Annotated in this window: 113 protein-coding genes and 1 tRNA gene (2 of these 114 only partly in view); 46 read left to right on the plus strand and 68 right to left on the minus strand. The window is 68.7% G+C overall.

Going from position 1 to position 109,951, the window contains the following annotated elements:
• The 17 genes in view from HMF7854_RS12445 to fliE are tightly spaced (at most 44 nt apart) and all read right to left on the minus strand, a layout consistent with a single transcriptional unit that may run on beyond the window.
• Nucleotides 1–21, minus strand: partial view of a flagellar export chaperone FliS gene (locus tag HMF7854_RS12445; protein WP_126719394.1) — the beginning only. The gene continues 366 nt to the left of window position 1, outside the view; 21 of the gene's 387 nt are visible here — the first part of the coding sequence; it begins with the start codon at nt 19–21; the stop codon falls past the left edge of the window.
• Nucleotides 21–1,358 carry a flagellar filament capping protein FliD gene (gene fliD / locus HMF7854_RS12450; RefSeq protein WP_126719396.1) on the minus strand — a complete coding sequence of 446 codons (1,338 nt, stop codon included), beginning with the start codon at nt 1,356–1,358 and terminating at the stop codon, nt 21–23. The genes HMF7854_RS12445 and fliD overlap by 1 nt, the downstream gene beginning before the upstream one ends.
• Nucleotides 1,359–1,402: 44 nt before the next feature.
• Nucleotides 1,403–2,536 carry an EscU/YscU/HrcU family type III secretion system export apparatus switch protein gene (locus HMF7854_RS12455; RefSeq protein ID WP_126719398.1) on the minus strand — a complete coding sequence of 378 codons (1,134 nt, stop codon included), beginning with the start codon at nt 2,534–2,536 and terminating at the stop codon, nt 1,403–1,405.
• Nucleotides 2,526–3,305 carry a flagellar biosynthetic protein FliR gene (gene fliR / locus HMF7854_RS12460; protein ID WP_126720212.1) on the minus strand — a complete coding sequence of 260 codons (780 nt, stop codon included), beginning with the start codon at nt 3,303–3,305 and terminating at the stop codon, nt 2,526–2,528. The genes HMF7854_RS12455 and fliR overlap by 11 nt, the downstream gene beginning before the upstream one ends.
• The gene (fliQ, locus tag HMF7854_RS12465) at nt 3,302–3,571 is read right to left on the minus strand and encodes a flagellar biosynthesis protein FliQ (RefSeq protein WP_126719400.1); all 270 of its coding nucleotides are present in this window, start codon (nt 3,569–3,571) and stop codon (nt 3,302–3,304) included. The genes fliR and fliQ overlap by 4 nt, the downstream gene beginning before the upstream one ends.
• A 2-nt stretch (nt 3,572–3,573) precedes the next feature.
• Nucleotides 3,574–4,242: a flagellar type III secretion system pore protein FliP gene (gene fliP / locus HMF7854_RS12470; protein ID WP_126719403.1), complete on the minus strand. Its 669-nt coding sequence runs from the start codon at nt 4,240–4,242 to the stop codon at nt 3,574–3,576.
• Complete coding sequence (locus HMF7854_RS12475; RefSeq protein WP_126719405.1) at nt 4,235–4,504, minus strand: FliO/MopB family protein; 270 nt, start codon at nt 4,502–4,504, stop codon at nt 4,235–4,237. Before HMF7854_RS12475 ends, fliP begins: the two co-directional genes overlap by 8 nt.
• A gap of 1 nt (nt 4,505) precedes the next feature.
• The gene (gene fliN, locus HMF7854_RS12480) at nt 4,506–4,859 is read right to left on the minus strand and encodes a flagellar motor switch protein FliN (protein WP_126719407.1); all 354 of its coding nucleotides are present in this window, start codon (nt 4,857–4,859) and stop codon (nt 4,506–4,508) included.
• A 14-nt stretch (nt 4,860–4,873) separates the two neighbouring features.
• Nucleotides 4,874–5,713 (minus strand): FliM/FliN family flagellar motor switch protein, encoded by an 840-nt coding sequence (locus HMF7854_RS12485; RefSeq protein WP_126719409.1) that lies wholly within the window; start codon nt 5,711–5,713, stop codon nt 4,874–4,876.
• The gene (locus HMF7854_RS12490) at nt 5,710–6,324 is read right to left on the minus strand and encodes a flagellar basal body-associated FliL family protein (RefSeq protein WP_126719411.1); all 615 of its coding nucleotides are present in this window, start codon (nt 6,322–6,324) and stop codon (nt 5,710–5,712) included. Before HMF7854_RS12490 ends, HMF7854_RS12485 begins: the two co-directional genes overlap by 4 nt.
• 17 nt (nt 6,325–6,341) lie before the next feature.
• A complete protein-coding gene (fliK, locus tag HMF7854_RS12495) occupies nt 6,342–7,670 on the minus strand; it encodes a flagellar hook-length control protein FliK (RefSeq protein WP_126719413.1) in 1,329 nt (442 codons plus the stop codon).
• Entirely contained in the window at nt 7,667–8,089 is a 423-nt protein-coding gene (locus HMF7854_RS12500; RefSeq protein WP_126719415.1) for a hypothetical protein, read from the minus strand. The genes fliK and HMF7854_RS12500 overlap by 4 nt, the downstream gene beginning before the upstream one ends.
• Nucleotides 8,086–9,417, minus strand: a complete 1,332-nt coding sequence (locus HMF7854_RS12505; protein WP_420822365.1) for a FliI/YscN family ATPase — start codon at nt 9,415–9,417, stop codon at nt 8,086–8,088. Before HMF7854_RS12505 ends, HMF7854_RS12500 begins: the two co-directional genes overlap by 4 nt.
• Nucleotides 9,414–9,983, minus strand: a complete 570-nt coding sequence (locus tag HMF7854_RS12510) for a FliH/SctL family protein (RefSeq protein WP_185829271.1) — start codon at nt 9,981–9,983, stop codon at nt 9,414–9,416. Before HMF7854_RS12510 ends, HMF7854_RS12505 begins: the two co-directional genes overlap by 4 nt.
• The gene (locus HMF7854_RS12515) at nt 9,976–11,016 is read right to left on the minus strand and encodes a flagellar motor switch protein FliG (protein WP_126719418.1); all 1,041 of its coding nucleotides are present in this window, start codon (nt 11,014–11,016) and stop codon (nt 9,976–9,978) included. The genes HMF7854_RS12510 and HMF7854_RS12515 overlap by 8 nt, the downstream gene beginning before the upstream one ends.
• The gene (gene fliF, locus HMF7854_RS12520; protein WP_239016975.1) at nt 11,016–12,659 is read right to left on the minus strand and encodes a flagellar basal-body MS-ring/collar protein FliF; all 1,644 of its coding nucleotides are present in this window, start codon (nt 12,657–12,659) and stop codon (nt 11,016–11,018) included. The genes HMF7854_RS12515 and fliF overlap by 1 nt, the downstream gene beginning before the upstream one ends.
• Before the next feature lie 4 nt (nt 12,660–12,663).
• Nucleotides 12,664–13,011, minus strand: a complete 348-nt coding sequence (fliE, locus tag HMF7854_RS12525) for a flagellar hook-basal body complex protein FliE (protein WP_126719420.1) — start codon at nt 13,009–13,011, stop codon at nt 12,664–12,666.
• Nucleotides 13,012–13,262: 251 nt separating this feature from the next.
• On the opposite strand from fliE, the gene HMF7854_RS12530 reads away from it, so the two are divergent.
• A complete protein-coding gene (locus HMF7854_RS12530) occupies nt 13,263–14,075 on the plus strand; it encodes a flagellin N-terminal helical domain-containing protein (protein WP_126719421.1) in 813 nt (270 codons plus the stop codon).
• 72 nt (nt 14,076–14,147) lie between these two features.
• Here the strand turns inward: HMF7854_RS12530 and HMF7854_RS12535 are convergent, their stop codons facing one another.
• From HMF7854_RS12535 to HMF7854_RS12545, 3 genes are read right to left on the minus strand one after another with little or no spacing between them, the layout of a single operon-like run.
• The gene (locus HMF7854_RS12535; protein ID WP_126719423.1) at nt 14,148–16,478 is read right to left on the minus strand and encodes a xanthine dehydrogenase family protein molybdopterin-binding subunit; all 2,331 of its coding nucleotides are present in this window, start codon (nt 16,476–16,478) and stop codon (nt 14,148–14,150) included.
• Nucleotides 16,475–17,461, minus strand: coding sequence for an FAD binding domain-containing protein (locus HMF7854_RS12540; protein WP_126719425.1), 987 nt, complete (start codon nt 17,459–17,461; stop codon nt 16,475–16,477). Before HMF7854_RS12540 ends, HMF7854_RS12535 begins: the two co-directional genes overlap by 4 nt.
• Complete coding sequence (locus HMF7854_RS12545) at nt 17,458–17,964, minus strand: 2Fe-2S iron-sulfur cluster-binding protein (protein WP_126719426.1); 507 nt, start codon at nt 17,962–17,964, stop codon at nt 17,458–17,460. The genes HMF7854_RS12540 and HMF7854_RS12545 overlap by 4 nt, the downstream gene beginning before the upstream one ends.
• 335 nt (nt 17,965–18,299) lie before the next feature.
• Here HMF7854_RS12545 and HMF7854_RS12550 point away from each other — a divergent pair, with 335 nt between their 5' ends.
• On the plus strand, nt 18,300–19,796 hold the full coding sequence (locus tag HMF7854_RS12550) for a CoA-acylating methylmalonate-semialdehyde dehydrogenase (protein ID WP_126720215.1): 1,497 nt from the start codon (nt 18,300–18,302) through the stop codon (nt 19,794–19,796).
• A 226-nt stretch (nt 19,797–20,022) separates the two neighbouring features.
• Nucleotides 20,023–20,679: a response regulator transcription factor gene (locus tag HMF7854_RS12555; protein ID WP_239016976.1), complete on the plus strand. Its 657-nt coding sequence runs from the start codon at nt 20,023–20,025 to the stop codon at nt 20,677–20,679.
• Here HMF7854_RS12555 and HMF7854_RS12560 read toward each other — a convergent pair.
• Nucleotides 20,676–22,994 carry a PAS domain-containing protein gene (locus tag HMF7854_RS12560; protein WP_185829272.1) on the minus strand — a complete coding sequence of 773 codons (2,319 nt, stop codon included), beginning with the start codon at nt 22,992–22,994 and terminating at the stop codon, nt 20,676–20,678. The two genes, HMF7854_RS12555 and HMF7854_RS12560, sit on opposite strands and share 4 nt — an antisense overlap.
• 87 nt (nt 22,995–23,081) lie before the next feature.
• Nucleotides 23,082–23,825 (minus strand): response regulator transcription factor, encoded by a 744-nt coding sequence (locus HMF7854_RS12565; protein WP_126719430.1) that lies wholly within the window; start codon nt 23,823–23,825, stop codon nt 23,082–23,084.
• A 336-nt stretch (nt 23,826–24,161) separates the two neighbouring features.
• Between HMF7854_RS12565 and HMF7854_RS12570 the strand changes: the two genes are divergently transcribed.
• Entirely contained in the window at nt 24,162–24,944 is a 783-nt protein-coding gene (locus tag HMF7854_RS12570) for a sulfite exporter TauE/SafE family protein (protein ID WP_126719432.1), read from the plus strand.
• Between the two features lie 7 nt (nt 24,945–24,951).
• Here HMF7854_RS12570 and HMF7854_RS12575 read toward each other — a convergent pair whose 3' ends face one another.
• The gene (locus HMF7854_RS12575; RefSeq protein ID WP_239016977.1) at nt 24,952–26,265 is read right to left on the minus strand and encodes a DNA-packaging protein; all 1,314 of its coding nucleotides are present in this window, start codon (nt 26,263–26,265) and stop codon (nt 24,952–24,954) included.
• 2 nt (nt 26,266–26,267) lie between these two features.
• Complete coding sequence (locus tag HMF7854_RS12580) at nt 26,268–26,753, minus strand: hypothetical protein (protein ID WP_185829273.1); 486 nt, start codon at nt 26,751–26,753, stop codon at nt 26,268–26,270.
• A gap of 544 nt (nt 26,754–27,297) precedes the next feature.
• Here HMF7854_RS12580 and HMF7854_RS12590 point away from each other — a divergent pair.
• From HMF7854_RS12590 to HMF7854_RS12605, 4 genes are all read left to right on the plus strand, one after another.
• Nucleotides 27,298–28,452: a glycosyltransferase family 4 protein gene (locus HMF7854_RS12590; RefSeq protein WP_185829274.1), complete on the plus strand. Its 1,155-nt coding sequence runs from the start codon at nt 27,298–27,300 to the stop codon at nt 28,450–28,452.
• A gap of 193 nt (nt 28,453–28,645) precedes the next feature.
• Entirely contained in the window at nt 28,646–29,095 is a 450-nt protein-coding gene (locus HMF7854_RS12595; protein WP_185829275.1) for a response regulator, read from the plus strand.
• Between the two features lie 49 nt (nt 29,096–29,144).
• Nucleotides 29,145–31,793: a phosphoenolpyruvate carboxylase gene (gene ppc, locus HMF7854_RS12600; RefSeq protein WP_239016978.1), complete on the plus strand. Its 2,649-nt coding sequence runs from the start codon at nt 29,145–29,147 to the stop codon at nt 31,791–31,793.
• A 106-nt stretch (nt 31,794–31,899) separates the two neighbouring features.
• Nucleotides 31,900–32,349, plus strand: a complete 450-nt coding sequence (locus HMF7854_RS12605; RefSeq protein WP_126719439.1) for a hypothetical protein — start codon at nt 31,900–31,902, stop codon at nt 32,347–32,349.
• Nucleotides 32,350–32,627: 278 nt separating this feature from the next.
• Here the strand turns inward: HMF7854_RS12605 and HMF7854_RS12610 are convergent, their stop codons facing one another.
• Nucleotides 32,628–32,888 (minus strand): GIY-YIG nuclease family protein, encoded by a 261-nt coding sequence (locus tag HMF7854_RS12610; RefSeq protein WP_185829338.1) that lies wholly within the window; start codon nt 32,886–32,888, stop codon nt 32,628–32,630.
• Nucleotides 32,889–33,018: 130 nt separating this feature from the next.
• Between HMF7854_RS12610 and HMF7854_RS12615 the strand changes: the two genes are divergently transcribed.
• A complete protein-coding gene (locus HMF7854_RS12615) occupies nt 33,019–33,420 on the plus strand; it encodes a hypothetical protein (RefSeq protein ID WP_221766448.1) in 402 nt (133 codons plus the stop codon).
• A 91-nt stretch (nt 33,421–33,511) separates the two neighbouring features.
• Nucleotides 33,512–34,546, plus strand: a complete 1,035-nt coding sequence (locus tag HMF7854_RS12620; RefSeq protein WP_126719444.1) for an IS110 family RNA-guided transposase — start codon at nt 33,512–33,514, stop codon at nt 34,544–34,546.
• Nucleotides 34,547–35,662: 1,116 nt separating this feature from the next.
• Here HMF7854_RS12620 and rplL read toward each other — a convergent pair.
• Together rplL and rplJ are read right to left on the minus strand one after the other, a co-directional pair.
• Nucleotides 35,663–36,040: a 50S ribosomal protein L7/L12 gene (gene rplL, locus HMF7854_RS12630; protein ID WP_126719447.1), complete on the minus strand. Its 378-nt coding sequence runs from the start codon at nt 36,038–36,040 to the stop codon at nt 35,663–35,665.
• Nucleotides 36,041–36,097: 57 nt separating this feature from the next.
• Nucleotides 36,098–36,613 (minus strand): 50S ribosomal protein L10, encoded by a 516-nt coding sequence (gene rplJ / locus HMF7854_RS12635; RefSeq protein ID WP_126719449.1) that lies wholly within the window; start codon nt 36,611–36,613, stop codon nt 36,098–36,100.
• Between the two features lie 429 nt (nt 36,614–37,042).
• On the opposite strand from rplJ, the gene HMF7854_RS15835 reads away from it, so the two are divergent.
• The 3 genes from HMF7854_RS15835 (at nt 37,043) to rpoC (ending at nt 46,091) form a co-directional block, all read left to right on the plus strand.
• The gene (locus tag HMF7854_RS15835; RefSeq protein WP_275402009.1) at nt 37,043–37,282 is read left to right on the plus strand and encodes a PilZ domain-containing protein; all 240 of its coding nucleotides are present in this window, start codon (nt 37,043–37,045) and stop codon (nt 37,280–37,282) included.
• A 272-nt stretch (nt 37,283–37,554) separates the two neighbouring features.
• Nucleotides 37,555–41,727 (plus strand): DNA-directed RNA polymerase subunit beta, encoded by a 4,173-nt coding sequence (gene rpoB / locus HMF7854_RS12645; protein ID WP_126719452.1) that lies wholly within the window; start codon nt 37,555–37,557, stop codon nt 41,725–41,727.
• Nucleotides 41,728–41,819: 92 nt separating this feature from the next.
• Complete coding sequence (rpoC, locus tag HMF7854_RS12650; protein ID WP_126719454.1) at nt 41,820–46,091, plus strand: DNA-directed RNA polymerase subunit beta'; 4,272 nt, start codon at nt 41,820–41,822, stop codon at nt 46,089–46,091.
• A gap of 103 nt (nt 46,092–46,194) precedes the next feature.
• On the opposite strand, the gene HMF7854_RS12655 is transcribed toward rpoC, so the two are convergent.
• From HMF7854_RS12655 to glmS, 9 genes are all read right to left on the minus strand, one after another.
• Nucleotides 46,195–46,329: an entericidin A/B family lipoprotein gene (locus HMF7854_RS12655; protein ID WP_126719456.1), complete on the minus strand. Its 135-nt coding sequence runs from the start codon at nt 46,327–46,329 to the stop codon at nt 46,195–46,197.
• A 184-nt stretch (nt 46,330–46,513) separates the two neighbouring features.
• The gene (locus HMF7854_RS12660) at nt 46,514–46,642 is read right to left on the minus strand and encodes an entericidin EcnA/B family protein (protein WP_126719458.1); all 129 of its coding nucleotides are present in this window, start codon (nt 46,640–46,642) and stop codon (nt 46,514–46,516) included.
• Nucleotides 46,643–46,723: 81 nt separating this feature from the next.
• Nucleotides 46,724–47,518, minus strand: a complete 795-nt coding sequence (locus tag HMF7854_RS12665) for a thymidylate synthase (protein WP_126719460.1) — start codon at nt 47,516–47,518, stop codon at nt 46,724–46,726.
• 95 nt (nt 47,519–47,613) lie between these two features.
• Nucleotides 47,614–48,231, minus strand: coding sequence for a hypothetical protein (locus HMF7854_RS12670; protein ID WP_126719462.1), 618 nt, complete (start codon nt 48,229–48,231; stop codon nt 47,614–47,616).
• A gap of 176 nt (nt 48,232–48,407) precedes the next feature.
• A complete protein-coding gene (rplI, locus tag HMF7854_RS12675) occupies nt 48,408–49,013 on the minus strand; it encodes a 50S ribosomal protein L9 (RefSeq protein WP_126719464.1) in 606 nt (201 codons plus the stop codon).
• An 11-nt stretch (nt 49,014–49,024) separates the two neighbouring features.
• Entirely contained in the window at nt 49,025–49,249 is a 225-nt protein-coding gene (rpsR, locus tag HMF7854_RS12680; protein WP_126719466.1) for a 30S ribosomal protein S18, read from the minus strand.
• Nucleotides 49,250–49,252: 3 nt separating this feature from the next.
• The gene (gene rpsF / locus HMF7854_RS12685) at nt 49,253–49,663 is read right to left on the minus strand and encodes a 30S ribosomal protein S6 (protein WP_126720218.1); all 411 of its coding nucleotides are present in this window, start codon (nt 49,661–49,663) and stop codon (nt 49,253–49,255) included.
• Between the two features lie 160 nt (nt 49,664–49,823).
• Nucleotides 49,824–50,345 carry a superoxide dismutase family protein gene (locus HMF7854_RS12690; protein WP_126719468.1) on the minus strand — a complete coding sequence of 174 codons (522 nt, stop codon included), beginning with the start codon at nt 50,343–50,345 and terminating at the stop codon, nt 49,824–49,826.
• A 40-nt stretch (nt 50,346–50,385) separates the two neighbouring features.
• Nucleotides 50,386–52,209 (minus strand): glutamine--fructose-6-phosphate transaminase (isomerizing), encoded by a 1,824-nt coding sequence (gene glmS, locus HMF7854_RS12695; protein ID WP_126719470.1) that lies wholly within the window; start codon nt 52,207–52,209, stop codon nt 50,386–50,388.
• Between the two features lie 128 nt (nt 52,210–52,337).
• Here glmS and HMF7854_RS15840 point away from each other — a divergent pair, with 128 nt between their 5' ends.
• Nucleotides 52,338–52,490 carry a hypothetical protein gene (locus tag HMF7854_RS15840; RefSeq protein WP_185829277.1) on the plus strand — a complete coding sequence of 51 codons (153 nt, stop codon included), beginning with the start codon at nt 52,338–52,340 and terminating at the stop codon, nt 52,488–52,490.
• Complete coding sequence (locus HMF7854_RS12700; RefSeq protein ID WP_126719472.1) at nt 52,474–53,007, plus strand: tetratricopeptide repeat protein; 534 nt, start codon at nt 52,474–52,476, stop codon at nt 53,005–53,007. Before HMF7854_RS15840 ends, HMF7854_RS12700 begins: the two co-directional genes overlap by 17 nt.
• On the opposite strand, the gene glmU is transcribed toward HMF7854_RS12700, so the two are convergent.
• Nucleotides 53,004–54,362 carry a bifunctional UDP-N-acetylglucosamine diphosphorylase/glucosamine-1-phosphate N-acetyltransferase GlmU gene (gene glmU / locus HMF7854_RS12705; RefSeq protein ID WP_126719474.1) on the minus strand — a complete coding sequence of 453 codons (1,359 nt, stop codon included), beginning with the start codon at nt 54,360–54,362 and terminating at the stop codon, nt 53,004–53,006. The two genes, HMF7854_RS12700 and glmU, sit on opposite strands and share 4 nt — an antisense overlap.
• A gap of 86 nt (nt 54,363–54,448) precedes the next feature.
• On the opposite strand from glmU, the gene HMF7854_RS12710 reads away from it, so the two are divergent.
• Nucleotides 54,449–55,615 (plus strand): glycosyltransferase family 4 protein, encoded by a 1,167-nt coding sequence (locus HMF7854_RS12710; RefSeq protein WP_126719476.1) that lies wholly within the window; start codon nt 54,449–54,451, stop codon nt 55,613–55,615.
• Here HMF7854_RS12710 and HMF7854_RS12715 read toward each other — a convergent pair.
• Entirely contained in the window at nt 55,612–56,265 is a 654-nt protein-coding gene (locus HMF7854_RS12715; protein ID WP_126719478.1) for a PadR family transcriptional regulator, read from the minus strand. The genes HMF7854_RS12710 and HMF7854_RS12715 overlap by 4 nt on opposite strands.
• A 92-nt stretch (nt 56,266–56,357) precedes the next feature.
• Here HMF7854_RS12715 and HMF7854_RS12720 point away from each other — a divergent pair, with 92 nt between their 5' ends.
• The 6 genes from HMF7854_RS12720 to HMF7854_RS12745 all read left to right on the plus strand — a co-directional run bounded on the left by HMF7854_RS12720 (nt 56,358) and on the right by HMF7854_RS12745 (nt 61,314).
• Nucleotides 56,358–57,698, plus strand: coding sequence for a replication-associated recombination protein A (locus HMF7854_RS12720; protein ID WP_126719480.1), 1,341 nt, complete (start codon nt 56,358–56,360; stop codon nt 57,696–57,698).
• A gap of 26 nt (nt 57,699–57,724) precedes the next feature.
• Nucleotides 57,725–59,038, plus strand: coding sequence for a mechanosensitive ion channel (locus tag HMF7854_RS12725; protein WP_185829278.1), 1,314 nt, complete (start codon nt 57,725–57,727; stop codon nt 59,036–59,038).
• 66 nt (nt 59,039–59,104) lie between these two features.
• On the plus strand, nt 59,105–60,007 hold the full coding sequence (locus tag HMF7854_RS12730) for a hypothetical protein (protein ID WP_126720219.1): 903 nt from the start codon (nt 59,105–59,107) through the stop codon (nt 60,005–60,007).
• A 34-nt stretch (nt 60,008–60,041) separates the two neighbouring features.
• Nucleotides 60,042–60,437: a nuclear transport factor 2 family protein gene (locus tag HMF7854_RS12735; RefSeq protein WP_126719484.1), complete on the plus strand. Its 396-nt coding sequence runs from the start codon at nt 60,042–60,044 to the stop codon at nt 60,435–60,437.
• A gap of 50 nt (nt 60,438–60,487) precedes the next feature.
• Nucleotides 60,488–60,560: transfer RNA gene (locus tag HMF7854_RS12740), tRNA-Thr, on the plus strand.
• Between the two features lie 76 nt (nt 60,561–60,636).
• Nucleotides 60,637–61,314 carry a DedA family protein gene (locus HMF7854_RS12745; RefSeq protein ID WP_239016979.1) on the plus strand — a complete coding sequence of 226 codons (678 nt, stop codon included), beginning with the start codon at nt 60,637–60,639 and terminating at the stop codon, nt 61,312–61,314.
• Here HMF7854_RS12745 and HMF7854_RS12750 read toward each other — a convergent pair.
• The 5 genes from HMF7854_RS12750 to HMF7854_RS12770 all read right to left on the minus strand — a co-directional run bounded on the left by HMF7854_RS12750 (nt 61,311) and on the right by HMF7854_RS12770 (nt 65,640).
• A complete protein-coding gene (locus HMF7854_RS12750; RefSeq protein ID WP_221766449.1) occupies nt 61,311–62,540 on the minus strand; it encodes an NAD(P)/FAD-dependent oxidoreductase in 1,230 nt (409 codons plus the stop codon). The genes HMF7854_RS12745 and HMF7854_RS12750 overlap by 4 nt on opposite strands.
• Before the next feature lie 85 nt (nt 62,541–62,625).
• Nucleotides 62,626–62,946: a PspC domain-containing protein gene (locus HMF7854_RS12755; RefSeq protein WP_185829279.1), complete on the minus strand. Its 321-nt coding sequence runs from the start codon at nt 62,944–62,946 to the stop codon at nt 62,626–62,628.
• A gap of 176 nt (nt 62,947–63,122) precedes the next feature.
• A complete protein-coding gene (locus HMF7854_RS12760) occupies nt 63,123–64,325 on the minus strand; it encodes a threonine synthase (RefSeq protein ID WP_126719486.1) in 1,203 nt (400 codons plus the stop codon).
• Nucleotides 64,326–64,328: 3 nt separating this feature from the next.
• Nucleotides 64,329–64,676, minus strand: a complete 348-nt coding sequence (locus HMF7854_RS12765; protein ID WP_126719488.1) for a DUF3147 family protein — start codon at nt 64,674–64,676, stop codon at nt 64,329–64,331.
• A 4-nt stretch (nt 64,677–64,680) separates the two neighbouring features.
• Complete coding sequence (locus HMF7854_RS12770) at nt 64,681–65,640, minus strand: cation diffusion facilitator family transporter (RefSeq protein WP_126719490.1); 960 nt, start codon at nt 65,638–65,640, stop codon at nt 64,681–64,683.
• Nucleotides 65,641–65,815: 175 nt separating this feature from the next.
• On the opposite strand from HMF7854_RS12770, the gene HMF7854_RS12775 reads away from it, so the two are divergent.
• On the plus strand, nt 65,816–67,879 hold the full coding sequence (locus HMF7854_RS12775) for a TonB-dependent receptor (RefSeq protein WP_239016980.1): 2,064 nt from the start codon (nt 65,816–65,818) through the stop codon (nt 67,877–67,879).
• Here HMF7854_RS12775 and HMF7854_RS12780 read toward each other — a convergent pair.
• On the minus strand, nt 67,857–68,321 hold the full coding sequence (locus tag HMF7854_RS12780) for a cupin domain-containing protein (RefSeq protein ID WP_126719494.1): 465 nt from the start codon (nt 68,319–68,321) through the stop codon (nt 67,857–67,859). The genes HMF7854_RS12775 and HMF7854_RS12780 overlap by 23 nt on opposite strands.
• Nucleotides 68,322–68,348: 27 nt before the next feature.
• Here HMF7854_RS12780 and dapE point away from each other — a divergent pair, with 27 nt between their 5' ends.
• Nucleotides 68,349–69,476, plus strand: coding sequence for a succinyl-diaminopimelate desuccinylase (gene dapE / locus HMF7854_RS12785; protein ID WP_126719496.1), 1,128 nt, complete (start codon nt 68,349–68,351; stop codon nt 69,474–69,476).
• Between the two features lie 271 nt (nt 69,477–69,747).
• On the opposite strand, the gene HMF7854_RS12790 is transcribed toward dapE, so the two are convergent.
• On the minus strand, nt 69,748–70,896 hold the full coding sequence (locus HMF7854_RS12790) for an acyl-CoA dehydrogenase family protein (RefSeq protein ID WP_126720221.1): 1,149 nt from the start codon (nt 70,894–70,896) through the stop codon (nt 69,748–69,750).
• Nucleotides 70,897–71,008: 112 nt separating this feature from the next.
• On the opposite strand from HMF7854_RS12790, the gene HMF7854_RS12795 reads away from it, so the two are divergent.
• Both HMF7854_RS12795 and HMF7854_RS12800 read left to right on the plus strand, forming a co-directional pair.
• A complete protein-coding gene (locus HMF7854_RS12795) occupies nt 71,009–72,193 on the plus strand; it encodes a thiolase family protein (protein WP_126719498.1) in 1,185 nt (394 codons plus the stop codon).
• Between the two features lie 71 nt (nt 72,194–72,264).
• The gene (locus tag HMF7854_RS12800; protein ID WP_148104706.1) at nt 72,265–72,636 is read left to right on the plus strand and encodes a hypothetical protein; all 372 of its coding nucleotides are present in this window, start codon (nt 72,265–72,267) and stop codon (nt 72,634–72,636) included.
• A 31-nt stretch (nt 72,637–72,667) separates the two neighbouring features.
• On the opposite strand, the gene HMF7854_RS12805 is transcribed toward HMF7854_RS12800, so the two are convergent.
• The 9 genes from HMF7854_RS12805 to HMF7854_RS12845 form a co-directional block, all read right to left on the minus strand.
• A complete protein-coding gene (locus HMF7854_RS12805; protein ID WP_126719502.1) occupies nt 72,668–73,150 on the minus strand; it encodes an SH3 domain-containing protein in 483 nt (160 codons plus the stop codon).
• On the minus strand, nt 73,150–74,556 hold the full coding sequence (locus tag HMF7854_RS12810; protein WP_126719503.1) for an NAD(P)H-dependent flavin oxidoreductase: 1,407 nt from the start codon (nt 74,554–74,556) through the stop codon (nt 73,150–73,152). The genes HMF7854_RS12805 and HMF7854_RS12810 overlap by 1 nt, the downstream gene beginning before the upstream one ends.
• A gap of 139 nt (nt 74,557–74,695) precedes the next feature.
• Nucleotides 74,696–75,100 (minus strand): glycine zipper 2TM domain-containing protein, encoded by a 405-nt coding sequence (locus HMF7854_RS12815; protein ID WP_126719505.1) that lies wholly within the window; start codon nt 75,098–75,100, stop codon nt 74,696–74,698.
• A 96-nt stretch (nt 75,101–75,196) separates the two neighbouring features.
• Nucleotides 75,197–76,054, minus strand: a complete 858-nt coding sequence (gene nadC / locus HMF7854_RS12820) for a carboxylating nicotinate-nucleotide diphosphorylase (RefSeq protein ID WP_126719507.1) — start codon at nt 76,052–76,054, stop codon at nt 75,197–75,199.
• Nucleotides 76,055–76,091: 37 nt separating this feature from the next.
• Nucleotides 76,092–76,925 carry a metallophosphoesterase family protein gene (locus HMF7854_RS12825; protein ID WP_126719508.1) on the minus strand — a complete coding sequence of 278 codons (834 nt, stop codon included), beginning with the start codon at nt 76,923–76,925 and terminating at the stop codon, nt 76,092–76,094.
• Between the two features lie 55 nt (nt 76,926–76,980).
• Nucleotides 76,981–77,514, minus strand: coding sequence for an NUDIX hydrolase (locus HMF7854_RS12830; RefSeq protein ID WP_126719510.1), 534 nt, complete (start codon nt 77,512–77,514; stop codon nt 76,981–76,983).
• Nucleotides 77,511–78,185: a TPM domain-containing protein gene (locus tag HMF7854_RS12835; protein ID WP_126719511.1), complete on the minus strand. Its 675-nt coding sequence runs from the start codon at nt 78,183–78,185 to the stop codon at nt 77,511–77,513. Before HMF7854_RS12835 ends, HMF7854_RS12830 begins: the two co-directional genes overlap by 4 nt.
• Nucleotides 78,185–78,982, minus strand: a complete 798-nt coding sequence (locus HMF7854_RS12840) for a TPM domain-containing protein (protein WP_126720222.1) — start codon at nt 78,980–78,982, stop codon at nt 78,185–78,187. Before HMF7854_RS12840 ends, HMF7854_RS12835 begins: the two co-directional genes overlap by 1 nt.
• 88 nt (nt 78,983–79,070) lie before the next feature.
• The gene (locus HMF7854_RS12845; RefSeq protein WP_126719513.1) at nt 79,071–79,670 is read right to left on the minus strand and encodes a LemA family protein; all 600 of its coding nucleotides are present in this window, start codon (nt 79,668–79,670) and stop codon (nt 79,071–79,073) included.
• Between the two features lie 116 nt (nt 79,671–79,786).
• On the opposite strand from HMF7854_RS12845, the gene mscL reads away from it, so the two are divergent.
• Both mscL and HMF7854_RS12855 read left to right on the plus strand, forming a co-directional pair.
• Nucleotides 79,787–80,218, plus strand: coding sequence for a large conductance mechanosensitive channel protein MscL (mscL, locus tag HMF7854_RS12850; protein WP_126720223.1), 432 nt, complete (start codon nt 79,787–79,789; stop codon nt 80,216–80,218).
• A 63-nt stretch (nt 80,219–80,281) separates the two neighbouring features.
• Nucleotides 80,282–80,947, plus strand: a complete 666-nt coding sequence (locus tag HMF7854_RS12855; RefSeq protein ID WP_126719515.1) for a glutathione S-transferase family protein — start codon at nt 80,282–80,284, stop codon at nt 80,945–80,947.
• A 19-nt stretch (nt 80,948–80,966) separates the two neighbouring features.
• Here HMF7854_RS12855 and HMF7854_RS12860 read toward each other — a convergent pair whose 3' ends face one another.
• Genes HMF7854_RS12860 through HMF7854_RS15845 form a run of 4 tightly spaced genes read right to left on the minus strand, consistent with a single transcriptional unit; the run spans nt 80,967 to nt 82,546 of the window.
• Complete coding sequence (locus tag HMF7854_RS12860) at nt 80,967–81,200, minus strand: hypothetical protein (RefSeq protein ID WP_126719516.1); 234 nt, start codon at nt 81,198–81,200, stop codon at nt 80,967–80,969.
• On the minus strand, nt 81,197–81,607 hold the full coding sequence (locus HMF7854_RS12865; RefSeq protein ID WP_126719518.1) for a PspC domain-containing protein: 411 nt from the start codon (nt 81,605–81,607) through the stop codon (nt 81,197–81,199). The genes HMF7854_RS12860 and HMF7854_RS12865 overlap by 4 nt, the downstream gene beginning before the upstream one ends.
• A gap of 14 nt (nt 81,608–81,621) precedes the next feature.
• Entirely contained in the window at nt 81,622–82,410 is a 789-nt protein-coding gene (locus HMF7854_RS12870; protein WP_126719520.1) for a PspA/IM30 family protein, read from the minus strand.
• The gene (locus HMF7854_RS15845) at nt 82,403–82,546 is read right to left on the minus strand and encodes a hypothetical protein (protein ID WP_185829280.1); all 144 of its coding nucleotides are present in this window, start codon (nt 82,544–82,546) and stop codon (nt 82,403–82,405) included. The genes HMF7854_RS12870 and HMF7854_RS15845 overlap by 8 nt, the downstream gene beginning before the upstream one ends.
• A 219-nt stretch (nt 82,547–82,765) precedes the next feature.
• On the opposite strand from HMF7854_RS15845, the gene HMF7854_RS12875 reads away from it, so the two are divergent.
• Nucleotides 82,766–82,975 carry a hypothetical protein gene (locus tag HMF7854_RS12875; RefSeq protein WP_126719522.1) on the plus strand — a complete coding sequence of 70 codons (210 nt, stop codon included), beginning with the start codon at nt 82,766–82,768 and terminating at the stop codon, nt 82,973–82,975.
• 33 nt (nt 82,976–83,008) lie between these two features.
• On the opposite strand, the gene HMF7854_RS12880 is transcribed toward HMF7854_RS12875, so the two are convergent.
• Nucleotides 83,009–83,296: a DUF3297 family protein gene (locus tag HMF7854_RS12880; RefSeq protein ID WP_126719523.1), complete on the minus strand. Its 288-nt coding sequence runs from the start codon at nt 83,294–83,296 to the stop codon at nt 83,009–83,011.
• Between the two features lie 61 nt (nt 83,297–83,357).
• Here HMF7854_RS12880 and HMF7854_RS12885 point away from each other — a divergent pair, with 61 nt between their 5' ends.
• The 4 genes from HMF7854_RS12885 to HMF7854_RS12900 are packed head-to-tail and all read left to right on the plus strand — an operon-like array spanning nt 83,358 to nt 88,170.
• Entirely contained in the window at nt 83,358–84,518 is a 1,161-nt protein-coding gene (locus HMF7854_RS12885) for a cystathionine beta-lyase (protein WP_126719525.1), read from the plus strand.
• Nucleotides 84,519–84,566: 48 nt separating this feature from the next.
• Entirely contained in the window at nt 84,567–85,853 is a 1,287-nt protein-coding gene (locus tag HMF7854_RS12890; RefSeq protein ID WP_126719527.1) for a 3-methyl-2-oxobutanoate dehydrogenase (2-methylpropanoyl-transferring) subunit alpha, read from the plus strand.
• Nucleotides 85,850–86,863 (plus strand): alpha-ketoacid dehydrogenase subunit beta, encoded by a 1,014-nt coding sequence (locus HMF7854_RS12895; RefSeq protein WP_126719529.1) that lies wholly within the window; start codon nt 85,850–85,852, stop codon nt 86,861–86,863. The genes HMF7854_RS12890 and HMF7854_RS12895 overlap by 4 nt, the downstream gene beginning before the upstream one ends.
• On the plus strand, nt 86,863–88,170 hold the full coding sequence (locus tag HMF7854_RS12900) for a dihydrolipoamide acetyltransferase family protein (protein ID WP_126719531.1): 1,308 nt from the start codon (nt 86,863–86,865) through the stop codon (nt 88,168–88,170). Before HMF7854_RS12895 ends, HMF7854_RS12900 begins: the two co-directional genes overlap by 1 nt.
• Before the next feature lie 3 nt (nt 88,171–88,173).
• On the opposite strand, the gene HMF7854_RS12905 is transcribed toward HMF7854_RS12900, so the two are convergent.
• Nucleotides 88,174–88,419 carry a DUF6582 domain-containing protein gene (locus tag HMF7854_RS12905; RefSeq protein WP_126719533.1) on the minus strand — a complete coding sequence of 82 codons (246 nt, stop codon included), beginning with the start codon at nt 88,417–88,419 and terminating at the stop codon, nt 88,174–88,176.
• A 52-nt stretch (nt 88,420–88,471) separates the two neighbouring features.
• The gene (locus tag HMF7854_RS12910) at nt 88,472–89,017 is read right to left on the minus strand and encodes an FMN-dependent NADH-azoreductase (protein WP_126719535.1); all 546 of its coding nucleotides are present in this window, start codon (nt 89,015–89,017) and stop codon (nt 88,472–88,474) included.
• A gap of 51 nt (nt 89,018–89,068) precedes the next feature.
• Between HMF7854_RS12910 and HMF7854_RS12915 the strand changes: the two genes are divergently transcribed.
• The 6 genes from HMF7854_RS12915 (at nt 89,069) to HMF7854_RS12940 (ending at nt 96,647) form a co-directional block, all read left to right on the plus strand.
• Nucleotides 89,069–89,512 carry a winged helix-turn-helix transcriptional regulator gene (locus tag HMF7854_RS12915; protein WP_126719537.1) on the plus strand — a complete coding sequence of 148 codons (444 nt, stop codon included), beginning with the start codon at nt 89,069–89,071 and terminating at the stop codon, nt 89,510–89,512.
• Between the two features lie 37 nt (nt 89,513–89,549).
• A complete protein-coding gene (locus HMF7854_RS12920; protein ID WP_126719539.1) occupies nt 89,550–91,871 on the plus strand; it encodes a transketolase in 2,322 nt (773 codons plus the stop codon).
• 9 nt (nt 91,872–91,880) lie between these two features.
• Nucleotides 91,881–92,333 carry a MaoC family dehydratase gene (locus tag HMF7854_RS12925; RefSeq protein WP_126719541.1) on the plus strand — a complete coding sequence of 151 codons (453 nt, stop codon included), beginning with the start codon at nt 91,881–91,883 and terminating at the stop codon, nt 92,331–92,333.
• A gap of 213 nt (nt 92,334–92,546) precedes the next feature.
• The gene (gene acs / locus HMF7854_RS12930; RefSeq protein WP_126719543.1) at nt 92,547–94,475 is read left to right on the plus strand and encodes an acetate--CoA ligase; all 1,929 of its coding nucleotides are present in this window, start codon (nt 92,547–92,549) and stop codon (nt 94,473–94,475) included.
• Entirely contained in the window at nt 94,475–94,948 is a 474-nt protein-coding gene (locus HMF7854_RS12935; RefSeq protein WP_126719545.1) for a DUF3833 family protein, read from the plus strand. The genes acs and HMF7854_RS12935 overlap by 1 nt, the downstream gene beginning before the upstream one ends.
• Before the next feature lie 46 nt (nt 94,949–94,994).
• Nucleotides 94,995–96,647, plus strand: a complete 1,653-nt coding sequence (locus HMF7854_RS12940; RefSeq protein WP_126719547.1) for an MFS transporter — start codon at nt 94,995–94,997, stop codon at nt 96,645–96,647.
• On the opposite strand, the gene HMF7854_RS12945 is transcribed toward HMF7854_RS12940, so the two are convergent.
• Together HMF7854_RS12945 and HMF7854_RS12950 are read right to left on the minus strand one after the other, a co-directional pair.
• Complete coding sequence (locus HMF7854_RS12945) at nt 96,644–97,273, minus strand: 2-dehydro-3-deoxy-6-phosphogalactonate aldolase (RefSeq protein ID WP_126719549.1); 630 nt, start codon at nt 97,271–97,273, stop codon at nt 96,644–96,646. The genes HMF7854_RS12940 and HMF7854_RS12945 overlap by 4 nt on opposite strands.
• Nucleotides 97,270–98,154: a 2-dehydro-3-deoxygalactonokinase gene (locus HMF7854_RS12950; protein WP_126719551.1), complete on the minus strand. Its 885-nt coding sequence runs from the start codon at nt 98,152–98,154 to the stop codon at nt 97,270–97,272. The genes HMF7854_RS12945 and HMF7854_RS12950 overlap by 4 nt, the downstream gene beginning before the upstream one ends.
• A gap of 200 nt (nt 98,155–98,354) precedes the next feature.
• On the opposite strand from HMF7854_RS12950, the gene HMF7854_RS12955 reads away from it, so the two are divergent.
• Nucleotides 98,355–99,650 (plus strand): family 1 glycosylhydrolase, encoded by a 1,296-nt coding sequence (locus HMF7854_RS12955; protein ID WP_126719552.1) that lies wholly within the window; start codon nt 98,355–98,357, stop codon nt 99,648–99,650.
• Nucleotides 99,650–100,807, plus strand: coding sequence for a galactonate dehydratase (gene dgoD, locus HMF7854_RS12960; RefSeq protein WP_126719554.1), 1,158 nt, complete (start codon nt 99,650–99,652; stop codon nt 100,805–100,807). The genes HMF7854_RS12955 and dgoD overlap by 1 nt, the downstream gene beginning before the upstream one ends.
• 38 nt (nt 100,808–100,845) lie before the next feature.
• On the opposite strand, the gene HMF7854_RS12965 is transcribed toward dgoD, so the two are convergent.
• Complete coding sequence (locus HMF7854_RS12965) at nt 100,846–101,157, minus strand: hypothetical protein (protein WP_126719557.1); 312 nt, start codon at nt 101,155–101,157, stop codon at nt 100,846–100,848.
• Between the two features lie 154 nt (nt 101,158–101,311).
• Between HMF7854_RS12965 and HMF7854_RS12970 the strand changes: the two genes are divergently transcribed.
• Both HMF7854_RS12970 and HMF7854_RS12975 read left to right on the plus strand, forming a co-directional pair.
• Nucleotides 101,312–102,235: a Gfo/Idh/MocA family protein gene (locus HMF7854_RS12970; RefSeq protein WP_126719559.1), complete on the plus strand. Its 924-nt coding sequence runs from the start codon at nt 101,312–101,314 to the stop codon at nt 102,233–102,235.
• Nucleotides 102,236–103,573, plus strand: a complete 1,338-nt coding sequence (locus tag HMF7854_RS12975) for a glycoside hydrolase family 43 protein (RefSeq protein WP_126719561.1) — start codon at nt 102,236–102,238, stop codon at nt 103,571–103,573.
• 37 nt (nt 103,574–103,610) lie between these two features.
• Here HMF7854_RS12975 and HMF7854_RS12980 read toward each other — a convergent pair whose 3' ends face one another.
• Genes HMF7854_RS12980 through HMF7854_RS12990 form a run of 3 tightly spaced genes read right to left on the minus strand, consistent with a single transcriptional unit; the run spans nt 103,611 to nt 106,150 of the window.
• Entirely contained in the window at nt 103,611–105,038 is a 1,428-nt protein-coding gene (locus HMF7854_RS12980; RefSeq protein ID WP_126720224.1) for an ammonium transporter, read from the minus strand.
• A gap of 19 nt (nt 105,039–105,057) precedes the next feature.
• On the minus strand, nt 105,058–105,396 hold the full coding sequence (locus HMF7854_RS12985; protein ID WP_126720225.1) for a P-II family nitrogen regulator: 339 nt from the start codon (nt 105,394–105,396) through the stop codon (nt 105,058–105,060).
• Nucleotides 105,397–105,409: 13 nt separating this feature from the next.
• Nucleotides 105,410–106,150: a TorF family putative porin gene (locus HMF7854_RS12990; RefSeq protein ID WP_126719563.1), complete on the minus strand. Its 741-nt coding sequence runs from the start codon at nt 106,148–106,150 to the stop codon at nt 105,410–105,412.
• A gap of 207 nt (nt 106,151–106,357) precedes the next feature.
• Here HMF7854_RS12990 and HMF7854_RS12995 point away from each other — a divergent pair, with 207 nt between their 5' ends.
• Nucleotides 106,358–107,227 (plus strand): SMP-30/gluconolactonase/LRE family protein, encoded by an 870-nt coding sequence (locus tag HMF7854_RS12995; RefSeq protein ID WP_126719565.1) that lies wholly within the window; start codon nt 106,358–106,360, stop codon nt 107,225–107,227.
• On the opposite strand, the gene HMF7854_RS13000 is transcribed toward HMF7854_RS12995, so the two are convergent.
• On the minus strand, nt 107,217–108,536 hold the full coding sequence (locus tag HMF7854_RS13000; protein ID WP_126719567.1) for a sugar MFS transporter: 1,320 nt from the start codon (nt 108,534–108,536) through the stop codon (nt 107,217–107,219). The genes HMF7854_RS12995 and HMF7854_RS13000 overlap by 11 nt on opposite strands.
• A gap of 280 nt (nt 108,537–108,816) precedes the next feature.
• Between HMF7854_RS13000 and HMF7854_RS16190 the strand changes: the two genes are divergently transcribed.
• Together HMF7854_RS16190 and glnA are read left to right on the plus strand one after the other, a co-directional pair.
• Complete coding sequence (locus HMF7854_RS16190; protein ID WP_275402010.1) at nt 108,817–108,945, plus strand: hypothetical protein; 129 nt, start codon at nt 108,817–108,819, stop codon at nt 108,943–108,945.
• A gap of 210 nt (nt 108,946–109,155) precedes the next feature.
• Nucleotides 109,156–109,951: the 5' portion of a type I glutamate--ammonia ligase gene (gene glnA / locus HMF7854_RS13005; RefSeq protein WP_126719569.1), read on the plus strand. 617 nt of this gene lie beyond the right edge of the window; only the first 796 of its 1,413 coding nucleotides appear in the window; the start codon lies at nt 109,156–109,158; the stop codon falls past the right edge of the window.

Below are 109,951 nucleotides of genomic sequence, written 5' to 3' on the forward strand. Positions count from 1 at the left end.
CGTCTTTCGTGCCGCGTACATCACTGGTTACCCGTCCAGACCTTCACCTGCTGCTCGAGATAGCTCTGCGTCGCCTTGAGCGACGACATCCTCGAATCCAGCGTCCCGAACTGTTGCTCGAGCCGCGCCTTGTAGGCCGCCTCGCGCTCTTCCATCTTGGCCTGGTCGCTGGTGATCGAGGCCGACTCCTTGCTCAGCCGGCTGCTCAGTCCGGCGAGCAGCCCGTTGCTGGCGGTCGCACTGTCGTTGAGCTGCTGGATCGCCTTGGCGATGCCGAGATTGGCCGGGTCCGTCCCGGGCGAGAACAGCGCCCCGACCGCGTCGGGATGGCTCTTCAGCGCCGCCTCGAGCTTGGCCGTGTCCAGGCTGACCGTCCCGTCGCGGGTGGTCGCGAGGCCGATGTCGCCGAGCGTGCGAATGGTCGGGTCGCTGGTCAGGGTCGTGGCCAGCAGCCCCGACAGCTGCGCGTTGAACGAGCGCAGCGCGCCATCGCCGCCGGTAGCGGTTGTCGCCGACGCAACGTCCTTCTTGAGCGTGTTATAGACCGACACGAAGTCCTGCACCGTCTGCCGCAACGCGTCGGTCGGGCGCGTGCTGGTGATCGCTACCGGCGTTCCCGGCGCTGCCTTGCGGAGCGTCAGGGTCACCCCCGCCAAGACGTCGGAGACGCTGTTGGCGGGGCGCGCATAGGCCACCCCGTCGAGCGTGAACTCGGCGTCCTGCGCTGCCTGGCCCAAGGTCATCGCGCCGGTGGTGAAGCCCTGCAGCCCGCTGTCCGAAGAGGTGAGCGTGAAGGCGTTCGCCGCGCCGCTCTGCCCGCGCAGCACCAGCCGAGCGCCTTTGGTGTCGCTGAGCACGCTGGCGGTCACCCCGGCGCCGCTCGCGTTGATCGCGGCGGCGAGCCCGTTGAGGCTGTCGTTCGACGCATCGAGGGTGATCGCATGGTCGGTCCCGCCGACGGTCAGCGTCATGCTGCCCTGGCCGAGCGACGCGGTCGCGTCCGCGACATAGGCCGAATAGCTGGTCTGCGCGCGCGCCAGCTGCCCGATTACGATCTCGCTCGACAAGGCCCCGACCGGCGCCCCCGGCGCAGCGACCGCCGACAGCGCGGCGGGATCGGACGGGGTGGGCTGAGTCTGCAGCGTGCCGCCGGCGGCGAGACCGGTCAGCGAGGTGGCGAAGCTCTCGAGATCGGAGCGGGCCTGCGCGACCGCGCTGATCTTCGACTGCACGGCCTGCAGCCGCTGGGTGAACATCTGCGCCTTGGGCGTGCGCGAGGCGCTGGCGAGGTCGTCGACCAGCTTGGCGACGTCGAGACCCGACCCGCCTCCCAGGCTGCTGACGATGGACGTAACCATGGGCGTTTCCCTTCCCTCAGTGAAACGGCAGCGGCGGCGCTTTCTTAAGCGCCGAGCGGCCGGCCATTCTCGTCGAAGCGCCTGTTCTCGGGGACCAGCACCGAGGGCTGCTCGATGCCGTCGGCGAGCGACTGCTCGAGGCGGAAGACGAAGGCGAGCACGGTAGCGATTGCGAGGTAAAGGTCCTCCGCCACCACCTGTCCCGCGCGCGAGGTGAAGTAGATGGCGCGGGTGAGCTGCGGATATTCGAGGATGGGGACCGACCCGTCCTTGGCCAGCGAGCGGATTGCCAGCGCCGTCTCGCCCCGCCCGCGCGCGACGACCAGCGGCGCGGCATCCTTCGTCGGGTCGTAGCGCAGCGCGATTGCGAAATGGGTCGGGTTGGTCAGCACCACTGTCGCCTCGCGCACCGACTTGCGGGCCGATCCGCTCAGAACCTCGTGCTGGCGCTGGCGGACCATCCGCTTGAGTTCGGGCGAGCCTTCCGTCTGGCGGTGGTCCTCGCGGACCTCCTCCTTGGTCATCCGCAGCCGCCGGTTGCGCTGGAAGATTTCGGCCGGGACGTCGATCAGCGCGATCGCCAGCAGCCCGCCGGTGAGCGCCACCAGCGCGGTCCGGAACAGCAGTCCGATGCTCGCGGTCGAGCTGGCGATGTCGAGCGAGCCCAGACCGAACAGCGCGCGGACATGGTGGGCGATGAGCCAGTAGCCGATCCCGCCGAGCAGCCCGACCTTCGCCAGCGACTTGACCAGTTCGATCAGTCCCTGAGCGCTGAAGATCCGCTTCGCGCCCGCGAGCGGGTTGAGTCGGCTCGGCTTGAAGGCGAAGGCGCCGGCACGGAAGCCGAACGAGCCCATCAGCAGCGGCCCGGCCGCGGCGGCCGCCAGGCACAGCGCGAACAGGGCCGCGAGCGGAAGCGCGACCGGCACCAGCAGCCCGGCCAGCGAGCGAGCGGGATCGAAGTCGAGCAGCTCGGCCCGGCGGAAAGTAAGGCCGCGGGTCAAGAGGTCGCGGCAGCCGCCGACGAACAGCGGCCCCGCCAGCCACGCCCAGCCGGCACCGGCGGCGACCACCAGCGCGGTACCCAGCTCCTTGGACTTAAGGAGGTCGCCCTGCTTGACCGCCTCCTGCTTGCGCCGGGGGGTTGCGGCCTCGGTCTTCTCGCCCTCACCCGCCATGAGCGATCCGGGCGGCCTCGGCGAGCCCCTGGTTGACCGCGGCGAGCGTCGCGTCGGCCATCAGCGGCGCGGTCATCGCGAGCAGGATCATGCCGGCGACCATCGCCGCGGGCATGCCGACGCTGAACAGGTTGAGCGACGGTGCCGAGCGGCCGAGGATCCCCATGATCAGCTGGACCAGCACCAGCGCGGCGGTGACGGGGAGCGCGATCGTCAGCCCGGCGGCGAAGATCAGCCCGCCCAGGTTCGAAAGGCCGCCGAGCAGCTGCAGCGGCACCGGGCCGCCGGGCGGAAAGGCGGCGTAGCTCTCGATCACGATGCGAGCGAACAGCAGGTGCCCGTCGCTGGCCAGGAAGAGGAAGGTCGCGACCAGCGTCAGCAGGTGGCCGATCGCCGAGCTCGATTGCCCGCTCATCGGGTTGACCATCGAGGCGAAGCCGATCCCCATCGCATTGCTGATCGCCTCGCCCGCCACCAGCGCGGCGGCGAAGCCGAGCTGCACCGCGAAGCCCATCCCCAGCCCGATCACGATCTCGCCCAGCGCGAGGAACAGGCCGGGGAGCGACAGCAGCCCCTCCGCCGGCAGGTGCAGCCCGGACAGCTGCACCGCGGGGATTCCGATCGCCAGCGAGATCACCAGCCGCAGCTGCATCGGCACTTGCGGCGATCCCGTCAGCGGCGCCGCGAAGAAGGCCGCGCCGGGCCTCAGCATCGCCACCAGCCACAGCAGCAGCTGCGGCTCGAGCGCCGCGAACGATGCCGGCATCAGCGCGCCACGTCGGGGATCCGGGCGAACATCTCCCGCGTGAAGTCGGTCAGAAGCACCATGATGCTGCCTCCGAACAGCGCGAGGCAGACCGCAACGACGATCAGCTTGGGAATGAAGCTCAGCGTCTGCTCGTTGATCGACGTCGCGGCCTGGACCATGCCGAGCAGCACGCCGGCGACCAGCGCCGGGATGAGGATCGGCGCGCTCGCCAGCGCGAGGATCCATAGCGCGTGCTGGGCGATCCCGATATATTCGTCCGCGCCCATGGTCAGCTTCCTGCGAAGGAGGCCGCGAGCGACCCCATGGTCAGCGCCCAGCCGTCGACCAGGACGAACAGCAGCAGCTTGAACGGCATCGACACGATGGTCGGGGAGAGCATCATCATGCCCAGCGACATCAGCGCCGAGGCGACGATCAGGTCGATGATCAGGAACGGCAGGAAGATGAGGAAGCCGATCTGGAACGCCGTCTTGAGCTCGCTGGTCGCATAGGCCGGAAGCAGGATCGAGAAGGGCACGTCGGCCGGCGCGTTGAACTTGGGCGCCTTGGCGATGTCGGCGAACATCGCGAGGTCGGCCTTGCGGGTCTGCGCCATCATGAAGGCGTGCAGCGGCACCCCGGCGCGCTGGATCGCCGCGTCGACCGCGATCTCCTTGCGGCTGTAGGGCTCGACCGCGGTCTTGTTGATGGTCGAGAGCACCGGCTGCATCACGAACAGGGTCAGGAACAGGCTGAGGCCGACCAGCACCTGATTGGGCGGGGTCTGCTGCAGCCCGAGCGCTTGGCGAAGGATCGACAGGACGATGATGATCCGCGTGAAGCTGGTCATCATCAGCACCAGCGACGGCAGCACCGTCAGCAGGCTCATCAGCAACAGGAGCTGCAGCGGAAGCGCCAGCCCCTGGCTCCCGGCGGCGCCGTTCAGAAGCTCACCCATCGATGAATTCCGCGCGCGCTTCCGTCAGCAGCGTGACCTGCCCGCGAGTGACCGCGACGAGCAGCTCGCGGTCGTCGAAGCTGACTACCGCTAGCTTGCTCCCGGTGCCCAGCGGGACCGCGTCGATCAGCCGCACCGGGCGCTCCTGGACTCGGCCGACCGGCAGGCCGAGCTGGACCCGCTTCCACAGCCACAGGCTTGCCCAGGCCAGTCCGCCGACCAGCGGCAGGAGGATTACCAGCTTCAGAAAATAGATACCCATGTCAGGCGGCGCGCCGGTCCGGGGTGCCGCGATCGGCCGAGCGGCGGTCCGCGCCGCTCCGCGCATCGACGATCTCGGCGATCCGGATGCCGTAGCGCCCGTCCACCGCAACCACCTCGCCGCGCGCGATCAGCTTGCCGTTGGCGAGGATGTCGAGCAGCGCGTCGGCCTCGCGGTCGAGCTCGACCACGCTGCCCTTGGTCAGCCCGAGCAGATCGGTCAGCGTCAGCGAGGCCGATCCGACCTCGACGGTGATGCGCAGGCTGACGTCCGCCAGCAATTCGAAATTCTGCTCGCGGGCACCCGCCTGCGGCTCGAGGTCGGTCGTGCCCGGCACGATCGTGACGTCGCTCATGTCCTGGTCCTTGTTCAGAATTGGTCGATGCAGATGGCGGCGCGGTCATTCGACTCCCCCGCGCTGCCGCGGGCGAGGCGAAGGCCTACGACCTCGAGGTCGATCTGCGCGGGAAGGCTGACCGGGATGATGTCGCCCGGCTTGAGGCTCATCAGCCGAGTCAGCGCCAGCTCGGGACGGGCGAAGACGGCACGGACGCTGAACGGCACGGCGAGCGCCCGCTCGGTCAGGCGGGCCTGCCACTCGGCGTCGCCGTCGCTCTCCCCGGCATCGGCGCCCGCCACCGACGGTAGCGCCGCGAGCAGCGCCAGAGGATAGTGTAGCGCCAGCTCGACACTCGCGCCCTCGCCCCAGCCGATGGTGAAGGCCTGCACCGCCGCGGGTCCGTCGCTCGCCGCGCCCGTCTCGTCGAGCGCCGCGCCCGTCAGTCCCAGCGGCAGCCACGCGGCGGGCAACAGCTCGGCAAGCGCCGCAGCGATTCGAGTGACGAAGCGGTTCTCGGCCGCCGACAGCTGGTCGCGGCCCGCGTCGGACTCGCCGTCGCCGCCATAGTGGAGGTCGACCAGCCGGACGACCGTCCCGCGCGCCAGCGCGATCGCGATCGTCCCGCCGAGCGCGTCGACCCGGACGTGCCGGAGCACCGCGTCGGCATCGACGCGGCCGCCCTCGCTGCGCAGCGGAGCGGCGGTGACAGTGGCCGAAGTCCCGATCAGCCCGCCGAACAGCTCAGCAAGACCGCGTGTCAGCCGCTCGCCGACCCGGTCGAGCCCGGCATGACCCGCTTCAGGCGCCGCGGGCGCGCTGCGGATCAGGCTGGCGGGAACGACGGTCCGGTGCGCGGCGACGAGGCTCACTGGATCACCAGGCTGGTAAAGTAGACATTGTCGATGCCGCCGAACCCTTCCTTGTCGCGCAGCACCTTGTTGGTCGACTGGGTCAGCTCGCGCTGCAGCGCCTGCTTGCCGCGTCCGGTGGCGAGCACATTGGGGTCCTGCTCGGCGAGCACCATCAACGCGGCGGAGCGGATCGCCACCGTCTGGCGCTTCAGGTTCTCGACCACGCGATGGTCGTAGTAGGTGGCGAAGCTCAGCCCGACCTGGATGATCCCGCCGTTGGCGAGGTTGGCGGTGAACGGCTGCTCTAGCGGAACGTAGGTCACGTCATATTTGCGCGGATCGACCGGCACATTGTCGCTGGTGACCGAGACGGTGCCGATCTTGGGCGCGGGTTCCTTGCTCTCACCGCCCTCGCCTTCCGAGCTGGCCTCGGGCACGTCGCCGCGAACCACCAGCTTGGGCCGGTTCGGGTCCTCGGCCGGTCCCGCGGGCGACATCAGGCGCGAGGCATAGACCCCCGCTCCCGCGCCGCCGCCGAGCAGCACGAACGCACCGCCGCCGATCAGCAGCATCTTCATCTTGCCGCGCTTCTTGGGCGGGGTCGTCTCGGGGGTCTTCTTGCTGGACATGGTGGCTTCCTTGGCAGTCAGGCGTAGCGGCCGGCGGGCCGCTGCTGGTCGGTGTCGCGCTCGGGGTTGGCGCCGGGCACGGCGACCTCGATGCGGACGGGCGGCGGCGAAGCGGCGCGCTCCTGGCGCTGCCGGTCGGTCCCTCCCTGCTCGAGCATCACCGAGGTCGCGGCGACCTTGAGGCCGCTCGCGCGCAGGTCGTCGCCGAGCTGCTGCTGCGCCTGGGCAACGGTCGAATGGCTCTGCGCCGTCTCGGTCTTGATGCTGACCGACATGCCGGCCTCGCCCGCGTGCAGCCGCACCTCGAGCGGGCCGAGCTGATCGGCGGCGAGGCGGAACGCGGCCCGGCCGCTCGCGCCCGAAATCTCGGCGATGTCGCGCACCAGAGCGTCGAGCTGGTGGAGCGCGGTGCCGTTCTCGGCGAGCGCCTTGTCGACCTGGACGGGCAGCGGCACCGCGGCGGGCGCCGCGACCTTGTCCGCCGCCGGCGCCGGCACCGGCGCGTCGGGCGGGAGCAGCGGCGCGAGATCGGTCGCGGGCAGCAGGTGCGATAGCGGGTGGCTGCCGAGCGGGGCAACGGCACCTTTCTCCTCGCCGCCGGCCGCGTCCGAGGTCGCGCGCGCCGGTCGGGCGGTCGGCAGCATGGCCGACGCCTGCTGGGCAGCCATCGCCGGCAGCGTGGGCGCGGTCGCGATCGGCGTGGAGCCAGGAGCTGGCGCCTCGGCAGTCGGCGAAGCCGCGGGAGTGGGTTTCGGCGATGCGGCGAACGCCCCCACCGCAGCCAGCGTCTGCTGGAGCGTCAGCAATGCCGCCGGGCTTGGCTGCGCGGCCGCCGAAGCTTCTTCGTCGGAGCGGGAGACGGCCGAGCGGGCGAGGCGGACAGGCCGGCTCGCTGCGAGGGTGAAGCTCGTCCGTCCCCTGATCGCCACCAGTGCCGCTCCGGCAGGTGCGCTCGCATCGGGGTTGCTCGGAGCACCAGACTGTTCGACTGGCTGCCGCAACGCCTCTGGGGTGACCGGAGCGCCGGCAACCGGGGCGGCGGTCACGGCCGGCTGACCGGTTGCGGTCGCAACAGAAGCCGTGGCTTCCGGGAAGGTCGCGGCCGCTGCCGCAGCGTCGACGGGCGCGGCCGCGTTGATCGCCGGGCTCGCCGCGTCCGGCGCAGCCGCCGCCACGGTCGCTACCATGTCGCCAAGCACGGGCGCAGGCGCGCCGGCCTGGGTGGCCGCAGGCGCGACCGCCGACAGCAGCGCCGAGAAGTCGACGCCCGAAGCCGCCGCGCCGCCGGCAGAACCGGTCGCGACGGTCGCCGGGTCCAGCGCGCTCGTCGCCGCAAGCGAGATCATGCGCGCCTCCGCTTGACGAACCTGGCAGGACGGTCGGCGTCGGCACGCAGCGCCGCCGCGCTCTCCTCGCCCGCCGCGGCCTTGTCGCGCAGCCGCTCGGCCCCATCCTCGCGGGTGCGCGCCGCCAGCCGCGCCGCGGCGGCCTGCTCGTGGTGCGCCTCGGCGTCTCGTATCGGGTGGCTGAGCTCGCGCTCGGCCCGGACCAGCCGCGCCTTCATCTCGGCCATCGCGCGGAGCGACTGGCCGCTGCTCGTCCCCACCACCGGGTCGAGCCCGGCACGCAGGTCCTCAAGCCGCCGCGCGACCCCGAGCAGCTCGGCGATCCGGCGCTCGGCGGCAAGCTGCCGGACGGTGGCGACCCGATGCTCGACTGCGCGGACCCGGAGCACCCTGGCGCAGCGCTGCGACAGCCGGCTCATGCGCCGAACCCATTGACCAGCGCGGCACGCGCGGCGTCCAGCGTCGCTCGCTCGGCGGGGCTCTGGCGGAGGAAGCCGAGCATCGCCTCGCGCCGCGCGATCGCCTCGTCGAGCACCGGGTCGTTGCCAGGCGCGTAAGCACCCATCAGCAGCAGGTCGCGGTTCTCCTCGTAGCTCGACCAGAGGCGGCGGAAGCGGACCGCGGCGACCAGGTGGGCGGTGTCGGTCACATCGGGCATGGTGCGCGACAGCGAGCGGGCGATGTCGATTGCCGGGAACACGCCCTGCTCGGCCAGCGCACGCGACAGGATGATGTGCCCGTCGACGATCGCCCGAGCGGCGTCCACCACCGGGTCCTCGGTATCGCCGCCGTCGGCCAGTACCGTGTAGACCGCCGTGATCGAGCCCCCGCTCTCGCGGTCGGCGCCCGCGCGCTCGACCAGCCGCGGGATCAGCCCCAGCGCCGAGGGCGGATAGCCCTTCATGGTCGGCGGCTCGCCCAGCCCCAGCCCGATCTCGCGCTGCGCATGGGCGACGCGGGTCAGGCTGTCGAGCAGCAGGAAGACGCGCTTGCCCTCCGACCGGAACTGCTCGGCGATGGCGGTCGCGCGCATCGCCGCGCGAATGCGGAGCAGCGGCGAATGATCGGCGGGAACCGCGACGACCACGCTCCGCTCGCGCAGCGCGCCGTTGATCTTGGTTTCGACGAAGTCGCTGACCTCGCGGCTGCGCTCGCCGATCAGCCCGACGACAACCACGTCGGCGTCGACCCCGGCGAGCATCTGCCCCATCAGCACCGACTTGCCGACGCCCGACCCGGCGATGATCGCCACACGCTGGCCCACCCCGACGGTCAGCAGCGCGTTGACGGCGCGGACGCCGACATCGAGCGGGCGGGTGACCCGGCTGCGGATCAGCGGATTGACCCGGCGACCGGCGAGCGGCCAGCTCGAGCGGCTGACGATCGGCCCGCGGCCGTCGAGCGGGTGGCCGTGCGCGTCGATGATCCGGCCGAGCAGCGCCGGTCCGCACTGGGCCTGTCCGCCGTGGCCGTCGGGCTCGACCCGGCTGCCGGCGGAAACCGGCGCGTCTGTGTCGAACGGGAGGATCAGGCTGCGCTCGCCATGGAAGCCGACGACCTCGCCGCGCAGCAGGCTCTGGCCCGCGCCGCGGACCAGCACCGCGGTCCCGAGCGGATGCGCGAAGCCCTCCGCCTCGAGCATCGATCCTTCGTGCGCGACCAGCCGGCCGACGCGCCGCGGCGGCACCGCGAAGAGGGTCGCGGGATCGAGCACGGTGCGTGCCGACTGGACCAGGCGGCCGCTCACAGCCCGCGCTCCTTGAGGCCCAGTTCCTCGGTCAGCGCGTCGAGCATCACATCGGTACCGTCCTCGACCCAACCGGTCGCGGTCTCGATCCGCAGCGAGCCGGGCGCGATCTCGGGATCGGCGAGGATCGGCAGCGGAAAGGCCGCGGCGTCGATCAGCGGAACGTCGTCGGGATGGAGGAAAAGCGTCCGCGCCTGGTCGGCGGCGGCGATAGCGGCGGCCGCGCGCTCGGCCCGCGCCAGCAGCGTGACGGGATCAACGGCGACCTCGCCGACAATCTTGCGGACCAGCCGCTCGACCGTTTCCGCGATCAGCACTGCCAGTCCTTCGCTCGGCTCGGGCTGGAAGGCCTCGCAGGCGGCGAGCAGCGCGCGGGTGCGGAGTCGCTCGACCGCGAAGCGCTGCTCCGCCTCGCGCGCACCCTCGGCATAGCCGCGCGCGAACGCGTCCGCCGCCGGCTCGACCGGCTCGGGAACGATGATCGGCTGGAGCCCCGGCCGCCACGACGGGCGGAAGCCGCCGATCGGCCGCGCATCGGCCAGCCGGATGGTGGTCATGTCAGACATAGTCATCCTCTCCGCCGCCCATCTGGATCTCGCCCGCATCCGCGAGCTTGCGCGCGGTCAGCAGGATGCTGCGCTGCGCTTCCTCGACCTCGGCACGCTTGACCGGCTGGCTTTCCGCCATCTCGTCGCGGATCGTCTGCGCCGCGCGGGTCGACATGCAGCCGAGCATCTGCTCGAGCAGCGCCGGGGAGGCGCCGCGCAGCGCAAGGCTGAGCACCGGCCCGTCGATCGCCCGAAGCACCGCGCCGAGGCTCTTGCCATCGAGCGCCGCGAGATCGTCGAACACCAGCATCTCGCGCTCGATCGCGCTGCCCAGCGTCTCGTCGCTCTGCTTGATCGAATCGATCAGCTTCTGCCCGTCCGCCTTGCGCATCCGGTTGACGATTTGCGCCGCCTCCGACGTGCCGCCGAGCTTCAGGCCCGGGCTCGTCGTTCCGCCCTGCGCATAGTCGGCGAGCGCGATCTCAAGGTCCTCGATCGCCTCGCGGCGGACCTTGGTCAGCCGCGCGGCGCGGGCGAGCAGATCGGCCTGGACCGACCCGTCGAACTCGGCGAGCGCCTTGGCCGCAGTTTCGGGGGTCAGCACCGCGATCACCAGCGCACCGACCTGGGCATGCTCGCGGCGGAGAATGGTGGCGATCGTCTCGACCTCCATCCAGCGCAGCCGCTCGAGCGTGGCGGCGCTGCTGCGCGGCGCGATCTGGGTCAGGATATTGTCGGCACGGACGTTGCCGAGCGCATGGGTCAGCACCGAGCGGACCCGCGGCTCGACCCCGACGGCCAATGACGACACCGAGCGACAGCGCTCGACGAACAGGTCGAGCGCGGCCTCGACGGTCGCCTCGTCGGCGCTCGACACCTTGAACATGCTCTCGCCAATGCGCCGCACGCTGGCGGGATCGAGCGTCTTGACGATCTCGCCCGCGTCCTCCTCCGACAACAGCATCAGCAGGATGGCGGCAGCGGTGGCGCCGTCGACCTCGGGGCGACCAGCCTGCTCGGGGTCGCGCTCGATCAGCGTCTCGGCGCTCATCAGCGAGTCTCGACCATCTGCTTGACGACCAGCGAGGCCTTCTCGCGGTCCTGCCGGACGAAGTTGCGGACGAGGTCGGCGCGCGCCTCGTAGCTGGGCGCGGTCTCGATCATGTCGAGCGTCACCGGCGGCGGGGGCAGCGTGGCGCCGGCAGCGCCGGTCAGCGCGGCGGTTTCGGCAGCGTCCCCGGCAGCCGCCTTCTTGTCACCCTTCAGCGCCTTCATCAGCGGCCGCCCGACGAACAGGAAGGCGAGCAGTGCGGCGAGCAGCGCTCCGAGCTGGCGGGCCAGCGGCATGAACCAGGGCTTGTCCCAGAAGCTGGTGGCGGTGACCTCGACGGGCGCGAACGGCCGCGAGGTCACGACGACGATGTCGCCGCGGCCCTGGTCGAACCCGACCGCGCCCTTCACCAGCCCCTCGATCGCGGCGACGTCCGCCGGCGAGCGCTTCTTGCCCGTCTCGTTGATCGCCACCGCGACGCTGATCCGGTGCAGCCGACCCTCGGGATTGTGGGTGACCGAGATTTCCCGGCCCACGTCGAAGCTGCGCGAATAGGTCTCGGTCGAGTCCCCATCCGCCTTGGCGGCGGGCGCCGCCGGCGTCTGCGCGGGGGCCTGGCTGGCGAGCTGGGTCGGCGGCGGCGGCTGGTTCGACAGCGCGCCGGGAATGCCGACCGCCGGCGCGTTGGTGGTCGCGCTGGTCGTCTTGTTCCCCTCCTCGCTGCGCAGCGCGCGGTCGTTCTGGGGGTAGCTCTCGCGGGTCGACTGGCTCTCCGACGGGTCGATATCGGCATGTACCTCGGCGGTGAAGTTGCCGTCGCCGAGCATCGGCGTCAGCAGCGTCGTCAGGGCCTGACGGAAGCGGTTCTCGGCCTGAAGCTGGAGCTGGAAATTCTTGTCGTCCGCCGAGGCGCCCTGCCCCGACAGCAGTGCGCCCGACTGGTCGACCACCGACACCTGGTCGGCGGCAAGCCCGCTGACCGAGGAGGCAACCAGCTGCTGGATCGCGCGGACCTGCGCTTCCGACAGGGCGCGGCCGCTCTGAATCGTCAGCATGACCGAAGCCGCCGGCGGCCGCTGGTCGCGGACGAACGGGCTGGGGTCGGGCATGGCGAGGTGGACCTTGGCGGTCTTGACGCTGTCGATCGCCTCGATCGTGCGGGCAAGGTCGGTCTCGTGCGCGGAGCGCAAAGTCTCGCCCTCGACCGCACGGCTCGAGCCGAGCGGCAGGTTGGCGATCAGTGCGTCGCCGGCCGGGGCGGCCTTGGGCAGCCCCTGCCCCGCCAGCAGGATGCGCGCGCGCTGCAGGTCGCCGTCGCCGACTTGGACCGCGCCGCTGTCCGGGTTGAGCGTATAGCTGATGCCCGACGCCTGGAGTGCGGTGACCACCGCCGACTTGTCGGCGTCGCTCAGCCCCTCGAACAGGCTGCGCTGCGGCGGGGTCTGGAACGACCACCAGGCGAGCGCGGCGAGGCCGAGCGCGCCGGCGGTGCCGATCGCCGGCAGGCTGCGCCTCACCGCGGGTTGCTCGGCGAGCGCGCGTAGTGGCCCGGTGAGCGCGGTCATGGGCGAACCCGCGAGCCGGATCGGCTTGGCGGGAATGGTGATGGCGGTCGCTTCGGCGACGAGTTCCTGGCCGGCCATCGGGTCAGACCGGCATGTTCATGATGTCGCGGTAGGCGGACAGGAGCTTGTTACGCACCTGCAGCGTGGCCTCGAAGCCGAGCGAGGCCTTCTGCCGCTCGACCATCACCTGAACGATGTCGCTGGTGTCGCCGCGCTCGTAGGACTCGGACAGCGCGCTGGCCTTGGACTGCTGGTCGTTGACCGCGCTCACCGCGTCCATCAGCGTCTTGCCGAACGAGCTCTCGCCCGGAGCAGCGGCCGCACCCGCGCCGCCGACACCGTCGTGCCCAGCGGCGCGCTGCAGCGCCTGGTTCTGGTTGAGGATGGCCGACCGCATCTGCAGCAGCCGTCCTGGTTCGATCGCCGTCATGTGCCCCCAATGGCTCCTTCGCGTGGGCCCGGGCGGGCCGCGGCTTGGTTAATGCAATGGGCGTGCCACTCCGGCTTTGCGGCGGTTTCCCGGCTTTCCTGCGCGGGCATGGGCGGCGGCGGGAGCGGCGGCAGTCGACATTCCGACGGGCCCGCTAAAGCTTTCGCGCCGGCCGCCGTTTCCTTGGCTGTGCCGCCCCGCAACCGCCGGGCAGCCGCACCGGCAAACCGCCACCAAGGGGACTAGAAGCCATGACCGTGATCAACACCAACGTCTCGGCGCTGCGCGCCCAGAACAGCTCGCGCCTCGCCAACAAGTCGCTGGGCGAAGCGATGGACCGCCTGTCGAGCGGCAAGCGCATCAACAGCGCCAAGGACGACGCCGCCGGCCTCGCCATCGCCACCCGCATGGACGCCAAGGTGCGTGGCCTCAACCAGGCCGTCCGCAACGCCAACGACGGCATCTCGCTGGCGCAGACCGCCGAGGGCGCGATGGGCGAAGTCTCCAACATCCTGGTCCGGATGCGCGAGCTGTCGGTGCAGGCCGCCAACGGCACCGCCGCCACCTCCGACCGCACCGCGATCCAGACCGAGGTCACCCAGCTGGTCGGCCAGATCGACGACATCGCCGGCCGCACCGACTTCAACGGCACCAACCTGTTTGACGCCGCGACCACCTTCAAGATCCAGACCGGCGTGAACAGCGGCGAGACCGTCGACATCACCTTCGCCAGCATGAACTCGACCGGCCTTGGCCTCGGCGCGGTGGACATGTCGACCGCCGCCGGCGCATCGACCGCGATGGGCCTCATCAGCACCGCGATTGACACGGTCGCGACGCAGCGCGCCAACGCCGGCGCCTCGCAGAGCCGGCTCGACGCGACCGTCAATAATCTGACGTCGACCGCCACCAATCTGACGGAAGCCAAGTCGCGCATCGAGGACACCGACTTCTCGGCGGAGTCGACCAAGCTCGCCTCGGCGCAGATCCTCTCGCAGGCCTCGACGGCGATGCTGGCCCAGGCCAACCAGAGCCAGCAGGGCGTGATGAACCTGCTCCGCTAAGAGGCGGCGCAGCGACCGGAGGGGCGGTCCCGGCAACCACGCCGGGGCCGCCTCTCGGTGTTGCCGCGACCGCTAGAGCAGCTTGTCGAGCGTGATCGGCAAGTCGCGGATCCGCTTGCCGGTCGCGTTGAAGATGGCGTTGGCGACCGCCGCGCCGACCCCGGTGATCCCGATCTCCCCGACCCCGCGCGCGCCCATTGGTGCATGCGGGTCGGCGATCCCGGTCCAGATCACCTCGATCTCCGGCACGTCCATGTGCACCGGCACATGATATTCAGCGAGGCTCGGGTTCATGATCCGCCCGTTGCGCTCGTCGACCTGGGTCTCCTCCATCAGCGCGAGCCCGAGCCCCATGATGATCCCGCCGCGAAACTGGCTCCCGGCGGTCTTGGGATTGAGGATCCGACCGCAGTCGAACGAGCCGAGGAAGCGGCTGACCCGCACCTCCCCGGTCACCGCATTGACCCGCACCTCGCAGAACATCGCCGCGTGCGAGTGCATCGACCAGTGCATCGTCTCGAGCGGCGGCGGCGCTTCCGCCTCGACCGACAGTTCGGCCCGCTGGGCTCGCGCGAGGATGTCGGCGTAGCGCTCGTGCCGCGTGGGATCCTCGAGGCTGGCGAGGCCGCCGTCGAACCCGCCGACCTCCTCGACCGACAAGCCCGCCAGCGGCGAGCTGTTGCCGGCGAGCTTGAGCAGTTCCTTGACCAGCTCGCGGTGCGCGGCGACCACTGCGGCGCCGATCGCCGCGGTCTGCTGCGACCCGCCGGCCAGCACCGTCCCGGGAAGGCTGCTGTCGCCGTAGCGAAACTCGACCTGCTCCATCGCCAGCCCGAGCCGGTCGGCGGCGACCTGGGTCTGCGCGGTGGCGGTGCCCATCCCCATGTCGTGCGCGGCGATGTCGACCTGCGCGCTGTTGTCGGCCTTGAGCGTGATCCGGGCCGCGCCGCCGGGCATCCGGTAATAGGGATAGGTCCCGGTCGCGACGCCCATGCCGACCAGCCATTCGCCCTCGCGCCGGCTGCCCGGCGCCTGCCGCTTCGACCAGCCGAACTTCTCCGCCCCGGCGCGATACGCCTCCTCGATGTGGCGGGCCGAGAAGGGCGCGCCGGTCGACGGGTCCTTGTCGGGCTCGTTGACCAGCCGCAGCTCGACCGGATCCGTGTCCATCGCGGTCGCCAGCTCGTCGATCGCGCTCTCCAGCGCGAAGGTCCCGACCGCCTCGCCCGGCGCGCGCATGAAGGTGTTGGCGAGCAGGTCCATCTTCACGACGTCGATGTTGAGCAGCACGTTCTCCGCCGCATAGGCGCTGCGCGCGGGCAGGATGAACGGCTCGGGCATCTCGTTGTGCGGAGTCATCGCGGTCAGCCCGGTGTGGATGAGCGCGGTGAACCGTCCGCCCTCTGCCGCGCCGAGCGCGACCCGCTGCTCGGTTACCGTCCGGCCGCCGACGATCCGGTACACGCCCTCGCGCGACAGGGTCAGCCGGACCGGCCGGCCCGCCAGCTTGGCCGCCGCCGCCGCGAGCACCTGGTGCCACCACAGGCACTTGCCGCCGAAGCCGCCGCCGACGAACGGCGAGGTGACGTGCACCTGCCCCTCGTCCAGCCCGAACACCTGCGCCAGCGACCAGGCGGTGTGCGCCACCAGCTGCGAGGCATCGTGGACCCGCAGCCGCTCGCCTTCCCACGCGACAGTCACGGCATGAAGCTCGATCGCGTTGTGGCTATGCCGCGGCGTCGAATAGCATTGGTCGACCTTGAACCGCGCCGCCGCCAGCGCGTCCTCGGCATGGCCGACCTCGGCGCGAAGCGGCTGGCCCATGAACATCGCCGGCTCGCTGCCGTTGGCCTTCGCCGCCGCGAGCGAGGTGACCGCTACGTCCTCCTCGTAGCGCACCAGGATCAGCGCCTTGGCATGGTCCGCCTGCTCCTGGCTGTCCGCCAGCACCAGCGCGACCGGCTGCCCGTTCCACCAGATCGCGTCGTCCTGCAGGATCGGCAGGTCGATCCCGCCCGCCGCCTTGGCCGAGCTCATGAACAGCGGCATCTTGGCGAGCCGCGGCGCATTGCGGTGGGTCATGACGAGGTGAACGCCCTCGGCGGCCTCCGCCTCCCCGGTGTGGATCTCGGCGATCCGGCCCTTGGCCACCGTGCTGAACAGCACCGCGGCGTAGAGCAGCCCGTCGAGCGGGAACTCGGCCGCATAGCGCGCCCCGCCGCGAACCTTGAGCGGCCCGTCGAGGCGGGACACGGGCTGGCCGACATGGCCGTGCTGCTCGCGGATCAGCGGGTCGGGCCGCCCGCCCGGCATCCAGCCGTCGGGCGCCAGCTGGATCGCCTTCTGCATCGCGCCCTGGACGGCGCCCTGCACCGCCTGCTTGCCCTTTTCGACGATGCTCATGCCTCGACTCCCGCCAGCTCGCCGAGCACCGCGGCGATGGTCCGCTTGGCCAGCTCGATCTTGAATCCATTGTCGCGGAGCGGCACCGCGTCCGCGAGCTCCGCCTCCGCCGCCGCGCGGAACGTCTCCGCGGTTGCCGGCCGCCCGCGCAGCGCGCCCTCAGCCAGTTGCGCTCGCCAGGGCTTGTGCGCGACTCCGCCGAGCGCGAGCCGCGCATCGGCGATCTCGCCGCTGCTCACCTCCAGCACCGCCGCCACCGACACCAGCGCGAAGGCGTAGCTCGCCCGGTCGCGCACCTTGCGGTAGGTCGAGCGTGCCGCCGCGGAGAGCGCCGGCAGCTCGATCGCGGTGACCAGCTCGCCCGGCTCCAGCACCGTCTCCACCTCGGGATGCTCGCCCGGCAGATGGTGGAAGTCGGTCAGCGCCACGCTCCGCGACCCCTGCGCCGACTGGAGGTGCACCGTCGCGTCGAGCGCGGCGAGCGCGACGCACATGTCCGACGGGTGCGTCGCGACGCAGGCCGGCGAGGCGCCGAGGATCGCATGATTGCGGTTGAACCCATGGATCGCATCGCAGCCCTGCCCCGGCTGGCGCTTGTTGCAGCGGCTACCATCGGTGTCGTAGAAATAGGTGCAGCGCGTCCGCTGCAGCAGGTTGCCGCCGACCGTCGCCATGTTGCGGATTTGCGCGCTCGCCCCGGCGAGCAGCGCGCGCGCCAGCACCGGAAAGCGCTCGCGCACTGCGCGGTGCCCGGCGAGGCTCGAGTTGCGCACCGCCGCGCCGATCATCAGCCCGCCGCCGTCAGTCTCCTCGATCGCGTCCGACAGGCCGGTCACGTCGACCAGTCCGCGCGGATGCTCGACCGTCTCGCGCATGAGATCGACGAGGTTGGTCCCGCCGCCCAGATATTTGATCGCCGGAGCGCTCGCCAGCCGAAGCGCGTCGCCCTCGTCGACGGCGCGGGCGAAGGTGAAGGGGGTCATCGCGCCGCCTCCCCATAGGTCTCGAGGATGGCTTCGACGATCCCGTTGTGCGCGCCGCAGCGGCACAGGTTGCCGCTCATTCGCTCGCGTAGCTCCTCGCGGTCGAGCGCGAACTCCTGCGCCATCAGGTCGCCGCTGACATGGCTCGGCAACCCGCGCTCCAGCTCCGCCGCCATGCCAATCGCCGAGCAGATCTGCCCGGGGGTGCAATAGCCGCACTGGAAGCCGTCATGCTCGACAAACGCCGCCTGCAGCGGGTGCAGCGCACCGTCTTCCGCCAGCCCCTCCACGGTGGTCACCGCGCGCCCGTCATACTGGACCGCGAGCGCGAGGCACGACAGGATCCGCTCGCCGTCGACCAGCACGGTGCAGGCGCCGCACGCGCCCTGGTTGCAGCCCTTCTTGGTCCCGAACAGGTGAAGCTGCTCGCGGACGAGGTCGAGCAGCGACGTGCGGGCATCGTCCGGGACTTGGACCGGCGAACCGTTTATCTGGATCGGCATGGGCGCCCTTTCGGCAAGGCTGTTCGAGATCCCGGCGAGTCGACGCCGGGCCTCGCTTCCAACGCCCTTTCTTAAGCCATGATCCGCCCTCGGCAAGCGGCCGGTCGACCGCCTGTCTCGCCCGGCCCCGCAGGGCAGGATCAGTGTGGTGGCAGCTGAGCCGATGACATGGCCGCAGAGCCGGCGGCTCAGCCGCTGCTCCCCCGCGCCGCGCTGTCGTGAAGCGAGGCCAGATCGGCTCGCCCGATCACCCGGCTGAACCCTTCCCTCTTGCGCCCGTTGGTGGCCGCGCCCATGCGCAGCCGCAATCATCCAAACTGAAGGGCATGACCATGCTGCGTAGCATCGACCATTTCATCGGCGGCTCGTCGTTCGCGTCCGGCGACCGGCAGGGCGAGGTGTTCAATCCTTCCCAAGGCGAGATCCAGGCGACCGTCCGCCTCGGCACAACCGCCGACCTCCAGAAGGCGATCGACGCCGCCAAGGCCGCGCAGCCCGCCTGGGCCGCGACCAACCCCCAGCGCCGCGCCCGCGTCATGTTCAACTACAAGGCGCTGGTCGAAGCCAATATGGAGGAGCTCGCCGAGCTGCTCGCGTCCGAGCATGGCAAGGTCATCGCCGACGCGAAGGGCGACATCCAGCGCGGGCTCGAGGTGATCGAGTTCGCCTGCGGCATCCCCCACGCTCTGAAGGGCGAATATACCCAGGGCGCCGGCCCGGGCATCGACGTCTACTCGATGCGTCAGCCGCTCGGCATCGGCGCCGGGATCACCCCGTTCAACTTTCCCGCCATGATCCCGATGTGGATGTTCGGAGTCGCCATCGCCTGCGGCAACGCCTTCATCCTCAAGCCCTCGGAGCGCGATCCGTCGGTGCCGGTCCGCCTCGCCGAGCTGATGAAGGAAGCCGGCCTTCCCGACGGCATCCTCAACGTCGTCCACGGCGACAAGGAGATGGTCGACGCCATCCTCGACCATCCGGACATCGCCGCGATCAGCTTTGTCGGCTCCTCCGACATCGCCCAGTACATCTTTTCGCGCGGCACCGCGCTCAACAAGCGGGTGCAGGCGTTCGGCGGGGCCAAGAACCACGGCATCGTCATGCCCGATGCCGACCTCGACCAGGTCGTCAACGACCTCTCCGGCGCCGCCTTCGGCTCGGCCGGCGAACGCTGCATGGCGCTTCCGGTCGTGGTCCCGGTCGGCGACAAGACCGCGGACGCGCTTCGCGAAAAGCTCATTCCCGCGATCAACGCGCTCAAGGTCGGCGTCTCGACCGACCCCGAGGCGCACTACGGCCCGGTCGTCAACGAGGCCCACAAGCAGCGCGTCGAACAGTGGATCCAGACCTGCGCCGACGAGGGCGGCGAGCTGGTCGTCGACGGCCGCGGCTTCACGCTCCAGGGGCACGAGAAGGGCTTCTTCGTCGGCCCGACCTTCTTCGACCATGTGAAGCCGACTTTCCGCTCCTACCAGGAGGAGATCTTCGGCCCCGTGCTGCAAATGGTCCGGGCGCAGAGCTTCGAGGAGGCGGTCCGTCTCCCCTCCGAGCACCAGTATGGCAACGGCGTCGCCATCTTCACCCGCAACGGCCACGCCGCGCGCGAGTTCGCGGCGCGGGTCAATGTCGGCATGGTCGGGATCAATGTGCCGATCCCTGTTCCGGTCGCCTACCACACCTTCGGTGGCTGGAAACGCTCGGGCTTCGGCGACCTCGACCAGCACGGCCCGGAGGGCGTCAAGTTCTGGACCAAGGTCAAGAAGATCACCCAGCGCTGGCCCGACGGCTCGGCCGGCGGCGAGAACGCCTTCGTCATTCCGACCATGGGCTGACGCGCTGCGGGGCGGCCGCCGAGGCCCGGCCGCCCTGCCGCACGCCCTCGACAAGCCGCCCTACAGTTCTCATGTCCGACAATTACGACGAGATGTCGCTCACTGATGAAATCGTAGTGCTTGATCGATGATGTTCATACCGTGAGTAGATTAGGTCGGTTACTTGCAACTTATCTATGTTAGTCCTATACTTACGGATAGGCTCAGTTGATGGTGGCGGTCGGCCGTGAACAGTCTGGCGGGTGAGAGTTCAGCGACTTGGATCTATGTCGTTGATGATGATGAGGATTTTCGAGACTCACTGATCGCCCTGATCGTCTCGCGCGACTACCAGGGCGACGGTTTCGCTTCCGCCGCGGCCTTCGTCGCCGCCGAACCGTCGCTTCACCCGGGCGTCCTCCTGCTCGACCTCCGCATGCCGATGCGCGGCGGCCTCGACCTGCTCGAGAGCGGCGACATCCCGCTCGACCGCTTCGCGGTCATCGTTCTCACCGGCCATGGCGACGTCAACAATGCGGTGCGCTCGCTCAAGGCCGGCGCGGTCGACTTCATCGAGAAGCCGTTCGCCTCCGACGCGCTGCTGGATGCGATCGGCACCGCCCAGTCGCTCCTCGGCAATCGCCGCGCCGCCGACGAGACCCGCCGTCGCGCCGAGCTCCAGATCAAGCGCCTCTCCCCGCGCGAGCGCGACGTGCTGAAGCAGCTCGCCGCGGGCGAGAGCAATAAGCGGATCGCGGCCAACCTCGGGCTCAGCCCGCGCACGGTCGAGATGCACCGCGCCAACATGATGGACAAGCTGAACGTCCGCTCGGCATCCGAGGCGGTGCACATCGCGGTGGTGGCCGGGATCCTCGGCGATCCCGGTCGCGACGAACTCGGCTAGTCCGCCGCCCCGTCCGCCCGCGGCGGCGCGGCCGCCGGCAGGCTGATCACGAAGCAGGCTCCGCCATCACCCGGTTCCTCGACGCTGATCCGGCCGTCGTGCGCCTCGATGATCGTCCGGCACAGCGACAGGCCCAGCCCCATTCCCCTCGACGAATCCGAGCGAAACGGTTCGAACAGATGCTCGACCGCGTCGTCGCTCAGCCCCGGCCCGTTGTCGGAGAAGCGCAGCACGACGTTGGCTCCGCGGGTCGCCAGCGCGATCCGGATCTCGCCGTCGGCGCGCTCGCGCAGCGCCTCGGCCGAGTTGCGGATGAGGTTGGCGAGCACCTGGCCGAGCTGGGTCCGGTCCGCCATCACGAACAGGGGCCGCGTATCGACCTTGAACTGCAGCGCGCTCCCCCACGGGTGCAGCCGCGCGTCCGCCACCGCGTCCAGCGCGATGTCGGTCAAGTTCTCGCGCGTTCGGACGACCTCGCCTTCCATGGTGAAGCCACGGATCCGGCGGATGATCTCGCCCGCCTTCTGGCAGCTCCGGCTCGCCTTCTCGACATAGCCGGCAAGCGCCGCTGCCTGCTCGTCCGCCAGCCGTTCCAGCCCCCGTTCGACCACCGCGAGATAGTTGGCGCAGGCGGCGAGCGGCTGGTTGATCTCGTGCGCCAGGGTCGAGGCCATTGCCCCCATCGCGCTCAGCCGCGAGATGCGCAGCAGGTCGGACTGCGCCCGCGCCGCCTCCGACTGCGCCAGCTTGCGATCCGACTGGTCGAGGAACAGCGCCGCGAACTGTCCCGGCTGGGTGCGATAGGCGCGAACCTCGAACCAGCGCTTGCTGCCCGGCAGGTGCAGCTCGAAATTCTCCGGCTGGTCCGCGAAGGCGGCGCGGCACAGCCGCCGGATCCACGGCACCCCTTCATCCTCCCACAGCTCGCTGATCCGCCGCCCCGCCAGCTCGCCGCCTTCCATGCCGAACTGCCGGACCCACTCGGGGTTGGCGGAACGAATGACGAAGTCGCCCGCGCCGCTCTCGCCGCCGATCACCTCGCCCGACAAAAACCCCTCATAAAGCGACTCGAACAGGTCGCGCAGCCGCTGCTCGCTGACCAGCAGCCGCTCCTGGTCGGTCCGCTCGGCGGTGATGTCGCGGACGATGCCGACGCTGCGCACCGCGCGCCGATCCTCGCCCTCGCCGGCGAAGAAGGTCTTGGATTCGTGGTGGACCCACATCAGCCGGCCGTCCGCCCGGCGGTAGCGATGGTCATCGAACGACAGGCCCGATCCGCCCGGCTGCCGCGCCGCGCCGATCGCGGCGAGGAACTTGGCGCGGTCGCGCTCGTCGACCGAGGCGGCATATTCCTCCAGCGACACTTCCTCCCGCTGCAACCCGAGCAGGTCGCGGGCCTCGCGCGAGACGAACAGCGCACCGGTCTCGAGGTCGCGGTCGAACACCCCCATCCGCGCCACGCCCAGCGCCTGCTGGAGGATTTCCTCGTGCACCCGCAGCGCGTCCTCGCGGCGGCTCTGCTCGCTGACGTCGGTGCAGCTCCCGAACCAGCGGATGACTTGTCCGCCATGGTCGCGGATCGGGATGCCGCGGGTCAGGAAGGGGCGGAAGCTCCCGTCCGCCCCGCGCAGCGGGAAGGTCATATCGAACGGTTCGCCATGTTCGAGCGAATAGATCCAGCGCTGCTTCACCAGCGGCAGGAAGTCCGGATGATGCGCCGCTTCCCAGCCCCAGCCCTCGAGCTCCTCGGGGGTGAAGCCGGTATATTCGTACCAGCGCCGGTTGTACCAGAAGACATGCCCGTCGCCCTCGGCCATCCACACCAGCGCCGGCATGTTGTCGGCCAGGCCATAGACCTCGTCGCGTTTGCGGCTGATCACCGCCTCGCGGCGCTGGCGCTCGCTGTCGTCGAACAGCAGCCCGACCATTGCGGATGCCTCTCCGCCAGCGCCGGGCTCGACGGCGCCGCCGTCGCGGACATGGGCGTAGCTGCCGTCGCGCCGGACCAGCCGATATTCGCACTGCCACGCAGCATCGGCTTCGGCGAGCGCCGCCGCCAGCGTATCCAGCACGCGCTCGCGGTCGTCGGGATGGAGCCGCTCGCGCCACCAGCCCGCGGTATCGGTCCCGTCCGGCGGCTCGCTGCCGATGATCGCGGCGAGTCCCGGGCCCCAGCTCAGCCGGCCGCTCGCCGGCTCCCGCCGCCAGAACACGCCGCCGCTGGCGCTCACGGCCCGCTGCAGTAGCGCCGCATCGGGCCTCACTGCTCCGTCCGTTCCGCCGGACGCCTGTGCCGAGGCGCTGATTGTCGCCACGCCCACCTCGCCTTCACCTGGTCGCGCCGCCCGCCGGCGGCCTCCGCCGTGAGGCTACACCATCTCCCCGTGCCCGCGAAGGCTCGCTCAGATGAGGCCCAGTTGCTGGCCGATCAGCACCGCATGGGTGCGGTTGCGGGCATCGAGCTTGCGGCACAGGTTCTTGACGTGGAGCTTGGCGGTCACCTCCTGGAGACCGAGCCGCTCGGCGATCTCGCGGTTGGTCAGCCCACCGTTCAGCAGGCCCAGCACCTGCTCCTCGCGCCGGCTGAGCGCCACCCCCGGCTCGACCGGCGCGCGTTCCGGCTTCCATTCCGGGTCCGGGGTGAAGCGCGCGCCGCCGATCATCGTCCGGATCGCCGCCACCAGTTCGCGCGCGGCGAGCGTCTTGGGGATGAACCCGGCGGCGCCTCGCTCCAGCGCGCGCTCGCCGAGCATGGGGTTGAGCGCGCCCGACATCACCGCCACCGGAGTTCCCGGGCTCGCCGCGAGCATCGCGCCCAGCCCGTCGAAGCCGTTCATTCCCGGCATCGAATAGTCGAGCAGGACGAGGTCGAACCGCCCGCCCGCTCGCGCCATGCGCAACGCAGAGCCGAGGTCCGCCGCCTCGCTCACCCGGAACTCGCCGTCGCTGTTGAGAAAGGCCGCGAGCGAGTCCCGCAGCAGGTCATGATCGTCGGCGATCAGGACATGGACGCCGCCGCGCTCGCCGGGCTGCCCGTCGGTTGCGTGGCCCGCCCCTGCGCTCTGCTGCAGCTTTGCCCGCGGCTCACGGGCGAAATGCTGGTCGTCGTCCGAACCGGCGTGCCATCGAGGCCTGGCTTGTTCCATCGACCCTTGCGCTCGGAAGAACCCTGCGGGGGTCGGCCAGCCGGGCGAGCGAACTCGCCACGGCGGCCTCCCTGCGCCCCCTGCAGAGTGTTGGTCCGGCACGGCTGGCAGATGCCCCTCCCGTATGCTGTTCGCATCCCTCATCTGCCGGCCGTGCCGTGTCGTCGCGTAACGATGACGCCTTCCTAGCCGATCGAACTCCGGCGGCTAACCTCGGAATAATGCGGGGTTTCATTCCTCGCGGGCCCTGCTCGCATCCGGTCTCGAGGTGCGATCGCGCTTGCGTCTCGCCGCCGCCCACCGCAGAGCGCTTTGCCAGCACGGGGGGCGGCCGGATTGAGCGACTTCAACCCACTTTATTCGCTGGCCGGCTTCCTGGTCGGCGCGCTGGTCGGGCTGACCGGAGTCGGCGGGGGATCGCTGATGACCCCGCTGCTCGTCCTCCTGTTCGGCTTCCACCCGGCCACCGCGGTCGGCACCGACCTCCTCTACGCCTCCGTGACCAAGAGCGTCGGGACGGCGGTCCATGGCCGCCGCAAGACGGTCGACTGGCGGCTGGTCGGCCTGCTCGCCAGCGGCAGCGTGCCCGCCTCGCTCGTCACCCTCCTCGCCCTCTCCCGCTACGGCAAGCTCGACAGCCACTTCTCGGCGCTCCTCGGCTACACGCTGGGCACCGCGCTGGTGCTGACCGGGATCGCCGTGCTGTTCCAGCTCCGGATCGTGCGCTGGGCCCGCCCCGCCTTCGAGCGCGCCGACGAACGCCAGATCGCCATGCTGACGGTGGCGCTCGGAGTCGTGCTCGGCGTGCTCGTCTCGCTGACCTCGGTCGGCGCCGGCGCGCTCGGCGTCACCGCGCTGCTGATCCTCTACCCGCACCTGCCCGTCGCGCGGATCGCCGGGAGCGACATCGCCCATGCCGTCCCGCTCACCCTCATCGCCGGGCTCGGCCATGTCTGGCTCGGCGACGTCGATTTCTCGCTGATGCTGAACCTGCTGTCGGGATCGATCCCGGGGATCATCCTCGGCAGCCTGTTCGGCAGCCGCTCGCCCGATCATGTCCTCCGCCCGATTCTCGCGGTCACCCTGCTGATCGTGGGCGGCCGGCTCCTGCTCGCCTGACCGCCGCTCAGACCCGCCCGACTACCGGTCCTTCGCCGCTGCGCAGCATCAGTTCGGCCAGTGCCCAGACCATCGCGTCGGCATGGTCCGGGCTGCGACCCGGCCCGCAATAGGCCTGCCCCGGAAGCATGCCGACCAGCTCGTCCTCCAGCGCGTCGAACCGCCCCGCGAGCCGAACCTGTCCGCGCTCGAACAGGTGCGAGATCGGCTCGGCGCGCTTGCCCTTGGCCTCGGTCGCGTGGCGCAGCTTCACCGGCAGCGCCGGGTCGTCGAGCCGAAGCACGGTCATCACCATCGCCCCGCCCTGGTTCGCCTCGGCGATCACTCGGTCGGCCTGCCAACGACTCGCCGCCTCGCACACCCGGCGCCCCCAACCGTTCGGGCTCAGCCCGGCGACGCTGGCGTCCTCGAGCACCCAGCCGGTCCCCTCGCGGTCCAGCCCGCAGACGAGGATCCCGCACGCGTCGCCCTCGACGCCTGCGGGAGGATCGACCCCGACCACCACCCGCCTCAGCGCTTCGCGCGGCGGCGGCGCCCGGCGGCTCGCCTCGATCAGCGCGCGGCTCCACAGCGCGCCCTCGGCCTCTTCGCTGTAAACGCCCTCCAGCTCCTGCCGGCCCAGGCTGGTCCCGCCGTACAGCCGCTCCACCTCGGCGGTGAAGGCCTTCGACAGGTTGCGGTTCTGTGCCGTCTTGCCCTGGCTGAGCATGGTTCCCGGCTCGTCCAGGATCGACCGGATCAGCCGGATCGGCCGCGGTGTGGTGGTGATCACCAGCTGCGGCCGCTCGCCCAGCCGCAGCCCGAGCCGCAGATTGTCGTAGCTCGCCCGGTGCTGCTTCCACTTCGCCAGTTCGTCGCACCAGGCGAAGTGGAACTGCGGCCCGCGCAGCCGCTCCGGCCGCTCGCCCGAGAAGACATTGGCCCGCGCCCCGCTCGCGAAGATGAGCTCGCCGCGGTTCGGGAACCAGCGCGTCGGCTCGGCCGGGCGGGCAGTGGCGAGCAGCCCGCTCTCCCCCTCGACCATCACCTGCGCCGCTTCGCACGCCGACCCGCCGACCAGCGCGATCCGCGCCTCGGGGTGAAGCCGTGCCCGCGCGTGCACCCACTCCGCGCCCGCCCGCGTCTTGCCGAACCCGCGCCCGGCCAGGATCAGCCAGCGCGACCAGTCGCCCTTCGGCTCGCGCTGGCCGCGATGCGCCTGCCACGACCAGTCGGCGAGCAGCCCCTCGAGCACCTCCTTCGGCAGCATGGCGATGAGCTTCGCCAGCCGCGCGGGGTCGAGCAGCGCCATCGCGCGAAGCCATCCCGGCACCCGCGCCACGCTCAGGCGTCCCCCTCCTCGATCCGCACCCGCAGTACCTTGAGTGCGCGGGTGACCGCGGCCGCGACCTCGGCGAAGCTGCGCTCCCGTCGCTCGCCCGCGCCGCGCCCGGTCCGCTCGCCGAAGTGGCGATGCGCCTTGAGCAGCTTGAAGGCGAGTTCGCGGTCGAGCGGCGCCGGCTTGCCCGCCGCCGCCGACCCGTCGCCGTCGGCCGGCTCGATCACCTCGGGCGCGCTCTCTGCCAGCAGCCGCAGCTCGACCCGATCGTAGCCAAGCTCGACCGCCTTGCGCCAATGCTCGCGGAACCAGCTGTCGCTATCCCGCTTGCGATAGACGGCGCTGTAGCAGATGCCGGCTGCGCGCGCCGAGGCCTTCACGTTGCAGGTCGCCGCCAGGTGCGCGAGAAAGTCGCGCTGCCGCTCCCGCCCGAACCGCGCCGGAACACCTCTATTCTCTACCAGCTGGCGCCCCCCGCCCTCACGTGGCACCACGCGAACCTCGCGCGGCTCGCTCGCCGGCGCTCCGGTCCTACCCGCGGACCTTCCCGCTCGAGGCGCCTTGCTCCCAGCCCGCGACTTGCGTCCCGCCGCCGCCTTGCCCCCGGCCCCCAGCTTGGCCCTTGCCGATGCCTTGGCCCCGACTGGGGCCTTGATCCCCGCCGACGCCCTCTTTGCGCCACCCGTCGCCCGCGTCCCCCGCCTCCTGCCGGTCCCCGAAGTGCCCCCCGTCCCGGCCCGCGCCCGCTCCTTGTCCAACCGCTCCTCCCACGAAAAAGGCCGGAGCATCTCTGCCCCGGCCACCAAGATCCAGCTTGCCCAGTGTGTACCGTATCAGCGTGACAATGTCAAGATGTGTTAACCTATCTGGAACAGCAAAGGGTTTGTCTAGCCGTGGTCCCGCCAATTTGTGGACAAGCGGATCTACCCCTTACTCCCTCTCAGCTATCGCTCTTCACCGCCGACAAGCCGATGCAGCGCGTTGATCTTTCGCCTGCGCCGACTAGGGTTCGCCCCAGCAACGGGCCGACACGAATTGCGCATCCTCATCCTGCTTGAAACGCTGACCATCGGCGGTGCCGAAATCTTCGGCCTGCGGCTCGCCAATGCGCTTGCCGCGCGGCACGAGGTCATGCTCGCGGTCATGCATGGCGAGCGGGTCGAACCCGGCCTGCGCGCGCAGCTCGCTCCCGGGATCCGCTTCGCCAGCCTCCGCCTCCCCGCCAAGCGCAACTGGCACCGCTTGGACACTCTGCTCCGCCGGTTGGGGATCGACCGCTCGCCGCAGCGCGCGATGCAGCGCCGCTGGCTCCTCGGCCTGATCCGCTCCTTCCGCCCCGACGCGATCCATTCCCACCTGCTCAAGGCCGACCGCCTCGTCGCCGACGCGCGCGAGGGCGCTGGCCACCCAGTCCGGCACGTGCTGACGATGCACGGCGATTACGCGCCCTACCTCGCGGGCCACGCCGACCCGCAGATGATCGGCGTCGAGCAGGTCGCGAGCCGGATCATGGGGTCGGCCGATGCGATCGTCGCCATCTGCGACGAGCACCGCGACTTTCTTCTCGCGCGCTACCCGGCGGTCGCGCCGAGGCTGCACCAGATCCGCAACGGCTATGTGCCCTCCAGCCGCGACGATGCGCCGCCGCTCGACACCAGGGAGTTCCGCTTCGGCATGCTGTCGCGCGGGGTAAGGCTCAAGGGCTGGGAAGTCGCGATCGCCGCCTTCGAGAAAGTGGGTCGGCCGGACACGCGCCTGGTCCTGGTCGGCGACGGCCCGTTCCTCGACGAGCTCCGCTCCAGGCCGCAGCCGCCCGGAGTCGAGTTCCGCGGCGCGACCACCGATCCCTTGTCCGAGATCCGCCGTTTCGACGTGGCGCTCCTGCCGACGCTCTTTCCGCACGAGAGCCTGCCGACGGTGATCATCGAGTATCTGGTCAGCGGCAAGCCCGTCATCGCCACCGACGTCGGCGCCATCCGCGAGATGATCACGGCGCCCGACGGAAGCCTCGCCGGGCGGCTGCTCCGCCGCGACGGCGGCCAGGTCTCACCCGACGAGCTCGCGCGCCACATGGCCGAGTTGCTCGACGATCCCGGACTGCGCCAGGCGATGCAGATTTCGGCGATGGCGGCGGCGGGCAAGTTCGACATGGCCACCTGCATGGCGGCCAACGAACGGCTCTATTCCTGAGCCTTCCGAGGCGGGTTACCGACGCCGCCACCCGCCCTCACCCATTAAGACAGGTGATTCTGTCCGTTTCTTAATGTAAGTAGCTGTCTCGGTTCGGCGAGTAGCCGGCGGGTTTTGGCCTCCGCCCGGCGTGTGCCCTTCCAGCGTCCCGGCCGGCGAGAGCTTCGGCTCTCCGTGATGAAAGGGGTGCGGCATGGAAAGGGGCTCGCCGCTGCGCGGTCGCCGCCTGCTCGTCGTCGAGGACGCCTATCTGCTCGCCCGCGACTATTGCGACTGGCTTGAGGGAGCGGGCGCCTCGGTGATCGGGCCCGAGCCGACCAGCGAGACGGCGCTCGCGCTGCTCGCCGGGGAGCCCGGCTGCTGCGACGCCGCGCTGATCGACATCGACCTCGGGCAGGGCCCCCGCTTCGACCTCGTCCGGGCGCTCGCCGGGGCGGGCATCCCGACCCTCATCGCGACCGGCTACGACCTGCTCGCCATCCCGCCCGAGTTCGCCGCGGTGCCGCGGCTGCAGAAGCCGTTTCGCGCCGACCAGCTGCTCGCCGCGCTGGCCGCGCTGCCGGCGCCCGCCGCTGCCGCGCCGCCGCGCTCCGCCGCCCCGCCCTCCCATGGTCCGGACAGCAGGGCGGCCGGTCACGAATAGCTATGCGGCGCCCTTGCCGCCCCGGGTCCTGCCCCCCATGACCGCCTCCATGGCGACGACGATCGAGCAGATCCCCGACATCCGCTTCCTCGGCCGGCTTCTCGGCGACGTCATCCGCGAGTTCGGCGGCGAGGAGCTGTTCCGCCGCACCGAGGAGATCCGCTCCGCCTCGGTCGATCGCCACCGCGGGCTGGCCGACGCCGTTGCGGGCGACCTCGGCCTCGGCGCGCTCAGCCTTGACGACACGCTCGCCTTCACCCGCGGCTTCATGCTCTTCTCGCTCCTCGCCAACCTCGCCGAGGACCGCCAGGGGATGGCGGCCGAGCCGGGCGCGACGATGGCCGAGGTGCTCGCCGAGCTGGACGGCGCGGGGATCGGGCGCGACTCGGTGCTCCAGCTGCTCGCGGGCGGGCTCGCGGTGCCGGTGCTGACCGCCCACCCGACCGAGGTCCGGCGCAAGTCGATCCTCGACCACCGCAACCGCATCGCCCAGCTGCTCCGCCTGCGCGACCGCGGGATCGAGGAGACCGCCGAGGGCGAGCCGGTCGAGGGCGAGATCCGGCGCCAGATCGCGCTGCTATGGCAGACCCGGCCGCTGCGCCACGAACGGCTCTATGTCGCCGACGAGGTCGAGAACGCGCTGTCCTATTTCCGCGACGTCTTCCTCGACGCGCTGCCCGCCCTCTACGCCCGCTGGGAGCGCGAGCTCGGCGCGCGCCCGGCGAGCTTCGTCCGGCTCGGCAGCTGGATCGGCGGCGACCGCGACGGAAACCCGTTCGTCACCGCCGAGAGCCTCCGGCTCGCGCTCAGCCGGAACGCCGAGGCGGTGCTCGCCTGGTATCTCGAGCGGGTCCATGCGCTCGGCGCCGAGCTGTCGATCAGCAGCGAGCTCGCCCCGGTCACCACCGAGCTGCTCGCGCTCGCCGATCATGGCGACCACGGCCCGACCCGCGCCGACGAGCCCTACCGCCGCGCACTGGTGTGGATCTACGCCCGCCTCGCCGCCACCTACGCCGCGATCGTCGGCCATCCGCCGCCCCGCCCCGCCTCGCTGGAGGCCGAGCGCTACGCCGCCGCCGACGAGTTCGCCGCAGACCTCCGCGCGGTCGCCCGCTCGCTGACCCAGGGCGGCCACGGCGAACTCGCGGCGGGCAAGCTCGAGGCGCTGCTGCGGGGAATCGAGACCTTCGGCTTCCACCTCGCGACGCTCGACCTGCGCCAGAACGCCGACGTCCACGAGCGGGTCGTCGCCGAGCTGCTGAAGACCGCCGGCCTCGAACCCGACTATCTCGCCCTCGCGGAGGACGACCGCGCCGCGCTGCTCCGCCGCGAGCTGGCCAGCCCGCGCCTCCTCTCCACCCCCTTCGCCGGCTACAGCGACGAGACCCGCGGCGAGCTCGCCATCGTCCACGCCGCGGCCGAGGCGCACGCCCGCTATGGCCCGGGCTGCATCAACGCCTATCTCATCTCCAAGGCGAACAGCGTGTCCGACCTGCTCGAGGTCTTCACCCTGCTCAAGGAGGCCGGCCTGTGGCACGGCGGCGGCAGCCCGATCGAGGCGATCCCGCTGTTCGAGACCATCGCCGACCTCGAGCGCGCCGAGACGGTCATGCGCGCCTGGCTCACCTCGCCCGAGGGCAGCGCGATCGCCGCCGCGCACCGCTACCAGGAAGTCATGGTCGGCTACTCCGACAGCAACAAGGACGGCGGCTATTTCACCAGCGTGTGGAGCCTCCACCGCACCAGCCAGCAGCTGGCGTCTCTGTTCGCGGAGCAGCGGGTCACCCTCCAGCTGTTCCACGGCCGCGGCGGCGCGGTCGGGCGCGGCGGCGGCTCGGCCTTCGCCGCGATCACCGCCCAGCCCGCCGGCACTGTCCAGGGCCGCATCCGGATCACCGAGCAGGGCGAGGTCATCGCCGCCAAATACGGCACCCGCGACAGCGCCCTCCTCAACCTCGAGGCGATGGCCTCGGCGACCGTGCTCGCCTCGCTCAAGCCCCGCTCGCTCTCCACTCGCGAGCGCTACTCGGCCGCCGCGGCGACGATCAGCGACGCGGCCTTCCGCGCCTATCGCGGGCTCGTCTACGATACCGAGGGCTTCAAGACCTTCTTCCGCCAGATGACCCCGATCACCGAGATCGCCGACCTGAAGATCGGCTCGCGCCCGGCGAGCCGGACCAAGAGCGACCGGATCGAGGACCTGCGGGCGATCCCGTGGGTGTTCAGCTGGGCGCAGGCCCGCGTCATGCTGCCCGGCTGGTTCGGTGTCGGCAGCGCGCTCGCCGCCTTCGACGATCTCGAGCTGCTGCGCGAGATGGACCAGCGCTGGCCCTTCTTCCGGGTCACCCTCGACAATCTCGAGATGGTGCTCGCCAAGTCCGACCTGCGGATCGCCGAGCGCTACGCCGGGCTGGTCGAGGACCGCGCGCTCGCCGACGCGCTGTTCGGCCGCATCCGCGACGAATGGCAGCGGACCCACGACCGCCTGCTCGAAATCACCGGCCAGTCCGCGCTGCTCGAGAAGAGCCCCGCGCTCGACGCCTCGATCCGCCTCCGCCTCCCCTACATCGAGCCGCTCAACCTCCTCCAGCTCGAACTGCTGAAGCGCCACCGCGCGGGCGAGACCGACCCGCGCATCACCGACGGCATCCAGCTCTCGATCAACGCCATCGCCACCGCCCTCCGCAACTCGGGCTGAACGGCGGGAGTGGGTCTCCCGGGATGGCCGGCGAACGTCCGCTAAGGATGGAAGCGGATCGACCCCCAAGGCTGGAAACCGTACGTATCTCCGCTAAGCTGGACAAATGAACGACGGTGAAGCTGGCTATGCAAAGACAGACACGGTCGGGCGGTATGATCGGTTTTTCTCGATCCTCTATTTAGCAGGCATTGCGGCAGTTGCCGCCCTGTTTGTCGCGAATACTCACATCGGAGAGCACTACGTTCCGCCTCAGCCCTTCGCTGGGTGTTACGAGACCGATGGCATCAGCCCGCTTGAACTCACGCCGTCTGGGATCCTGCGCAGCGCGCAAACAGACGTGGGCAGGTTCAAAGTTGTCGCACCGGTCGGCGGCAAACACGGCACGCTAATTGAGGCGACGGCGGTAGACGTCGTGGAGCGGCGCGGAAGAGCCTTCTTCGTTAAGGGCGCGGGCGGCTTTCTATGGCCGATAAACGGCGCGACATTGAACGTGACCTACGCGCCCGATGGGCAAATGCAACTTGCGAGGCGACCCATGGCGGCCTGCAACTAACGTCCGCACGGGTGGAAAGCGGACGTTAGCTCCAAGGGCAACCGCCATATCCATCCAGACAGTAGGCCGTAGCGAAAAAAAGGTCCCAAATGGTCGGCGAACCAAGCCAGGCGGCAAGGACGAACAGCACGGCGAGAGCCGCGCAGCCAACGCTGATGTTCCTCAACTTACGCGCCACAAAGGCAAGCCTATGCCGCACCTGCTGATGTCCACAATGGGTCGCAAGCCGTCAGTTGCTGGCCCGTCACCCCGGGCTTGACCCGGGGTCCCGCTTCTACTCAGGCCAGCCCGTCAAACAGACCGGCCCAGTCGGGATCAGCCTGCTCGTTCAACGCGATCCTCCACTCGCGCCGCCACATCGTGAGCCTCTTTTCGTGGGCGATGCACTCGCTGCTGTCGCCGCGCCCAGCCCAGACCAGGCGGCGGAGGCCGCAGCCGCGGCAGAAGCCCGACCCCGCGCCGGTTCGATGCTGCAAAATCCGGGACGCGAGACGGGCCGTCACACCGACGCCAAGCGTGCCGCGGTACCGATCGGCCATCATCCAGGCCCACCCGCCGTTCCCCACGCCGGAGCAAGCAGAAAGAAGCGGGACCCCGGGTCAGGCCCGGGGTGACGGGAAAGTCCGCAAAGGGTGGTAACGCAATATTCGCGCAGATACCCTGGTGAGCATGCGTCTGCACCTTCTCACCGTGGCCTGCCTGTTCGCGCTTTCAAGTTGTGGAAGTGCCGCGCCCCCTGCTCCACAGCGTCCTGCTCTTGCGGCGATCCTGAGGGAAACGAAGTTCACCCCTCACGGTGACTACACCGGAGCCGACACGCCGGAAGATCGCGAACCCCTACAAGATGCAGTGGACTCTGCGATCAGGGACATCGGTCGCCTTCCCGAACCGTTGACAGAGAACGCAGTGCGCAGCCGCCTGTCGATGCTGCTCGACCATACCGACCTCTACGCCACCGAGGACCGAGACGAAGTAGGTCGCTACGCTGTCCGCATTTGGCGTGCAGCCGGTTTCAAATCGGAAAGTAGGCTGTTCCCGGTTGGTGACGAGCGAGCATTAGCTCAGCCCTGATGGATGTCTGCATTGGGTGATGGGGTGGACGCCCCCCGACGGCATCGATGTGCCAGAGTGGAGGTGTTGATCACCACTGAGGGAGGCGTCCGTGTCGGAAGTTATCACCATCGGGCTGGATATCGCCAAGCATGTTTTTCACGCGCACGGTGCGGATGCGACGGGCCGAGCGGTGTTCAGCCGTCGGCTCACGCGAGGCAAGCTGCTCGACTTCTTCGCCGCACACCCGCGCTGCCGGGTAGCACTGGAGGCCTGCGGCGGCGCGCATCATTGGGCGCGCGAGCTGCGGGCGATGGGCCACGATGTCCGGCTGATCCCACCGGCCTACGTGAAGCCCTATGTGAAGCGGCACAAGAATGATGCGATCGATGCCGAGGCGATCTGCGAGGCGGCACAGCGGCCGGCCATGCGGTTCGTGGCGGTGAAGAGCGAGGAGCAGCAGGCGGCAGCACTGGTGTTTCGCACGCGCGACCTGGCGGTGAAGCAGCGCACCCAGATCGCCAACGCGATCCGCGGGCACCTCGCCGAATATGGCTGGGTCGCGCCCAAGGGTGCGGCGCACCTGGGGTTGCTGGCGGATCTGCTGGAGGACGGCGAGATCGGTGACACGCTGCCGCAAGCGGCACGGCCGATGTTCGCGATGATGGTCGACATGCTGGCTGATCTCGATCGACGGATCGCCGTGCTGGACAAGGAGATCGCCCGGCGAGCCCGCGAGGATGAGGTGGCGCGCCGGCTGATAACGATCCCCGGTATCGGTCCGATTACCGCCACGGCGATCGCCGCGATCGCACCGCCGGCCGAGACCTTTGCCAAGGGCCGCGACTTTGCCGCCTGGCTCGGGCTGGTGCCCAGGCAGGCTTCGACCGGCGGCAAGCAGAAGCTCGGTGCGATCTCGCGGATGGGCGAGCGAACACTGCGGCGGCTGCTCATCATCGGCAGCAGCGCCGTCGTGCTCCACGCGAGTAGGCGCGGCGCGCCGGCAGGCTCATGGCTCGAAGGGATGCTCGCCAGAAAACCGCGGATGCTGGTCACGGTCGCGCTCGCCAACAAAATGGCGCGCACCGTCTGGGCCTTGCTGGTGAAGCAGGAGGATTACAGGGCTCCGGTCCCGATCGCGGCGTAAGCCAAGGCGGGCCAGAGGCGTCGGAGGGCGCAAGGCGGATCGAAGGAGAGTATGGCACAACAGTCGGCGAGACGGGGCTGGAAGAACCAGGGCTTTCCACCGTGCCGCGAGCACGCTGTTGGTGACGTGGTTCCGGTCCGCGAACTCCCATACGGGCCAGCAGCTCAGCGCTGCATCAGAGGCCGGACAGATGGCAGCATCCGACTTCGAGCCAGAACTTCAAAATCCCACTTGCATCCGAAGGGGCGTCCACAGATGGAAAGCAGACATCAGCGCGATCAGGTTAGCGATCAGAGACGAACGTCAATTCGGCCTGAGCCGATGCCATAGGCTTCAACTGTGTAGGTGTGGCCGCTTCTTGTTGTAAGCGGAACAACTTCCTTCCAGCCCTCAGGCACCGCACCAACAGTTACCGACGGCAAGTCTAGACACTGAACCGTTTGGTTTTGCTCAATCGCCCAAGCAGCCTTGGAACGGTCGAAAACTCCCGGCGCGTGGATGCTAATCTCGCCAACGCACGGAACTCGTTTGCTGCTGAATACAAAACCCCAATCCTGTGACAGGCGCAAGAGCAACTGTCCGCCCACCTTCTCAGCCACAATGTCAATGGGAGGAGGTGAGCACGAGGAAAGGCACGCTGCAGCACCGACGACTAACAAGGGCCTGAAACTCGCGCTCACTCAATCAACTTACAGCCGGTCGCAATGTCCGCAATGGGTCGTAAGCGGACGGTCCCCGCCCCATTTTGCCGATTTTGTTTCAGCACCCATCCGCGCGACGTGGCTGCCTCCACCATGCCCCTCCCGAAGCAGGCTCAAGGTGCCGAACAGCTCTGCGTCCGCGCATGTCTCGGGTTGCCAGCCGACCCACTGCCCCTCTCCCCGGCGGGGAGAGGGAGGGGCCCGCCGCGGAAGCGGTGGGAGGGTGAGGGCGGGGCCGCTCGCGGTCGCGCGGCGTGCCGGTGCCGCTCCCCTCGCCCGGCGTTCGGGCCAGCTTCGCCCGACGGGGAGGAGGATGCGCGGATCGCATCCGCATCCCGGCAGGCGCGCCAACGAAAAAGGGCGGCCCCGAACCGGGACCGCCCTCTCCTGATCGCTCCTGACGAAGCGAAAAAGCTTACTTGAGCTCGACGGTGCCGCCGGCATCCTCGATCTGCTTCTTGATCTTCTCGGCCTCGTCCTTGTTGACGCCTTCCTTGACCGGCTTCGGCGCACCCTCGACGAGGGCCTTCGCCTCACCCAGGCCCAGGCCGGTGATCGCGCGGACTTCCTTGATGACGTTGATCTTCTTGCCACCGTCGCCGGTGAGGATCACGTCGAACTCGGTCTTCTCCTCGGCGGCCGGGGCGGCGGCGCCACCGGCGGCCGGGCCGGCAACCGCTACGGCCGCGGCGGCCGAGACGCCCCACTTCTCCTCGAGCGCCTTGGCGAGGTCGGCGGCCTCGAGAACGGTCAGCGCCGAGAGCTGGTCGACCAGCGAATTGATGTCAGCCATTGTCTACTCCTGTGCGGGACGGACGGTCCCAATGTCGTGCGTTGAAAAATCGAGGACTTATGCCGCTTCCTTGCTGGCATAAGCCTGGAAGATCCGGGCCAGCTGCGCGCCGGGCTCGCTGACGACGCGGGCGATCTTGGTCGCCGGCGCCTGGATGAGCCCGATGAGGGTGCCACGGAGCTGATCGAGGCTCGGGAGTTCGGCGAGTGCCTGTATCCCTGCCACGTCCAGCAGCGTGTCGCCCATCGCTCCGCCGACGATCTCGAACTTGTCGGTCGTCTTGGCGAAGTCCACCGCAACCTTGGCGGCTGCGACGGGATCGACGGAGGTCGCCAGCGCGGTCGGGCCCTTGAGAAGGTCACCGATCGGGCTGTACTGCGTTCCGTCGAGCGCGATCAGGGCCAGCCGGTTCTTCGCAACTTTGAACTGGGCGCCGGCGTCGCGCATCTTCAGCCTGAGGTCGGTGGACTGGGCCACCGTCAGTCCGAGATTGCGGGTGATCACCACCACGCTGGTCTCGGCGAAGACGCTCTTCAGCTCGGCAACCAGATCGGCTTTCTGCGAACGATCCATGCCAACTCCAAACAAATCGGCCCCGGGCGAACCCCGGGCCGGGCTTCAATGACCCCGCGACGACGGCCGAAAGCCGGCGCCGCGAGCGTGATTGTCCGTGGGGTTGGGGGTCCAAGGCGCTGCAAGCCGCAACGCACGACGGAACCGCTGTCCCCGCTGTGGCGGGCGGCGGCGGCGCCGTTGAATTCCTTCCCCGTCTAGCGCTGGCTGGTGGATTAAGGGGCAAGCCCCGCCAACGGTCTCGGACGGATGCCCCGGAGGACCGGGACGGCGACCCCCTAGCACAATCCCCCCAAACCTCAACCCCCGGCGACGGGTGCGACTGTGTCGTGCAACCGACCCTTAACCCTTTGCGAGCTAACAAGCGAAGCGTGGAGCGGGGACTCCGCATCCGACACGTCGACTCGGGGGAGACTGACGGTGAGTTGCGTGCAGTTGCAGCGGAGGGATCGCTTTCCCGTGCGGGTCAGTGCGACCGTCGCGGTGGACGACCGCGACCCGGTGCCCTGCGTCATGCTCAACATCTCGCAGGACGGCTGCCGCATCGAGACCGACCAAACCCTGCCGATCGGCTCCATGGTGATCATTCACGAGCCCCGGCTGGGAACGCTGCGCGGGACCGTTCGCTGGTCGCTGCTCGGCTCGTCGGGCTGCCGCTTCTCCGACTAGCGGCGAGCAAAGGCGGATCCCGAACCGCTTTTTCGCGTTTTCCGCCGCTTGCCCCTTCACTTGCGCGCCCGATGCGCTATATGGGGCTCATCCAACACATATCGGCCTCGCCGCACCATTCCGTGCGTCCGGGGCTTTCCTGCCCTCTCCGGGCCACAGCCTGACCGCGCACCGGGCTGAACGAATGGAGAGGGGCTGACAGGACAGCGCTACGAACTTGAAGCAGGGTTCGGGCCGGCGACGGCGCGTGCCCGCAAAGCGCAGGGAATCCCATGGCCACCAAGGCGATCGACGCACCTCATAACAGCTCCAGCGGACGCCGGAACAACAGCCGCCGCATCCGCAAGATCTTCGGCAACATCCACGAGATCAGCGACATGCCGAACCTCATCGAGGTTCAGCGCGAGAGCTATGAGCAGTTCCTCCGTTCCAATCCCTCGACCGGCTATGTCTCGGGGCTCGAGAAGACCCTTCGCTCGGTCTTCCCGATCCAGGATTTCGCGGGCACCGCGCACCTCGACTTCGACCGCTACGAGCTGGAAGAGCCCAAGTTCGACGTCGACGAGTGCCGCCAGCGCGGTCTGACCTTTGCCGCTCCGATGCGCGTGACCCTGCGCCTCACCACCTTCGAGATCGATCCCGACACTGAGGCTAAGTCGGTCATCGATATTAAGGAGCAGGACGTCTACATGGGCGACATGCCGCTCATGACGATGAACGGCACCTTCATCATCAACGGGACCGAGCGCGTGATCGTCTCGCAGATGCACCGCTCGCCGGGTGTCCTGTTCGACCATGACCGCGGCAAGACCCATGCCTCGGGCAAGTATCTCTTCGCCGCCCGCGTCATCCCTTACCGCGGCTCATGGCTCGACTTCGAGTTCGACGCCAAGGACATCGTCAACGTCCGAATCGACCGCAAGCGCAAGCTGCCGGTCACCGCGCTGCTGCACGCGCTCGGCCTGTCGAGCGAGGAGGTGCTCAACACCTTCTACAACACCGTGACCTACGTTCGCGGCGCCAATGGCTGGCAGATCCCCTACGTCGCCGAGGCGTGGCGCGGCCAGAAGCCGACCTTCGACATCGCCAATGCCGACACCGGCGAGGTCGTGTTCAAGGCGGGCGAGAAGATCACCCCGCGCCGGGCCAACCAGGCCGGCAAGGAAGGCCTCGCCAACCTCGTCGTTCCGACCGAGGAGATCTTCGGCCGCTTCTCGGCGTTCGACCTGATCAACGAGGGCACCGGCGAGATCTACATCGAGGCCGGCGACGAGGTCGGTCCCGAGGCGCTGGAGAAGCTCGACAAGGCCGGCGTCGACCGGCTCGAGCTGCTCGACATCGACTATGTCAACACCGGCCCGTGGATCCGCAACACGCTCAAGGCCGACAAGGCCGAGGACGGCGACCAGGCGCTGTCGGACATCTACCGCGTCATGCGCCCCGGCGAACCGCCGACCCGCGAGACTGCCGACGCGCTGTTCTACGGCCTGTTCTTCGATCCCGAGCGTTACGACCTTTCCGCCGTCGGCCGAGTCAAGCTCAACATGCGCCTCGGCCTCGACGCCGAGGACACGGTCACCACGCTGCGCGCCGAGGACATCATCGCGGTCGTCAAGGAGCTGGTGAACCTCAAGGACGGCAAGGGCGAGATCGACGACATCGACAATCTTGCCAACCGCCGAGTGCGCTCGGTCGGAGAACTTCTCGAGAACCAGTATCGCGTCGGCCTGCTCCGCATGGAGCGCGCGGTGAAGGAGCGGATGAGCAGCGTCGACGTGTCGACGGTGATGCCGAACGACCTCATCAACGCCAAGCCGGCGGTCGCCGCGGTGCGCGAGTTCTTCGGTTCCTCGCAGCTCTCGCAGTTCATGGACCAGACCAATCCGCTCTCCGAAGTGACGCACAAGCGGCGCGTTTCGGCGCTCGGGCCGGGCGGCCTCACCCGCGAGCGCGCTGGCTTCGAGGTCCGCGACGTCCACCCCACCCACTACGGCCGGATCTGCCCGATCGAGACCCCGGAAGGGCCAAACATCGGCCTGATCAACTCGCTTGCGAGCTTCAGCCGAGTCAACAAGTACGGGTTCATCGAGACCCCGTACCGCCGGGTGATCGATGGCAAGGTCAGCGACGAGGTTGTCTATCTCTCCGCGATGGAGGAGGCGAAGCACACGATCGCGCAGGCCAATGCGGAGATCAATCCGGACGGCACCTTCGCCGAGGAGATCATCTCCTCGCGTCGGGCCGGCGACTTCCTGATCGCTCCGCGCGAGCAGATCACGCTGATGGACGTCAGCCCCAAGCAGCTCGTGTCGGTGGCGGCCTCGCTCATTCCGTTTCTCGAGAATGACGACGCCAACCGCGCGCTGATGGGTTCGAACATGCAGCGCCAGGCGGTGCCGCTAATCCAGGCCGACGCCCCGCTAGTCGGGACCGGGATGGAGGAGACGGTCGCCCGCGACTCCGGCGCCGCCATCGCCGCCCGCCGCCCGGGCATTGTCGACCAAGTCGACGCGACCCGTATCGTGGTCCGGGTGACCGGCGAGCTCCGCCCCGGCGAGAGCGGCGTCGACATCTACACGCTGATGAAGTTCCAGCGCTCGAACCAGAACACCTGCATCAACCAGCGCCCGCTGGTGAAGGTGGGTGACGAGGTCGTGGCCGGCGAGATCATCGCCGACGGCCCCTCGACCCAGTTCGGCGAGCTGGCGCTCGGCCGCAACGTCCTCGTCGCGTTCATGCCGTGGAACGGCTACAACTATGAGGACTCAATCCTGATCTCCGAGCGGATCGTGAAGGACGATGTCTTCACCTCGATCCACATCGAGGAGTTCGAGGTCATGGCCCGCGACACCAAGCTTGGGCCGGAAGACATCACCCGCGACATCCCGAACGTCGGCGAGGAAGCGCTCCGCAACCTCGACGAGGCGGGCATCGTCTACATCGGTGCCGAGGTCGAGCCGGGCGACATCCTGTGCGGCAAGATCACGCCTAAGGGCGAAAGCCCGATGACCCCGGAGGAGAAGCTCCTCCGCGCCATCTTCGGCGAGAAGGCGTCCGACGTCCGCGACACCTCGCTCCGGCTTCCGCCGGGCGTGGCCGGTACTGTCGTTGAGGTGCGGGTGTTCAACCGCCACGGCATAGACATCGACGACCGTACCCGCGCCATCCAGACTGAGGAGAAGGACCGGCTCAAGAAGGACGCCGACGACGAGCGCGCGATCCTCAACCGCGCCACCTTCGCCCGTCTTCGCGAGATGCTCCTCGGCCAGGTCGCCACGGCCGTTCCAAAGGGCATGAAGAAGGGCGCCACGCTCGACGACGAGACGCTTGAGAGCATCGACCGTCACGACTGGTGGAAGATCGCGGTCAAGGACGACAGCCGCCAGGCCGACGTCGAGGCCTTGAAGGCGCAGTATGACGACGCCGTCGGCGTCATCAACCGCAAGTTCGAGGATCGGGTCCAAAAGGTCGAGGCGGGTGACGAGCTCGCCCCGGGCGTGCTCAAGATGGTCAAGGTGTTCGTCGCGGTGAAGCGCAAGCTTCAGCCGGGCGACAAGATGGCCGGCCGTCACGGAAACAAGGGCGTCATCAGCCGCATCCTGCCCAACGAGGACATGCCGTTCCTCGAGGACGGAACCCCGGTCGACATCGTCCTCAATCCGCTGGGCGTGCCGTCGCGCATGAACGTCGGGCAGATCTTCGAGACCCACCTCGGCTGGGCTGCCCGCGGCCTCGGCCAGCAGGTCCAGCAGATGCTCGAGAGCATGCACGAGCGCGGCAAGGAGCTCGCCGACGGCAACGTCGCCGAAGTCCGCACCAAGCTCAAGCAGATGTACGGCGACGACTATGCTGCCGACATCGATGCCAAGAGTGACAATGGCGTCATGGAGCTGGCGCAGAACCTTGTTGGCGGCCTGCCGATGGGGACTCCGGTGTTCGACGGTGCCCGCGAGGCGGACGTATCGGCGATGCTGGAGAAGGCGGGTCTCGATCCGTCCGGTCAGGTCACGCTGTTCGACGGCCGCACCGGCGACCCGTTCGACCGCAAGGTGACCGTGGGCTACATCTATATGCTGAAGCTCCACCACCTGGTCGACGACAAGATTCACGCTCGTTCGATCGGCCCCTACTCGCTCGTCACCCAGCAGCCACTGGGCGGCAAGGCGCAGTTCGGCGGCCAGCGCTTCGGCGAGATGGAGGTCTGGGCGCTCCAAGCCTATGGCGCCGCCTACACGCTGCAGGAAATGCTGACCGTGAAGTCGGACGACGTGATCGGCCGGACCAAGGTCTACGAGGCGATCGTCAAGGGCGACGACACGTTCGAGGCGGGCATCCCGGAGAGCTTCAACGTGCTCGCCAAGGAAATCCGCAGCCTGGGCCTCAGCTTCGAGCTCGACAGCATCGAGGATCCGGACGCCGAGCCGCCGGCGCTCGCGGCCGAGTAAGGACGACGACCCTCCCCTCCCGTGCGCGGGAGGGGACAGCTTTCCCACCCCGGCCCCTCCTGCATTTCGGAGGGGAGTGAGGACAAGAAACGATGAACGAACTCACCAATTTCGCCAATCCGGTCCAGAAGCCGGAGACCTTCGACCAGATCCGCATCGGTATCGCCTCGCCGGAGAAGATCCGCAGCTGGTCGTTCGGCGAGATCAAGAAGCCCGAGACCATCAACTATCGCACGTTCAAGCCCGAGCGTGATGGCCTGTTCTGCGCGCGCATTTTCGGTCCGATCAAGGACTATGAGTGCCTGTGCGGCAAGTACAAGCGGATGAAGTACAAGGGCATCGTCTGCGAGAAGTGCGGCGTCGAGGTCACCGTCTCGAAGGTTCGCCGCGAGCGGATGGGCCATATCGAGCTCGCCGCCCCGGTCGCGCACATCTGGTTCTTGAAGTCGCTGCCCTCGCGCATCGGCCTTCTGCTCGACATGCAGCTCAAGCAGCTCGAGCGGATTCTCTATTTCGAGAGCTATGTGGTGATCGAGCCGGGCCTAACCCCGCTCGAGAAGTACCAGCTGCTCACCGAGGACGAGCTGCTCGCCGCTCAGGACGATTATGGCGAGGATGCGTTTAGCGCCGGGATCGGCGCCGAGGCGGTCAAGATCATGCTCATGGACCTCGACCTCGAGGGCGAGAAGACGGAGCTGCTCAAGGAGCTGGCCGAGACCAAGTCGGAGCTGAAGCCCAAGAAGATCATCAAGCGGCTGAAGGTCGTCGAGAGCTTCCTCGAGTCGGGCAACCGGCCGGAGTGGATGATCCTCGACGTCGTTCCGGTTATCCCGCCGGAGCTCCGCCCGTTGGTCCCGCTGGACGGCGGCCGCTTTGCGACGTCGGACCTCAATGACCTTTATCGGCGGGTTATCAATCGTAACAACCGCCTTAAGCGCCTTATCGAGCTGCGTGCGCCGGACATCATCGTCCGCAACGAGAAGCGCATGTTGCAGGAGGCGGTGGACGCGCTGTTCGACAACGGCCGCCGCGGCCGGACGATCACCGGCGCCAACAAGCGTCCGCTGAAGTCCTTGAGCGACATGCTCAAGGGCAAGCAGGGCCGCTTCCGCCAGAACCTGCTCGGCAAGCGCGTCGACTATTCGGGCCGTTCGGTCATCGTCACCGGTCCGGAGCTCAAGCTGCACCAGTGCGGCCTGCCCAAGAAGATGGCGCTCGAGCTGTTCAAGCCGTTCATCTACTCGCGTCTCGACGCCAAGGGTCTGTCGATGACCCTGAAGCAGGCGAAGAAGTGGGTCGAGAAGGAGCGCAAGGAAGTCTGGGACATCCTCGACGAGGTGATCCGCGAGCATCCGGTGCTGCTGAACCGCGCCCCGACGCTCCACCGCCTCGGCATCCAGGCGTTCGAGCCGGTGCTGATCGAGGGCAAGGCGATCCAGCTCCACCCGCTGGTCTGCGCCGCGTTCAACGCCGACTTCGACGGCGACCAGATGGCCGTGCACGTCCCGCTGAGTCTCGAGGCCCAGCTGGAAGCGCGCGTGCTGATGATGTCGACCAACAACATCCTCTCGCCCGCCAACGGCAAGCCGATCATCGTGCCGTCGCAGGACATGGTGCTGGGTCTCTACTATCTTTCGATGGAGAAGGATGGTGAGCCGGGCCAGGGCTCGATGCTGGCCGACATGGCCGAGGTCCACCAGGCTCTCGCCGCCGGCGCCGTCACCCTGCACACCAAGATCGTCAGCCGCGTTCCGCAGACCGACGAGCAGGGCCAGACCTACATGAAGCGGTTCGAGACGACCCCGGGCCGCATGCTCCTCGGCGAGACCCTGCCGAAGACGCACAAGGTCCCGTTCGAGACGGTCAACCGCCTGCTGACCAAGAAGGAGATCGGCGACGTCATCGACATCGTCTATCGCCACACCGGCCAGAAGGAGACGGTGCTGTTCGCCGACGCCATCATGGCGCTGGGCTTCCGCCACGCGTTCCGTGCCGGCATCTCGTTCGGCAAGGACGACATGGTCATCCCACAGGCGAAGGAGCCCCTCGTCGAGGAGACCCGGACCCTCGTGAAGGACTATGAGCAGCAGTATCAGGACGGCCTGATCACGCAGCAGGAGAAGTACAACAAGGTGATCGACGCCTGGTCGCGCTGCGGCGACCGCGTGGCGCAGGAGATGATGAAGGAAATCTCCGCGACCCCGAAGGGCGACGACGGCCGCGAGAAGCCGATCAACGCCATCTACATGATGGCCCACTCGGGTGCCCGTGGTTCGCAGGCGCAGATCAAGCAGCTCGCCGGCATGCGCGGCCTCATGGCCAAGCCGTCGGGCGAGATCATCGAGACGCCAATCATCTCGAACTTCAAGGAAGGCCTGACGGTCCTCGAGTATTTCAACTCGACGCACGGCGCCCGCAAGGGCCTCGCCGACACGGCGCTCAAGACGGCGAACTCGGGTTACCTGACCCGCCGTCTCGTCGACGTGTCGCAGGACGCCGTGATCATCGAGGAGGACTGCGGTACCGACCGGGCCCTCGAGATGCGCGCCATCGTCCAGGGCGGCGCGGTCATCGCCTCGCTCGGCGAGCGCGTCCTTGGCCGCACCACGGCGGAGGACATCGTCGACCCGAAGAGCAACGAGCTGTCCATCCCGGAAGGCACGCTGCTCGACGAACCGATGGTCGCCAAGCTGGAGTCGCTCGGCCTGCAGGGCATCAAGATCCGCTCGCCGCTGGTCTGCGCCTCCAAGCAGGGCGTCTGCGCCAAGTGCTATGGGCGTGACCTCGCGCGCGGTACGCCGGTCAACATCGGCGAGGCGGTCGGCGTCATCGCCGCCCAGTCGATCGGTGAGCCGGGCACCCAGCTGACGATGCGGACCTTCCACATCGGCGGCGCGGCGCAGCTCAACGAGCAGTCCAACCTCGAAGCGCCGGTCGACGGCACGATCGAGCTCCGCAACATGCCGACGATCACCGACCCGCGCGGCCGGCACGTCAGCCTGTCGCGGTCGGGCGAAATCGCGATCCTCGACATGGACGGCCGCGAGCTGTCGACCCACCGGCTGCCGTACGGCGCGCATCTCCTCTGCGAGAGCGGGCACATCGTCAGCCGCGGCGATCGCATCGCCGAGTGGGATCCGAGCTTCAGCCCGGTGATTACCGAGCGCGCGGGCACGGTGAAGTACCAGGACCTCATCGAGAACCGCACCATGTCGGAGCAGACCGACGAATCGACCGGCATCTCGCAGCGCGTGGTGACCGACGACATGGCCCGTTCCAAGAAGGACGACCTTCGTCCGCGCCTCACCCTGCTTGGGGCGGACGCGTCGGAAGCCGGCGTCTACCGGCTGGCGGCGGGCGCGATCGTCGCGATCGAGGACGGGCAGTCGGTCGAGGCCGGCGAGGTGCTGGCGCGCATGCCGCGGGAAGCCGCGCGGACGCGTGACATCACCGGCGGTCTGCCGCGCGTCGCCGAGCTGTTCGAGGCGCGCAAGCCGAAGGAGAATGCGATCATCGCCAAGGTGTCCGGCAAGGTCACCTTCATGAAGGACTACAAGGCCAAGCGGAAGATCGCGATCATCCCCGAGGACGGTGGCGATCCGGTCGAGTATCTCGTGCCCAAGTCCAAGGTGATCGACGTCCAGGAAGGCGACTACGTCAAGCGCGGCGACAACCTGGTCGGCGGCTCGCCCGATCCGCACGACATCCTCGAGGTGCTCGGGGTCGAGGCGCTCGCCGAATATCTCGTCAGCGAGATCCAGGAAGTCTATCGACTCCAGGGCGTGAAGATCAACGACAAGCACATCGAGGTGATCGTTCGCCAGATGCTGCAGAAGGTCGAGATCACCGACGGCGGCGACACCACGCTGCTCGCCGGCGAGCAGGTCGATCGCGAGGAGATGGACGAGAACAACTCCAAGCTCGGCAAGAACGAGCGGCCGGCGGTCGGCAAGCCGATCCTGCTCGGGATCACCAAGGCGTCGCTGCAGACCCGCAGCTTCATCTCGGCGGCCTCGTTCCAGGAGACCACCCGGGTGCTCACCGAGGCCTCCGTCCAAGGCAAGATCGACAGCCTCAACGGCCTCAAGGAGAATGTCATCGTCGGCCGCCTCATCCCGGCGGGTACCGGCGCGGGCATGAACCGGCTGCGGGTGGCGGCAACCAGCCGCGACGCCGCGATCCGCGCCACCCAGCGCCGGATCGAGGAGTCGCTCATCCTCCCGAACTCGGCCGAGGAAGAGCATCAGGCCGAGCTCGCCCGCTCCCCGCGCGACAGCACGGGCGCGGGTCCGGATCCGCTCGCCGAGGTGGTGGTGTCGGGCACCGGCACCGACGCCGACGCGGGCGACTATCTCCAGGACTAAGCCAGGCCAGCCCTCCCGCTCCGTGCGGGAGGGCCCCTGAAACGAAAAAAGCCCCGCCGGAGACGATCCGGCGGGGCTTTTTGCTTTCGAGAGAAGCGAAAGCCTAGCGGCCGTTCATCGCGTTCTCGGTCGAGTTAGCGGCGGAGCTGACGTCCTCGCCCATTCCACGCACCGTATTGCAGGCCGCGACCAACATCGCGCTTGCCACCAGCACCACCGCAACCATCTTGCGAACCATCGGTCCCTCCCTTCTAAACTAAGCCTGACGACGAAGCGGGAGACTATGCCCCGCCCGCTTGTCGCCAGGATGAACGACGAGCCGGTCAGATGCGGGAAGTGCGGCCACGATGCAACGGCACCGATACGAAAAGCCCCGCCGGCAAGCGCCGACGGGGCCTTCCTGTGTTCGTAAGCCCGGAAGCTTACTTGATCGCGTTCTCGGTCGCGTTGGCGGCCGAGTTCACGTCACGGGCGGCGCCGCGCACGGTGTTGCAGGCCGCGGTCGCCAGACCGGCGCCGATGAGCACGAGGGTGACAGCCTTGCGGATCATGAAACTTCTCCCATTTGACCCGTTCGTAACGCCCCCGCGACGGAACGGGTCCATCCCGCTCGAATATGGTTAAAGCCGTGATCAGACCGCCACAGGCGCGGCGATGTGCGGATGCGGATCATAGGCCTCGAAGGTGAAATCCTCGGCCTCGTAGGAGAAGAGGTCCTGCCCACGATCCCGGACGACAAGCCGCGGGAGCGCGCGCGGCTCCCGCTCCAGTTGCCGCCGCGCCTGCTCGAGATGGTTGGAATAGAGATGCACGTCGCCGCCGGTCCAGACGAATGTCCCGGGCTCCAGCCCGCACTCGCGGGCCAGCAGGTGCGTCAGCAGCGCGTAGGAGGCGATGTTGAAGGGCACGCCGAGGAACAGGTCGGCGCTGCGCTGGTAGAGCTGGAGGTTGAGCCGCCCCGCCGCCACCTGGGTCTGGAACAGGCAGTGGCAGGGCGCCAGCGCCATTCGCGCCAGCTCGCCGGGGTTCCAGGCGGTGACGATCTGGCGACGCGAGGCGGGGTCGCGGCGGATCAGCTCCACCAGCTCGCGGATCTGATCGATGTGCCGTCCGTCCGCCGTCTCCCAGTCGCGCCACTGCTTCCCGTAGACCGGGCCGAGATCGCCCGCCGAGTCCGCCCACTCGTCCCAGATGCTGACCTTGCGCTCCTGCAGCCAGCGGACGTTGGTGTCGCCGTTCAGGAACCAGAGCAGCTCGACGATGATCGAGCGGGTGTGCAGCTTCTTGGTGGTGAGGAGCGGGAAGCCGCGCGACAGGTCGAAGCGCATCTGCGCACCGAAGATGGACAGCGTGCCGGTGCCGGTCCGGTCCTGCTGCTCCACGCCCTCGGCGAGGACCTGGCGCATGAGCTGGAGATAGGGTTGCATCCGCGCGACGATAGTCGAGCCGGCCGCAAAGAAAAGCGCCGCGCTCCTCTGGGGAAGGAGCGCGGCGCCGCCTGGTCCAAGGGGACCGTGCCTGCTTAGCTTCCGCTATCGTCGCGGTTGCTGTCGTTCGCCGCCTGGTCGGGGCTCATGTCGTTGGTCGCGCCGCGGCCCTGCTCGGCGAAGCCCGACTGGCTGTTCGAGTCCTGCTGCAGATAGTCGCTGCTGCTGTCGCCCTGGCCGGAGCCGACGAAGCCGCTGCTGCCGCCGCCCGACTGGCCCGAGGCGTTGCCGGTCATGCTGCCGCTGCCCGAGACGGCGTCGTCAGGACGGTTGCCGGTCATCTGGTCGGCGTTGCCGCTCGGCGCGTAGCCGCTCTGGTCGGATTGACCCTGGCTGTCCTGGCTGTTGCCGTAGCCGGTCTGCGACTCGCCCGAGCCCGAGTAGCCCTGGGTCATCGTCGTGCCCGAGCCGGTGCCGCTGTCGTTGCCGCCGATCGGCTGGCCGCCCATGCCGCCGCCGCTGCTGCCGGCATCGCCCGACATGCCGCCGCTGCTGCTCGAGCTGTCCATGTTGCCGGTGGTGATGCCCTGCTGCCCTTGGCCGGCGTTCTGGCCGCCCTGCTGCTGGCCGCCATATTCATTCTGCTGGCCCTGACCATATTCCCGGTCCTGGGACTGGTTGTTCTGGGCGTCCTGGTCGCGTTCGTTAGCCATGTCGGGATCCTCTCTCCGTACAAGCCCCATACTCTCTGCAACGGACAACCCGGAGCGGCGCGGGCGCGTTCCGGGGCGCAGGCGGGCAATGCGACGAACGACCGGTGGTGCGGTGAAACGAAAAGGGCCGCCGCGGTCTCCCGCGACGGCCCCGTTCCGTTGGTCCGGTCCTGGTGTCAGGCGGCGGCGGTGTCGCCCTCGCCCTCGCTCGCTGCCGGGGCCTCGGCCGTCGCGCCGGGCTCGGCGTTCGGGTCATAGTCCTCGGTGAAGCCGGCGTTGTCGCGCTCGAACATCTGCGCCATCACGTCGACGCCCTGGGCCTGGAGATCGGCCTCCTCGGGGCTGCGGGCGACGTTGACCTTGACGGTCACGCTGACCTCCGGGTGAAGCGCGATGCGCACCTCGTGCATGCCGATCGCCTTGATCGGGCGATCGAGCACGACCTGGCTCTTGACGACCTTGGCGCCGTCCGCCTCGAGCGCGTCGACGATGTCGCGGGCCGAGACCGAGCCGTAGAGCTGGCCGGTGTTCGACGCCTGACGGATCAGCTGGACCGTCTTGCCGTCGATCCCCTGCGCGCCCTTCTGCGCGTCCGTGCGCCGCTCGGCGTTTTCGGACTCGATGCGGGCCCGGTTGGCTTCGAACAGCTTGCGGTTGCTCTCGTTGGCGCGCAGCGCCTTCTTGCGCGGGAGAAGATAGTTGCGGGCGAACCCGTTCTTGACGGTGACGACATCGCCGATCCCGCCCAGCTTCTCGACGCGCTCCAGAAGAATGACATCCATAGGGGCGCTCCTTACTTCACGACGTAGGGAAGCAGGCCGAGGTGACGCGAGCGCTTGATCGCCTTCGCCAGCTCACGCTGCTTCTTGGAGGAGACGGCGGTGATCCGCGACGGCACGATCTTGCCGCGCTCGGACACGAAGCCCTGAAGCAGGCGCACGTCCTTGTAATCGATCTTCGGGGCATCCTTGCCCGAGAAGGGGCAGCTCTTGCGGCGGCGGAAAAATGCACGAGCCATGTCTTAAGCCTCCTGCTGCTGCTCGTCGCGGCGGCGCGGACCGCGCTCGCCACGATCGCCGCGGTCACCACGATCGCCGCGGTCACCGCGATCGCCCTTGCGCATCATCGCCGACGGACCCTTCTCATGGTCCTCGACCTTGATGGTCAGGAAGCGGATCACGTCCTCGTTGATGTTGGTCTGGCGCTCCAGCTCGGCGATCGCCGCCGGCGGGGCGTCGACGTCGAGCATGACGTAGTGCGCCTTGCGGTTCTTGGCGATGCGGTAAGCCAGGCTGCGCAGGCCCCAGGTCTCGGTCTTGGCGACCGAACCGCCATTGTCCTGGATGATCTTGGTGGCGTTTTCCGCGAGCGCGTCCACCTGGGCCTGGGCCAGGTCCTGACGCGCAAGGAAAACATGCTCGTAGAGCGGCATGTCGTTGCGTCCATGTTGGCCGATCGCTGACGGGAGCACCATGCACCCGCCCCTCCGGCTGTCGTCCAAAAGCGTAAGCGGGCGGCGGGACGGGCCCGTCGCCAGCGCCGCGCCTATGGCCGAACCGCCGCCGGTTGGCAAGCCGTCCGGCCGCCGCCCGCTAGCGGAACGCCGCGCAGGCGATCCGGTCGCCGCTGTTGCCCGCGGGGTCGGTCCGCTCGTCGTCCTGTCCCGTGTGAACGACCAGCGCCGCGCCGTCGGCATCGAGCAGCGGGCTGGCCCCGCCCCGAAGCATCGCCGCCGAGACCGTCCCGCCGGCCGTGAAGCGTCCGTCCGCCCCGACCGTGAAGTTGCCGAGGTCGCCCTGGTGAAAGCCGGCCGGGTTCTGGTGGCCGTGCTGGCGGGCCGTCGGGTTCCAGTGCCCGCCGGCGGAGGTGAACTTGGGGCCATCGCACAGGCCCACCGCGTGAAGGTGCCAGCCGTGGACTCCGGCCGGCAAGCCGCTGCCCATCAGCCGGACCTCGACCGCGTCGCCCCGGTCGACCAGGCTGACTTCGCCGACCCGCGTGCCGTCCGCCAGCATCAGCGGGGCCCGCACCGGCGCCGCGCCCGGAGTCATGGTCGCACATCCCGCCAGTAGCAGCGCCGCAACTCCGCCGCCGATCATCGCCGCTGTCTTCATGCCGACCTCCTCGCCCGTCCGGGCCAGAACGCCCGTCCGCTCACTCAACCGTGACGCTCTTGGCGAGGTTCCTTGGCTGGTCGACGTCGGTGCCCTTGAACACCGCGACATGGTAGGCGAGCAGCTGGACCGGCACCGCATAGACGAGCGGCGCGATCAGCGGGTGGACCTTGGGCATGGTGATGGTCGCCATGCAGCCCTCGCCCGCCTCGGCCACCCCGTCGGCGTCGCTGATCAGGACGATACGCCCACCGCGGGCGCGGACCTCCTGCATGTTGGAGACGGTCTTTTCGAACAGCGGGCCGGAGGGCGCGAGCACGATCACCGGCACCTGGTCGTCGATCAGCGCGATCGGCCCGTGCTTCATCTCGCCGGCGGCATAGCCCTCCGCATGGATGTAGCTGATCTCCTTGAGCTTGAGCGCGCCCTCAAGCGCCATCGGGAAGTCCGGCCCCCGCCCTAGGTAGAGGACGTCCCGCGCCGGGGCGACGAGGTGCGCCATCCCCTCGATCTCCTCGTCGGTCGCCAGCGCCGCGTTGAGCGCCGCCGGCGCCTCCTGCAGGTGGGCGACGATGTCGGCCTCGGCCGCCGCGTCGAGCCGTCCCTTGGCGCGCGCCAGGTTGGCCGCAAAGGCGGCGAGCACCGCCAGCTGGCAGGTGAAGGCCTTGGTCGAGGCGACGCCGATTTCTGGCCCGGCGTGGGTCGGCAGCAGCAGGTCCGCCTCGCGCGCCATCGAACTGGTCGGGACATTGACCACCACCGCGATGGTCTGGTCCTGCGACCGGGCGTGGCGGAGCGCCGCCAGCGTGTCCGCGGTCTCGCCGCTCTGCGAGATGAACAGCGCCAGGCCGCCCGGCTCGAGCACGGGATCGCGGTAGCGGAACTCGCTGGCGACATCGATGTCGACCGACACCCGGGCGAACTGCTCGAACCAGTATTTGGCGACCAGCCCGGCATAATAGCTGGTCCCGCAGGCGACGATGGTGATCCGCTTCACGCCCGCCAGGTCGAAGCCCATGTCGGGCAACGCCACCACGCCTTCGAACGGCCGCACATAGCTCTGCAGCGTCTGGGCGACGACGATCGGCTGCTCGAAGATCTCCTTCTGCATGTAGTGCCGGTAGTTGCCCTTCTCGATCGGCGCCGAGGTCGCGCCCGAGGTGACGATCTCGCGGCTGACCGGGCGGTTCTCCCGGTCGAAGATCTGCACACCTTCCCGCTTCGCCACGACCCAGTCGCCCTCGTCGAGATAGGCGATGCGCTGGGTGAGCGGGGCGAGCGCCAGCGCGTCGGAGCCGAGGTAATTCTCGCCCTCGCCATAGCCGACCGTCAGCGGCGCCCCCATCCGCGCGCCGATCACGAGGTCGGGATGGTCGCGGAACAGGAAGGCGATCGCGAAGGCCCCGATCAGCCGCGGCAGCACGCTCGCCACCGCCTCTTCCGGCCCGGCGCCGCGCTCGACCTCGCGGGCGACGAGGTGCGCCACCACCTCGCTGTCGGTCTCGCTGTTGAAGTGCCGCCCTTCCGCGATCAGCTCGTCGCGGAGCGGCTTGAAGTTCTCGATGATCCCGTTGTGGACCAGCGCCACCGGCCCGACGATGTGCGGGTGCGCATTACCGACCGTCGGTGCGCCGTGCGTCGCCCAGCGGGTGTGGGCGATGCCGATCTCGCCGGGCAGCGGGTGCGCCGTCAGCTCGCGCCCCAGGTTCTCGAGCTTGCCCTCGGCCCGCCGCCGGTCGAGCTCACCGTCATGGACGGTGCAGATCCCGGCCGAGTCATAACCCCGGTACTCGAGCCGCTTGAGCCCGTCGAACAGCCGCTGGGCGGCCGGCCGGTCACCGACGATCGCAACAATTCCACACATTCCGGCTGGCAACCTTGTTCGAGAGAGAAGGCGCGCGACACGCCCCGGGAAACGAGGCGGACATAACTGCTTCTCCCACAGATTCCAGCCGTTAACATGCTGGCCGACCATGCCGTGAAGGAGTTGTCATGAGCCTGTTGGTTGCTGCCGCCCTCCTCCTCTCCGATCCCGCTCCAACCGTCCCGCTGGCCGAGACCGCCAAGGCCGCCCGGACCCGCCTCGACCAGGCGGCCGCGCTGATCGGTTCGGGCAAGCCGGGCGACTGTGCAGATCCTCGATAGGCTGATCCGGGCCGAAACCCCGGCCAGGACCGACAAGCTCTATTTCTCACCCGGCTCGCTCCCGGAAACCCTGTTCTACGGAGCAATGGCGGCGAAGATGAAGAAGGAAGCGGTAATGCTCGACGGGAGTCTTGCCGAGGCGCATTGGCTGCGCGGCTTCGCGCTGGTCGACCTCGACCGCTCCGATGCAGCGAAAGGCGACCTCGACCGGGCGGTCCAGCTCGCGCCGCTCAACAGCCGCTATCTCGCCGAGCGCGGCGAATGGTACAAGAACCGCCGCGACTGGGAGCGGAGCTACGCGGACTTCGATCAGGCGGTGACCGCCGCCGGTCTTTCGTCCGGCGAGCGGACCGGCCGCGACAAGGCGCGCGCGCTCCGCGGCATGGCCTTCGCCCGGGTCGAGCAGGACCGCCTCGACGACGCCCGCAAGCTGCTCAACCAGGCGCTCGCCGCCGATCCGGGGAACGAGCGGACCAAGGCCGACCTTGCCGACCTCGCCGCGCGCAAGAAGCGCTAGCCGGCCTTCCGCCCGGTCATCCGCTCGCGGAACCGCTTGGCCCAGCCGGCGAGGCCGCGCTGCTCGCCACGCGCGACGGCAAGGCTGTCGACTTCGACGTCCCTGGTGATCACCGAGCCCGCCCCGACGATCGCGCCGGCGCCGATCCGGACCGGTGCGACGAGCGCGCTGTTGGAGCCGATGAAGGCGCCGGCGCCGATCTCCGTCCGGTACTTGCCGAACCCGTCATAGTTGCAGGTGATGGTGCCAGCGCCGATATTCGCCTTGGCTCCGACGCTCGCGTCGCCGATGTAGGTCAGGTGGTTGACCTTGGCGCCTGGTCCTAGCTCCGCCTTCTTCACCTCGCAGAAATTCCCGACCTTGCTCTTCTCGCCCAGCACCGCGCCCGGCCGCAGCCGGGCGAAGGGGCCGACCTCGGCGCCGCTCGCGATCGTCGCGCCCTCGAGATGCGAGAAGGCGCGGATCGCCACGCCGTCGCCGACGCTGACACCCGGTCCGAAGAAGACGTGCGGCTCGATCGTCACGTCGCGGCCGAGCACCGTGTCGTGCGCGAACCAGACGCTGTCGGGATCGATCAGCGTGACTCCGCCGTCCATTGCCTCCTGGCGGCGGCGGCGTTGCCATTCGAGCTCCAGCCCGGCCAGCTCGCGCCGGCTGTTGACCCCGCCGGTCTCGCCCGCGCCGGCCTCGATCGCCACCGCCGACCGGCCCTCGCGATCCGCGACCATCACCACGTCGGGCAAATAATATTCGCCCGCCGCATTGTCGTTGCCGACCGCGCCGAGCCAGCGGAACAGGTCGGCCGAGCGCACCGCCATCATGCCGGAGTTGCACAGGGTCACCGCGCGTTCCTCCGCGCTCGCGTCCTTATACTCGACCATCCGGGCGATCCGGTCGCCCTCGCCCAGGATCACCCGCCCGTAGGCGGCGGGATCGGGGGGCGTGAAGGCGAGCACCGCCACGCCCGGCGCATCCGGCTGCTCGAGCCGCGCCGCCATCCGCCGCAGCGTCTCGGTGCCGACGAACGGCGTGTCGCCGTAGAGGATGATGACGGTGCCCGCAAAGCCGGCGAGCGCCGCCTCCGCCATCTGCACCGCGTGCCCGGTGCCCTTCTGCTCCGCCTGCACCGCGATCGTCGCGCCATGCGCCGCAACCGCCGCCTCGACCTGCTCGCGCCCCTTGCCGACCACCACGACCTTGCGCTCGGCGCCCAGCTCGTCGACCGTGTCGAGCAGGTGCAGCAGCATGCCCCGGCCGGCGATCGGGTGGAGCACCTTGTGCGTGTCGGAGCGCATGCGGGTTCCCTGCCCGGCGGCAAGGATGACCACGGCAATCGGGGTTTCCGGCTTGTTCATCGAGCGCGCAATGACACGGGGCCTCCGCCCTTTCCAGTGACAAAGGGTTGAGCGGAAAGGCGGCGAGCCGCTAAAGCCCGCCGACCATGGATCCCAGCGACCTGCGCATCGCCCTCTTCTCGGGCAACTACAACTATGTGCGCGACGGCGCCAACCAGGCGCTCAACCGGCTGGTCGGCTACCTGCTGCGGCAGGGCTGCAAGGTCCGGGTCTATTCGCCGACGGTCGAGGAGCCCGCCTTCGCCCCGGTCGGCGACCTCGTCTCGCTGCCCGGCATGCCGATCCCCGGGCGGGGCGAATACCGCATCCCCTACGCGCTGCCGCGCGAGGTCCGCCGCGACCTCACCGACTTCGCGCCCAACATCGTCCATATCTCCAGCCCTGACCTCGCCGCCCGCAAGGCGGTCGGATGGGCCCGCGAGCGCGGCATTCCGGCGGTCGCCTCGGTCCATACCCGCTTCGAGACCTATCTCAGCTATTATCATCTGCAGCTGCTCGAGCCGGCGCTTCGGGCCATGCTGCGCAACCTCTACCGGCGCTGCGACGCGCTGCTCGTTCCCGCCCCCTCCACCGCCGCGGTGCTGCGTGCGCAGCGGATGAACAAGAATATCAACATCTGGACCCGCGGCGTCGACCGCGAGCAGTTCAACCCCGGCCGGCGCAGCCTCGAGTGGCGGCACGGCAAGGGCTTCGGCGACGAGGAGGTGGTCATCGCCTTCCTCGGCCGGCTGGTCCTGGAAAAGGGCCTCGACGTCTTTTCGGACGCCTGCGACGCGCTCTCCGCGCGCGGTGTGCCGCACAAGGTGCTGGTGATCGGCGAGGGGCCCGCCCGCCCGTGGTTCGCCAACCGGCTGCCGGATGCGGTCTTCACCGGCCAGCTGATCGGCGGGGAGCTCGCCACCGCCTTCGCCAGCGCCGACGTCTTCCTCAACCCGTCGGTGACGGAAGCTTTCGGCAATGTCACGCTGGAGGCGATGGCCTGCGGCCTGCCGGTGGTCGCCGCCGCGGCGACCGGCGCCTCCAACATCGTCCAGGACGGCGACACCGGGATCCTCTGCGAACCCGGCGAGGTCGACCAGTTCGCCGACGCGCTCGAGCGCTACGTGCGCGAGCCCGCCCTGCGTCGCGAGCATGGCGAGCATGGGCTAGCCTATGCCAAGACGCAGGACTGGGACGCGATCAACGCGGTCGTGCTCAACGTCTACCGGCGGGTGCTGGAACGCCGCGCCCGCCTCAACCGCCTGGGCTTCTAGCCGAGCCGCTCGATCCGCTGCGCCGCCTCGTCGAGGATGGCGGTGACCTCGTGAACCAGCTCGTCGTTCCAGCCGCCGTGGGCGACCCGGTTCTTGAGCGCATGCATGAGGTTGCCGACCGCGCGTCCGAGATTGGGATGGCCGTGTCGCTGCGGCTTGGCTTCCTCAAGCCGGGCGAACAGCGCCTCGACCTCGTCCTTGCTGGACTCCAGCTCGGCACGGCCATCGTCGGTGGTGGCATAGCGCTTGCGCGCACCCTCGGTCGCCTGCTCCTCGATCTGCCCCATGTCGAGCAGCATCGTCAGAGTCGGATAGACCACGCCCGGGCTCGGCGCATATTCACCTCCGGTCATCTCCTCCATCGCGCGGATGAGGTCGTAGCCGTGGCGCGGCTCGTCGGCGATCAGCTTGAGGAGGACGAGGCGAAGCTCGCCCGAGCCGAACATCCGACCGCGCCGGCCGCGTGGACCGCGCGGACCGCCCGGGCCGCGGCCACGGCCACCGCCCATCCCGCCGAACGGGAAGTCCTCGCCGAAATCGATGTGGATCCTTCCCGGGCTGAACTCAAATCCGCGTCCACCCATGCCGAAGCGGAAGCCCCGGCGTCCCATGCGGCCACAGTCGCCGCGTCCATGTTCATGATGATGCATATCATCTCCTTTCGATGTGTCTAAGATATATCTTCGATGCATCGTGTCAAGCAAGTGCGTGAAAAAAGCTGCGAGCGCGCTAGAGCGGGACCATGGCCGACCTCTTCGACGCCGATCCGCCCCCCGCCGACGCTCCCGAGTCAGGCGCGGAAGCCGCCCCGCTCGCCGATCGCCTGCGTCCCGCCCGGCTCGACGAAGTGGTCGGGCAGGAGCATCTCACCGGCCCCGAGGGCGCGATCGGGCGGATGGTCGCGGCGGGAAAGCTCTCCTCGCTGATCCTGTGGGGACCGCCGGGAACGGGGAAGACGAGCATCGCCCGGCTGCTTGCCGACGCCGTCGGCCTGCGCTTCGTCGCCCTGTCGGCGGTCTTCTCGGGGGTCGCCGACCTCAAGAAGATCTTCGCCGACGCCAAGACCGCCGCCCGCGCCGGTCAGCGCACGCTGCTGTTCGTTGACGAAATCCACCGCTTCAATCGCGCGCAGCAGGACGGCTTCCTGCCGTTCGTCGAAGACGGGACGGTGACGCTGGTCGGCGCGACCACCGAGAACCCCAGCTTCGAGCTTAATGCTGCGCTCCTTTCCCGCAGCCAGGTGCTGATCCTCCACCGCCTGGACAGCCGCGCGCTCGACACGCTGCTCGAGCGCGCCGAGGCGGTGATGGAGCGCCCCCTACCGCTCACCCCGCCGGCGCGGGAGGCACTGGTCGCGAGCGCCGACGGCGACGGCCGCTTCCTGCTCAACCAGGTCGAGACGCTGTTCGACGTTGAGCTGGAGGCGCCGCTCGACCCGGCCGGTCTCGCCGCCTTCCTGCAGCGCCGGGTCCCGGTCTACGACAAGGACCGCGAGGGGCACTACAATCTCATCTCCGCGCTCCACAAGACGATCCGAGGCTCCGACCCGCAGGCCGCCCTCTACTATCTGGCGCGGATGCTGGTGGCGGGCGAGGAGCCGCTCTACGTGCTGCGCCGGCTGACCCGGGCGGCGGTCGAGGACATCGGGCTTGCCGACCCCAACGCGCTGGTCCAGTGCCTCGCGGCGAAGGACTGCTACGACTTCCTCGGTTCCCCCGAGGGCGAGCTGGCGATCGCGCAGGCCTGTCTCTATCTCGCCACCGCGCCAAAGTCGAACGCCGCCTACATGGCGCAGAAGGCCGCCTGGCGGAGCGCGAAGGAGACGGGTTCGCTGATGCCGCCCGCGCATATCCTCAACGCGCCGACCAAGCTGATGCGCGATGCCGGCTACGGCCAGGGCTATTCATACGACCATGACTCGGACGGCGCCTTCTCCGGACAGGATTACTGGCCGAGTGAGATGAGCGCGCAGGACTTCTACCGACCGACCGACCGCGGCTTCGAGAAGCGGGTGCGCGAGCGGCTGGAATGGTGGGCGGAACGGCGGAAAAGCTTGGCAACCGACGCGCCGCCGGGCAGTTGATCGGCAACGAACAGGAGGAGGGCGTCATGTACCAGACCAACGCGACCGGTGCCTATTACCACGACCAGCTGCTGTTGTGGGGCCCGCGGGTCGTCATCGCGCTGCTGATCCTCGTCGCCACCTGGCTTGTCGCCCGTGCGGTCAAGTGGGGACTGCAGAAGACGATCGCGCGCACCCCCGCCCTCCAGAAGCACACACCGGGCGACCAGCACGAGACGGTCGGCCACCAGCTCGGCACCATCGCCAAGCTGATCATCTGGCTGGTCGGCATCATGGCCGCGCTGCGCTATCTCGGGATCGGCCAGATCCTGCAGCCGATCAACACGCTCACCAATGAGATCTTCGCCTTCCTGCCGCGCCTGCTCGGCGCCGGGCTGATCTTCTTCGTCGGGCTGATCGTCGCCCGCATCGTCCGCCGCCTGGTCGAGACGCTGCTGACCACCGCCAACGTCGACAACTGGATGGCGCGCGCCGGGATCGGCGACACGGTCGGCACCGTCCGCCAGGACGCGGTTCCGGTCGGGGCGACCGCTGGCGCCACCCGCGCCACGCTGGCCCGCGCCGCCGGAATCCTCGTCTTCGCGCTGATCATCATCCCGGTCGCGATCGCCGCGCTGCAGGTGCTCGGGATCGAGGCGATCAGCGGACCGGCGATCGCGATGCTGAACGAGATCAGCCTCGCCATCCCGCGTATCCTCACCGCCGCGCTGTGGATCGGCATCGCCTTCGTCGCCGCCCGCTTCGTCAAGACGATCATCGAGGGCATCCTGCCGCCGACCGGGTTCGACAATGCGATCCGCTCCACCGGCATGCTCCCGCCGGCGAGCAGCCCGAGCCGGATCGTCGCCAACATCGCGTTTGTCGCGATCATGCTCGCCGCGTCGATCGAGGCTGCCAAGCAGCTGGGCGGCGGCACCGTCGCCATCTTCCTGGCGCAGGTCACCGAGCTCGGCGGCAAGGTCATCTTCGGCTCGCTGATCATCGTCGCCGGCGTGTTCCTCGCCCGCGTCATCAGCGGGCTGGTCGGCTCCTCGACCGGCGACGGCGGCTATGCCCAGACGATCACCCGCTACGCGATCATCGCCCTGTTCAGCGCGATGGGGCTGACCTTCATGGGGCTCGCCGACCAGATCGTGATGCTGGCGTTCGGGCTGATCCTCGGCTCGGCCGCCGTCGCCTGCGCGCTGGCGTTCGGGCTCGGCGGCCGCGATGCCGCGGCGCGCTTCCTCGAGCGGCAGATGGACAATGGCACCATCCCCGCGCCGCGCCGTCCCGCGCCGCCGCGGATCAAGGGCATGGCCTCGCCGCCCAGCGACGACAGCCAACCCCCGCTGGTGTGACGAGCACACCCTTCCCGGCCGCGTGGGCCGGGAATGGGATCGCTCGCGATGCAGGTGGCGGAGGGCATGCTGGACGACCGAACGCCTTCCTCACCGCCTCAGGGTGAAGGCGGAAGCGCCAACCGGTTCAGCCGCTTCGTCGCGCTCGACTGGTCGGGCGCCAAGGGCCGCCGCCACAAGGGCATCGCCATCGCCGAGGCGCGGGCCGACGGATCCGCTCCGCGCCTCGTCCGCCCGCGCCATGTCTGGTCGCGCGCGGAGGTGCTGCGCTGGCTGCTGCGCGAGGCGGAGCGCACCCCTACCCTGTTCGGCTTCGACTTCAGCTTCGCCCCGCCGTTCGCCGAGCGCGGCGCCTATCTGCCGGGCGAGGTGGGCGTGCCCGAGACCGCCCGCGCGTTCTGGGCCTATGTCGACGATCGCGCTCCCGACGAGGACCTCGGCGCCGCCTCCTTCCTCGAGCAGGTCCACCGCCCGCATTTCTACTTCGGCATCGCTGACGGGGTGAAGGCCGACTTCGTCCGCTTCCGGCAGTGCGACGCCCGCCTCAATGCGCAGGGGGGCCGCAAGACTGCCAGCGCCTATGACGCGATCGGCGCCGCCCAAGTCGCCAAGGCGAGCTTCGCCGGGATGCGCCTCCTCCATCACCTCGACGGCCGGGTCGCCGTCTGGCCGATGGACCCGCTGCCGCCGCACGGAAGCGCGGTGGTCGAGATCTACACCCGCATCTACCTGCGCAATGCCGGGCTGCCGGGCACCAAGCTACGCACCCGCGCCGAGCTCGACCGCGCGCTCGCGGCGCTCGGCAGCCCGCCCGCCCGGCTCCGCTTCGAGCCGAGCGACCACCAGACCGACGCGCTGGTGACCGCCGCCGGCATGCGCGCCCACGCCCGCGAGCCGCGCGCCTTCGCGCCCGACGGGCTCACCCCCACGCTGGCGCGGACCGAAGGCTGGACGTTCGGGATCGTCTGACGCACAATCCCCGGGCGAACGCGGGAGAAGCGGCATGGATCGGGACGACGCGAAGGCGCTGATGACCAGGGCCTATGCCGCCCGCGCCGCCGGCGACCGCGAGGCCCTGTCCGAACTCTGGGCGGATGGCGCCGAGTTCCGGATCGCCGGCGACGCCAGCCTCCACGACCGGGTCCTGCTCAGCGGCGGCCACCCGATGCAGGCGATCGGCGAGCTCATCGACCGCTTCACCTTGTCCGAGATCGAGCTGGTCGACCTGGTCGTCGACGGGTCCGCCATCGTCGCTCACTGGCGTCTCCGCGCCGCCGCACCCGGCAAGGCGGCGGTCCCGACCGAGCTGCTCGACCTCGTCCGCGTGGACGACGACGGGCGCATCCGCTCGCTCGTCCAGTTCGCCGACACCGCGCTGATCCGCCATCTCGCGGGCTGACCTCCCGGGGCTGGACCTTCGCCATCGTCTGACGCAAGAGGCTGGACCAGGCCGGTTTAGCTCAGCTGGTAGAGCAGCGGTTTTGTAAACCGAAGGTCGCGGGTTCGATCCCTGCAACCGGCACCGTCGCCTCGGCGTCCCAGCGGGACCTCGTCCCGCATCCAGGGTACGGCAGGCGTCCGCAGCGTAGGGGACTGGCGTGAACTCGTGGATCGATCAGGGACTGGCTTTCATCGCCTCCCACGGGGCGTGGGCGGGTCCGCTCGTCGGCCTGCTGACCTTCGGCGAATCGCTGGCGATCATCGGCATGTTCATCCCGGCGACCGCTGCCATGCTCGCGGTCGGCGGCCTAATGGCGACGGGCGCGGTCGATCCCGTCTCGGTGATCGGTTTCGCCGCGCTCGGCGCCGCGCTCGGCGACTGGGTTTCCTATGAGCTCGGTCGCCGGATCGGCCCGCGCGCCTACCGCTTCCCGTTCGTGAAGCGGCACCGCACCGGCATCGCCATGACTCGCCTCCTGTTCCGCCGCTACGGCTTCCTGTCGATCATCTTCGGCCGCTTCCTCGGGCCCATCCGGGCGACCGTGCCGCTGGTCGCCGGCGTGCTGGAGATGAAGCGCCGGACCTTCCAGATCGCGAACTGGGGCTCGGCGATCTTCTGGGTTCTGGCGCTGTTCCTGCCCGGCTACGTCGGGATCAAGACGCTCGCCGCCTTCGAGGAGGAAATCGACGGGCTGATGCTGTGGGTCGGGATCGGCGCGGTCGTCGTGTCGCTCGTCGCGGTCGCGGCGATCGCCAAGTGGATCGGCAGCGGCGGCGGGGCCGGCCGGCGGCGGCGCGAGCGCCGGCTCGCCGCGGCGCAGCGCCAGGCGGGTTAGCCGGCCGCCAATTCCTTCAGCGGCGTGGCGGCGTCCGCCAGCCGCTCGGGCGCGATCCGGGCCTCGCTCACGACCAGCGCCCGCCCCTGCACATAGTCCCGGACCGCGTTGACGCAGTCCAGCGCCACGACCCGCCCGCCCTTGAGATAGATGATGGAAAAGCCGGCCGCCGCCGGGTCGCCGCGAACCACCGTCAAATCATGCCCAATGGACAGGCCGACAGTCTGCAGCCGAAGCTCATACTGGTTGGACCAGAACCAGGGTACCGCATCGTAGGGCGCCTCGACCCCGCACAGGTGCCTGGCCGCGGCGGTTGCCATGTCGTTGGCGTTCTGCACCGATTCGATCCGGCACCAGCCGCCCCCCGCGAAGCGGTTGCGGTGCGCCGCGCAATCGCCGACGGCGTAGACGTCGGGCAGGCTGGTCCGGCAGTATTGATCGACTCGCACCCCGTCCCCGCCGTCGGCGCCCGCCGCGAGCAGGGGCTCGACCGCCGGGACGATCCCAATCCCGACGATCACCAGCCCGGCCGGGATCCGATCCCCGTTCGCCAGCCGGACCGCCTCGACCTTGCCGTCGCCCTCGATGGCCGCCACCGCGGCGCCGAGCCGGACCTCGACTCCGTGCGCCCCGTGCTGCGCCTCGAAGAAACGGCTGAGCTCCGGCCCGGCAACCCGCGCCAGCACCCGCTCGAGCGCTTCCAGCAGGACCACCGACTTGCCCGCCTTGGCCAGCACCGCCGCCGCCTCGAGCCCGATGTAGCCGCCGCCGATCACCACCACCCGGTCGGTCGACGCGGCACCCGCCTTCATCGCGTCGGCATCGGCGCGGGTGCGCAGGCTCTGCACGCCGGGAAGCTCAGCGCCGGGCAGCGGCAGGCGCCGCGCATGACCACCGGCGGCCCACACCAGCTTGCCATAGCCGATCCGCTCGCCGTCCTCGGTGATCACCGCATGCGCCTCGAGCTCGACCGTGACGACCCGGCGGCCGGTCAGCAGCGTCACATCCCGCTCGGACCAGAAGGCCGGCGGGCGGATCAGCATCCGCTCGAACGTCTTCTCCCCCGCGAAATAATCCTTCGACAGCGGCGGCCGCTCGTAGGGGAGTTCCGGCTCCTCGCCGAGGACCGCGATCGAGCCGGTAAAGCCGTTCTGACGAAGCGCGATGGCGGCCTGCGCGCCGCCATGTCCCGCGCCCACCACCAGCACGTCGAAGCGCTCGCTCACTTTCCCTCCTCTCCCGACAGCAGTCGGCCCGGGTCAGCTGTCGCTGCCCGGGCCGCCATTGTCTAGGATCGCTCTGGAACCGGGTTCAAGCCGCCTCGGCAAGCTCCGGCTGTTCGGCCCGCGCCGGCACCTCGCCACGGCGCTCGGCCGCCAGCGTCACCGCGCCCGCGGAAGCCGTCTCGGGCACTTCGGCATGGACGTCGGGGAAGAGGAGCCGCGAGGCGAGGACCAGCACCGCCAGCCCGGCATAGATCGCCAGCGTCACGCCAAGGTTGACGATCAGCCCGACACCAAAGGCGAAGCGGATCAGCATCGGATTGATCCGGAAGTCGCGCCCGAGCGCTTCGCAAACCCCGAAGATCGGCTCCGGACCGCTCAAAAGACCACCCTGACGAGACTGCATCATTCCAACTCCCAATCGCGTGAACGATCCCCAGACCGTTGTCGCAATCATCTAAGCATCAACCGTGCCAAAGCAGCGGAAGGCTGAATTTCCGGTGTATATGGGGAATTGTTGCAGTGCAGCAAGGCCGAGGGTCGGCGAAATCCACCAACCGCTTGGGCTATTCTACCAACCGCTGGTCAGAGGTCGCCAGCCTTCACCTCGGCCAGGCGGATCCGCCTGCTACGGTCGGGCAGCGGATATTTGTTGCCGTTGGCGCAGTTGAACAGGACCGCGCGCTCCTCGCGCCGGACCAACCCGCTGGCAATTGCCTTGCGCCACGCGGCAAGCACCGCGCCCCCCTCTGGACAGAGGAGGAAGCCGTCGTCGCGCGCCGCATCTTCGACCGCGGCGGCGATCGCCGCCTCGTCGACCGCGATCGCGCTGCCGCCGCTCTCGCGCACCGCGCGGAGAATCAGGAAGTCGCCGACCGCCTTGGGAACGCGGATCCCGGTGGCCATCGTCGCCGCGCCTTCCCAGCGATCGGCGAACTCCTCGCCCGCCTCGAAGGCACGAACGATCGGGGCGCAGCCCGCCGCCTGAACCGCGATCATCCGCGGCCGCTCTGACCCGATCAGTCCCAGCTCCTCCAGCTCGCCGAACGCCTTCCACATGCCGATCAGCCCGGTGCCGCCGCCGGTCGGGTAGAAGATCACGTCGGGAAGCTTCCAGCCGAGCTGCTCGGCGAGCTCCAGCCCCATCGTCTTCTTGCCCTCGATCCGGTACGGCTCCTTGAGCGTCGAGCAGTCGAACCAGCGCCCTTCCGCCGCGCCCTCGCCCACCAGCCGACCGCACTCGTCGATCTGGCCGTCGGCGACATAGACGTCGGCCCCATAGGCGGCGGTCTCGCGGACGTTGATGTCGGGGGTCTCGGCCGGGCAGATCACCGTCGCCTTCATCGCCGCAGCAGCCGCATAGGCGGCGAGCGCCGCGCCGGCATTGCCGTTGGTCGGCATCGCGATGCGCTCGGTCCCGAAGTGCCGCGCCATGCTGACCGCCATGGCGATCCCGCGCGCCTTGAACGACCCGGTCGGCAGCCGCCCCTCGTCCTTGACGATCAGCTCGCGCGCGCCCTCCCGGGCCGCGGTGCGCGGCAGCACCACCAGCGGGGTCGCCACCTCGCCCAGGCTTACCGGCTCGACCCCGCGCGGCAGCGGCAGGATCTCGCGGCACTTCCACATGTCCGGCTGCCGCGAGGCGAGCACCGCCTTGTCGAGCCGCCGCTTCGCCGCCGCTAAGTCATAGCGGACCAGCAGCGGCTTGCCCACGCGCGACAGGTTGTGCGGGCGGTCGGCGTCGTAGCGCTCGCCGGTCAGCGAGCATTCGAGATGGGTGACGAACATGGATCAGAGAAACCCGTAGCGAGAGGCGAGAAGGGTGGTGAGCGAATACAGGATCATGGTCAGAACGCAGCCGGCCGCTAATGCGCTCCAGAACCCCCAGCCCCGCTCGAGCAGCCACGGAATGAGCAGGAACATCGGCAACGACGGGATGACGAACCAGAAGGTCCCCCGCGCGTGCAGCGCCATGTTCACCGGGTCGGGCTTGTCCCGCCACAGCCAGATCATTCCCAGCACCGACACCAGCGGCAGCGAGGCGATCAGGCCGCCCAGCCCGGGAAAGCGGCGCGCGATCTCCGACACGGCGGCGACGATCACGCCCGACAGCGCCGCCTTGATGAACAGGTAGAGCATCGCCTCAGCCCGAGGCGCGGGTCTCGAGGCGGCAGTCGGCGGCCCCGATCTCGACCTGGAAGGTGGCATGGCGGATCCGGAACTGTCGGTCCATCCCGTCGGCCGCGCGGTGGAGGAAGTCGTCGCCGGGATGGCCGGCGGGCATCACCAGGTGCGCGGTCAGCGCAGTCTCGGTGGTGCTGAGCGGCCAGACGTGGAGGTCGTGCACCGCGATCACCCCGGGCAATCCGGCGAGCGCGGCGTTCACCTCGTCGAGGTCAATCTGCTGGGGCACCCCGGCGAGCGTCATCCAGACCGATTCCTTGAGCAGCCCGAGACTTCCCCAAAGGATGATCAGCGCAACGACGATGCTGGTCAGCGGGTCGATCCACTCCTGCCCGGTCCGCAGGATCACCAGCCCGGCGATGACCACCCCGGCCGACACCACGGCATCCGCAGCCATGTGGAGGAAGGCGCCGCGAATATTGATGTCGTGCTCGCGGCCTCCGGCGAACAGCAGCGCGGTGATGCCGTTGACGACGATCCCCAGCGCCGCGACGATGATTACCGTCATGCCGTTCGAGGGCGACGGTTCGAACAGGCGCCGGACGCCCTCGGCGACGATCGCGCCGATCGCCCCCATCAGCAGCAGCGCATTGACCAGCGCAGCGAGGATGGAGGCTTTCTTCAGCCCGTAGGTAAAGCGCTTGGTCGGAAGGCGCCGGGCCATCAGCGCGCCGGCCCAGGCGACCACCAGCCCGAGCACGTCCGACAGATTGTGTCCGGCGTCGGCGATCAGGGCCACCGAGTTGGCCGAGAAGCCCGCGATCGTCTCGACGATCACGAAGGCGACGTTGAGCGAAATCCCGATCAGGAAGGCGCGGCCGTGATGGGCGGCATCCTGTCCGGCGCTGTCATGGGCGTGGGCATGGTCATGGCGCCCATGCGCCCCATGATGGTGGTGGTGGCCATGAGCGAACGCCATGCGCCCTCGGGTATGGGCCGCTCGTCGGCTTGGCAAGTCCGTTCGCCGAAGCTTGCCCGCTCGTAACTTGCGACATTGTATCATCACTTCTACCCGGCGCGGAAATCGACGCCTTCAGGTTGTGAGCCTCATGTCCCTTCCGCTTATGCTCTCCCTCCTCGCCGCGCCCGGAGTCATGGCTCCTGCCGCCCCCGCCGAGGCCGGCGGGACTGCCGCGGCCGCCACCAACGCGCCCCCGGTGCCCGGTTCCGCTCGCGACGCCCACCCTGATCCCGACAATGCGATCGTCGTGACGGCGGTCCGCCGCAACGGCAACGACCTCCTCGGCGGGGTCTCGGTGCTCGATCAGCAGGCGCTGACCCGCGACGCCCGGCCGAGCATCGGTGAGACCCTCGCCAAGCAGCCCGGCGTCAGCGCCTCGAGCTTCGGGCCGACCGCCTCGCGCCCGATCCTCCGCGGCCTCTCCGGCGACCGCATCCGCCTTCTCACCGACGGGATCGGCAGCCTCGACCTGTCCGACGCCGGCCCCGACCACGCGGTCGCGATCAACCCGCTCACCGCCGAGCGGATCGAGGTGCTCCGCGGGCCGACCGCCCTCCTCTACGGCTCATCGGCGATCGGCGGCGTGGTCAACGTCATCGACAACCGCATCCCGCGCCGTGTCCCGCCCAACGGGGTGGCGGACAACGCGCTCGCCGAACTGGGCTCCGCCGCCCGCGAGCGCTCGGTCAACACCGGAGTCGACGTCGGGCTCGGCGCTCACTGGGTCGCCCACGTCGACGGCAATTATGCCAAGTTCGACGACCTTCGGATCGGCGGCTACGTCCTCTCCGACCCGCTGCGCGCCGAAGCCGCCGCCAGCACCGATCCGGCGATCCGCGCGCTCGCCGACCTCAAGGGCAGGCTCCCCAACACCGCCGGACGGACCGACGGCGCCGCCGCCGGGCTCGCCTATGTGGACGGCGGCCTCAACATCGGCGGCTCGGTCAGCACCTACAACAGCCGCTACGGCGTCCCCGTCCGCTACTCGCTCGACCCCGGCGGCGAGAGCGAGCAGCCGACCATCGACGCCCACCAGCGCCGCGCCGACGTCCGTGCCACCGTTCCGCTCGGCGGCTTCTTCCAGAGCTTCAACCTGCGCGGCGGGATCGGCCGCTACCATCACGACGAGCTCAACGCGCAGGGTCAGGTCGGCACCAGTTTCTACAGCAACGGTGGCGAGATTCGCGCCGACCTCGCCCAGACCGAGCGCGGCGGCTGGGGGGGCACCACCGGCGTCCAGTATCTCGAGAAGAGCGCGCGCATCCGCGGCGACGAGAAGTTCCTCCCCGACAGCCGCCAGAAGCAGCTCGGCCTGTTCACCCTGCAGACCTTCGCCAGCGGCCCGGTCCGGATCGAGGGCGGCGCCCGGATCGAGTCCAGCAGCCTCTCCGCCGACGCGGACCCGCAGATCGGCACGCCGGACCTCAGCCGCAGCTTCACCACCGTCTCCGGCTCGCTCGGCGCCAGCTACGAGGTGGTGCCTGGCTGGCGCGCGGGTGTTTCGCTCGCCCGCTCCGAACGCGCGCCGGCGGTCGAGGAACTGTTCGCCAACGGTCCGCACGGCGGCAGCGAGACGTTCGAGCGGGGCGATCCCAACCTCCGCACCGAGCGCAGCCTGTCGGGCGAGCTCACGCTCCGCCATACGACCGGCCCGGTCCATGTCGAGGCGAACCTCTACTACAGCCGCTTCTCGAGCTTCATCTACCAGACGCCCACCGGCGAGACGCTCGACGACCTGCCGGTCTATGCCTTCCAGCAGGGCAAGGCCCGCTACTACGGCTTCGAGCTTCAGGGCGACGCGCGCCTCGGCCATGCGCTGGGGATCGACTGGGGCGGCGAACTCGTCTCCGACGCGGTCCGCGCGACGATCAGCGGCTTCGGCCCGGCGCCCTTCATTCCGCCGTTCCGCGTGCTCGGCGCACTGACCGGCTCGCGCGGGCCGTTCGACGGCAGGCTCGAGGTGGAGCGGACCAGCGCGCAAAACCGCACGGCGCCCAACGAGACCCGGACCGCCGGCTTCACGATGGTCAACGCCTCGCTCGACTGGCACCCGTTCAAGGCCAACCCGGCGCTCACCCTGTCGCTGCAGGGCAACAACCTGTTCGACGTCGACGCCCGCCGCGCCACCAGCCTGCTCAAGGACTATGCCCCGCTCGCCGGGCGGGACATCCGGCTCACGGCGCGGCTCGGCTTTTAGCGTACGGCGTGCCGTCCTTGACATAGTCGCCGGCGGGCGTGAACATCATGTCGATGTCCGAATAACCTCCGCCGGCGTCGCTCCCCGCGCTGACGCACAGGAAGCGGCACGGCGCGTCGCCCCGGTTGACGAGGTGATGGCCGTTGCGCACCCCCGCGGCCCAGGCGACGATGTCGCCTGCTCGCACCGGGGTCTCGCCCTCGTCTTCGATCAGCACCGCCTCACCTGCCAGCATGACCAGCAGTTCGTCCTCGCCCTCGTGCCAGTGGCGCTGGCTCGACCAGGCGCCGGGATCGAGCGTCACCTCGCGGGCGCCGAGCGCGGTCAGCCCCGCCGCCTGCCCCACCGCTCTCTGCCAGCGGCCGGCGACCGGCTGGTGGAACGGCGGTGGGTAGCCGGTGCGATTGCTGGGCGTGAGCCGGTCGAGCTCGACCTTGGGCATGGCCATCTCCTTTGCTAGGCGACACGGATGTCGATCAATCCCATCGCGCTGACGACCGCGCTGATCAACTGCCCCAGCATCACGCCCGCCAGCGGCGCGGTGTTCGACGTGCTCGAGCAGGCACTCCGGCCGCTCGGGTTCACTGTCCACCGCTTCGTGCTCGGCGAGGCACCCGACGGCCCGACCGAGAACATGGTCGCGATCCGCGACAGCGGTCCCGGCCCGCACTTCGGTTTCGCCGGACACCTCGACGTCGTCCCCGCCGGCGACGGGTGGGACGGCGACCCCTTCGCGACCCGCATCGAGAACGGCATCGTCACCGGTCGCGGCGCCGCCGACATGAAGGCCGCGATCGCCGCCTATGTCGCCGCCGTCTCGCGTGTCGAGCCACGCCCCGGCACCCTCTCGCTCCTCATCACCGGGGACGAGGAAGGCTACGCCACCTGGGGCACGCCGCGCATCATCGACTGGCTGAACGAACGGGCGATCCGCCCCGACATGATCCTGATCGGCGAGCCGACCTCGGTCGAGCGGCTCGGCGACACGGTCAAGATCGGCCGCCGCGGCTCGGTCAACTTGTGGATCGAGGTGCCGGGAACGCAGGGCCACGTCGCCTATCCCCACAACGCCGACAACCCGGTCCCGGCGCTCGCCCGGATCGTCGCCGCGCTCGACGCGCTCCACCTCGACGACGGGACCGAGGCCTTCCCGCCATCCAACCTCGAATTCACCGCTGTCTCGACCCCCACGCAGGCGAGCAACGTCATCCCCGGCAGCGCTACCGCGCAGCTCAACATCCGCTTCAACAATCTCCAGAAGGGCACCGACCTCGTCCGTCGGGTCGAGGAGATCGCGCGCCGCGAGGCCCCGAACGCGGTCGTCCGCTCGCGCATCTCGGGCGAGGCCTTCCTCACCCCCGCCGGGCCGCTCTACGATCTCGTCACCGCCGCGATCCGCGAGGAAACCGGGGTCGAGCCCGAGCTCTCCACCAGCGGCGGCACCAGCGACGGCCGCTTCCTTATCCAGCTCTGCCCGGTGGTCGACTTCGGGCTGCCAAACGGCAGCATGCACAAGGTCGGCGAGCATGCCGCGGTCGCAGATATCGAGGCGCTGAGCCGAATCTACGAACGGGTCCTGCGCAAGCTCGCCGCCTGACCCTTCACGGTCTCGCCGGTGGTACCGGCTTGCGGAATAGGGTTTCGACTGATCTGCTGCCCGGGCGTCAGCGCAGGCTCTTTCTCTTCCAAATCAGGCCCCAAGGCCGCGCCGGGTCACACCCGCAGATGAAAGCCGGGGGGGTGTGACCTTTGGGACCTTTCGCCGGCTGATCGGTCGCCGGACGGTGTGACCTTTGGGACCATTCACCGTCCACTGCCCGTTCGGCGGTGTGACCATTCAGACCTTTCGAACGCGAGCCCGGCACGGGCTAGGCCGCGCCGATCAGCTCCCGCCCGATCAGCATCCGGCGGATCTCGTTGGTCCCCGCGCCGATGTCGAGCAGCTTGGCGTCGCGCATGTAGCGCTCGACCGGCCAGTCTTTGGTGTAGCCCGCGCCCCCCAGCGCCTGGACCGCTTCGCCGGCGACCTTGAACGCGCTCTCGCTCGCCAGCAGGATCGCGCCCGCCGCGTCGAACCGCGTGGTCCGACCGGCGTCGCAGGCCTTGGCCACCTGGTAGACATAGGCGCGCGCCGAGTTGAGCGCGACATACATGTCGGCGACCTTGGCCTGCATCAGCTGGAATGCGCCGATCGGTTTCCCGAACTGCTTGCGCTCGCGCAAATAAGGGATGACCACGTCGAGGCAGGCCTGCATGATTCCGAGCTGGATCCCGGCGAGCACCGTCCGCTCATAGTCGAGCCCGCTCATCAGCACGCCGACCCCGCCGTTCTCCGGGCCCATGACGTTCTCGGCGGGGACGAAGCAATCGTCGAACACCAGCTCGCTGGTAGGCGAACCGCGCATTCCGACCTTGTCGATCTTCTGTCCGATCGAGAAGCCCTCCATGTCCTTCTCGATCAGGAAGGTGGTGATTCCGCGGCTGCCCTCGCCGGTCTTGGCATAGACGACCAGCGTGTCGGCATAGGCGCCGTTGGTGATCCAGAACTTGGTGCCGTTCAAACGCCAGCCGTTGCCGCTCTTCTCGGCCTTCAGCTTCATCGAGACGACGTCGCTGCCCGCCCCCGCCTCGCTCATCGCCAGCGCGCCGACATGCTCGCCGCTGATCAGCTTGGGCAGATATTTGCGCTTCTGCTCTTCGCTCGCCCAGCGGCGGATCTGGTTGATGCAGAGGTTCGAGTGGGCACCGTAGCTCAAGCCCACCGAGGCCGAGGCCCGCGCCACTTCCTCCTGCGCGACGACATGCTCGAGATAGCCGAGCCCGAGGCCGCCCCATTCCTCCTCGACGGTGATCCCGTGGAGCCCGAGCGCACCCATCTCAGGCCACAGGTCGATCGGAAAGCGGTCGTCTTCGTCGATCTCGACGGCGATCGGCGCAATTCGGTCGGCGGCGAAGCGCTGAGTCGAGTCGCGGATCGTGTCCGCCATCTCGCCAAGGTCGAATTCCAGCCCGGGCATCGTCATTGTAACTCTCTCCTCTTGAACAAGGCCGCTAGCAGAGCGGTGAAGATTTGAACAAGGCGCGCCGGGCGCTTATGTGCAGTGCAACAACGAACCGCTGGAGTATCCCATGGCTACCGATCCCGTCGTGATCCTCTCCACTGCGCGCACCCCGATGGGCGCCATGCAGGGCGCGCTTGCCGACGTCTCCGCGACCGATCTCGGCGCGACCGTCGTCAAGGCGGCGGTCGAACGGGCCGGGGTCGACGGTGGCGAGATCGACCGCATCTACATGGGCTGCGTCCTCCCCGCCGGGCTCGGCCAGGCTCCAGCGCGGCAGGCGGCGCTCAAGGCCGGCCTGCCCAAGTCGGTCCAAGCGACGACGGTGAACAAAGTCTGCGGTTCGGGCATGCAGACGGTGATCATGGGCGACGAGGCGATCCGCGTCGGCAACGCCGACATCATCGTCGCCGGCGGCATGGAGTCGATGACCAACGCGCCCTACCTGCTGAAGAAGCATCGCTCGGGCGCGCGCATCGGCCACGACAAGATCTACGACCACATGTTCCTCGACGGGCTCGAGGATGCCTATGAGGAAGGCCGCGCGATGGGCAGCTTCGCCCAGTGCACCGCCGACGAATATCAGCTGACCCGGCAGGACATGGACAGCTACGCGATCGAATCGCTCAGCCGCGCCAAGGCGGCGATCGACGGCGGCGCCTTCGCCGACGAGATCGTGCCGGTGACCATCAAGAGCCGCGCCGGCGAGACCGTCGTCGACACCGACGAGGCGCCGGGCCGCGGCCGTCCCGACAAGATCCCCCAACTGAAGCCCGCCTTTGCCAAGGAAGGCACGATCACCGCCGCGACCAGTTCCTCCATCTCCGACGGCGCCGCCGCGGTCGTCCTCGCCCGCGAATCGCTGGCAAGCGAGAAGGGCCTGACCCCGGTCGCCCGGATCGTCGCAACCGCCGCCCACGCGCAGGAGCCGGCGCAGTTCACCATTGCTCCCGTCGGCGCGATCGAGAAGCTGCTCAAGAAGGCTGGCTGGTCGGTCTCCGACGTCGACCTGTGGGAGGTCAACGAGGCGTTCGCCTGCGTCGCCATGTTCGCGATGAAGGACCTCGGCATCCCGCACGAGAAGATCAACGTCCATGGCGGCGCGACCGCGCTTGGTCACCCGATCGGCGCGAGTGGCACCCGGATCCTCGTGACGCTCGTCAATGCGCTCAAGCACAAGGGCCTGAAGCGCGGCGTCGCCTCGCTGTGCATCGGCGGCGGCGAGGCCACGGCGGTCGCGGTCGAGCTGGTCTAGATCGCCCGCAACTCTCGAAAACGCGCCATTGCTGCTATCGTCTCTCCCCTTGGAAACAAGGGAGAGAGATGATGCGCCTGCTGTTGATCGTGCCTGCCGCCACGCTCCTGTTCACGGCCCCTGCCGCGCTCGCCAAGTCGACTGAGTTCCAGCTGAACGAGACGTCCTGGACGTTCGTGCGCGACAAGTTAAAGATGCGCGAGACGATCGACGCCAAGGGCAACTACATTCAGAACCAGATGAGCGGCAAACATGTCGACCATGGCACCGCGGTGATGAAGGATGGCAAGGCCTGCTTTACCAGCGCGATGAATTCGGATGGCGAGCGGTGCTGGACGGTCAAGCCCGTCGCCATCGGGCACGCCATGACCGCGGTCAGCGACAAGGGCGAAAAGCTGGTCGTTACCCGTACCAAGTACATGCCTCTGAAGATGCCGAAGTAGAGGCCGCGCGGGGACCACGCCGGCTCCCCGCCTATTTTACGCTCTCGTTCTCGTCGGTGCCCCATACGTCCGACTGGCGGATATAGCCGCGCTTCTTGGCGATCTCGATCCGGCACCAGTCGCCGTCGCAGTCGCTGATCCGTCCGACCACGCCCGGCTCCGCCTCGTAGGAGACGTGGCTCGCGCTCGCCGGCTTGTCGTGGATCGCACGCCGCTCGCCCGCCTTGATCAGCGCCGTACGGCGGTCGCTGAGCAGCGTCACGAGCATCCATCCGAGCGTGCCGTCAGGATCCTGGATCCGCCGCCAGTTCTCGTACACCGCGACGACCTTCACCGGCAGGTCGCGCCGCTTGTACAGGAACAGCCCGGGATAGTTGCGCCCCGGCCCCGCGCGGGTCTGCGCTTCGCCGCTGGCGATCGACGCCCAGTAGGGCGGCTTCTTCATCTGCGCCGCTGCCGGCGTCGCCGCGACCTGCAGCAGGACAGCAGTGGCGATCGCCCCCCAAACGCGCATCACGCCCCCGCCAGGATCCGGTCGACCAGCTGCTTCACCGTGGGCACGAACCCGTTCGAATAGAACGGATCCTTCTTGAAGCGGAATGCTGCGTGGCCCGCGAATAGCAGGTTCTGCTCGACGTCGCCGCCGTGCGCGACATCCTGCAGGGTCTTCTGGATGCAAAAGCTGCGCGGATCGGCGAGCCGCCCAGTCGAGTTCTTCTCATTGTCCGCCCAGCTCGAAAAGGCGCATTGCGACAGGCAGCCCATGCAGTCGGCCTGGTCCTTGCGGATCACCTTCTTCTCGTCTGGCGTGACGAACACCAAAGTCTCGTCGGGCGTCTTCAGCGCTTCGGTGTAGCCGGCGCCGAACCACTCGCGGGCGTGCTGCAGGTCACCCTTGCTGACCCAGTAGCCCTTCTTGTTGCCGACGCCGACATCGAGCTCGAAGTGATGGTCGCCGAGGCTTTCCTTGGTGAAGGCAATCTGTCGCTCGCTGCGTCCCTCGAGGTTGCGCAGGAACGGGTTCTTGACCGCCGAAGAATAAAAGCCCGTCGGCGAGAAGCGATGGAGCAGCACGTCGCCCTCCTCCAGCGTCATCAGCCGCGCCTTCCACTCGGGCGGAATGGGGCTTTCCTGGGTCAGCAGCGGACGCGTGCCGAACTGAAAGACGATGCTTCCGAGCTCGGGATTGTCAATCCAATGCTCCCATTCGTCGAGCCGCCATACGCCGCCGGCCATGACGATCGGCACCGTGTCGGCGATCCCGCCTTCGCGCATCACCGCGCGCAGTTCGGCAACGCGCGGATAGGGATCCTGCGGCGCGCGCGGGTCCTCGGCGTTGCTCAGCCCGTTGTGCCCCCCGGCAAGCCACGGATCCTCGTAGACGACCGCGCTCAGCCACTCGGCCGCCTTGGAGTAGGCCCGCTTCCACAGCGCTCGAAAGGCACGACCGGAGGAGATGATCGGAAGATAGGTGACGCCGTGGCGGGCAGCGATCTCGCTCAGCTTGTACGGCATGCCTGCGCCGCAGGTCACGCCCGCGACCAGACCCTTGGTGCGCTCCAGCACACCCTCGAGCACGCGCTGCGCGCCGCCCATTTCCCACAGGACGTTGATGTTGATCGCGCCCTTGCCGCCGGCGATCTCGTAGGCCTTGCGGACCTGCGCGACCGCGCCTTCGATCGCATAGTTGACGAGCTCGTCATGGCGCTCGCGACGCGTCAGCGCGCGATAGACCTGCGGGATGATCCGCCCCTCGGGGTCATAGCTGTCGGCGTTGACGGCACTGACGGTTCCGATCCCGCCGGCCGCAGCCCAGGCTCCGCTGCTGGCATGGTTGGTCGCCGAGACTCCCTTGCCCCCCTCGACCAGCGGCCAGACCTCGCGGCCGCCGTACATGATGGGCTTCAGGCCCTTGAACAACTTCGCTCTCCCAACGGTTCGCGGCGCTATACAGCCAATATCGGGCTTGCACCGTAAATTTCTTCTCTACCGGGGAACACAACGAAAGAGGGCCGGGGATCGCTCCCCGGCCCTCCGTGCTCGACCGATCGCCTGAGGCTTAGCAGCTGCTCCTGCCGACCTGGCGACCGAGGAGCGCCCCGACGGCACCGCCGATGATGGCGCCGGTCGTGCCGCTGCCACGATGCCAGCCGTCACCACGTCCGACCTGGCTGCCGATCAGCGCGCCCGCCGCGCCGCCGACGATGGTTCCGGTGGTGCCGCTGCAACGGTGGTTGCGGTAGCCGTAGTAGCTGCGGCCATAGTAGCCGCGATCGGAATAGCCGCGGCCGTAGTACTGGTTGCCGTAATAGCCATTGCCGTAATAGTTGTTGTAGCGCGGAGCATAGCCGCGGCCGTAATAAGGCTGGCTGTAACCATAGCCCTGGTAATACTGCGCGTCGGCAGCGGCGGGCACCGCAACAGCGGCAACGGCGGAAGCGGCAAGAAGAGCCTTCTTGAACATCTCAAATCTCCCTCGAACCGGCGATCACTAAGCCGGCGGTCGAAGGCCTTTCTGGGCGATTCGCACTGACCGATGCCTGAACGTCATGTTTTCCCGTCAGACAGGTTGCAGCGCGAAGTCGAGCCCGATGTCGACGGCCGGAGCCGACTGCGTGATTCGGCCTACCGAGACGTAGGTGACGCCCGTTTCGGCAATGCCACGGATGGTCTCGAGGCGAACCCCGCCGGAGGCTTCGGTCGGCACCCGTCCTGCCACCAGCGTCACCGCGTCGCGAAGCACTGGGGGCGGCATGTTGTCGAGTAGCAGCCGGTCCGCGCCCGCGGCGAGCGCCGGCTCGATCTGGTCGATACGGTCGACCTCGACCTGCACCGGCAGCCCGCTGTCGGCAGCCTTGGCGCGGCGCACCGCTTCCGCAACCCCGCCGCAAACCGCAACATGATTGTCCTTGATCAGCAGCCCGTCGTCGAGCCGCAGCCGATGGTTGTGCGCACCGCCCATCCGCGCCGAATATTTCTCCAGCAGCCGCAGCCCGGGAATGGTCTTGCGGGTGTCGAGCAGGATGGCGCCCGTCCCAGCAATTGCGTCCGCATAGTCGCGGGTCATGGTGGCGATGCCCGACAGATGCTGGAGCGTGTTGAGCGCCGATCGCTCCGCCGACAGCATCGGCAGCGCGAGCCCGGCGAGACGCATCAGCACCGTACCGGCATCCACCTTGTCGCCGTCGCTGACCGGGGCGTCCACCCAGACCTCGGGATCGAGCCGGCGGAAAAAGGCTTCGGCAATCGCCAGCCCCGCGACACAGATCGGCTCGCGCGTACGCATTATCGCGCCGAAGCGCGCATCGGGTCCGATCGTCGCGCGGCTGGTGACATCGCCGCCGGAGCCCAAGTCCTCTGCAAGCGTGCGGGTAACAAAATCGTCGAGGTCGAAACCGGGCAGGTCGAAGCTGGTCATGCTTGCGCCTTGGCCGAGGCGCAGGGGCGCGGCAAGCTCAGGCGCTCGCCGCGACCTGCCGCGGCGCCCGCCAGCCATCGCCCTCGCGCACGAAGCGCGCCGGCACGCCGGGCTCGAACCGCTGCCCGTTCCAACGCAGCAGACCGACCGTCACCGTGTCGCTGCCGAGCTCGAGCAGGTTGAAGCTCTGCGGCTCGTCGCGGACCCGCACCGAGGTGGCGGTCCCGGCCTGGATAACGAGCGCCGGCCCGGCACGAGTGACGAGATCGCTCGCGCTGTGGGTCGAGGCGCGATGGTTGTGACCGGCCAGCAGCAGGTCGACGCCGGCCTCGACGATCGCGTCAAGGGCGAGCTCCTGTCGCCCGACCGCCTCGCCCAGCTCATGCTCACCGACCGGCAGCGCGAACAAAGGATGATGGGTGATCAGCACGCGCAAGCCCGGCGTCGCCTTGGCGAACGTGTCGCGGATCAGCTGGACCTGTTCTTCGTTGATCCGCCCGTCCTTGAAGGTCGCCGACCGCGCCGTGTTGATGCCCAGCACCGCTGCGCCCTTGATCTCGACGAAGGGGCAGAGCGTGTCGTCGATGTAGCGACGGTAGCGGGCCAGCGGCGACAGGAAGCGCCGCAGGACGTCATAGAGCGGAACGTCATGGTTCCCCGGCACCGCGATCACCTCGTGCCCGGCATCACGCAGCCGGGTCAGGAAGGCACAGGCCTCCTTGAATTGCTCGGTGCGCGCCCGCTGGGTGAAGTCGCCGCTCACCACCACCAGGTCGGGCTTGATCGAGTCGAGTTCGCTTTCGACCTCGGCGACGATCAGCGGGTCGTGAGCGCCGAAGTGGAGGTCGGACAGGTGGACGATGCGCGGCATGGTGGATCAACCGATCCGTCGCGACTTGTTTCCGCGCATCTCGGCGCGGCTCAGCTCAGTTCCAGGCGGCGCCGAGCAACAGCAGCAATTTGACGTCCATCGCGACGCCCAGCTCGCGGCGCTCCGCCACGAAGTCGGGCAGCCTCGCCCGCTCGACTAGGTGTACCGTGATGTCCTCGTGACCAGGGATGCCGCCGCCCTCCCCAACCCGGGTGAGACCCGTGGCCCGAACCAGCGTAAAACTCTCGCTCAGCATGCCGGGTGAAGCGTGGAACTCGCCCAGCTCCTCGATCGCCGCGGCCTCAAACCCGGTTTCCTCGACGAGCTCCTTGTGCGCGGTGTCGATGACGCCCGCCTGCTCGTCCTCGTCGCCGATCAGACCTGCCGGGAGCTCGAGGCAACGGCCGCCGACGGGAACGCGATACTGCTCGACCAGCACGATCTTGCCGTCAGCCTCGGCGAGAATGACGACTGCGCGGATGCCGCCAACACGGCCCGCATATTCCCATTTACCCTGCGTGACCGCCTGGACGAAGCGCCCCTGCCAGCGGATTTCCTTCGGCGCGTCGTAATCGTTGTTGTCGCTCACAATTCGATCAGCTTGTCCGGAAGTTCGTTGATGTCAGCGGCGGTTTTGGGGAAATGTTCCGCCAGCACGTCGCCGATCAGACCGACGGCCGCGGCGATCCCGTCCGCCGGACGTCCCTGCTTCACGTCGGCGAGCAGGATCGCCATCGCCTCGCCCCAGCATTCCGGCGTGGTCACCTCATGGATCGCCTGGTCGGCGACGATCTCCGCGCGCCGTTCGCCCAGCGACAAATAGAGGAGAACGCCGGTGCGCCCGATCGTGCGCCGCTCGGCGGCCGCCTTGAACAGCGCAACGGCGCGGCGACGCACGCGCCGCTGCTTGGTCGCTCCGGGCGTAAGTGCGAGGCGCAGCGGCATCCACTTCAGAAGCAGCAACGCAATGGTGAACTTCAGGACCGCGACGAACATCAGCATCGCCAGCAGCTGCCCGAGAGTCGGCTCCTCGCTCCATCCGCCGTTGACGAGATGGAACGCCCAGTACAGCCAGCCCGGTGCGAAGGCCGACCAGGCAAGCACGGCGATCAGCACCGCGACTGCCCAGTGCAGGCCGACATCGTGGTAGGGGTCGCTGAGATCGGTCAGGATGGTGACGATCTCGCCGTCGCTGCGCGCTTCGGCAGCCGCGACCGCAGCGCTGACCTTGTCGTGGTCGGCATCAGACAATGCGGCCATTACCAGCTGCCTCCGGCGCCGCCGCCGCCGAAGCTGCCACCGCCGCCCGAGAAGCCGCCTCCGCCGCCGAACCCGCCGCCGCTGCCCCAGCTGGAGCCGCCTCCCCAGGTCGAGCTGCTGCTGCCGCCAGTCCCCGGTCCCCACAGGATGATCGGGCCGCCCCAACCGCCACCGCGGCGATAGCGGCGGCCGCCCAGTCGGCGGACCAGCGGGATGATGACGAAGAGGATGATGAAGATCCAGAACAGGACGGGCATCAGCCCCGCCGACTCCTGGTTGCGCGACGCGCTCCGCTGGCCGGCCTGCGCGGCCTGGGCTTGCGCTTGGTCGGGGGGAAGGCTCATCACGCGCGCGATTTCGGTGGCGCCGTCGACGATCCCGCCGCCCATGTCGCCGGCCCTGAAGCGGGGCAGGATCTTCTCGCGGATGATCTCGCCCGACACGGCGTCGGTCATGTACGCGCCGGCGCCATAACCGGTGGCGATCCACACCTTCCGCTCCTTGGGCGCGACCAGCAGGATGACACCGTCGTCCTTGCCCTTCTGGCCGATGCCCCAGGCACGCCCCAGGTTGTAGGCATAGTCGCTGATCACCTGCCCCTGAAGGTCGGGCACGGTAGCGACGACCAGCTGCCGACCGCCCGACTGCGCCTCGAGCGCAGCGGACTTGGAGCTGATGTCCATGACCTGCTCGGGCCGCAGCAGGTGCGCCTCGTCGACCACCCTCCCGGTCAGCTTGGGAAAGGTCTGCGCCGCGGCGAACGTCGCGACGAACAGCGCGAGCAGCACCAGCACCACGCCCGCGAGCGCGGCAGCCCAGCTAGTGGTTCGCGAGCGAAGCTGGACCCCCGCCTGCGCGGAAGCGACGGCGGGTTGCGGCACGGGCCTAGTTCCCGAAATCGACCTTGGGCGCGTTTTCGGACCCTGCGGCGGCCTGGAACGGGACCTTGGGCTTGGCGCCGTAGAAGATCTTGGCGCCGATCGCGTCGGGGAAGGTGCGGATGCGGGTGTTATAATCCTGCACCGCCGTGTTGTAGTCGCGGCGCGAAACCAAGATGCGGTTCTCGGTGCCTTCCAGCTGGTCCTGCAGCATGGAGAAGTTGTTGAGGCTCTTCAGCTCCGGGTACCGCTCTTGGATCATCGGCCCGAGCAGCGGCCGGATGCTGTTCGACACGGCTTGCTGGGCGTTGGCGAACTGCTGGACCTTGGACGGATTGCTGAGATCGGTCGGCGCGAGCTGGACCTGGGTGGCGCGCGAGCGAGCCTCCGCCACCCCGACCAGCACGGTCGACTCCTGCTTCGCCGCCGCCTTCACCGTCTGCACCAGATTGCCGACGAGGTCGTTTCGACGCTGGTAGTCGGCCTGGAGATTGGCCCAGGCCGCGTTGACCTTCTCCTCCGAGGTGGGAACCGAGTTCAGCCCGCACGAGGCGAGCGAGACTGCGGCAAGCGGCGGCACGAGACCGAAGCGGCGAAGATAGGTCATGCGATCGTTTCCCCTGAAAAACGAAGTGATCCGAACGTAGGAGCAGGCTGCCCCGCTTGCAATTGCCGGCGGAGAGCGCGACGCTTCGCTTGCCCATCAATCGGGAGATCAGCGTCATGTGGCAGGATTTTCGTGCCTTTATCGCCCGCGGCAACGTGCTCGACCTTGCGGTCGCCGTGATCATCGGCGGCGCCTTCGGCAAGATCACCACCAGCCTGGTCGAAGATGTCGTCATGCCGATCGTCGGCGCCATCTTTGGCGGGCTGGACTTCTCCAGCCATTTCCTCCGGCTCGGCCCGGTACCGGCGGGCTACCGGGGTTCGCTCAGCGACTATGCCGCGCTCAAGAAGGCCGGTGCGCCGATCCTTGGATGGGGCGAGTTCGTCACCCAGGTGCTGAACTTCCTCATTCTCGCCTTCATCATCTTCATCCTGGTCCGCTACGCGACCCGGCTGATGGCGCGGAAGCCCGAGCCCGAGGCGACTCCGGCACCGACGGAGATCGAACTGCTCACCGAGATCCGCGACGCGTTGCGCACGCGCAGCTGACCGGCACTGCCCCGGCTCTCGCTCGTTCAGGGCCGGGGCAACAAGAAACTTGAGAGACAATCGTTGAAACTGATCATCGGCAACCGCGCCTATTCGAGCTGGTCGATGCGCGGCTGGCTCGCCGTCAAGCACAGCGGCATCGCCTTCGAGGAACTGGTCGTTCCCCTCTACAACGAGGCGTGGGAGAAGCGGCGCGAGGGAGACGAATTCGCCCCGTCGCTGGGCAAGGTGCCGATCCTGTGGGACGGTGACGCGGTGGTCTGGGACAGTCTGGCGATCGTAGACTACTGCGCCGACAAGGTCGGCCGGGAGCGCTACTGGCCCGCGGATGACGGCGCGCGCGCCATGGCGCGATCGATGGCGGCGGAAATGCATTCGAGCTTCGCGAACCTGCGCCGGGAGCTGCCCTTCAACGTCCGCCGACTGATCGAGAACCATCGTCTCAGCAATCCCGTCCGCGCGGAGATCGACCGCATCATGGTGCTGTGGGCTCAGGCGCGGGCACGCTGGGGAAGCGGCGGCGAATATCTGTTCGGAGGCGCGTGGACCGCGGCGGACATGATGTTCGCGCCGGTCGTCTGCCGCTTCGTCACCTACCAGGTTCCCGTGCCGCCCTTCGCGGCGCGTTACATGGAAGCGGTGCTCGCCCATCCTCACGTCACCGGCTGGATCGAGGCGGCGCAGGAGGAGCCCTGGGTCATCGAGGAGTATGAGCCGCAGCCGGCCTGACGGCCGGTCGCGACGGCCTTCATAGATCGATCCCGGCGGCGATGGCCTCCAGCTTGCGGACCCGCTCGCGCAGGTCGGCGATCTCGATCCGCCCGCCGGTCGCGACGGGGGCGCCCCCATCCTGAATTCGGGCGATTTCAAGCCGTCGCACGTCGAGCCAGCCCTGCCAGCCCTTGAGCAACGCGGCGCTGGTGATCCCGAGCCCCGTCAGTCCGACCGCACCGAGGGTCAGGATGGAGTCGATCGCGATCATTTCCGGTCCTCCGACTTCTCGTGGCGCAGCGCCTCGATTTCGCGGGCGAGGTCGTCGCTGCTGCGGCTGTTGAGGTGATGATCGATCGCCATCATCCGGCGATCGTTGGTGTCGAGGTTCTCGCGAAGGTCGCGGATCGAGTGACGCCGCCCGGTGTCGTAATCCATCCGGTCGAGCTCGCTGCCGCGCCGGCGGCGCAGCTTGCCCGCGGCAAAAAAGCCGATGGCGCCAAGCGCGAGGTAGGCGATGAAGGCCTGCCAGAAGGTCACGAAGGTGAGGAACGGCACGGCGATGAAGCCGACCCGAATGAAGGTCGGGTCGATGTTCAGCGTGCGGCCCAGCCCGGAGCAGACGCCGAGCAGCTTCTTCTCGCGGCGGTCGAGGCTGAACGGAATGCGGTCGGTCATGGCGTCTGATCCCCTTAGTGACTGCGGCGCGCGGCGAGCGCGGCCTTCATGGCGTTAAGCTCGGCATCAATCGCCTCGGCGGCGCGAAGCTCGGCAAATTCCTCTTCCAGGCTCTTCGGCCCGGTCATTCCCATCGCGTCGGCATAGCCTTCGGCCAGGTCCGCGCGCTTCTCCAGCAGGTCGAAGCGGGCGAAGGCGTCGGCGGCGCGCGCCGAGTTCATGATTTCCCGCGAACGGGCGCGGGTCATCGCACTCTCGAGCCGGCTGGCGATAGCGTGCTGCCGGGCACGCGCCTCGTTGATCTTGGCCTGGAGCCGGGCGATATCCGCCTCATAGCCCTTCAGCAGCTGCTCCAGTGCGAGCATCTCCGTCCCGAGCGACGCGGCGATGTCGGCGGCCTTCTGCCGCTCGGCCAACGCCAGGCGGGCGAGATCGTCGCGGCCCTTGTCGAGCGCCAGCTCGGCCTTATCGGCCCAGCCCTGTTCGACGGTGGCCAGCCGCGCGGTGGTGCGGCGCATCTCCTTCATGTCGGCGATCGACCGGGCGGCCGAGGCGCGAACTTCGACCAGCGCCTCCTCCATTTCGACGATCATCAGCCGGATGGTGGTGGCCGGGTCCTCGGCGCGGTCGAGCATCTCGCCGACGTTGGCGGCGATGATGTCGCGGGCGCGGCTGAAGAGCGGGTGACCGAAGAAGGCAGCGAGCGGAGTGGCGGGCCGGGTCTCGGCCCGCGGCTCCTCGATCCGCTCGAGGCGGATCGCCCGCTCGGGCACCTTGGCTTCGATCGGGGTCAGGTCAGGCATAGAAGGCAACCTTCGCGGAAGCGGCGCCATAGCTGGCAGTGGCGGGGCCGACGGCCGAACCGACGGCGACGGAGCTCATCAGCAGCGCAGCGGCTGCGGCGATCAGCGTGCGGTGAAGCGTGGAAACCTTGTGCATCGTCTTGCTCCCTGGATGCCGGCGGAGGGGGTGCCGGTCATGCCAGCTACAATTCAAAAGCCGTGCCAAACCCGCATTTGCGGGAAAAATGCTGCTGATGGCTGCATCGGGAGATGATGTTGGTGGATTATCCCACCGGCAGTTGGGAAATCCTCCCAAATGGAACCCTCGCGAGCGCCTGAGCGCTTTAGCTCGAAACATCGCAACGGGAGTTCAACAATGCTGGGGAAGATTCTGGGCGCAATCGTCGGCGAGAAGCTGGCCGGCCCCAACCAGGGCGTGAAGGGCGCGCTGCTCGGCGCCGCTGGCGCCCGCATCGCCACCAAGGGTCTCGGCCGCCTCGGAACGCTGGCGATCGCCGGCTATGGCGCCAAGAAGCTCTACGACTGGAACAAGGCGCGCCGGAGCGGCACCGCTCAGACTTACTGACGCGAGCCCTTCAACAGCGTGCCGGAACGGCGGTCAGGCTTCGGCCTGGCCGCCGTTTTCCGTTTCGTCGCCTTCGGTCACCGGGTTCTGCAAATAAGGCTCGACGGTGCCGTTGAGCTTGATTGTCATGGGGTTGCCGTGGCGGTCCCGGCTCTTGCCGGCGGCGACGCGGATCCAGCCTTCGGAAATGCAATATTCCTCGACGTTGGTCTTCTCCTGCCCGTTGAACTTGATGCCAACGCCCTGGCGGAGAAGGTCCGCGTCGAAGTGCGGGCTGCGCGGGTCGAGCGAGAGACGGTCGGGAAATTGTTGATCAGCCATGGCGCCGCCCCTACCCCTCCCGGCGAACGGCGGTCAACGCCATGAGCGAGGAACGATGGCGATGGCGCGCGACTGGCGGACGAGGCTGATCCACAGCGAGGCCCGCGCCCCGGCGGGCTTCCGCTCGATGACGACCCCGGTCCATCGCGGCTCCACCACCTTCTTCGAGACGGCGGAAGAGGTGTGCGACGGCTCGGACCAGGACAATCCCTACCGCTACGGGATCTACGGCACGCCGACCACGCTCGAGCTCGCGGCGAGGATGGCGGAGCTGGAAGGCGGGACCGACGCGATCATCGTCCCCAGCGGGCTTGCCAGCATCTCCCTGGTGTGGCTCGCGCTGACCCAGGCGGGCGGCCACGTCCTCGTCCCCGAGAACGCCTACGGGCCGAACCCCCTGCTCGCGCACAAGCTGATGAGCCGGTTCGGAGTCGAGACGCAGACCTATAAGCACGACATCGGCGACGGGATCGCGTGGCTGATCCGCGACAATACCCAGCTGATCTGGACCGAGACCCCGGGTTCGGTGACGATGGAGGTGCAGGACGTGAAAGGCATCGCCGAGGCCGCGCGCGACCGCAACGTCCCGGTCGCGCTCGACAACACCTACGGCGCCGGGGTTTTCTACAACGGCTTCGAGCATGGCGCCGACATCGTCATCCAGGCGCTGACCAAATATGTCGGCGGACACAGCGACCTGCTGCTCGGGTCGGTGACGGTCCGCGACGCGGCGCTGTTGGCGAGGCTTCGGGACGCCTACAACTGGCTCGGCCTCAGCGTCTCCCCCGACGAGTGCAGCCTCGCGCTGCGCGGGTTCAAGACGCTCGCCGTCCGCCTCGACCATCTCGAGCGCGCGACTCTCGAAGTGGCGCGCTGGTGCGCGGAGCAGCCCGAGATCGAACAGGTGCTCCACCCCGCCCTGCCCGGCTGCCCCGGCCACGAGATCTGGAAGCGCGACTTCTCCGGCTCGGCGAGCATCTTCTCGATCGTGTTCTGCGACGGCTTCTCGCGCGAGCGGCTGCTCGCCTTCGTCGACCGGCTCGAGCTGTTCCGCATCGGCTTCAGCTGGGGCGGTGCCGGCAGCCTCGTCATGCCCTATTTCGGACCCAACCGGGCGACCAAGCTGTACGGCGAGCGGCTGGTCCGCTTCAACATCGGGCTGGAGAGCCCCGCCGACCTCGTCGCCGATCTGCAGCAAGGCCTTGCCGCGCTGCGCGATTAGCGCCGCCACGGTTGCCGTAATCCTCGCGCCCCATTAAGCGCGCGGCTGATGAATAATTCACCCCCCGACCGGGCCAATCGGCCGCGGCTCGAGCTGCACGTGCCCGAGCCGCCCTTCCGCCCCGGCGACAAGCCCGACTTCAGCTTCGTCGACGTGCCCGCGGCCGGCAGCGCGCCGCGCCCCGGCACCGACGCGCCGGCGGCCGAGACCTGGCCGCTGACCGAGACCCTGGTGCGGGTGCTGGACGATTCCGGCCAGCCGGTCGGGCCGTGGGACCCGCGGCTGCCGGCCGAGGTCAAGCTTAAGATCCTCCGCGACATGGTTACGGTGCGCATCTTCGACGACCGGATGTACCGCGCCCAGCGGCAGGGCAAGACGAGCTTCTACATGAAGTGCACCGGCGAGGAGGCCATCGCCACCGCCGCCGCGGCGGCGCTCGACCGGGAGGACATGTGCTTCCCGACCTATCGCCAGCAGGGCCTGCTCGTCGCACGCGGCTATCCGCTCAAGACGATGATGTGCCAGATTTACTCGAACGCCGGCGATCCCTTACGCGGTCGCCAGCTGCCGATCATGTATTCGGACAAGCCGCACGGCTTCTTCTCGATCTCGGGCAATCTCGGCACCCAGTATCCGCAGGCGGTGGGCTGGGCGATGGCGAGCGCGATCAAGGGTGACAGCCGGATCGCGATGGGCTGGATTGGCGAGGGCGCGACGGCCGAGGGCGACTTCCACTCGGCACTGACCTTCGCCGCCGTCTACACCGCGCCGGTGGTGCTGGCGGTGGTCAACAACCAGTGGGCGATTTCCAGCTGGTCGGGGATCGCCGGGGCCGAGAAAGCGACCTTCGCCGCGCGCGCCCGCGGCTATGGCGTTGCCGGCCTCAGGGTCGACGGCAATGACGCGCTGGCGGTCTATGCCGCGGTGCAATGGGCGGCCGAGCGCGCGCGCGGCAACCATGGCGCGACCCTGATCGAGTTCTTCACCTACCGCGCCGAGGGTCATTCGACCTCCGACGACCCGACCGGCTACCGCGCCGCGGGCGAGGCCCAGTCCTGGCCGCTAGGCGACCCGATCGAGCGGCTGAAGCAGCACCTGGTCGGCGCCGGCGAGTGGGACGAGGAGCGGCACCAGGCGATGGTCGCCGAGTGCGAGCAGGAGGTCCGCCGCAGCCAGAAGGAAGCCGAGGCGGTCGGCACGCTGCCCCAGCAAGGCTTCGACGAGATCCCCTCCATGTTCGAGGACGTCTACGCCGAAACCCCGTGGCATCTTTCCGAGCAGCGCGACGAGGCGATGGGCGAGGCCCGCGAGTTCCTGGGGCACGAACCGAAATGACGACCCGCAACATGATCCAGGCCATCAACGACGCGCACCGCGTCATGATGGAGCGCGACCCCGACGTCGTCGTGTTCGGCGAGGACGTCGGCTATTTCGGCGGCGTGTTCCGCGCCACCGAGGGACTGCAGAAGCAGTTCGGCAAGCAGCGCTGCTTCGACGCGCCGATCAGCGAGGGCGGGATCATCGCCACCGCGGTCGGGATGGCGGCCTATGGACTGAAGCCGGTCGCCGAGATCCAATTCGCCGACTATATCTATCCCGGCTACGACCAGATCGTCTCCGAGGCGGCGCGGATCCGCTACCGCACCGCGCACGAATGGACGATGCCGATGGTCATCCGCTCGCCCTACGGCGGCGGCATCTTTGGCGGCCAGACCCACAGCCAGAGCCCCGAGGCGCTGTTCACCCATGTCGCCGGCCTGAAGGTGGTGATTCCCTCCACGCCCTACGACGCCAAGGGGCTGCTGATCGCCGCGATCGAGGACCCGGACCCGGTCGTCTTCTTCGAGCCCAAGCGGATCTACAACGGCCCGTTCGACGGCCACCACGACAAGCCGGTGACGCCCTGGGCCAAGCATCCGGCGAGCGAAGTGCCCGATGGCCACTACACCGTGCCGCTGGGCAAGGCGAACATCGTCCGTGCCGGCGAGGCGGTGACAATCCTCGCCTACGGGACGATGGTCCATGTCGCGCTCGCGGCGGCGGAGGCGAACCAGGTCGACGCCGAGGTGATCGACCTGCGCACGCTGGTTCCGCTCGACCTCGAGACGATCGTCGAGAGCGTGAAGAAGACCGGCCGCTGCCTCGTCATGCAGGAAGCGACCCGCACCTCGGGTTTCGCGGCCGAGCTGGCGACCCTGGTGCAGGAGCGCTGCTTCTACCATCTCGAGGCGCCGGTGGCGCGCGTGACCGGCTGGGACACGCCCTATCCGCACGCCTATGAATGGATTTATTTCCCCGGTCCGTTGCGGACCAAGAATGCGCTGAAGAAAGTGCTGGAGTCCTGATGGCCCGCTTCGAATATAAGCTCCCCGACATCGGCGAAGGGATCGCCGAGGCCGAGATCGTCGCCTGGCACGTCAAGATCGGCGACCGGGTCGAGGAAGACCAGCAGATCGCCGACATGATGACCGACAAGGCGACGGTCGAGATGGAATCGCCGGTCTCCGGCACGGTGCGCGAACTAGCCGGCGCGGTCGGCGACATGGTGCCGATCGGTTCGGTGCTGGCGGTGATCGAGACCGAGGGCGAGGCGAGCGGCGCGCCGGCGAAGCGCGCGGCTCCCGCCGCCGCTGCCGCCCCTGCCGACGCGACCGAGGAAGTGCCGCTCGGCGACGGCGCGGTAGTGCCGACGAAGGAAATGGAGGAAGAGCTTCCGACCGTCGACGTGACCCCGGAGGCGCCCGCGCCCAAGCCGGCGCCGGAGCCCGTCCAGGCGCCGGCCGAACCCGCCGGGGGTGCCAAGGTCCTTGCTTCCCCCGCCGTTCGCCAGCGCGCGCGCGACCTCGGCGTCGACCTCGCTCAGGTGAAGACCGCGAGCGACCGCATCCGCCATTCGGACCTCGATGCCTATCTCCTCTACAACGGCGGTTCGCTGCCGGGGCGCAGCGCCGGTGCGCAGCGGCCGGACGAGACGATCAAGGTGGTCGGCCTGCGCCGCAAGATCGCGGAGAACATGCAGGAGGCCAAGCGCCGGGTCCCGCACTTCACGCTGGTCGAGGAATATGACGTCACCGCGCTCGAGGAAGCGCGGGCGATGATGAATCGGGATCGCGGCTCCAACCCGAAGCTGACGCTGCTGCCCTTCCTGATCACTGCCATGACCCGCGCGCTGCCCGAGTGGCCGATGCTCAACGCCACCTACGACGACTCCGCGAACGTCATCACCCGCCACGGCGCGGTGCACATGGGCGTCGCGACCCAGACCCCGGGCGGGCTGATGGTCCCGGTGATGCGCGATGCGCAGGCGGAGAGCGTGTGGCAGATCGCGAGCGAGATCCTCCGCCTGTCCGAGGCCGCGCGCACCGGCAAGGCGAGCCGCGAGGAACTGTCTGGCCCGACCATCACCATCTCCTCGCTGGGCCCGATGGGCGGGATCACTTCGACTCCGGTGATCAGCCCGCCGCAGGTCGCTATCATCGCGGTCAACAAGGTCGAGGAGAAGGTCGTCCCGCTGAACGGCGAGTTGGAGATCCGCAAGCGGATGAACCTCTCGCTGTCGTGCGACCACCGGGTCGTCGATGGCTGGGACGCGGCGAGCTTCCTGCAGGCGCTCCGGGCTTATATCGAGAACCCGCTGCGGCTCCTCGCCTAGCCGCTACTTCTTCGCCTTGAGCTCGTGCCAGCTCTTCTCGTCGAGCTGGACGTCGAACTTCCTGGCGGCGCGCTGGATGCGGTGCCAGGCCTCGTCGCGCTCCTTGTCGGTGACGTCCTTGACCTGGTTGAAGCGGGCGACGGCGTTGCGGACGTGGCTGGCGTTCTCCAGCGGCTCCTTGCGCTGCTTGGGGAAGGCGAACTTGTCCTCGTCGAGGTGGTTGCGCTGATCGGTGCTGAGCTCGGCCATGATCCTCTCCTTGACAGGAAGGACCAACGGCCGAGCCGCGCCCCGGTGCCGCTCAGGCGGCGAGCCGGTCGACCTCCTCGAGCCCGTTCGCGATCCCCGCCTCGCGCTGCTCCGGGCCGGCCGCGATGCCGTCGGCATGGACGAACTCGGGCGCGATGCCGATGAAGCCGAACACGCCGGTCAGGTAAGTTTTGAGGTGCTCCAGCGCACCCGCGGGCGTGCCTTCCTCGTAGAAGCCGCCGCGCGACAAGGCGACGATCACCCGCCGTCCGCCGGCCAGCCCCTCGGGCCCGGTCGCGGTGTAGCGGAAGGTCTGGCCGGCTACGAGGATGCGGTCGAGCCACGCCTTGAGCTGGGTCGGCAGCGTGAAATTGTACATCGGCGCGCCGATCACCACCGTGTCCGCGGCGAGGAACTCGTCGAGCACCGGCCCGGCGCCGAGCTGGTCGAGCGTCAGGTGCGGCAGCGGGTCGGCGGCGAGATCGCGGACCACGACCGGCTCCCCGCCGGACGCAAGCTGGTCGGTGATCCGCTGGGTGAGGATCCGGCTGACGCTGTTCTCGCCGGTGATGCTGCTGTCGACGCGGAGGATGGTCATGGAAAGTTCCTTGGTATTGATTTGTTACCGAGGAGCTTTACGTAACCACCCATGGACGCCCCGCAAGAACGCAAAAATTTGATCCTCGGGCACAGCGATGTGCCTGCCCCGGAACCGATCGGCGAGGGGCCGCCCGACATCCAGCTCGCCGGCTGCCGCAACGTCACGCCGGTGCTGAACCGCGTCGGCGACAAATGGAGCATGCTGATCGTCATGGTGCTGTCGGCCGGGCCCCGGCGCTTCAACGAGCTGAAGCGCGTCATCGACGGCATCTCGCAGCGCATGCTGACCCTCTCGCTGCGCGGTCTCGAGCGCGACGGCCTCGTCAGCCGGACGGTGACCCCGACCATCCCGCCGCGGGTCGACTATGAGCTGACCGAGCTCGGCCGCTCCCTGCGCGAGCCGGTGCGGGCGCTGGGCGAATGGTCGATCGCGCACATCGCCTGCATCCGCGCGGCGCAGGCCCGCTACGACGCGGCGCACGACCCCGAATAAGCTACCCAATCGGCCGGTGAAGTTTTAACGCCGGGCGATGCTCAAGCCCGTCCGTCCCGACATCGCCGCGCTCGAGGCGCTCGACGATCGCCTTCGCTGGCTCAGCGCCTGGACCATCCACAACGCCAACCACCTGCGCGAGAGTCCCGACGGTCTGAAGGTCGGCGGGCACCAGGCGAGCTGCGCGTCGATGGCAGCGATCATGTCCGCGCTCTACTTCCACGCGCTCGGACCCAATGACCGGGTCGCGGTGAAGCCGCATGCCGGGCCGGTGCTCCACGCCATCCATTATCTGCTCGGCAGCCAGAGCCGCGAGCAGTTGGAGAATTTCCGCGGCTTCGGCGGCGCGCAAAGCTATCCGAGCCGGACCAAGGACAGGATTCCGGTCGATTTCTCGACAGGCTCGGTCGGCCTCGGCGTGGCCGTCACCCTCTTCGCCAGCCTGGTGCAGGACTATCTGACCGCTCACGGCTTCATGCCGGAAGCGGAGCGCGGCCGCTTCGTCAGCCTGATCGGCGACGCCGAGCTCGACGAAGGCAACATCTACGAAGCCATCATCGAGGGCTACAAGCACGACGTCCGCAACCTGTGGTGGATCGTCGACTACAACCGCCAGAGCCTCGACGCGACCACCGCCGACCGCATGTTCCGCCGATTCGACGACATGTTCGAGACCTGCGGCTGGAAGGTCGTCACGCTGAAATATGGCAAGCAGCAGGAGGCGGCGTTCGGCGAGCCGGGCGGCGAGGCGCTGAAGCGCTTCATCGACGAGACCCCCAACGCCGAATACAGCGCGCTCACCTATCTCGGCGGCGCGGCCTGGCGCGAGCGGTTGCTGAAGGACTGCAGCGGCGCGGTGAAGCCGATCCTCGACGCGCGCGATGATCGCCAGCTGCAGTCGCTGATGACCAATCTCGGCGGGCACGACATGGCCGCGCTGGTCGAGGCGTTCGACGCCGCCAAGGATGACGACACGCCGACCCTGTTCATCGCCTACACCGTCAAGGGTTACGGCCTGCCCTTCGCCGGCCACAAGGACAATCACGCCGGGCTGATGAACCCAACCCAGCTCGACCAGCTGCGCGAGCAGATGGGGATTGCCCAAGGACAGGAGTGGGAGAAGCTCGCCGGGATCGGCGACAATGCCCGGACGGCGGTCGAGGCGACGCTCGAGCGTGCCGCGATCCGCCGCGACAAGCGACCGCGCGTGTTCGGGACGGTGACGGTCCCCGCCCTCCCCGCGCCGACCGGCGAGGAACAGTCGACCCAGGCCGCGTTCGGGCGGATCCTGCTCGATCTCGCCAAGTCGGGCGAGCCGCTCGCCGACCGGATCGTCACCACCTCGCCCGACGTGACAGTCTCGACCAATCTCGGCGCCTGGGTGAACCAGCGCCGGCTGTTCAACCGCCGCGAGCTCACCGACACGTTCGCGCAGGCCAAGATCGCCTCGGCGCAGAAGTGGCGCGGCGAGGACAAGGGCCAGCACATCGAGCTGGGCATCGCCGAGAGCAACCTGTTCCTGACTCTGGCCGCGACGGGCCTTGCCGGCGACCTGTTCGGGACGCGGCTGTTCCCGGTCGGCACCCTCTACGATCCGTTCATCGCCCGCGGCCTCGATGCGCTCAACTACGCCTGCTACCAGGATGCGCGCTTCCTGTTGGTGGCGACGCCGAGCGGGGTCACGCTTGGGCCGGAGGGCGGCGCGCACCAGTCGATCAACCCGCCGCTGATCGCGCTTGGCCAGCCGGGGCTGCGCCACTACGAGCCGGCCTTCGCCGACGAGCTCGCCGCGATGATGGAAGAGGCGTTCCGGCTGATCGACGCGCCGGACGGCGAGTCCACCTATCTCCGCCTCTCGACCCGCAACGTCGTTCAGGTCGCACGGCCGGACGATGGCTGGCGCTCGGGCGCACTGGCCGGTGCCTACTGGCTGCGCGAGCCGGGCGAAGGAGCCGAGGCGGCGATCGTCGCGATGGGCGCGGTGATGCCCGAAGCGCTCGCCGCGCATGAGGAACTGGCGCGCGACATTCCCGGGCTTGGCCTGCTCGCCGTCACCTCCCCCAACCTCCTCCATCGCGGCTGGACCGCGGCGCAGGCAGCACGCTGGAAGGGCGAGCGCCAGCCAAGCCATGTCGAGCGGCTGCTCTCCCGCCTCGCGCCGGGTGCCGGGCTGGTCACGATCTGCGACGCTGCGCCGGCCTCGCTGAGCTGGCTTGGCGGCGTGCTCGGCCAGCGCGTGGCGCCGCTCGGGGTCGATCGGTTCGGGCAGACCGGAACGCTGCCCGACCTCTACGCCGCCTACCGGCTCGACGGGACGGCGATCACCGAAGCCGTTGCCGAGCTCCTGCTCCAGCTTTAGGCAGCGCCCATGGCAGGAAAGTTCTTCGACGAATGGCAGGTCGGCGACCGGATCGAGCATGAGATCCGGCGCACGGTGACCGAGACCGACAATCTCCTGATCTCGACCCTCACCCACAACCCGCAGCCGCTCCACCTCGACCATGAGGCGGCAGCGGCAAGCGAGTTCGGGCGGCCGCTCGTCAATTCGGTTTTCACCTTCGGGCTGCTGGTCGGGGTCAGCGTCGGCGACACCACGCTCGGAACGCTGGTCGCCAACCTGGGCTACGAAAAGGTCGTCTTCCCCGCGCCGGTGTTCACCGGCGACACGCTGCGCTGCGAGAGCGAGTGCACCGAGCTGCGCGAAAGCAAGTCGCGTCCCAATGCCGGGATCGTCACCTGGGAGCACCGCGCCTTCAACCAGCGCGGCGAGCTGGTCTGCCGGATGAGCCGCTCCGCCCTGCTGCGCAAGCGCCCGGCCTGAGCCAAGGGGCTTCGGCCCAAGGGAGAATGGCAGGGTTCGCCCGAAACCGGCACTGCCGGTGCTGCGCCTGCGCGGGCAGCAGCAAGGGGACGGATCATGGCCGAAGCACGGGACGACGCACCGCAACAGAGGGGTGAGCTGCTGGCGCCGCCGATTGCTCCCCGCCTGCCACCTTCGCTATCGAGCCTCACGAACATTGTTGGAGAGGCGAGCATGAGTGAAGCCGTTCATCCCGTTCCGGCGGACTTCGAGAGCCGCATCGGGCCGGCCGAGCTCGACGCGCTCAACCATCGCGCCGACACCGACACCGACGGCTTCTGGCTGGAGCAGGCCCGGCGGCTGGACTGGGCAAAGGCGCCGACGCGAGCCGGCAACTGGTCCTTCCACGAGGCCGACTTCGGAATTCGCTGGTTCGAAGACGGGCAGCTGAACCTGTCGGTCAACTGCCTTGACCGCCATCTCGCCGAGCGCGGCGACAAGGTCGCGCTGATCTTCGAGGGCGACGAGCCCGGCCATACCCAGCGCTGGACCTATCGCCAGCTCTATGAGGAGACCTGCCGCTTCGCCAACCTCTACCGCCAGAAGGGCGTCAAGCGCGGCGACCGGGTGATGATCTACATGCCGATGATCCCCGAGGCGGCGGCGGCGATGCTCGCCTGCGCGCGGGTCGGCGCGATCCACTCGGTGGTGTTCGGCGGCTTTTCGCCCGAGAGCGTCGCAGGCCGCATCGAGGATTGCGACGCGAAGCTGATCGTCACCGCCGACGAGGGCTGCCGCGGCGGCAAGAGGATCCCGCTCAAGGCCAATGTCGACAAGGCGATCGCGCTCTGCCCCCGGATCGACGCGGTGGTTGTGGTCACCCGCACCGGCGGCGAGGTGGCAATGGTCGAGGGCCGCGACATCCGCTGGTCCGACGTGCGCGACACGCTGCCGACCGAGGCGGAGCCGGAGGTGATGGACGCGGAAGACCCGCTGTTCATCCTCTACACCTCGGGGTCCACCGGAAAGCCGAAAGGCGTCGTCCATACCACTGGTGGCTATGCGACCTGGGCCGCGACGACCTTCGACTGGGTGTTCGGCGCGACCGACCGCGACATCTTCTGGTGCACCGCCGACATCGGCTGGATCACCGGCCACTCCTATGTTGTCTACGGGCCGCTGATGAACGGCGCGACCAGCGTGATGTTCGACGGCATCCCGACCTACCCCGGCCCGGACCGCTTTTGGGAAACCTGCGACCGGCTCGGAGTCACCATCTTCTATACCGCGCCGACCGCGCTCCGCTCGCTGATGCGCGAGGGCGACGCGCCGGTGACGAAGCATCGCCGCTCCTCGATCCGACTACTCGGCACCGTGGGCGAGCCGATCAACCCCGAGGCCTGGGAGTGGTACTGGCGGGTGGTCGGCGATGGCCGGGTGCCGATCGTCGACACCTGGTGGCAGACCGAGACAGGCGGCATCCTCATCTCGCCGGTCCCGGGCGCCATCGACATGAAGCCCGGTTCGGCGACCAAGCCGCTGCCGGGGATCAAGCCGCTGCTGGTCGACGCCAACCATCAGGTGCTCGAGGGCGCGACTTCGGGCAACCTCTGCCTGTCGCACAGCTGGCCGGGGCAGATGCGCACTGTCTGGGGCGACCACGAGCGCTTCTTCCAGACCTATTTCACCGCCTATCCAGGCCTCTACTTCACCGGCGATGGCTGCCGCCGCGACGAGGATGGCTATTACTGGATCACCGGCCGGGTCGACGACGTGATCAACGTGTCCGGTCACCGGATCGGCACCGCCGAGGTGGAGAGTGCATTGGTCGCCCACCCGCTGGTCGCCGAGGCCGCGGTGGTCGCCATCCCGCACGACATCAAGGGTCAGGCGATCTACGCCTATGTCACGCTGAACGCCGGCGAGAGCGGCTCCGACGAGCTGCGCAAGCAGTTGAACCAGGAAGTCCGCCAGCACATCGGCGCGCTTGCCGCGCCCGAGCGGATCCAGTTCGCGCCGTCGCTTCCCAAGACCCGATCGGGCAAGATCATGCGGCGGATCCTTCGCAAGGTGGCGGAAGGGGAAACCGGCGGCTTCGGCGACGTTTCAACTCTGGCCGACCCGTCCGTGGTCGACCAGCTCGTCGCCGGAAGGAACAGTTAGTGCGCCATGGTCTTGCTTTCGCCCTCCTCCTGACTGCCGCCTCCGCCGCCCACGCCAGCTTCGATCCGGTCGCCTTCTTCCAGGGCCGGAGCCATGGCGACGGGCGGCTGAAGGTCATCCTTCAGTCCGCCAAGAGCGTCCGCGTGGACAGTCGCGGACGGGTGGAGCCCGACGGCTCGCTGCTCCTCTCGCAGCGGGTCGACCAGCAGGGCGAGGCGGTGCGCACCCGCACCTGGCGGCTGACCCGGATCAGCCCGACCCGCTTCCAGGGGTCGCTGACCGACGCGACCGGCCCCGTCACCGTCGACCTGGTCGGACGCGGCGCGCTGATCCGCTACCGGATGAAGAACAACATGCAGGTCGAGCAGACGCTCACCCCCATGGGGCCGAGGGTGGTCCAGAACAGCATGCGGGTGAGCCGCCTCGGAGTCACCGTCGCCCACCTCGACGAGACCATCCGCAAGCTGGACTGACGCGGCTCGCCTGCTAATCCTCGACGCCGAGGAGAGTGGGGGACGGATGGCGGATCAGCAGCAGCGCGCCCGCGGCGGGTGGGGAATGGCAAAGGTCGTCGCGGCCTCGTCGACCGGCACGGCGTTCGAGTGGTATGACTTCTTCATCTTCGGCAGTCTCGCCGCGACCATCTCCAAGGTCTTCTTCGCCGGGCTGGACCCGACCGCCGGACTGATCGCGGCGCTCGGCCTGTTCGCCGCCGGCTTCGCCTTCCGGCCGTTCGGCGCGATCCTGTTCGGCGCGATGGGCGACCGGATCGGGCGCAAGGCGACCTTCCTGATCACCGTGACCCTGATGGGCGCGGCGACCTTCGCGATCGGCCTGTTGCCGACCTATGCAAATGCGGGGATCGCCGCCCCAGTCCTGCTCATCTTCCTTCGCATCTGCCAGGGGACGGCGCTCGGCGGGGAATATGGCGGCGCTGCCATCTACGTCGCCGAACATGCGCCCGACGACCGCCGCGGGGGTACCACCGGCTGGATCCAGTCGAGCGCCGCCTTCGGACTGCTCGCCGCGCTGATCGTCATCTACGTCACCCGCACCAGCATCGGCGAAGAGGCGTTCGCCGCCTGGGGCTGGCGGGTGCCCTTCCTCCTCTCAATCCTGCTGCTCGGCGCCTCGCTGTGGCTCCGCTCCAAGCTCCACGAAAGCCCGCTGTTCACCAGGCTGCGCGACGAGGGCGCGATTGCCAAGGCCCCACTGACCGAGGCGTTCGCTCGCGGCGAGAACCTGAAGCGCGTGCTGCTCGTCTTCTTCGCCGTCATGTGCGCGCAGGGAGCGGTCTGGTACTGCACCTTCTTCTTCATGCAGGTGTTCCTGATGAAGTCGCTGGGCGTGCCCGAGCCGACGGTGAACCTCATCGTCCTGTTCATGACGCTCGCCAGCATCCCGCTCTACGTCTTCTTCGGCTGGCTGTCCGACCGGGTCGGGCGCAAGCCGGTGATGGTCGGCGGCATGGCGCTGGCACTGCTCGCCTATTTTCCCGGCTTCCACGGCATCGCCGACGCGGTGAACCCGGCGCTCAGCGCCGCCCAGCGCGCCACCCCGATCGTCGTCGCGACCCAGCCGTCGACCTGCTCCGTGCAGTTCGATCCGGTTGGCACCGCCCAGTACAAGAGCGCGTGCGACGTCGCTAAGAGCCTGCTCGGCGGCTCCGGGCTCCGCTATTCCAGCATGACCTCGGGGGACGGCTCGACCAGCATCCGCGTCGGCACCAGCCTGCTCGCCGTTCCCGACGGCAGCAATCTCGACGCCAAGGGCCTGAAGGCGCTCAAGACCGCCACCGGCGACCAATTGAAGGCAATGCTTAAGGCGAACGGCTACCCCGCCGCCGCGGACCCGCACGCATTCGACCTGTCGCTGCTCGCCTTCTGGCTGCTGGTCTTCACCGCCGCCGCCTGTGCCGTCTACGGGCCGCAGGCCGCCGCGCTGGTCGAAATGTTCCCGACCCGCATCCGCTACACCGCCCTGTCCCTGCCCTATCATGTCGGCACCGGCTGGGTCGGCGGCTTCTTGCCGGTCACCAGTTTCGCGCTGGTGGCGATCACCGGCAACCCGTTCAGCGGGCTGTGGTATGCGGTGGTCTTCACCGCAATCAGCTTCGTGACCTCGTTGCTGTTCCTGCCCGAGACCCGCGGGCGGCCGCTCGACTCGATCTAGGCGGCGAGCCCCTCGACATAGGCGCGCGCCGCCGCGCCGGCGTCGGCCGCGGTGCGCCCGGGCGCATAGACGCCCGAGCCGAGCCCGAACCCGGTCGCGCCGGCATCGAGCCACGGCCGCATCCCGTCCGGCTTGACTCCGCCGACGACGAGCAGCCGCAGGTCCTTGGGCAGGACCGCGCGCTGCGCCTTCACGACCGCGGGGGTGGCGCCCTCCGCCGGGAACAGCTTGAGCACATGCGCCCCGGCCTTGAGCGCGGCGAACGCCTCGGACGGGGTGTAGTAGCCCGGCGAGGAGGCGAGCCCGGCCGCGACGGTTGCTCGGATCACATCGACGTCGGTGTTGGGGGAGACGACCAGCCGCCCACCCGCTGCCCGCACGCTCGCGACCTGGTCGGTGTCGAGCACCGTCCCGGCCCCGATCAGCGCCCGGTCGCCGAGCCGGTCGGCGAGCCGACGAATGCTCTCCAGCGGGTCGGGCGAGTTGAGCGGCACTTCAATCACGCGGATGCCGGCGGCGAAGATCGCCTCTCCCACCGCGACCGCCTCGTCCGGAGTGACGCCGCGGATGATCGCGACCAGCGGGCATTGGTCGAGGTAGCGGAAAAGATTTTCGGGGGCGCTCATGACAGTCTCCGTGCAATTTCAGCGATGCCGGCAAGAAAGGCCTGCTCGCCATCGACCTCGCGGCAGGCGAAGCCGGCTTCGTCCAACGCGGCAGCGTAGAGCGCGGTGAGCTCGGGCCGGCCCATCACCGCCACCTCGCCTGATGCGCCCGCGGTGCCGGTGCGGACGTCTCCGCCGATCAGCAGGCCGCTGACCCAGCTCGACGCGTCGGCGCGGTCGAGCCGGCCGAGCAGCACCCGCGCCCGCGCCGAGAAGAGGTCGGCGGTCAGCGCCTCGCCCTTCAGTCCCTGGCGCACCCCGGCGCGGAACGCCGCGTCGGGCTCGGCCTTGTCGTGCAGCAGCTCGGCCAGGATGCTCTTCTCCTTGAGGAGGTTGAACAGCTCGCCGGTCATCACCGTGCGGAACTCGGCGATCCGGCCGCCCGCCAGCCGCACCCATTTATTGTGCGTTCCCGGATGGCAGGCGAGAGCATCGGCACCAATCAGCCCGGCCGCCACCGCGCCGAGCAGCTGCACCTCCTCGCCGCGCATGACGTCGGCACGATCGTCATCGACGAAGCTGGCGCCGGGCACGATCGCCGAGCGGTCGGGCTCGGGCCAGACCAGCGCCGCGGCGATTTCGTCCAGACCCGCGGGGCATGGTACGTAGGGCGCCTCCTTCCAGCCGCGGTTCGAGCCGATCATGCCGGCCATCAGAAGGGGCAGATCGCCAAGCCGCTCGCGGATCTCGCCGACCGCGGCGGCGAAGCCCCCGTCCGACAGCGACAAGATGCCCTTGCCGTCCTCGAACTCCGCCTCGTTCCGGCCGTCCGGCCCAATCCGGTAGGCGCGGCGATTGGTCGTTCCCCAGTCGACCGCGATGTAGCTGTTCAGCGAGATCATCCATGCTCCTGTGCAAGGGGGAACAGCCGACGGCCGGCCCGGGTCCGCACTTTCCTGAACGGCTCGCTAGCCGCGTGGGCAACGAGCATGCAACCATCGCGCGCCCGATCACTTTAACGCAGCACGGAGCCAGCCATAACCGGTCCGCCCGGGGGGTGGTTCGGACACCAGTTCAAGGGAGAGCCGCCATCGCCAACTTCATGTTCGCGACGGGGATCGAGAACAGCATCCCGACCATCAACAACGGCAAGACGCGCGTCGACCAGATGGAGGCGAGCCAGCACTACCGGCGCTGGCGCGAGGATTTCGACTGCATCCAGGAGATCGGGATCAACTTCCTCCGCTTCGGGCCGCCGCTGCACAAGACCTATCTCGCGCCCGGGCGCTACGACTGGGAGTATAGCGACCTCACCTTCGCCGAGCTGCGCCGCCGGGATATCACTCCGATCGTCGATCTCTGCCACTTCGGCGTTCCCGACTGGATCGGCAATTTCCAGAACCCGGATTTCCCGCAGCTCTTCGCCACCTACGCCGCTGCCTTCGCCGAGCGCTTCCCTTGGGTCCAGCTCTACACGCCGGTCAATGAAATGTTCATCTGCGCGGTCTTCTCCGCCCGCTACGGCTGGTGGAACGAGCAGCTCCGCTCCGACCTCGGCTTCGTCACTGCCTTGAAGCACATCGTCAAGGCGAACGTGCTGGCGATGAACGAGATCCTGAAGCGGCGCCCCGACGCCATCTTCATCCAGTCGGAAAGCTCGGAATATTTCCATGCGGATTCACCCAGCGCAATCGGCCCAGCCGAGCTCCTGAACGCGCGTCGCTTCCTCAGCCTCGACCTCAACTACGGGCGGCGCGTCGACAGCGAGATGTACGAATATCTCATGGACAATGGGATGACTCGCGAGGAGTACCACTTCTTCCTCGGCAACCGCCTCAAGCAACATTGCATCCTCGGCAACGACTATTACCGCACCAACGAGCACCGCGTCTTCGCCGACGGACACACCACGTCGAGCGGCGAGGTGTTCGGCTATTCCGAGATCACCCGCCAGTATCACAATCGCTACCGCCTCCCGATCATGCACACCGAGACCAACCTCGTCGAAGGCCCGAACGGCGACGAGGCGGTGCAATGGCTGTGGAAGGAATGGGCGAACGTGCTGCGCCTGCGCAACGTCGGCATCCCGACCGTCGGCTTCACCTGGTACAGCCTGACCGACCAGGTCGACTGGGACACCGCGCTCCGCGAGCAGAACGGCAACGTCAACCCGCTCGGTCTGTTCGATCTCGACCGCAAGATCCGCAACGTCGGCAAGGCCTACAAGAAGCTGATCCAGGACTGGCGCGACGTGCTGCCCGCCTCCTCGGTCTGCCTTGCCGTGCCGATCGTCCCGCCGTCGGAAACGCATTGGCCAGCCGCGCGCACCCAGCGCCTCGAGGCAAGCGCCGCCAACGCCAATCCGCCCGCCGAGATGCACAACCCCGAGACCGCCTGATGAACCCCGCACCCACGACGATCGGCAAGATCGAGACCTTCATCGTTCCGCCCCGCTGGCTGTTCGTCCGGGTCGAGGCGGCGGACGGCGCGGTGGGCTGGGGCGAGGCCAGCCTGGAAGGGCATGGCGAGGCGGTCGAGGGCGCGTTCGAGGCCATCCGCGACCGCTGCCTCGGCGAAGACCCGGACCGGATCGAGGACCATTGGCAGGTCTGCTACCGGGGCGGCTTCTATCGCGGCGGCGCGGTTCTCATGTCCGCCCTCTCCGGGCTCGACCAGGCGCTGTGGGACCTCAAGGGGCGCCGCTACGGCCTGCCCGCCTGGCAGATGCTCGGCGGCAAGGTGCGCGACCGGATCCGCGCCTATGCCTGGATCGGCGGCGACCGGCCGCACGAGATCGCCGACGCGGCGCAGGGCCGGCGTCAGCAGGGCTTCTCCGCGGTCAAGATGAACGCCACCGCCGAGCTCGACTGGATCGGCACCCCGCGCCTGTTCGACGCGGTGATCAAGCGGGTCGAGGCGGCGCAGGCCGCCGGCATGGACGTCGGGCTCGACTTCCATGGACGGGTCCATCGGCCGATGGCCAAGCAGCTCGCCAAGGTGCTCGAGCCGCTCGGTCTCCTGTTCATCGAGGAGCCGCTGCTGAGCGAGAACCCGGAAGGGCTGCAGCAGATCAGCGAACTCGTCTCGACCCCGATCGCGCTGGGCGAGCGGCTCTATTCGCGATGGGACTTCAAGCCCTTCTTCGAGAAGGGGGCGGTCGACATCATCCAGCCCGATCTCAGCCACGCGGGCGGACTCAGTGAATGCCGCCGGATCGCGGCGATGGCGGAAGCCTTCGATGTCGCGGTGGCGCCGCACTGTCCCCTGGGACCACTGGCGCTCGGCGCCTGCCTGCAGCTCGCGGCGACGGCGCCCAACGTCGCGATCCAGGAGATGAGCCTCGGCATCCACTACAATACCGACGGGCACGACCTGCTCACCTATTGCCGCGACAAGTCGGTGCTGACCCCGCAGGACGGGTTCCTGCCGATCCCCGTTGGCGCGGGCCTGGGGATCGAGATCGACGAGGAGCTTGTCCGCTCTTTCGACAAGGACCGGCACCGCTGGCGCAACCCCGTCTGGCGGCTCGCCGACGGGAGCTTCGCCGAATGGTAGCCTAGCCCGTCACGCCGCTCGCGGCGGCGATGCGTGTCTCAGGCCGCGCTGCGCAGCTCCTGCCGCTTGAACGGGACATCCTCGAGGCTCGCCCGCAGCCGCTCGATCTCGATCGCGTCGGCGCTGGCATGAGCATGCGCGTAGCGATCCTCGCACGCCTGCTCTTCCTCGCTGAGCTCCCGCATGTAGGTGATCGACAGCCGACGCCCGAACACGTCGTCGCCCCTCAGCTTCATCTCCGGCTCGGCGTCCGCCGGCAGGCTGTCGCGGATCGCGACCAGCGTGTTGATGAGCATGTCCAGCGACGTGTGGTCGCTGATCTCGATGAAATCCTTGACCTTCCGGCTCATACGCTCCTCCCCCTCTCCCCGGGGTCGTGAAAGCTGCGCCAGGCCCATCGCCTGCGCAACGGATCAAATCATGTTGCCCACAATTAAGTGTTGATCTGCTGAACATTTCCTCCAGCTGACGTTAATGCGACACAGTTCGCCAGAGGTTGTGTCGATGCCCATCAGAATTGCCATTGTCGGTTATGGAAAGATTGCCGTGGATCAGCATGTTCCGGCAATACAGGGAAACTCCGAGTATCAGCTGGTCGCTGCGGTCTCGCCGCGCCCGCCGCAGGTGCCGCCTCCCGTTCCCGTCTACGAAAGCGTGGGCGCCATGCTCCAGGCGATGCCGGGAGGGGTCGACGCGATCGCCGTCTGCACGCCGCCGAGCGCGCGCCACCCGATCGTCGCCGAGGCGCTGGCAGCAGGGTTGCACGTCCTGATCGAGAAGCCGCCCGCGGCGACGCTCGGCGAGGTGGAGGACATGGTCCGCCGCGCGCATGCCGCTAACCGTACGCTCTATGCCGCCTGGCACGCGCAGCATAACGACGGGGTCGACGACGCCCGCGACCGGCTGGCGGGGAAGACCGTCACCCGCTTCCGGATCGAGTGGTTCGAGGATGTCCGTAAGTGGCACCCCGGGCAGGACTGGATCTTCGCGCCGGGCGGCTTCGGCGTGTTCGACCCCGGCATCAACGCGCTGTCCATCTCGACCAGCATTCTGCCCATGCCGCTGTTCATTCGTCAGGCGAAGCTGCTGGTGCCCGCCAACCGGCAGCAGCCGATCGCAGTCAGCCTCGACTTCGGCGACAATCTGAGCGCCGACTTCGACTTCCGCGAGCGGCCCGACGAACATTGGGTGATCGAGGTCGACACCGCCGACGGCGAACAGCTGCGGCTGAGCGAAGGCGGCACCCGGCTGGCGGTCAACGGCGCGGAGGTAAAGGTCAGCGGGATCGGCGAATATCCGTCGATCTACCAGCATTTCGCCAAGCTGGTCGCGGCGAACCAGGTCGAGGTCGACGTCGATCCGCTAAGGATCGTCGCCGACGCGTTCATGGCCGGGAGCCACCAGACCACCGACGCCTTCGACTTCTAGATGACCCGCTTCGCGGTCTCCGCTCGCGAGGACGACGGCGCGACGCTGCTGCGCGTCGCGTTAGCCGGTGGCGGAGACCGCGAGCTGCGGATCGAGGGTCCCGACGCTCCGCACTACGAGGCTTTTCACGAGCGGCTGGCGGCGGCCTTCGGGACCCGGCGCCCGCGCCAGATGGAGACCGTCCGCTACGCCGGGGTGGAGCCGCCTTGGCGGCCGCTGATCACCGCCAACCTCCACCCGCGCATCCTCGTCGGATATGGCGACCCGGCGGTGCTCCGGACGGACGCGGGCTGGCTGCTTGTCGCGACGTCCAACGACGCGCCCGACGCCTTCCCGCTGCTCCGCTCCGACGACCTCGACCATTGGGCGCCGGCCGGCTTCGTCTTCCCGGAGGGCGCGACGCCGGACTGGACCAGCGCCGGGCCGCGGCACGGCGACTTCTGGGCGCCCGAGATCGCGCGCGTCGGCGCCGAATATTGGCTCTGCTACACGGCGCGTGACCGCGACCGGCTGCTGGCGATCGGGCTCGCCCGCGCGCCCTCTCCCCTCGGGCCGTGGCGCGACAATGGCGAGCCGCTGATCGCCGGCAGCATGATCGACGCCCACATTCTCGTCGACGAGGGCCAGCCCTGGCTGTTCTGGAAGAAGGACTCCAACAGCCTGTGGCCGCGCCCGCTCGCCGCGCTGCTGGGTGATCATCCGCAGCTGATCGACGCCTTGTTCGACGACGAGCGCGACCGCCGCTCGGCCGCCTTCTGCGCCGCGGTCCTGCCCTGGGCCAATACGCGGCGGCCGATGGAGCGCTACTTCCTCATGCAGCCGCTGATCCGCGCGGCGATCGAGAACTGGTCCAAGGTGCGCGCGGTGCTGGCGGCGAGCGGGGTCGCGGCGCCGATCGTCGCCGACATGACGACCCCGGTGTTCGCGCAGCGGCTGCGCGAGGACGGACGCGCGCTCGTCGGCGAGCGCCACCAGGTGCTGAGCAACGATCTCGACTGGGAAGGGCACCTGATCGAGGGCCCGTTCGTGTGGAAGCAGGAAGGGCGCTATTGGCTGTTCTACGCGGGCAACGACTTCACCAGCCCGCTCTACGGCATCGGCGTCGCCTCGGCGGAGCGGCTGACCGGTCCCTATGTCAAGCAGCCGGAGCCGCTGCTCCGCTCGACCGAGACGTGGCTCGCGCCCGGCCATGCCTCGGTCGCACGCGGCCCGACGGGCAAGCCGCAGCTCTTCTTCCACGCCTATCACCCGGGCAGCGGCGGCTATAACGAGTTTCGCGCGCTGTTGACGGTCGGCCTCGATTTCACCGACGGATTTATCGCAACGAAAGAGGCCTGACCGAGTCACCGCGGCCAGGCCCCTGCCGTGTCAGTCTTCACATGTTGTAGGCGCGCTCGCCATGCTCGTTGATATCGAGCCCCTCGCGTTCCGCATCCGTGCTCGGACGCAGGCCGATGGTCTTGTCGATCGCGAAGTAGAGGATCGCCGATCCGATCCCTGACCAGAGCAAGGTGACCACCACCGCCTTGACCTGGGTCAAGACCTGGCCGGCCATGTCGTAGGTCCCCGGCACCGCGGGGAACTTCGTATAGTCGAACCAGCCCTGCCCGCCGAGCCGCGGGTCGGCAACGATGCCGGTGGCGATCGCCCCGACGATCCCGCCGATGCAGTGCACCCCGAATACGTCGAGCGTGTCGTCGTACTTCAGCCGGTTCTTCACCGTGGAGACGAAGAAGAAGCAGATCGGCGAGACGATGAAGCCGAGCAGGATCGACGTCATTGGCGCGGCAAACCCCGAGGCGGGGGTGATCGCGACGAGTCCGGCCACCGCGCCGGAGGCGGCACCGAGCATCGACGGCTTCTTGTGCACCAGCTGATCGCAGATCGCCCAGCTGACCGCCGCCGCCGCCGTCGCGACGAAGGTGTTGATGAAGGCGACGCCGGCGACGCCGTTGGCCTCGAGATTGGAGCCGGCGTTGAAGCCGAACCAGCCGACCCACAGCAGCGAGGCGCCGATCATGGTCATGACCAGCGAGTGCGGCGGGGTTGCTTCCTTGCCGAACCCGACCCGCTTGCCGATCATCAGGCAGCCGACCAGCCCCGCGATCCCGGCATTGATGTGGACCACCGTGCCGCCCGCGAAATCGAGCGCGCCCATCTGGTATAGATAGCCGGCGTCGGTGGTGTTGGCGGGAAGGAAGTCCGGTCCGGCGAAATACCAGACCATGTGCGCGAGCGGGAAGTAGACGATCGTCAGCCATAGCACGACGAAGATCATCAGCGGAGTGAACTTCACCCGTTCCGCGAACGCTCCCACAATCAGCGCCGGGGTGATGCAGGCGAAGGTCATCTGAAAGATGACGTAGGCATATTCGGGAATGTAGACGTTGTTGGAGAAGGTCGCCGCGTAGGTCGATGCGCTGACCCCCATGAGGAACGCCTTGCTGAGCCCGCCGACGAATGGCGTCGCGCCGCCGGTGAAGGCCAGCGAGTAGCCCCAGCTGCACCACACCAGCGAGGCGACCGAGACGATCATCAGCACCTGCATCAGCACGCTCAGCATGTTCTTGGCGCGCACCAGCCCACCATAGAACAGTGCGAGCGCCGGGACGCTCATCAGCAGCACCAGCGCGGACGACACCAGCATCCACACCGTGTCCGCCTTGTTGACCATCCCGGCCATCTGCGTGGCGTCGGGCGCCTGAATCAGCGCCGGCGCGGCGGCGGGCGCGGCCTGCGCCAGCAGCGGCGCGCCCCAGGCGGCGAGCCCGATAAACGCCGCCGCCTTCGTCAAAGTTGTCATACGCATGCCTGCCATCCCCCTAGAGCGCATCCTGATCCCGCTCGCCGGTGCGGATCCGCACCGCCGATTCCAGATCGACCACGAAGACCTTGCCGTCACCGATCGACCCGGTGCGCGCCGACTGCTCGATCGTCTCCACGACCCGGCCGACCATCGGATCCTCGATCGCGATCTCCAGCTTGATCTTGGGGACGAGGCTCGTCTGATATTCGGCCCCGCGGTAGATTTCGGGTTGGCCCTTCTGCCGCCCGTATCCGCGGACCTCGGACACGGTCAGTCCTTCGACGCCGACGCTCGCAAGCGCCTCCCGGACCTCGTCGAGCTTGAACGGCTTGATGATGGCGATCACCAGCTTCATCATGTTCCCCTTGCTAGAAGCTCACCCCGACCGAGCCGACCACGCCGGCGCCGCCGATGCTGCGGCCCGACGGGCTCTCGAAATGCTTGTCGGTGTCGACGTACGACAGGCCGAAGGTCAGGTTCTTGAGGGCGTAGGCCGCGCCGACGTTCCAGTCGGTGTAGTGCCGGTACGGCGCCGTCAGGTAGCTCGGTCCCCAGCTGTGACCGAGATGGCCGGTCAGGCTGAGCGAGGTCTTGGGAACCGCGTAGCTGAGGTCGCCCGCGAGATAGAGGTTGTCGTCCCGCGCATGGGCCGCGGCGATCCCGTGCTGCTTGGGCGCATAGTTGGCAGTGACCTTGGCAGTGACCGGCCCGAACGCCTGCGCGACCGAGACATAGGGTTCGACGAAGTCTGTGTTGGCCCCGCCCGAACCCGGGTAATAATAATAGAGCACGCCGCCGTCGAACGTGGTCCCGCCCTTGGTCGTGTGCTTGTACCCGGCAATGAGGTCGAGTTCGGCGTCGCCCCCGTTGGCGATATAGTCGTCGATCGAGCTGCCCCAGAAGGTGGCGTAGAACCCGCTCGAATGGCTCAGCGTGCCCGTGCCCTGGATCGCGAAGCGGCGGTTGGTCTGGCTGATCCCGCGAAAGCGGTAATCGGTGACGATCGCGGCGCCGCCGCTGACTGCGAACCCGCCGCCGAGATCGGCGGCTTCAGCCGGCGCGCTGCTCATCACCAGCAGCAGCGCGGGCACTCCCAAGAACAATCGCATCACAACCCCCTTTGCAAGAAGCATTGATCCTCCTCACGCCGGCATGCCTCGCTACGTCCGGGCTGCTCTGCTCTGATTTCTAGAGGCTCGACGGAAATGCTGCAGTGCACAACGCGAGAAATTCACCGCTGGAGCGAAGTATTAACGCGAGCGCCGGTGCGCCTTCGCGGCTTCCCAAGCCGACCGGCCTGGGGCAACAGGCAGGACATGGATCAGCCAATCTGCGTCTGGCCGGTAGCGGCCACCCTCGGCGAGGGCCCCGTCTGGGTCGAGCGCGACCAGGCCCTCTGGTTCGTCGATATCAAGCAGCAGAAGATCCACCGCTACGATCCCGCCGATGGCGGGCGGCGAAGCTGGGACAGTCCCGAGCAGGTCGGCTTCGTGCTACCCGCCGACGATGGCGCGTTCGTCGCCGGGCTGCAGAGCGGGCTGCACCGCTTCGACCCGGCGGAGGGATCGTTCGAGCGTCTCTGCCGCGTCGACGAGGACCTCCGCGGCCACCGGCTGAACGACGGGGTCGTGGACCCATCCGGGCGGCTCTGGTTCGGGACGATGGACGATGACGAGAGCGGGCCGACTGGGCGCTACTATAGCTATTTCCGGGGCGAGCTGGTGCGGCAGCCGATCGGCGGTTTCACCGTCACCAACGGGCCCGCCTTCTCGCCCGACGGCCGGCTGATCTACTTCACCGACACCCACGCCGACCGGATCTGGCGCGCGCCTGTCGACCGCGACGGCAAGCTCGGCGAACCGGAGCCGTTCGTCGAGATCGGCGCCGGCAACGGACATCCGGACGGGCCCTCGGTGGATTCGCAGGGATTCGTCTGGACCGCCCAGTTTGGCGGCGCCCGGGCGCTTCGCTACTCGCCCGACGGCGAGCTGGTGGGAATGGTCGCCTTCTCCGTCCCGAACGTCACCAAGGTCGCATTCGGCGGGGCGGATCGAAGCACCGGCTACGCCACTACCGCCCGGCTGTTCATGAGCGACGAGCAGGTCGCCGACCGGCCGCAGGCCGGGGCCCTCTTCGCCTTCGCGCTCGAGGTCCCCGGCCTGCCCTGCCCGCTCGTCAGCCTCTGAGGTCGGCTTCGAGCGGCGGCGCCGGCTGGCGGGCATAAAGCCCGAACGCCAAAATAATCGCGTAGCAGATCGCCGGCAGGAGCAGCGCGAAGGCGAGGCTCTTGGACGTATCCGCCAGGACGCCGGTCAGCAGCGGGACGACCGCGCCGCCGAAGATGGCGATGTTGATGATCCCCGAGCCGTCCGCCGCGCGCGGCCCCAGCTTCTCGCAGGCGAGGCTGAAGAGGGTCGGGAACATGATCGAGTTCATCAGCCCGATCGCCAGCAGTGAATAGGCGGCGACCTGGCCGGTCGAGTTGGCCGAGACGGCGATGAGCGCAATCGCCCCGGTCGCCACGGCTGCGAGCACCAGCCCCGGGTTGACCACCCGAAGCACCGCCGAGCCGATGAAGCGGCCGACCATGGCCCCGCCCCAATAGTACATGATCATCTTGCCGGCGTCGGCGTCGGTCAGCCCGAGCACGCTCTTCTGCATCAGGTAATTGACAATCAGCGAACCGATCGAGACCTCGGCGCCGACGTAGAGAAAGATGCACAGCGCGCCGAAGCCGAAGCGGGTACGGCGGACCAGCTGGAAGCCGGCAAGCGGCGGGCTATGGTCGTGCTGCTCGCCCTTCAGCCGGTTGCGGAACAGGAACACCGCCCCGGCGATCACCGCCAGCGCGAGCGCCAGCCCGATGTAGGTATTGACGATCGCCTTGGTCTCGGCGCTGCGATAGGCGTCGAGCGCGGGGCCGCTCAGCTGGGCCGCGGTGACACCGGCGAGACCGCCGAGGATCAGCGCCGAGCCGACCCGCGGGAAGATCGTCGTGCCGAGGCTGTTGAACGCCTGCGCGAAGGTCAGCCGGCTGTGCACCGTGCGCGCCGGTCCGAGCAGACTGATCAGCGGGTTGGAGACGACCTGGACCACCACGACGCCGCTCGCCAACACGAACAGCGCAAGCAGGAAGAGTCCATAGGTCGCATAGGCGCTGGCGGGAATGAACAGGAGGCAGCCGACCATCATCGTCAGCAGCCCGGCGATCGCGCCGCGCATGTAACCGATCCGTTTGACCAGCTGGGCGCCGGGAATGCCGATCACCAGATAGGCGGTGAAAAAGCAGAACTGCACCAGCATCGCCTGCGTGTAGCTCAGCGTGAACAGCTCCTTCAGCTTGGGAATGATCACGTCGTTGAGCGAGGTGATCCCACCGAAGATGAAGAACAGCGCCATGACGAACAGGCGCAGCTCGGGGGCATCGACGCTCTGCGCCTCGTCCTCGATCGGGTTCGAATCGGTGCTGCTGCTGGCCGCGGGAGCGAGCGCCATCAGGCCTGCCCTCCGCAAGTCGGCAAGTTGGTGTGACGGCTTTTGTTCATGGTCATTCTCTCCTCGTCCGCTTGGCTAATGGCGTGCGCGGTGGGGCGCAATGGCTCAGCCCCGCGCGCGCATAGCTATGCGTTCGCGCACGCCCTGCCCGTCCGTGTCCCCGGTCCGCTCCGATCTGGATGTTCAATGGCGCTATTCGGCACCGGTCCCGCCGTTCACAGCTTGATGCCGTGACCGCCGGCACCGCGCCGGCCACCCGGACTGCGGAAGGAAGCTCGCGATGAAGAAGGCCTGGATCACGCCCGAGGTCAGGACCATCCCGGTCGACACCGCGATCAGCCAGCTGCTTGCCAACGTGCTGCGTGAGCGCGACGAGGCCGGCGAGCCCCGGGTCGCCGCTCGACGCTGAACCTGGAGGCAGAAACATGAGACCGTCGTCCGGCGCCCCAGTGCGCTCGGCGAGGCTCTCTCGCGCCCGCTTCCGGCCTACCCGACGATCGGCTCGTCGATCGTTCCGTTGAAAATTTCACTCGGCCGCTGACTCTCCGCGCGACCGCTGGGAATAGGGCGGCTCGGTCGCCTTCGGGGCGGCGAATCGATCAACTGGAGTTTCACGATCATGGCGGCGAGCGCTGGCGACATTCTTTCGCGCATCAAGGACGAGGAGATCGAGTGGGTCGACCTCCGCTTCACCGATCCCAAGGGCAAGTGGCAGCACCTGACCATGGCCTCGGGCGTGATCGACGAGGACATGCTGACCGACGGCTTCATGTTCGACGGCTCGTCGATCGCCGGCTGGAAGGCGATCAACGAGAGCGACATGATCCTCATGCCGGATCTCGAGGCTGTCTTCGTCGATCCGTTCAGCGCGACCCCGATGATGATCCTGGTCTGCAACGTGGTCGAGCCCTCGACCGGCGACCTCTACGCCCGCGACCCGCGCTCCACCGCGACCCGCGCCGAGGCGTATCTCAAGTCGACCGGGATCGGCGACACGGTGTTCGTCGGACCCGAGGCCGAGTTCTTCATGTTCGACGATGTCCGCTTCGAGGACAGCTACAACGCCTCGGGCTACCGCCTCGACGACATCGAGCTGCCGACCAACACCAACCGCGAATATGAGGGTGGTAACCTAGCCCACCGGCCGCGCGCCAAGGGTGGCTACTTCCCGGTCGCGCCGGTCGACAGCGCGCAGGACATCCGCGCCGAGATGGTCTCGACCATGCTCGAGATGGGCCTGCCCTGCGACAAGCACCACCACGAGGTCGCCGCCGCTCAGCACGAGCTCGGCCTGACCTACGGCACGCTGGTCCAGACGGCCGACCGCATGCAGGTCTACAAGTATGTCGTTCACATGGTCGCCAACGCCTACGGCAAGACCGCGACCTTCATGCCCAAGCCGATCGCCAAGGATA

Origin of the sequence: Sphingomonas ginkgonis (assembly GCF_003970925.1) — a bacterium.
GTDB lineage: Bacteria > Pseudomonadota > Alphaproteobacteria > Sphingomonadales > Sphingomonadaceae > Sphingomicrobium > Sphingomicrobium ginkgonis.

Coding starts and splice junctions, on each gene's coding strand:
- fliP (WP_126719403.1), bottom strand. CDS start 4,242: ATGGGTGAGCTTCTGAACGGCGCCGCCGGGAGCCAGGGGCTGGCGCTT.
- HMF7854_RS12800 (WP_148104706.1), top strand. CDS start 72,265: ATGCGCCTGCTGTTGATCGTGCCTGCCGCCACGCTCCTGTTCACGGCC.
- HMF7854_RS12805 (WP_126719502.1), bottom strand. CDS start 73,150: ATGCGCGTTTGGGGGGCGATCGCCACTGCTGTCCTGCTGCAGGTCGCG.
- HMF7854_RS12845 (WP_126719513.1), bottom strand. CDS start 79,670: ATGACCTATCTTCGCCGCTTCGGTCTCGTGCCGCCGCTTGCCGCAGTC.
- HMF7854_RS12955 (WP_126719552.1), top strand. CDS start 98,355: ATGTTCGCGACGGGGATCGAGAACAGCATCCCGACCATCAACAACGGC.
- HMF7854_RS12890 (WP_126719527.1), top strand. CDS start 84,567: ATGAATAATTCACCCCCCGACCGGGCCAATCGGCCGCGGCTCGAGCTG.
- HMF7854_RS12990 (WP_126719563.1), bottom strand. CDS start 106,150: ATGCGATTGTTCTTGGGAGTGCCCGCGCTGCTGCTGGTGATGAGCAGC.
- nadC (WP_126719507.1), bottom strand. CDS start 76,054: ATGACCAGCTTCGACCTGCCCGGTTTCGACCTCGACGATTTTGTTACC.
- HMF7854_RS12755 (WP_185829279.1), bottom strand. CDS start 62,946: ATGATGCAGTCTCGTCAGGGTGGTCTTTTGAGCGGTCCGGAGCCGATC.
- HMF7854_RS12510 (WP_185829271.1), bottom strand. CDS start 9,983: ATGTCTGACATGACCACCATCCGGCTGGCCGATGCGCGGCCGATCGGC.
- HMF7854_RS12945 (WP_126719549.1), bottom strand. CDS start 97,273: ATGAGCGCCCCCGAAAATCTTTTCCGCTACCTCGACCAATGCCCGCTG.
- fliK (WP_126719413.1), bottom strand. CDS start 7,670: ATGATCTCGCTTGCGGCGACGAGCGCGCTGGACCCGGCGACCGTCGCG.
- dapE (WP_126719496.1), top strand. CDS start 68,349: ATGTCGATCAATCCCATCGCGCTGACGACCGCGCTGATCAACTGCCCC.
- fliN (WP_126719407.1), bottom strand. CDS start 4,859: ATGAGCGACGTCACGATCGTGCCGGGCACGACCGACCTCGAGCCGCAG.
- rpoB (WP_126719452.1), top strand. CDS start 37,555: ATGGCCACCAAGGCGATCGACGCACCTCATAACAGCTCCAGCGGACGC.
- HMF7854_RS12595 (WP_185829275.1), top strand. CDS start 28,646: ATGGAAAGGGGCTCGCCGCTGCGCGGTCGCCGCCTGCTCGTCGTCGAG.
- HMF7854_RS12735 (WP_126719484.1), top strand. CDS start 60,042: ATGGATCGGGACGACGCGAAGGCGCTGATGACCAGGGCCTATGCCGCC.
- acs (WP_126719543.1), top strand. CDS start 92,547: ATGAGTGAAGCCGTTCATCCCGTTCCGGCGGACTTCGAGAGCCGCATC.
- mscL (WP_126720223.1), top strand. CDS start 79,787: ATGTGGCAGGATTTTCGTGCCTTTATCGCCCGCGGCAACGTGCTCGAC.
- HMF7854_RS12535 (WP_126719423.1), bottom strand. CDS start 16,478: ATGAGCATCGTCGAAAAGGGCAAGCAGGCGGTGCAGGGCGCCGTCCAG.
- rpoC (WP_126719454.1), top strand. CDS start 41,820: ATGAACGAACTCACCAATTTCGCCAATCCGGTCCAGAAGCCGGAGACC.
- dgoD (WP_126719554.1), top strand. CDS start 99,650: ATGAACCCCGCACCCACGACGATCGGCAAGATCGAGACCTTCATCGTT.
- HMF7854_RS12605 (WP_126719439.1), top strand. CDS start 31,900: ATGAACGACGGTGAAGCTGGCTATGCAAAGACAGACACGGTCGGGCGG.
- HMF7854_RS12825 (WP_126719508.1), bottom strand. CDS start 76,925: ATGCCGCGCATCGTCCACCTGTCCGACCTCCACTTCGGCGCTCACGAC.
- HMF7854_RS12790 (WP_126720221.1), bottom strand. CDS start 70,896: ATGCCCGGGCTGGAATTCGACCTTGGCGAGATGGCGGACACGATCCGC.
- HMF7854_RS12910 (WP_126719535.1), bottom strand. CDS start 89,017: ATGACCATCCTCCGCGTCGACAGCAGCATCACCGGCGAGAACAGCGTC.
- HMF7854_RS12730 (WP_126720219.1), top strand. CDS start 59,105: ATGCTGGACGACCGAACGCCTTCCTCACCGCCTCAGGGTGAAGGCGGA.
- HMF7854_RS12880 (WP_126719523.1), bottom strand. CDS start 83,296: ATGGCTGATCAACAATTTCCCGACCGTCTCTCGCTCGACCCGCGCAGC.
- HMF7854_RS12970 (WP_126719559.1), top strand. CDS start 101,312: ATGCCCATCAGAATTGCCATTGTCGGTTATGGAAAGATTGCCGTGGAT.
- HMF7854_RS12870 (WP_126719520.1), bottom strand. CDS start 82,410: ATGCCTGACCTGACCCCGATCGAAGCCAAGGTGCCCGAGCGGGCGATC.
- rpsF (WP_126720218.1), bottom strand. CDS start 49,663: ATGCCGCTCTACGAGCATGTTTTCCTTGCGCGTCAGGACCTGGCCCAG.
- HMF7854_RS12530 (WP_126719421.1), top strand. CDS start 13,263: ATGACCGTGATCAACACCAACGTCTCGGCGCTGCGCGCCCAGAACAGC.
- rplI (WP_126719464.1), bottom strand. CDS start 49,013: ATGGATGTCATTCTTCTGGAGCGCGTCGAGAAGCTGGGCGGGATCGGC.
- HMF7854_RS12795 (WP_126719498.1), top strand. CDS start 71,009: ATGGCTACCGATCCCGTCGTGATCCTCTCCACTGCGCGCACCCCGATG.
- HMF7854_RS12515 (WP_126719418.1), bottom strand. CDS start 11,016: ATGAGCGCCGAGACGCTGATCGAGCGCGACCCCGAGCAGGCTGGTCGC.
- HMF7854_RS12670 (WP_126719462.1), bottom strand. CDS start 48,231: ATGGCTAACGAACGCGACCAGGACGCCCAGAACAACCAGTCCCAGGAC.
- HMF7854_RS12725 (WP_185829278.1), top strand. CDS start 57,725: ATGTACCAGACCAACGCGACCGGTGCCTATTACCACGACCAGCTGCTG.
- HMF7854_RS12865 (WP_126719518.1), bottom strand. CDS start 81,607: ATGACCGACCGCATTCCGTTCAGCCTCGACCGCCGCGAGAAGAAGCTG.
- HMF7854_RS12615 (WP_221766448.1), top strand. CDS start 33,019: ATGCGTCTGCACCTTCTCACCGTGGCCTGCCTGTTCGCGCTTTCAAGT.
- HMF7854_RS12900 (WP_126719531.1), top strand. CDS start 86,863: ATGGCCCGCTTCGAATATAAGCTCCCCGACATCGGCGAAGGGATCGCC.
- HMF7854_RS12915 (WP_126719537.1), top strand. CDS start 89,069: ATGGACGCCCCGCAAGAACGCAAAAATTTGATCCTCGGGCACAGCGAT.
- HMF7854_RS12660 (WP_126719458.1), bottom strand. CDS start 46,642: ATGATCCGCAAGGCTGTCACCCTCGTGCTCATCGGCGCCGGTCTGGCG.
- HMF7854_RS12815 (WP_126719505.1), bottom strand. CDS start 75,100: ATGTTCAAGAAGGCTCTTCTTGCCGCTTCCGCCGTTGCCGCTGTTGCG.
- glmS (WP_126719470.1), bottom strand. CDS start 52,209: ATGTGTGGAATTGTTGCGATCGTCGGTGACCGGCCGGCCGCCCAGCGG.
- fliQ (WP_126719400.1), bottom strand. CDS start 3,571: ATGGGCGCGGACGAATATATCGGGATCGCCCAGCACGCGCTATGGATC.
- HMF7854_RS12710 (WP_126719476.1), top strand. CDS start 54,449: ATGGATCCCAGCGACCTGCGCATCGCCCTCTTCTCGGGCAACTACAAC.
- HMF7854_RS12905 (WP_126719533.1), bottom strand. CDS start 88,419: ATGGCCGAGCTCAGCACCGATCAGCGCAACCACCTCGACGAGGACAAG.
- HMF7854_RS12780 (WP_126719494.1), bottom strand. CDS start 68,321: ATGCCCAAGGTCGAGCTCGACCGGCTCACGCCCAGCAATCGCACCGGC.
- HMF7854_RS15845 (WP_185829280.1), bottom strand. CDS start 82,546: ATGCACAAGGTTTCCACGCTTCACCGCACGCTGATCGCCGCAGCCGCT.
- HMF7854_RS12545 (WP_126719426.1), bottom strand. CDS start 17,964: ATGCCGATCCAGATAAACGGTTCGCCGGTCCAAGTCCCGGACGATGCC.
- ppc (WP_239016978.1), top strand. CDS start 29,145: ATGGCGACGACGATCGAGCAGATCCCCGACATCCGCTTCCTCGGCCGG.
- HMF7854_RS12760 (WP_126719486.1), bottom strand. CDS start 64,325: ATGTTCGTCACCCATCTCGAATGCTCGCTGACCGGCGAGCGCTACGAC.
- HMF7854_RS12950 (WP_126719551.1), bottom strand. CDS start 98,154: ATGATCTCGCTGAACAGCTACATCGCGGTCGACTGGGGAACGACCAAT.
- HMF7854_RS12500 (WP_126719415.1), bottom strand. CDS start 8,089: ATGAGCCGGCTGTCGCAGCGCTGCGCCAGGGTGCTCCGGGTCCGCGCA.
- HMF7854_RS12975 (WP_126719561.1), top strand. CDS start 102,236: ATGACCCGCTTCGCGGTCTCCGCTCGCGAGGACGACGGCGCGACGCTG.
- HMF7854_RS12715 (WP_126719478.1), bottom strand. CDS start 56,265: ATGCATCATCATGAACATGGACGCGGCGACTGTGGCCGCATGGGACGC.
- HMF7854_RS12940 (WP_126719547.1), top strand. CDS start 94,995: ATGGCGGATCAGCAGCAGCGCGCCCGCGGCGGGTGGGGAATGGCAAAG.
- fliE (WP_126719420.1), bottom strand. CDS start 13,011: ATGACGGCGATCGAACCAGGACGGCTGCTGCAGATGCGGTCGGCCATC.
- HMF7854_RS16190 (WP_275402010.1), top strand. CDS start 108,817: ATGAAGAAGGCCTGGATCACGCCCGAGGTCAGGACCATCCCGGTCGAC.
- HMF7854_RS12765 (WP_126719488.1), bottom strand. CDS start 64,676: ATGCTCTACCTGTTCATCAAGGCGGCGCTGTCGGGCGTGATCGTCGCC.
- HMF7854_RS12920 (WP_126719539.1), top strand. CDS start 89,550: ATGCTCAAGCCCGTCCGTCCCGACATCGCCGCGCTCGAGGCGCTCGAC.
- HMF7854_RS12655 (WP_126719456.1), bottom strand. CDS start 46,329: ATGGTTCGCAAGATGGTTGCGGTGGTGCTGGTGGCAAGCGCGATGTTG.
- HMF7854_RS12965 (WP_126719557.1), bottom strand. CDS start 101,157: ATGAGCCGGAAGGTCAAGGATTTCATCGAGATCAGCGACCACACGTCG.
- glmU (WP_126719474.1), bottom strand. CDS start 54,362: ATGAACAAGCCGGAAACCCCGATTGCCGTGGTCATCCTTGCCGCCGGG.
- HMF7854_RS12925 (WP_126719541.1), top strand. CDS start 91,881: ATGGCAGGAAAGTTCTTCGACGAATGGCAGGTCGGCGACCGGATCGAG.
- HMF7854_RS12565 (WP_126719430.1), bottom strand. CDS start 23,825: ATGGAACAAGCCAGGCCTCGATGGCACGCCGGTTCGGACGACGACCAG.
- HMF7854_RS12610 (WP_185829338.1), bottom strand. CDS start 32,888: ATGGCCGATCGGTACCGCGGCACGCTTGGCGTCGGTGTGACGGCCCGT.
- HMF7854_RS15840 (WP_185829277.1), top strand. CDS start 52,338: ATGAGCCTGTTGGTTGCTGCCGCCCTCCTCCTCTCCGATCCCGCTCCA.
- fliD (WP_126719396.1), bottom strand. CDS start 1,358: ATGGTTACGTCCATCGTCAGCAGCCTGGGAGGCGGGTCGGGTCTCGAC.
- HMF7854_RS12895 (WP_126719529.1), top strand. CDS start 85,850: ATGACGACCCGCAACATGATCCAGGCCATCAACGACGCGCACCGCGTC.
- HMF7854_RS12980 (WP_126720224.1), bottom strand. CDS start 105,038: ATGACAACTTTGACGAAGGCGGCGGCGTTTATCGGGCTCGCCGCCTGG.
- HMF7854_RS12775 (WP_239016980.1), top strand. CDS start 65,816: ATGGCTCCTGCCGCCCCCGCCGAGGCCGGCGGGACTGCCGCGGCCGCC.
- HMF7854_RS12835 (WP_126719511.1), bottom strand. CDS start 78,185: ATGGCCGCATTGTCTGATGCCGACCACGACAAGGTCAGCGCTGCGGTC.
- HMF7854_RS12860 (WP_126719516.1), bottom strand. CDS start 81,200: ATGATCGCGATCGACTCCATCCTGACCCTCGGTGCGGTCGGACTGACG.
- HMF7854_RS12985 (WP_126720225.1), bottom strand. CDS start 105,396: ATGAAGCTGGTGATCGCCATCATCAAGCCGTTCAAGCTCGACGAGGTC.
- HMF7854_RS12875 (WP_126719522.1), top strand. CDS start 82,766: ATGCTGGGGAAGATTCTGGGCGCAATCGTCGGCGAGAAGCTGGCCGGC.
- HMF7854_RS12885 (WP_126719525.1), top strand. CDS start 83,358: ATGGCGCGCGACTGGCGGACGAGGCTGATCCACAGCGAGGCCCGCGCC.
- HMF7854_RS12475 (WP_126719405.1), bottom strand. CDS start 4,504: ATGGGTATCTATTTTCTGAAGCTGGTAATCCTCCTGCCGCTGGTCGGC.
- HMF7854_RS12720 (WP_126719480.1), top strand. CDS start 56,358: ATGGCCGACCTCTTCGACGCCGATCCGCCCCCCGCCGACGCTCCCGAG.
- rplL (WP_126719447.1), bottom strand. CDS start 36,040: ATGGCTGACATCAATTCGCTGGTCGACCAGCTCTCGGCGCTGACCGTT.
- HMF7854_RS12690 (WP_126719468.1), bottom strand. CDS start 50,345: ATGAAGACAGCGGCGATGATCGGCGGCGGAGTTGCGGCGCTGCTACTG.
- HMF7854_RS12665 (WP_126719460.1), bottom strand. CDS start 47,518: ATGCAACCCTATCTCCAGCTCATGCGCCAGGTCCTCGCCGAGGGCGTG.
- rpsR (WP_126719466.1), bottom strand. CDS start 49,249: ATGGCTCGTGCATTTTTCCGCCGCCGCAAGAGCTGCCCCTTCTCGGGC.
- rplJ (WP_126719449.1), bottom strand. CDS start 36,613: ATGGATCGTTCGCAGAAAGCCGATCTGGTTGCCGAGCTGAAGAGCGTC.
- HMF7854_RS13000 (WP_126719567.1), bottom strand. CDS start 108,536: ATGGCGCTCGCTCCCGCGGCCAGCAGCAGCACCGATTCGAACCCGATC.
- fliF (WP_239016975.1), bottom strand. CDS start 12,659: ATGGCCGGCCAGGAACTCGTCGCCGAAGCGACCGCCATCACCATTCCC.
- HMF7854_RS12490 (WP_126719411.1), bottom strand. CDS start 6,324: ATGTCCAGCAAGAAGACCCCCGAGACGACCCCGCCCAAGAAGCGCGGC.
- HMF7854_RS12995 (WP_126719565.1), top strand. CDS start 106,358: ATGGATCAGCCAATCTGCGTCTGGCCGGTAGCGGCCACCCTCGGCGAG.
- HMF7854_RS12455 (WP_126719398.1), bottom strand. CDS start 2,536: ATGGCGGGTGAGGGCGAGAAGACCGAGGCCGCAACCCCCCGGCGCAAG.
- HMF7854_RS12770 (WP_126719490.1), bottom strand. CDS start 65,640: ATGGCGTTCGCTCATGGCCACCACCACCATCATGGGGCGCATGGGCGC.
- HMF7854_RS12540 (WP_126719425.1), bottom strand. CDS start 17,461: ATGACCCCCTTCACCTTCGCCCGCGCCGTCGACGAGGGCGACGCGCTT.